Source organism: Kitasatospora sp. NPDC033851 (genome assembly GCF_055576085.1).
The window spans coordinates 1-113,268 of sequence record NZ_JBVIRL010000003.1; the positions used below are offsets into that span (position 1 = coordinate 1).

At 72.7% G+C, this 113,268-nt stretch carries 96 protein-coding genes, 6 tRNA genes, 1 other RNA gene, 4 pseudogenes and 1 riboswitch (1 of these 108 only partly in view); of the genes and pseudogenes, 49 read left to right on the forward strand and 58 right to left on the reverse strand.

The window, feature by feature from the left end; genetic code table 11:
• Nucleotides 1–87: 87 nt before the first annotated feature.
• From ACZ51D_RS06760 to ACZ51D_RS06780, 5 genes are all read right to left on the reverse strand, one after another.
• Entirely contained in the window at nucleotides 88–462 is a 375-nt protein-coding gene (locus ACZ51D_RS06760) for an RRQRL motif-containing zinc-binding protein (RefSeq protein ID WP_465661430.1), read from the reverse strand.
• Complete coding sequence (locus ACZ51D_RS06765) at nucleotides 459–806, reverse strand: hypothetical protein (protein ID WP_465661432.1); 348 nt, start codon at nucleotides 804–806, stop codon at nucleotides 459–461. Before ACZ51D_RS06765 ends, ACZ51D_RS06760 begins: the two co-directional genes overlap by 4 nt.
• A complete protein-coding gene (locus ACZ51D_RS06770; protein ID WP_465661434.1) occupies nucleotides 803–1,816 on the reverse strand; it encodes a DUF2637 domain-containing protein in 1,014 nt (337 codons plus the stop codon). The genes ACZ51D_RS06765 and ACZ51D_RS06770 overlap by 4 nt, the downstream gene beginning before the upstream one ends.
• Before the next feature lie 73 nt (nucleotides 1,817–1,889).
• Entirely contained in the window at nucleotides 1,890–2,270 is a 381-nt protein-coding gene (locus tag ACZ51D_RS06775; RefSeq protein ID WP_465661436.1) for a WhiB family transcriptional regulator, read from the reverse strand.
• Entirely contained in the window at nucleotides 2,270–2,536 is a 267-nt protein-coding gene (locus ACZ51D_RS06780) for a hypothetical protein (protein WP_465661437.1), read from the reverse strand. Before ACZ51D_RS06780 ends, ACZ51D_RS06775 begins: the two co-directional genes overlap by 1 nt.
• A 712-nt stretch (nucleotides 2,537–3,248) precedes the next feature.
• Between ACZ51D_RS06780 and ACZ51D_RS06785 the strand changes: the two genes are divergently transcribed.
• Nucleotides 3,249–3,671 carry a winged helix-turn-helix domain-containing protein gene (locus tag ACZ51D_RS06785; RefSeq protein ID WP_465661439.1) on the forward strand — a complete coding sequence of 141 codons (423 nt, stop codon included), beginning with the start codon at nucleotides 3,249–3,251 and terminating at the stop codon, nucleotides 3,669–3,671.
• A gap of 1 nt (nucleotide 3,672) precedes the next feature.
• Here the strand turns inward: ACZ51D_RS06785 and ACZ51D_RS06790 are convergent, their stop codons facing one another.
• Nucleotides 3,673–4,611, reverse strand: coding sequence for an NAD-dependent epimerase/dehydratase family protein (locus ACZ51D_RS06790; protein WP_465661440.1), 939 nt, complete (start codon nucleotides 4,609–4,611; stop codon nucleotides 3,673–3,675).
• Nucleotides 4,612–4,622: 11 nt separating this feature from the next.
• Nucleotides 4,623–6,224 (reverse strand): helix-turn-helix domain-containing protein, encoded by a 1,602-nt coding sequence (locus ACZ51D_RS06795; RefSeq protein ID WP_465661442.1) that lies wholly within the window; start codon nucleotides 6,222–6,224, stop codon nucleotides 4,623–4,625.
• 218 nt (nucleotides 6,225–6,442) lie between these two features.
• Between ACZ51D_RS06795 and ACZ51D_RS06800 the strand changes: the two genes are divergently transcribed.
• A complete protein-coding gene (locus ACZ51D_RS06800) occupies nucleotides 6,443–6,790 on the forward strand; it encodes a GntR family transcriptional regulator (RefSeq protein ID WP_465661444.1) in 348 nt (115 codons plus the stop codon).
• A 538-nt stretch (nucleotides 6,791–7,328) separates the two neighbouring features.
• Here the strand turns inward: ACZ51D_RS06800 and ACZ51D_RS06805 are convergent.
• Nucleotides 7,329–10,121, reverse strand: coding sequence for an ATP-binding protein (locus tag ACZ51D_RS06805; protein WP_465661446.1), 2,793 nt, complete (start codon nucleotides 10,119–10,121; stop codon nucleotides 7,329–7,331).
• 194 nt (nucleotides 10,122–10,315) lie between these two features.
• On the opposite strand from ACZ51D_RS06805, the gene ACZ51D_RS06810 reads away from it, so the two are divergent.
• From ACZ51D_RS06810 to ACZ51D_RS06825, 4 genes are all read left to right on the forward strand, one after another.
• On the forward strand, nucleotides 10,316–10,693 hold the full coding sequence (locus ACZ51D_RS06810; protein WP_465661448.1) for a nuclear transport factor 2 family protein: 378 nt from the start codon (nucleotides 10,316–10,318) through the stop codon (nucleotides 10,691–10,693).
• A 175-nt stretch (nucleotides 10,694–10,868) separates the two neighbouring features.
• On the forward strand, nucleotides 10,869–12,368 hold the full coding sequence (locus ACZ51D_RS06815) for an MFS transporter (RefSeq protein ID WP_465661450.1): 1,500 nt from the start codon (nucleotides 10,869–10,871) through the stop codon (nucleotides 12,366–12,368).
• Between the two features lie 217 nt (nucleotides 12,369–12,585).
• Nucleotides 12,586–14,466 carry a S9 family peptidase gene (locus tag ACZ51D_RS06820; protein WP_465661452.1) on the forward strand — a complete coding sequence of 627 codons (1,881 nt, stop codon included), beginning with the start codon at nucleotides 12,586–12,588 and terminating at the stop codon, nucleotides 14,464–14,466.
• Nucleotides 14,463–15,071, forward strand: coding sequence for a hypothetical protein (locus tag ACZ51D_RS06825; protein WP_465661454.1), 609 nt, complete (start codon nucleotides 14,463–14,465; stop codon nucleotides 15,069–15,071). The genes ACZ51D_RS06820 and ACZ51D_RS06825 overlap by 4 nt, the downstream gene beginning before the upstream one ends.
• Nucleotides 15,072–15,149: 78 nt before the next feature.
• Here the strand turns inward: ACZ51D_RS06825 and ACZ51D_RS06830 are convergent, their stop codons facing one another.
• From ACZ51D_RS06830 to ffs, 10 genes are all read right to left on the reverse strand, one after another.
• Nucleotides 15,150–15,947, reverse strand: coding sequence for an SURF1 family protein (locus ACZ51D_RS06830; RefSeq protein WP_465661456.1), 798 nt, complete (start codon nucleotides 15,945–15,947; stop codon nucleotides 15,150–15,152).
• Nucleotides 15,948–16,060: 113 nt separating this feature from the next.
• On the reverse strand, nucleotides 16,061–17,362 hold the full coding sequence (locus ACZ51D_RS06835) for a hypothetical protein (RefSeq protein ID WP_465661457.1): 1,302 nt from the start codon (nucleotides 17,360–17,362) through the stop codon (nucleotides 16,061–16,063).
• Complete coding sequence (locus ACZ51D_RS06840; protein WP_360496325.1) at nucleotides 17,355–17,900, reverse strand: SigE family RNA polymerase sigma factor; 546 nt, start codon at nucleotides 17,898–17,900, stop codon at nucleotides 17,355–17,357. Before ACZ51D_RS06840 ends, ACZ51D_RS06835 begins: the two co-directional genes overlap by 8 nt.
• Before the next feature lie 308 nt (nucleotides 17,901–18,208).
• Nucleotides 18,209–19,270 (reverse strand): aspartate-semialdehyde dehydrogenase, encoded by a 1,062-nt coding sequence (locus ACZ51D_RS06845; RefSeq protein WP_465622759.1) that lies wholly within the window; start codon nucleotides 19,268–19,270, stop codon nucleotides 18,209–18,211.
• Nucleotides 19,271–19,298: 28 nt separating this feature from the next.
• On the reverse strand, nucleotides 19,299–20,579 hold the full coding sequence (locus tag ACZ51D_RS06850; protein WP_360496331.1) for an aspartate kinase: 1,281 nt from the start codon (nucleotides 20,577–20,579) through the stop codon (nucleotides 19,299–19,301).
• 459 nt (nucleotides 20,580–21,038) lie between these two features.
• Complete coding sequence (locus ACZ51D_RS06855) at nucleotides 21,039–21,695, reverse strand: DUF5063 domain-containing protein (RefSeq protein ID WP_360496334.1); 657 nt, start codon at nucleotides 21,693–21,695, stop codon at nucleotides 21,039–21,041.
• Nucleotides 21,688–22,287 (reverse strand): recombination mediator RecR, encoded by a 600-nt coding sequence (gene recR / locus ACZ51D_RS06860; protein ID WP_360496337.1) that lies wholly within the window; start codon nucleotides 22,285–22,287, stop codon nucleotides 21,688–21,690. The genes ACZ51D_RS06855 and recR overlap by 8 nt, the downstream gene beginning before the upstream one ends.
• Before the next feature lie 187 nt (nucleotides 22,288–22,474).
• Nucleotides 22,475–22,813, reverse strand: a complete 339-nt coding sequence (locus tag ACZ51D_RS06865; RefSeq protein WP_465622762.1) for a YbaB/EbfC family nucleoid-associated protein — start codon at nucleotides 22,811–22,813, stop codon at nucleotides 22,475–22,477.
• A gap of 141 nt (nucleotides 22,814–22,954) precedes the next feature.
• Entirely contained in the window at nucleotides 22,955–25,150 is a 2,196-nt protein-coding gene (locus ACZ51D_RS06870) for a DNA polymerase III subunit gamma and tau (protein ID WP_465622764.1), read from the reverse strand.
• 79 nt (nucleotides 25,151–25,229) lie between these two features.
• An RNA gene (ffs, locus tag ACZ51D_RS06875) (signal recognition particle sRNA small type) lies at nucleotides 25,230–25,326 on the reverse strand.
• A 107-nt stretch (nucleotides 25,327–25,433) separates the two neighbouring features.
• Here ffs and ACZ51D_RS06880 point away from each other — a divergent pair.
• Nucleotides 25,434–25,518, forward strand: a tRNA-Ser gene (locus ACZ51D_RS06880).
• A gap of 319 nt (nucleotides 25,519–25,837) precedes the next feature.
• On the opposite strand, the gene ACZ51D_RS06885 is transcribed toward ACZ51D_RS06880, so the two are convergent.
• Nucleotides 25,838–26,290, reverse strand: a complete 453-nt coding sequence (locus tag ACZ51D_RS06885; RefSeq protein WP_465622766.1) for a nuclear transport factor 2 family protein — start codon at nucleotides 26,288–26,290, stop codon at nucleotides 25,838–25,840.
• A gap of 98 nt (nucleotides 26,291–26,388) precedes the next feature.
• A complete protein-coding gene (locus tag ACZ51D_RS06890; protein ID WP_465622768.1) occupies nucleotides 26,389–27,096 on the reverse strand; it encodes an SDR family NAD(P)-dependent oxidoreductase in 708 nt (235 codons plus the stop codon).
• A 103-nt stretch (nucleotides 27,097–27,199) separates the two neighbouring features.
• Between ACZ51D_RS06890 and ACZ51D_RS06895 the strand changes: the two genes are divergently transcribed.
• The 3 genes and pseudogenes from ACZ51D_RS06895 to ACZ51D_RS06905 all read left to right on the forward strand — a co-directional run bounded on the left by ACZ51D_RS06895 (nucleotide 27,200) and on the right by ACZ51D_RS06905 (nucleotide 29,294).
• Entirely contained in the window at nucleotides 27,200–28,069 is an 870-nt protein-coding gene (locus ACZ51D_RS06895; RefSeq protein WP_465622770.1) for a helix-turn-helix domain-containing protein, read from the forward strand.
• Nucleotides 28,070–28,402: 333 nt separating this feature from the next.
• Nucleotides 28,403–28,489, forward strand: a pseudogene (locus ACZ51D_RS06900) (transposase); the annotation flags it as partial.
• Between the two features lie 253 nt (nucleotides 28,490–28,742).
• Entirely contained in the window at nucleotides 28,743–29,294 is a 552-nt protein-coding gene (locus ACZ51D_RS06905; protein ID WP_465661459.1) for a DUF5994 family protein, read from the forward strand.
• Nucleotides 29,295–29,334: 40 nt separating this feature from the next.
• Here the strand turns inward: ACZ51D_RS06905 and ACZ51D_RS06910 are convergent, their stop codons facing one another.
• The gene (locus ACZ51D_RS06910; RefSeq protein ID WP_465622774.1) at nucleotides 29,335–29,586 is read right to left on the reverse strand and encodes a hypothetical protein; all 252 of its coding nucleotides are present in this window, start codon (nucleotides 29,584–29,586) and stop codon (nucleotides 29,335–29,337) included.
• A gap of 327 nt (nucleotides 29,587–29,913) precedes the next feature.
• On the opposite strand from ACZ51D_RS06910, the gene ACZ51D_RS06915 reads away from it, so the two are divergent.
• Nucleotides 29,914–30,081: a hypothetical protein gene (locus tag ACZ51D_RS06915; protein WP_465622776.1), complete on the forward strand. Its 168-nt coding sequence runs from the start codon at nucleotides 29,914–29,916 to the stop codon at nucleotides 30,079–30,081.
• Nucleotides 30,082–30,171: 90 nt separating this feature from the next.
• Here the strand turns inward: ACZ51D_RS06915 and ACZ51D_RS06920 are convergent, their stop codons facing one another.
• The 4 genes from ACZ51D_RS06920 to ACZ51D_RS06935 all read right to left on the reverse strand — a co-directional run bounded on the left by ACZ51D_RS06920 (nucleotide 30,172) and on the right by ACZ51D_RS06935 (nucleotide 34,295).
• Nucleotides 30,172–30,420, reverse strand: coding sequence for a hypothetical protein (locus ACZ51D_RS06920; protein WP_465622777.1), 249 nt, complete (start codon nucleotides 30,418–30,420; stop codon nucleotides 30,172–30,174).
• Nucleotides 30,421–30,475: 55 nt separating this feature from the next.
• Complete coding sequence (locus ACZ51D_RS06925) at nucleotides 30,476–30,967, reverse strand: DUF5994 family protein (protein ID WP_465622779.1); 492 nt, start codon at nucleotides 30,965–30,967, stop codon at nucleotides 30,476–30,478.
• A 155-nt stretch (nucleotides 30,968–31,122) separates the two neighbouring features.
• Nucleotides 31,123–32,328 (reverse strand): PP2C family protein-serine/threonine phosphatase, encoded by a 1,206-nt coding sequence (locus ACZ51D_RS06930; RefSeq protein WP_465661461.1) that lies wholly within the window; start codon nucleotides 32,326–32,328, stop codon nucleotides 31,123–31,125.
• 515 nt (nucleotides 32,329–32,843) lie between these two features.
• The gene (locus tag ACZ51D_RS06935) at nucleotides 32,844–34,295 is read right to left on the reverse strand and encodes a ricin-type beta-trefoil lectin domain protein (protein ID WP_465622389.1); all 1,452 of its coding nucleotides are present in this window, start codon (nucleotides 34,293–34,295) and stop codon (nucleotides 32,844–32,846) included.
• 1,041 nt (nucleotides 34,296–35,336) lie between these two features.
• Here ACZ51D_RS06935 and ACZ51D_RS06940 point away from each other — a divergent pair.
• Nucleotides 35,337–36,185 (forward strand): hypothetical protein, encoded by an 849-nt coding sequence (locus ACZ51D_RS06940; RefSeq protein ID WP_465622387.1) that lies wholly within the window; start codon nucleotides 35,337–35,339, stop codon nucleotides 36,183–36,185.
• 337 nt (nucleotides 36,186–36,522) lie between these two features.
• Here the strand turns inward: ACZ51D_RS06940 and ACZ51D_RS06945 are convergent, their stop codons facing one another.
• Nucleotides 36,523–37,191 (reverse strand): hypothetical protein, encoded by a 669-nt coding sequence (locus ACZ51D_RS06945; protein WP_465661462.1) that lies wholly within the window; start codon nucleotides 37,189–37,191, stop codon nucleotides 36,523–36,525.
• A 110-nt stretch (nucleotides 37,192–37,301) separates the two neighbouring features.
• Between ACZ51D_RS06945 and ACZ51D_RS06950 the strand changes: the two genes are divergently transcribed.
• From ACZ51D_RS06950 to ACZ51D_RS06965, 4 genes are all read left to right on the forward strand, one after another.
• Nucleotides 37,302–37,928, forward strand: a complete 627-nt coding sequence (locus ACZ51D_RS06950; protein WP_360496376.1) for a TetR/AcrR family transcriptional regulator — start codon at nucleotides 37,302–37,304, stop codon at nucleotides 37,926–37,928.
• Nucleotides 37,929–38,144: 216 nt separating this feature from the next.
• Nucleotides 38,145–39,674: a serine hydrolase domain-containing protein gene (locus ACZ51D_RS06955; protein WP_465622385.1), complete on the forward strand. Its 1,530-nt coding sequence runs from the start codon at nucleotides 38,145–38,147 to the stop codon at nucleotides 39,672–39,674.
• Nucleotides 39,675–40,053: 379 nt separating this feature from the next.
• Entirely contained in the window at nucleotides 40,054–42,372 is a 2,319-nt protein-coding gene (locus ACZ51D_RS06960; protein ID WP_465622383.1) for a helicase-associated domain-containing protein, read from the forward strand.
• Between the two features lie 120 nt (nucleotides 42,373–42,492).
• Complete coding sequence (locus ACZ51D_RS06965) at nucleotides 42,493–42,897, forward strand: VOC family protein (protein WP_465622382.1); 405 nt, start codon at nucleotides 42,493–42,495, stop codon at nucleotides 42,895–42,897.
• A gap of 78 nt (nucleotides 42,898–42,975) precedes the next feature.
• Here ACZ51D_RS06965 and ACZ51D_RS06970 read toward each other — a convergent pair whose 3' ends face one another.
• Together ACZ51D_RS06970 and ACZ51D_RS06975 are read right to left on the reverse strand one after the other, a co-directional pair.
• Nucleotides 42,976–43,698 (reverse strand): helix-turn-helix domain-containing protein, encoded by a 723-nt coding sequence (locus ACZ51D_RS06970; RefSeq protein ID WP_465622380.1) that lies wholly within the window; start codon nucleotides 43,696–43,698, stop codon nucleotides 42,976–42,978.
• A gap of 153 nt (nucleotides 43,699–43,851) precedes the next feature.
• Nucleotides 43,852–45,417 carry an MFS transporter gene (locus ACZ51D_RS06975; protein ID WP_465661464.1) on the reverse strand — a complete coding sequence of 522 codons (1,566 nt, stop codon included), beginning with the start codon at nucleotides 45,415–45,417 and terminating at the stop codon, nucleotides 43,852–43,854.
• A 275-nt stretch (nucleotides 45,418–45,692) separates the two neighbouring features.
• On the opposite strand from ACZ51D_RS06975, the gene ACZ51D_RS06980 reads away from it, so the two are divergent.
• On the forward strand, nucleotides 45,693–46,469 hold the full coding sequence (locus ACZ51D_RS06980) for a TetR/AcrR family transcriptional regulator (protein ID WP_465622378.1): 777 nt from the start codon (nucleotides 45,693–45,695) through the stop codon (nucleotides 46,467–46,469).
• A 12-nt stretch (nucleotides 46,470–46,481) separates the two neighbouring features.
• Here the strand turns inward: ACZ51D_RS06980 and ACZ51D_RS06985 are convergent.
• Nucleotides 46,482–47,351 (reverse strand): annotated as a pseudogene (locus tag ACZ51D_RS06985) (isocitrate lyase/PEP mutase family protein); the annotation flags it as partial.
• 128 nt (nucleotides 47,352–47,479) lie between these two features.
• A complete protein-coding gene (locus tag ACZ51D_RS06990; protein ID WP_465661466.1) occupies nucleotides 47,480–48,775 on the reverse strand; it encodes a cytochrome P450 family protein in 1,296 nt (431 codons plus the stop codon).
• 145 nt (nucleotides 48,776–48,920) lie between these two features.
• On the opposite strand from ACZ51D_RS06990, the gene ACZ51D_RS06995 reads away from it, so the two are divergent.
• Nucleotides 48,921–49,694, forward strand: coding sequence for an ArsR/SmtB family transcription factor (locus tag ACZ51D_RS06995; protein WP_465622375.1), 774 nt, complete (start codon nucleotides 48,921–48,923; stop codon nucleotides 49,692–49,694).
• 37 nt (nucleotides 49,695–49,731) lie between these two features.
• On the opposite strand, the gene ACZ51D_RS07000 is transcribed toward ACZ51D_RS06995, so the two are convergent.
• From ACZ51D_RS07000 to ACZ51D_RS07015, 4 genes are all read right to left on the reverse strand, one after another.
• Nucleotides 49,732–50,244, reverse strand: coding sequence for a DinB family protein (locus tag ACZ51D_RS07000; protein ID WP_360496406.1), 513 nt, complete (start codon nucleotides 50,242–50,244; stop codon nucleotides 49,732–49,734).
• An 88-nt stretch (nucleotides 50,245–50,332) separates the two neighbouring features.
• Nucleotides 50,333–51,130: a VOC family protein gene (locus ACZ51D_RS07005; protein ID WP_465622372.1), complete on the reverse strand. Its 798-nt coding sequence runs from the start codon at nucleotides 51,128–51,130 to the stop codon at nucleotides 50,333–50,335.
• A 142-nt stretch (nucleotides 51,131–51,272) separates the two neighbouring features.
• Nucleotides 51,273–53,756 (reverse strand): terpene synthase family protein, encoded by a 2,484-nt coding sequence (locus ACZ51D_RS07010; protein ID WP_465622371.1) that lies wholly within the window; start codon nucleotides 53,754–53,756, stop codon nucleotides 51,273–51,275.
• Nucleotides 53,757–54,120: 364 nt separating this feature from the next.
• Nucleotides 54,121–54,468: a DoxX family protein gene (locus ACZ51D_RS07015; RefSeq protein ID WP_465622370.1), complete on the reverse strand. Its 348-nt coding sequence runs from the start codon at nucleotides 54,466–54,468 to the stop codon at nucleotides 54,121–54,123.
• Nucleotides 54,469–54,729: 261 nt separating this feature from the next.
• Between ACZ51D_RS07015 and ACZ51D_RS07020 the strand changes: the two genes are divergently transcribed.
• Nucleotides 54,730–55,374 carry an HhH-GPD-type base excision DNA repair protein gene (locus tag ACZ51D_RS07020; RefSeq protein ID WP_465661468.1) on the forward strand — a complete coding sequence of 215 codons (645 nt, stop codon included), beginning with the start codon at nucleotides 54,730–54,732 and terminating at the stop codon, nucleotides 55,372–55,374.
• A 43-nt stretch (nucleotides 55,375–55,417) separates the two neighbouring features.
• Entirely contained in the window at nucleotides 55,418–55,702 is a 285-nt protein-coding gene (locus ACZ51D_RS07025) for a DUF2087 domain-containing protein (RefSeq protein WP_465622367.1), read from the forward strand.
• On the opposite strand, the gene ACZ51D_RS07030 is transcribed toward ACZ51D_RS07025, so the two are convergent.
• Nucleotides 55,675–55,896, reverse strand: a complete 222-nt coding sequence (locus ACZ51D_RS07030) for a KTSC domain-containing protein (protein ID WP_465622366.1) — start codon at nucleotides 55,894–55,896, stop codon at nucleotides 55,675–55,677. The genes ACZ51D_RS07025 and ACZ51D_RS07030 overlap by 28 nt on opposite strands.
• A gap of 71 nt (nucleotides 55,897–55,967) precedes the next feature.
• Entirely contained in the window at nucleotides 55,968–57,443 is a 1,476-nt protein-coding gene (locus ACZ51D_RS07035; RefSeq protein ID WP_465661470.1) for an MFS transporter, read from the reverse strand.
• A 150-nt stretch (nucleotides 57,444–57,593) separates the two neighbouring features.
• Here ACZ51D_RS07035 and ACZ51D_RS07040 point away from each other — a divergent pair, with 150 nt between their 5' ends.
• A complete protein-coding gene (locus ACZ51D_RS07040) occupies nucleotides 57,594–58,562 on the forward strand; it encodes a helix-turn-helix transcriptional regulator (protein WP_360496439.1) in 969 nt (322 codons plus the stop codon).
• A 163-nt stretch (nucleotides 58,563–58,725) separates the two neighbouring features.
• Here ACZ51D_RS07040 and ACZ51D_RS07045 read toward each other — a convergent pair whose 3' ends face one another.
• The gene (locus ACZ51D_RS07045) at nucleotides 58,726–59,244 is read right to left on the reverse strand and encodes a YbhB/YbcL family Raf kinase inhibitor-like protein (protein WP_465622363.1); all 519 of its coding nucleotides are present in this window, start codon (nucleotides 59,242–59,244) and stop codon (nucleotides 58,726–58,728) included.
• 84 nt (nucleotides 59,245–59,328) lie between these two features.
• Here ACZ51D_RS07045 and ACZ51D_RS07050 point away from each other — a divergent pair, with 84 nt between their 5' ends.
• Both ACZ51D_RS07050 and ACZ51D_RS07055 read left to right on the forward strand, forming a co-directional pair.
• Nucleotides 59,329–59,994 (forward strand): rhomboid family intramembrane serine protease, encoded by a 666-nt coding sequence (locus tag ACZ51D_RS07050; protein ID WP_465622361.1) that lies wholly within the window; start codon nucleotides 59,329–59,331, stop codon nucleotides 59,992–59,994.
• A gap of 107 nt (nucleotides 59,995–60,101) precedes the next feature.
• Nucleotides 60,102–61,268, forward strand: a complete 1,167-nt coding sequence (locus ACZ51D_RS07055; protein WP_465622359.1) for a hypothetical protein — start codon at nucleotides 60,102–60,104, stop codon at nucleotides 61,266–61,268.
• 74 nt (nucleotides 61,269–61,342) lie between these two features.
• Here the strand turns inward: ACZ51D_RS07055 and ACZ51D_RS07060 are convergent, their stop codons facing one another.
• On the reverse strand, nucleotides 61,343–62,941 hold the full coding sequence (locus tag ACZ51D_RS07060) for a helicase HerA-like domain-containing protein (protein WP_465622358.1): 1,599 nt from the start codon (nucleotides 62,939–62,941) through the stop codon (nucleotides 61,343–61,345).
• A 213-nt stretch (nucleotides 62,942–63,154) separates the two neighbouring features.
• On the opposite strand from ACZ51D_RS07060, the gene ACZ51D_RS07065 reads away from it, so the two are divergent.
• The gene (locus tag ACZ51D_RS07065; RefSeq protein WP_030061387.1) at nucleotides 63,155–63,451 is read left to right on the forward strand and encodes a type II toxin-antitoxin system VapB family antitoxin; all 297 of its coding nucleotides are present in this window, start codon (nucleotides 63,155–63,157) and stop codon (nucleotides 63,449–63,451) included.
• Between the two features lie 266 nt (nucleotides 63,452–63,717).
• Nucleotides 63,718–64,407: a LytR C-terminal domain-containing protein gene (locus tag ACZ51D_RS07070; protein ID WP_360496454.1), complete on the forward strand. Its 690-nt coding sequence runs from the start codon at nucleotides 63,718–63,720 to the stop codon at nucleotides 64,405–64,407.
• 88 nt (nucleotides 64,408–64,495) lie between these two features.
• On the opposite strand, the gene upp is transcribed toward ACZ51D_RS07070, so the two are convergent.
• Nucleotides 64,496–65,131: a uracil phosphoribosyltransferase gene (gene upp, locus ACZ51D_RS07075; RefSeq protein WP_360496457.1), complete on the reverse strand. Its 636-nt coding sequence runs from the start codon at nucleotides 65,129–65,131 to the stop codon at nucleotides 64,496–64,498.
• Between the two features lie 211 nt (nucleotides 65,132–65,342).
• Here upp and ACZ51D_RS07080 point away from each other — a divergent pair, with 211 nt between their 5' ends.
• From ACZ51D_RS07080 to ACZ51D_RS07095, 4 genes are all read left to right on the forward strand, one after another.
• Nucleotides 65,343–65,579 (forward strand): hypothetical protein, encoded by a 237-nt coding sequence (locus ACZ51D_RS07080; RefSeq protein ID WP_360496460.1) that lies wholly within the window; start codon nucleotides 65,343–65,345, stop codon nucleotides 65,577–65,579.
• Between the two features lie 319 nt (nucleotides 65,580–65,898).
• On the forward strand, nucleotides 65,899–66,456 hold the full coding sequence (locus ACZ51D_RS07085; protein ID WP_360496463.1) for a tRNA adenosine deaminase-associated protein: 558 nt from the start codon (nucleotides 65,899–65,901) through the stop codon (nucleotides 66,454–66,456).
• A 26-nt stretch (nucleotides 66,457–66,482) separates the two neighbouring features.
• Nucleotides 66,483–67,010 (forward strand): tRNA adenosine(34) deaminase TadA, encoded by a 528-nt coding sequence (gene tadA / locus ACZ51D_RS07090; RefSeq protein WP_396287917.1) that lies wholly within the window; start codon nucleotides 66,483–66,485, stop codon nucleotides 67,008–67,010.
• Between the two features lie 93 nt (nucleotides 67,011–67,103).
• A tRNA-Ser gene (locus tag ACZ51D_RS07095) sits at nucleotides 67,104–67,193 on the forward strand.
• Nucleotides 67,194–67,266: 73 nt separating this feature from the next.
• Here the strand turns inward: ACZ51D_RS07095 and ACZ51D_RS07100 are convergent.
• Nucleotides 67,267–67,485 (reverse strand): annotated as a pseudogene (locus ACZ51D_RS07100) (site-specific integrase); the annotation flags it as partial.
• A gap of 337 nt (nucleotides 67,486–67,822) precedes the next feature.
• Between ACZ51D_RS07100 and ACZ51D_RS07105 the strand changes: the two are divergent.
• The 5 genes from ACZ51D_RS07105 (at nucleotide 67,823) to ACZ51D_RS07125 (ending at nucleotide 72,128) form a co-directional block, all read left to right on the forward strand.
• On the forward strand, nucleotides 67,823–68,293 hold the full coding sequence (locus ACZ51D_RS07105) for a hypothetical protein (RefSeq protein ID WP_465661472.1): 471 nt from the start codon (nucleotides 67,823–67,825) through the stop codon (nucleotides 68,291–68,293).
• Between the two features lie 912 nt (nucleotides 68,294–69,205).
• Nucleotides 69,206–69,370, forward strand: coding sequence for a hypothetical protein (locus ACZ51D_RS07110; RefSeq protein ID WP_465622326.1), 165 nt, complete (start codon nucleotides 69,206–69,208; stop codon nucleotides 69,368–69,370).
• 188 nt (nucleotides 69,371–69,558) lie between these two features.
• On the forward strand, nucleotides 69,559–69,852 hold the full coding sequence (locus tag ACZ51D_RS07115) for a Dabb family protein (protein ID WP_360496466.1): 294 nt from the start codon (nucleotides 69,559–69,561) through the stop codon (nucleotides 69,850–69,852).
• Between the two features lie 395 nt (nucleotides 69,853–70,247).
• The gene (locus tag ACZ51D_RS07120; RefSeq protein WP_465622398.1) at nucleotides 70,248–71,048 is read left to right on the forward strand and encodes an RNA polymerase sigma factor SigF; all 801 of its coding nucleotides are present in this window, start codon (nucleotides 70,248–70,250) and stop codon (nucleotides 71,046–71,048) included.
• 144 nt (nucleotides 71,049–71,192) lie between these two features.
• The gene (locus tag ACZ51D_RS07125) at nucleotides 71,193–72,128 is read left to right on the forward strand and encodes an RNA polymerase sigma factor SigF (protein WP_360496469.1); all 936 of its coding nucleotides are present in this window, start codon (nucleotides 71,193–71,195) and stop codon (nucleotides 72,126–72,128) included.
• A 73-nt stretch (nucleotides 72,129–72,201) separates the two neighbouring features.
• On the opposite strand, the gene ACZ51D_RS07130 is transcribed toward ACZ51D_RS07125, so the two are convergent.
• A complete protein-coding gene (locus ACZ51D_RS07130) occupies nucleotides 72,202–73,083 on the reverse strand; it encodes a tyrosine-protein phosphatase (protein ID WP_360496472.1) in 882 nt (293 codons plus the stop codon).
• A 416-nt stretch (nucleotides 73,084–73,499) separates the two neighbouring features.
• Between ACZ51D_RS07130 and ACZ51D_RS07135 the strand changes: the two genes are divergently transcribed.
• The 8 genes and pseudogenes from ACZ51D_RS07135 (at nucleotide 73,500) to ACZ51D_RS07170 (ending at nucleotide 83,716) form a co-directional block, all read left to right on the forward strand.
• Nucleotides 73,500–75,872, forward strand: a complete 2,373-nt coding sequence (locus ACZ51D_RS07135; RefSeq protein ID WP_465622322.1) for a hypothetical protein — start codon at nucleotides 73,500–73,502, stop codon at nucleotides 75,870–75,872.
• Nucleotides 75,873–75,984: 112 nt separating this feature from the next.
• Complete coding sequence (pelF, locus tag ACZ51D_RS07140; protein WP_465661474.1) at nucleotides 75,985–77,499, forward strand: GT4 family glycosyltransferase PelF; 1,515 nt, start codon at nucleotides 75,985–75,987, stop codon at nucleotides 77,497–77,499.
• Entirely contained in the window at nucleotides 77,496–79,022 is a 1,527-nt protein-coding gene (locus tag ACZ51D_RS07145) for a hypothetical protein (RefSeq protein ID WP_360496481.1), read from the forward strand. The genes pelF and ACZ51D_RS07145 overlap by 4 nt, the downstream gene beginning before the upstream one ends.
• Nucleotides 79,023–79,198: 176 nt before the next feature.
• Nucleotides 79,199–80,191 carry an SDR family NAD(P)-dependent oxidoreductase gene (locus tag ACZ51D_RS07150; protein ID WP_465622319.1) on the forward strand — a complete coding sequence of 331 codons (993 nt, stop codon included), beginning with the start codon at nucleotides 79,199–79,201 and terminating at the stop codon, nucleotides 80,189–80,191.
• A gap of 73 nt (nucleotides 80,192–80,264) precedes the next feature.
• Nucleotides 80,265–80,966 (forward strand): annotated as a pseudogene (locus tag ACZ51D_RS07155) (nucleotidyltransferase family protein); the annotation flags it as partial.
• 125 nt (nucleotides 80,967–81,091) lie between these two features.
• The gene (locus ACZ51D_RS07160; RefSeq protein WP_465622317.1) at nucleotides 81,092–82,009 is read left to right on the forward strand and encodes an NAD-dependent epimerase/dehydratase family protein; all 918 of its coding nucleotides are present in this window, start codon (nucleotides 81,092–81,094) and stop codon (nucleotides 82,007–82,009) included.
• Entirely contained in the window at nucleotides 82,006–82,701 is a 696-nt protein-coding gene (locus ACZ51D_RS07165) for a spherulation-specific family 4 protein (protein ID WP_360496490.1), read from the forward strand. Before ACZ51D_RS07160 ends, ACZ51D_RS07165 begins: the two co-directional genes overlap by 4 nt.
• A gap of 22 nt (nucleotides 82,702–82,723) precedes the next feature.
• Entirely contained in the window at nucleotides 82,724–83,716 is a 993-nt protein-coding gene (locus ACZ51D_RS07170; RefSeq protein WP_465622316.1) for an endo alpha-1,4 polygalactosaminidase, read from the forward strand.
• 54 nt (nucleotides 83,717–83,770) lie between these two features.
• On the opposite strand, the gene ACZ51D_RS07175 is transcribed toward ACZ51D_RS07170, so the two are convergent.
• Complete coding sequence (locus ACZ51D_RS07175) at nucleotides 83,771–83,977, reverse strand: hypothetical protein (RefSeq protein WP_360496496.1); 207 nt, start codon at nucleotides 83,975–83,977, stop codon at nucleotides 83,771–83,773.
• 154 nt (nucleotides 83,978–84,131) lie between these two features.
• Between ACZ51D_RS07175 and ACZ51D_RS07180 the strand changes: the two genes are divergently transcribed.
• Entirely contained in the window at nucleotides 84,132–85,088 is a 957-nt protein-coding gene (locus ACZ51D_RS07180; RefSeq protein ID WP_465661476.1) for an aldo/keto reductase, read from the forward strand.
• Between the two features lie 72 nt (nucleotides 85,089–85,160).
• On the opposite strand, the gene ACZ51D_RS07185 is transcribed toward ACZ51D_RS07180, so the two are convergent.
• The 6 genes from ACZ51D_RS07185 to ACZ51D_RS07210 all read right to left on the reverse strand — a co-directional run bounded on the left by ACZ51D_RS07185 (nucleotide 85,161) and on the right by ACZ51D_RS07210 (nucleotide 91,452).
• On the reverse strand, nucleotides 85,161–86,192 hold the full coding sequence (locus tag ACZ51D_RS07185; RefSeq protein WP_360496502.1) for a C40 family peptidase: 1,032 nt from the start codon (nucleotides 86,190–86,192) through the stop codon (nucleotides 85,161–85,163).
• The gene (locus tag ACZ51D_RS07190; protein WP_465661478.1) at nucleotides 86,189–87,469 is read right to left on the reverse strand and encodes an SPFH domain-containing protein; all 1,281 of its coding nucleotides are present in this window, start codon (nucleotides 87,467–87,469) and stop codon (nucleotides 86,189–86,191) included. The genes ACZ51D_RS07185 and ACZ51D_RS07190 overlap by 4 nt, the downstream gene beginning before the upstream one ends.
• A 195-nt stretch (nucleotides 87,470–87,664) precedes the next feature.
• A complete protein-coding gene (locus tag ACZ51D_RS07195; RefSeq protein ID WP_465661480.1) occupies nucleotides 87,665–90,532 on the reverse strand; it encodes an Ig-like domain-containing protein in 2,868 nt (955 codons plus the stop codon).
• A 402-nt stretch (nucleotides 90,533–90,934) separates the two neighbouring features.
• Nucleotides 90,935–91,010 (reverse strand) — tRNA-Arg (locus ACZ51D_RS07200).
• Nucleotides 91,011–91,041: 31 nt separating this feature from the next.
• Nucleotides 91,042–91,117, reverse strand: a tRNA-Arg gene (locus tag ACZ51D_RS07205).
• Nucleotides 91,118–91,358: 241 nt separating this feature from the next.
• Nucleotides 91,359–91,452, reverse strand: a tRNA-Ser gene (locus tag ACZ51D_RS07210).
• A gap of 178 nt (nucleotides 91,453–91,630) precedes the next feature.
• Between ACZ51D_RS07210 and ACZ51D_RS07215 the strand changes: the two genes are divergently transcribed.
• Complete coding sequence (locus tag ACZ51D_RS07215) at nucleotides 91,631–95,179, forward strand: hybrid sensor histidine kinase/response regulator (protein ID WP_465661482.1); 3,549 nt, start codon at nucleotides 91,631–91,633, stop codon at nucleotides 95,177–95,179.
• Nucleotides 95,180–95,273: 94 nt separating this feature from the next.
• On the opposite strand, the gene ACZ51D_RS07220 is transcribed toward ACZ51D_RS07215, so the two are convergent.
• From ACZ51D_RS07220 to ACZ51D_RS07230, 3 genes are all read right to left on the reverse strand, one after another.
• Complete coding sequence (locus ACZ51D_RS07220; RefSeq protein WP_465661484.1) at nucleotides 95,274–96,935, reverse strand: long-chain fatty acid--CoA ligase; 1,662 nt, start codon at nucleotides 96,933–96,935, stop codon at nucleotides 95,274–95,276.
• A gap of 167 nt (nucleotides 96,936–97,102) precedes the next feature.
• Nucleotides 97,103–98,365, reverse strand: a complete 1,263-nt coding sequence (locus ACZ51D_RS07225; protein ID WP_465661486.1) for a hypothetical protein — start codon at nucleotides 98,363–98,365, stop codon at nucleotides 97,103–97,105.
• A gap of 46 nt (nucleotides 98,366–98,411) precedes the next feature.
• Entirely contained in the window at nucleotides 98,412–99,284 is an 873-nt protein-coding gene (locus ACZ51D_RS07230) for a DUF1906 domain-containing protein (protein WP_465661488.1), read from the reverse strand.
• 152 nt (nucleotides 99,285–99,436) lie between these two features.
• Between ACZ51D_RS07230 and ACZ51D_RS07235 the strand changes: the two genes are divergently transcribed.
• Entirely contained in the window at nucleotides 99,437–100,504 is a 1,068-nt protein-coding gene (locus ACZ51D_RS07235) for an EamA family transporter (protein WP_360496523.1), read from the forward strand.
• 60 nt (nucleotides 100,505–100,564) lie between these two features.
• Here ACZ51D_RS07235 and ACZ51D_RS07240 read toward each other — a convergent pair whose 3' ends face one another.
• From ACZ51D_RS07240 to ACZ51D_RS07270, 7 genes are all read right to left on the reverse strand, one after another.
• A complete protein-coding gene (locus ACZ51D_RS07240) occupies nucleotides 100,565–101,359 on the reverse strand; it encodes a pyridoxine/pyridoxamine 5'-phosphate oxidase (RefSeq protein ID WP_465661490.1) in 795 nt (264 codons plus the stop codon).
• A 470-nt stretch (nucleotides 101,360–101,829) separates the two neighbouring features.
• Complete coding sequence (locus ACZ51D_RS07245; protein ID WP_465661491.1) at nucleotides 101,830–102,159, reverse strand: hypothetical protein; 330 nt, start codon at nucleotides 102,157–102,159, stop codon at nucleotides 101,830–101,832.
• 484 nt (nucleotides 102,160–102,643) lie between these two features.
• Complete coding sequence (locus ACZ51D_RS07250) at nucleotides 102,644–104,008, reverse strand: FAD-binding oxidoreductase (RefSeq protein ID WP_465661493.1); 1,365 nt, start codon at nucleotides 104,006–104,008, stop codon at nucleotides 102,644–102,646.
• A gap of 256 nt (nucleotides 104,009–104,264) precedes the next feature.
• Nucleotides 104,265–105,509, reverse strand: coding sequence for an MFS transporter (locus ACZ51D_RS07255; RefSeq protein ID WP_465661495.1), 1,245 nt, complete (start codon nucleotides 105,507–105,509; stop codon nucleotides 104,265–104,267).
• A 46-nt stretch (nucleotides 105,510–105,555) separates the two neighbouring features.
• A complete protein-coding gene (locus ACZ51D_RS07260; RefSeq protein ID WP_465622295.1) occupies nucleotides 105,556–106,383 on the reverse strand; it encodes a MerR family transcriptional regulator in 828 nt (275 codons plus the stop codon).
• A gap of 131 nt (nucleotides 106,384–106,514) precedes the next feature.
• A tRNA-Ser gene (locus ACZ51D_RS07265) sits at nucleotides 106,515–106,602 on the reverse strand.
• Between the two features lie 77 nt (nucleotides 106,603–106,679).
• Complete coding sequence (locus tag ACZ51D_RS07270) at nucleotides 106,680–108,590, reverse strand: S1C family serine protease (protein WP_465661497.1); 1,911 nt, start codon at nucleotides 108,588–108,590, stop codon at nucleotides 106,680–106,682.
• Between the two features lie 210 nt (nucleotides 108,591–108,800).
• A riboswitch (TPP riboswitch) is annotated at nucleotides 108,801–108,947 on the forward strand.
• On the opposite strand from ACZ51D_RS07270, the gene ACZ51D_RS07275 reads away from it, so the two are divergent.
• The 4 genes from ACZ51D_RS07275 to ACZ51D_RS07290 form a co-directional block, all read left to right on the forward strand.
• Nucleotides 108,940–110,376, forward strand: coding sequence for a purine-cytosine permease family protein (locus ACZ51D_RS07275; RefSeq protein WP_465661499.1), 1,437 nt, complete (start codon nucleotides 108,940–108,942; stop codon nucleotides 110,374–110,376). Its footprint overlaps the riboswitch before it by 8 nt.
• A 120-nt stretch (nucleotides 110,377–110,496) precedes the next feature.
• A complete protein-coding gene (locus ACZ51D_RS07280; RefSeq protein ID WP_360496547.1) occupies nucleotides 110,497–111,321 on the forward strand; it encodes a glycerophosphodiester phosphodiesterase family protein in 825 nt (274 codons plus the stop codon).
• A gap of 430 nt (nucleotides 111,322–111,751) precedes the next feature.
• Nucleotides 111,752–112,171, forward strand: coding sequence for an ATP-binding protein (locus tag ACZ51D_RS07285; protein ID WP_465622291.1), 420 nt, complete (start codon nucleotides 111,752–111,754; stop codon nucleotides 112,169–112,171).
• A 130-nt stretch (nucleotides 112,172–112,301) separates the two neighbouring features.
• A protein-coding gene (locus ACZ51D_RS07290; protein ID WP_465661501.1) for a DUF5926 family protein crosses the window boundary here: on the forward strand, nucleotides 112,302–113,268 show its 5' portion. It continues 17 nt past the right edge of the window; 967 of the gene's 984 nt are visible here — the first part of the coding sequence; it begins with the start codon at nucleotides 112,302–112,304; its stop codon lies beyond the right edge, outside the window.

Genomic DNA, 113,268 nt, shown 5'->3' on the forward strand with positions numbered 1-113,268 from the left:
ACCTCAGAGCTCGAACGGCTCCGGCGGCGAGAGTGCTCACCTGCTGGCGGCTACGGCACCGAGTCTTCTACAACCCGGTAGCTCCCATTAGGCGGCGATCGAGTCGGGGGCGGCGCAGGTCAGGCAGGTGCCGAGGTGCGCGGGCAGGACGTAGCCGGCGTCCGTGTGGCAGAGCGGGCAGGTGCGGCGCGCGGCGTTGGCCTTGGCGAGGGCGGCGGCCTTCGCGGGGGTCATCGGCCGCACCGGCTTGGCCCGGTCGAGGCGGTAGAGGTAGGCGGGGCGGGTGCCGCCGTAGCGGGAGCGCCACATGATCTGTGCGGCGACGTCCTGCCCCCCGGGGCGCAGGCCCTTGGCGCGCAGTTGGCGGCGGGTGAAGTAGCCCGCCGGGGCCATGCGCCACGGGTAGGTGGGGGTGCCGCCGTGGCGGGTGCCGTCGGGGTCCCAGTAGCGGGGTCGGCTCACTGCTCGTCGTCCGCGGTGTGCTGGTAGAAGCCGGTCACCTCGACGGGGACGCCGTGGCTGATGCCGTAGGCGGTCAGCCATCGGCTGGTGCCGTACTCGCCGTTGTCGGTGGTGGCGGGGTCCAGGCCCAGGGCCTCGCGCCACTGCTCGAACGTGTCGAGGCCACGGTGCAGCGACAGCCTCACGCCCCACGCACCCCACGGGATGTCGGTGCCGGGCTCAAGAAACCGGTGCAGCGCCGGCGTGGGGGTGGGCAGGTCGGAGTGGGCGGCGAGGATGGCGAGCAGGGCGGCGGCGGCGTTGATCTGGTCGCCGTCGATGGCGGTGGTCTCGGTGGTGGTCACGATGCCTGCTCCTCGATGGGTCGGTTGGTGGGGGCCTCGCTGCCGGCGGGGACGGCGTGCAGAGCGGGGCGCTCGGTGGTGCGCAGTTCCTGGTAGCGGGCGGCGATCCAGCCGGCCGACCAGCCGGTCAGCTCGACCGTTCGGCGCTGCGGGACGCCGAGCCTCGCGGCGGTCGCGGCGATCATCCGGGCCTGCTCCTCGGGCAGGCGCTCGGTCACCGCGGGCGCGGACAGGAGTTCCTGCCGCAGCCGCTCGGCGCCGCTCTGCGCGTGCTGCTCACGCTCGCGCTCACGGCGCTCACGATCGCTCGCCTCACGCTCACGGCGCTCACGCTCACGCCGATCGGCGTCCTCCCGGAGCCGCTGTTCCTCACGGCGGGCGTCCTCGCGGCGGGCCCGCTCATCGCGTTCGTCCTGGGCCATGCGCTGCTCGTGCTCACGCTGCTCGCGGGTCATCCGCTCGTCGTGCTCACGGCGCTCACGCTCGGCCTTGTCGGCCCGGTCGTACTCGGCCATCCGGTCCTCGCGTTCCTGCCGGCGGCGTTCCTCGGCGCGGCGCTCGCGCTCGGCCCGCTCGTCGCGCTCACGCATCTCACGGGCGGCCAGCGCGGCGGCGATCGCCCGCCGGTAGGCGAGCGAGGTCTCCGCCGTGACGATCAGCAGCAGGGGTGCCACCGCGTGGACCGACACCCCGACCGCGTCGCGGTTCAGCGCGCTCAAACCGACGTTGAGCAGCACCGTCATCAGGCCGGTCATCCAGCGCAGCACGACCGGCCACCGGCCGCCGTCGCCACCGAGGCGGGCGAGTGTGCTGTCCATGCGGATCACGATCACGACCGCCGCGTCCACGACCAGCGGCAGGATCGGGGCCGTCCACTCCCAGCCCTTGGGGGTGTGTCCGGACATCAGCGGGGTCACCGTGAGCACGCTGTAGAGGACCGCGCCGAGCGTGATCGTCCACGTCCCCACGGTTAGGGCTCGCTCTGCCGAGCGGATCTGTTCCTGGCTCATCGGCGCATTCACCGCGACCACCTGCCGGTGCGCGGTGAGCGCGTCGTGAGCGCGGTGAGCGTCGGGGTGGTCATCAGTGAGCACCCCCGGCCGCGCGGCGCTCACGGGCGGCGGCCCGCTGTCGGCGCTGGCGGAGGTTGGCGCGCTCGTTGGCGGTCAGCCCGCCGAAGATCCCGTGGTTCTCGTGCCGCTCCATGGCCAGTTCCAGGCACATCGTGCGGACCGGGCATCCGGCGCAGACCATCTTGGCGCGGCGCTCGGCCCACTCGGCGGCCGCGGCCCCGATCTCCTCGGGGTCCGGGTAGAACAGCTCGGTGTCGACCCCGGCGCAGGCCGCGCCGCGCAGGTCGCTGTCGGGGTTCGGGCGGTACTCGGCGAGCACGGTGGCCGCCGGGCGGGCGGCCAGGTGCGGGGTGCGGGTCGCGCCGCTGATGAGCGAGTGCAGCTGTGCCATCACGCGGCCGCCTTCCAGGTCAGCACCCGGCGGCGCTCGGCCGTGTGCATCAGGGCGGACGCGAACCGGGCGGCCGGCGTGGGCAGGTCCCGCAGGACCGCGCGGGCGACGTCGAGCCGGATCAGCCGGTCCTCGTCGGAGCTGTCCGCGGTGCCGTCGAACAGCTCGGTGTCGACGCCGAAGCCGAAGTCGGCGCCGGTCCCGAAGGCCAGTTCCGCGAACTCCTCGGGGGTCGCGGCCTCCTGGCCTGCAACAATCAGTTTCATGGGTCGTGTTCCTTCACTCGGGCGGCCCTGAGCGGTCCCGGTGTGCCAGCACCGGGACCGCAGCCGTGTTGGGGGCCGGACGATCGACGAGCGTCCGCGCGGACCCGACGTACCTCCGCCAAGGCGGCGGGACGCCGGGAACCGTGATCGCTGGTCGACGCCTCACCGGCAGATGGCCCGGCGAGGCGACCTATGTCTCTTGCGGTCGATCGGGTTCATCGGGCACCTCCTTCGGTCGAGCGGGCAGGGAAACTCACTGCAAGGGGGCCACTTATGCCCCACTCTCCGGCCGTTGCTCGCGGTCGCCGGGCCACCTCGCCAGTCAGGGCCGGACCTTGCCGAACCCCTATCCCCTGGCCTTTGCGGAGATTGCAGCGTCCTCCGCCTCAGCTCACGAACGCCCCTTCGGAGAGGCAGCTACACCGCTCCGACAGGCGCGTTCGCGCAGCTCAGGGCAGCCCAAAGAAGGGCCCCGAGAGCTGATAGTGATTGCAGCGGGTCCCGCCTGATGCGGCCCCGTTCTGCTGCGACAAGCCTGCTCCGGCGCAGAGCACCAGACCAATGACGGCCTGTCATATGAGGTTCTCCGCCGAGGCGTTGCCCTCACGTTCAACATGGTGCACCTAGTGCGCCAAGTTGGCAAGCTCTTCGCTCCGGCAAGGCTGCGGCACACTGGTGCACTAAGTGCGATACGTCGAGTGGAGGATCACTGGTGACCGAGTTCCAAGGCGCGCCGGCCTATCTCCAGCTAGCCGATGACCTGCGGGAACAGATCCGCAGCGGCAAGCTGGCCGCAGGCACCGCACTGTCGTCAACGCAGAAGCTCATGGACAGCCACGGCGTATCGAGCACCGTGGTGAAGAATGCCGTATCCCTGCTTCGCACCGAGGGCTACGTGATCGGACATCAAGGCAAGGGCGTGTTCGTCCAGTTCCCGCCGCGGTTGGCCGGAGATTCCCGGGGGGCTGCTGACTGGGCCGTGCCGGTGCTCCGAGCAAGTCAGGCGATCGAACAGGCCCTCCGCGACATGACTCGCGGCGAAGGAGAGGGTGTGAATGCCGAAGCGGCTCTCCAGCGCTGGCGGGACGCGTTCGACGCGCTTCCCGACAGCGTGAAGAGCCGCCTGGCGGAGTAGGTCAGAGGTCGTCGCGGCTGGTTGCCGCCCACCCGTCTCGGATCAGGTCATGAAGGCCGGACCGCTCGGGCTTCCATCCGAGCTCGGCCGTGATCCGGGAGAGGTCGGCGACCAGCCGGGGCGGCTCCGGCTGCGGAGGGCGGTGAACCACCGGCACAGGCCGTCCAGTGACCTGCTCCACGGCATCGACAATCTCGCGCATACTCGCCGGAGTCGCGCCCACGTTGTAGGCCCGGTGCGCGAACTTCCCAGCATGCAGCGCCAAGACGTACGCACGGGCCAGATCGTCCACGTGGACGAAGTCCCGGACGGCGCTCCCGTCTCCGTTCATCTCCAAATGCGGGTAACGGCCGGCCGCAACGGCGAGCGCCTTGGGGATGATCCGGGACTCGTCAGCGTCCGCCACCCCGCCCACTGAGCCCGCGATGTTGAAGCACCGCAGGCTCACCGCCCGAACGGTGCCGCGCTCACCTTCGAGCTTCAACAACTCGTCCGCGGCGAGCTTCGAAACGCCGTACGGGTTGCTCGGAGCGGGCAGGACGTCCTCGCCGATGGGCTGCTGTTCAGGGGCCCCGTAGATTGCGGCCGTCGAACCGAGCACGACCACTGGACGATCCGTGGCAGCTCGACCGGGCAGCGCTGCCAGCAGGGCTGCGGTGCCGTTGACGTTTACGTCGTGGTACTCGTCGGGCTTCTCGAAGGACTCGCGCACCCGCGTGAGCGCGGCCAGGTGGCAGACCGCGTGCACGCCGCGCACGGCCGAAGCCACGGCCTGCTCGTCGCGGATGTCACCGTGGACCACATCGGCCACCGGCAGCTCGGGGAATGGGGTGCCCGGGGGCCGATGGGTCAGGGCAACCACCTCGTGGCCTGCCTCGGCAAGTCGCCGGACAACCGCGTTGCCGACGAAGCCGAAGGCACCCGTCACGAGTACGCGCACGGATTTCCTCCTCAGTTCAGGATCAGTCCGCGATGCTGCCACGCCAGGTCGAGGCACGCGGCGGCGGCAGACGCGAGCGGTTCATTCTCCAGCAGGTGGCGAATGTTGGCCTCGGTGAAGTCGATCCCCCCGGCGCTGCCCGTGCCGGCAATGACGCTGCCCTCGGTGTTGCGGGAGACCATGCCGGAGAACACCGAGTCGTACACGTCAGCATCGATGACCACGACGCTAAGGATCTCACCTGCCAGCGTGAGCGGGTCCAAGCCGATCCCGAAGCAGTACGGCCGGACCTTGCCCGCGCGCCGGGCCTCGTTGAGCGTGCGGAACGGCTCGACCCCGTCGTAGTCGATGGGCTCGCCGCTGCTGCCGTCGGCTTCCGGGTCTCCCAGGAACTCCTCCGCGTACTCGCGGAGGACGTTGCGCCAGAGATCGAAGTCGTTCGACTGGTCCCACGGCATCACCGAGGACGGCTGGAACACCCCGGCGGGCATGATGTGGTACGTCCCGCCGGCCAACGCCACGTTGCTCGCTGCTCGGTGGTGCAGCGGGAACGATGCCGTGCCGTCCGCGGCAAGCCGGATGGTCAGGGTATCGATGGACGGAAGCAGCGGACGACGACCAAGGTCGAACGGGTCACCAACCAGCGCGCGGAACGGGAGCGCGTCCCAGTTCGGCTCCCCGATCCATGCGGGGTCACTGCCGGTCGCCAGCCACGCGCCCGCCAATTCGTGAGCCACGCCCTCGCAGACGTCCGCCATGTCGAAGTACGTCGTGTAGCCGAACGACAGCTTGGGCTGGCCGTCGACCTGGGCGACGTCGAGCAGCCGGAAGCTCGGCCGGTTCACGAACAGCGACGGCCGGTCGACCATGCGGATGGCCTGCGAGTACCGCGCGAACCGCCCGCCGGTAGCGGCCAAGGGCCGGACACCCTCAGACTCGGGCTCGGCGCCCACGACCTCCGGCGGAGCCGTCTGCGGCAGCCACGTAAGGCTGATGTCGCCGAAGTCCAAGGGCTCCGGCCACATCCAACCGGCCGTCGTGAGCACCGGACTGTTCCCCGCACGGGCGGCGTCCGGGTACAGCCGGGACGCGGCGCCGGTGAGTTCGCTCCGGTGCCGGTTCAGGTCCCGGCGGATCATCCGCCAACGGCGCTGTTCCTCGGCGGCGTCCTGCGGACCGGTCTCACCGCTGGAGGCCGAGACGACGGTCGGCTCGACGGCCGGCAACAGGCCCAACTCGTCCTCAGGCAGCCCCAGCACCTCAGCCAGGCGCCGAAGCTCGTCCATGTCCTTGATCACCCGTTTCCCGCGCTCCAACAGCGAGACGTACGACTGGTCGTAGCCCAGCAGGTCGGCGAGGTCCTGTTGCTTCAGCTTGTGGAGCGCTCGGTAGGCCTTGAGGACGTCTCCGAGGTTGGACCCGTCCGGCGGCGCGGTGCGCTCGGCAGGGGCGGGGAGCCAGCTGACCGGCTTGGCCGCCGAGGCGGCTTGCGCGACTGCGGCGGTCGGCCCGATCGCACGGCGGCACGGGCTGCACACGGTGTCGGTGTTGGTGCGGCTCAGGCGGGCGCCGCACCGGCCGCAGGCGGCGGGGACTTTTGAGGTGATGGTCACGAGGCATCCGTCCTTCGAGGGATCAACTGATCATCTGGGAGGAACTGTCTGCTCAGCAGGCAAACGGAGTCCACGCCAGAAGCATTCAACTGCAGAAGTCACGCGCCGATGCGCGGTTTGCCGAGATGAGGACATGAGGTCTTGCCCTCCTGCCCGTGTGCCCCTTCCATGAGTAATCGGGTCAACCGGCCTAGTGCCGCAAGAACTTGGAGAGCAACATGCCGCTTCGCTACGAGGTCGTAGCCAGGGACCTGCGAGCAAAGATTCACGCGGGTCAGCTCGCCCGTGGGGTGCGACTGCCAGCGGAGACCGCCCTCGCCGCTGAGTACGCCGTCAGCGTCCCCACGATCCGCCAAGCAATGGGACTACTGGTCGACGAAGGCCTTGTGGAGAAGCAGCACGGTCGTGGGACGTTCGTCCAGAGCACGGTGCAGCTCTCGCCGACAACAATCCGCGCTGCCTTGGCCGTCGAGCAGCGGGAGCAATTCGACGCCGAATACACGGCATTCCTGCACGGGTGGTGGAGTCGTGCCCAGAGCGGCTCGGGGCAGCTGGACAGTGCCTAGCCAGGCTCCCCACGACACGATCCTCCCGCCGCACCAGCCCACCGCGAGATGCCGGGAAGCCATCGCGGACGCCGCGATCTGGCGTGGTCCCGCTCTGGAGAAATCCTGGAGAAGATCTTGAAACCCTGGCATCCGAGCACCGATGCAAACCAACGCAGACCAACGCTCTGACCTGCACCTTTGACTGTTCGCGCAGGTCGGCAATCTTCCAGGGCCTAATTCGGGACGAAGAGGCCGTGGGTTCAAATCCCGCCACCCCGACCCAGTGCAGAGGGCCCATCGGAGAAATCCGATGGGCCCTCTGACGTTGTGTACGCCGCCTTCCCGACGGGCGAGCCGTCAGGCCTCCAGGCCGGCGCCCGATGCCGCCTCCCGGATTCCGCGCCTGCTCCACCGCGCGGCGAGCGGCCACCCCGCATCACCCCGCCTTCCGTCCGGCGGTGCGCGCACCAGCCGGCACTGCAGGTCCCACCTCGTGACGGCCGTGAGACCGGGCCCACCATGCACGCCGAGCCCTCGGCCACGGCCGAGGCCGGCCTCAGAGGGCTGTGGGGAGTTCGGTGCGGGAGGTGATGTTGAGCTTCGGGTAGGCCTTGTAGAGGTGGTGGGCGACGGTGCGGGGGCTGAGGAAGAGCTGGGCGGCGATGTCGCGGTTGGTGAGGCCTTGGGCGGCGAGGCGGGCGATCTGGAGTTCCTGGGGGGTGAGGGGGGACTGCGGGGTGCCTGAGGGGGTGGGGGCGGGGGTGCCGGTGGCGGAGAGTTCGGTGCGGGCTCGGGCGGCCCAGGGGTGGGCGGCGAGGCGGTCGAAGGTTTCCAGGGCGGTGCGCAGGTGGGGGCGGGCGTCGGTGCGGCGGCGGGTGCGGCGCAGCCACTCGCCGTAGAGGAGGGCGGTGCGGGCCTGTTCGAACGGGCGGTGGCCGGGTTCGTGGAGGTCGAGGGCGGCGCGGTAGGCGGATTCGGCGAGTTCGTCGGGGCCGAGGAGGGCTTGGCAGCGTAGCCGCAGGGCGTGGGCCCACGGGCGGTCGGCGGTGGTGGCCCAGCGGGCGAAGCGCTCGTACGGTGCGGCGGCGCGTTCGGGGGTGCCGAGGCGGACGGCGGCTTCGACCAGGTCGGGGACGGCCCGGGTGGCGCTGACGTGGTGCCGGTGGGGGCCGGTGGTGAGGGTGTGCAGGCGGTCGGCGGCGTCGCCGGCGCGGCCTTGGCCGAGGTCGAGGAGGGCGAGCGCCCACTGGGCCCAGGGGAGGCCGGCCGCGGGGGCGGCGGTCTGCGGGCCGGTGGTGGCGAGGGCGGTGGCGGCGAGTTCGGTGCAGTGGTCGGTGCGGCCGTCGAGTGCGGCCAGGTAGGCGAGCAGCGCGGTGAGTTGGCTGACCCACTGGTGTTGGCCGGTGTCGCGGGCGAGGCCGAGGGCCTCGGTGGCGGTGAGTTCGGCGTCGCGGTGGCGGCCGTGGAAGAGTTCGGCTTCGGCGAGGAAGAACTGCAGGGTGGGCATCACGCCGATGGTGCCCTTGGCGCGGGCTTCGGCGATGAGTTCGCCGCCGAGTTCGGCGGTCTCCTCGTCGCGGCCGAGGATCAGGGTGGCGCCGCACAGCTGGACGAGGTCGACGGGGCTTTCGGCGCCGGCCCGGCGGGCGGCTTCGGCGGCTTCCCGGACGGGCGGCGGCGGTGTGGCGGGCCGGCCGAGGGCGGGGAGGACGGCGGCGGGCAGGTGGCGGGCGAGCGGGGCGAGGGGGTCGCCGTCGGCCAGGGGGAGGGCGGCGAGCCGGTCGAGGACGGCGATCACCGGTTCCTCGCCCGCGTACCAGGCGGTGTGGAAGGCCTGGAAGAGCATCCGGGCGGCGTACGACGGGTCGATGCGGGTGCCGGCGGCGTCGAGGAGCAGCCGGTAGGCGGTCGGGTACGAGCCGCGCCAGAAGTGCGCGGTGGCCCGGACCTGGTCGAGCAGGGCGTGCGCCAGGACGCTGTCGGTCCGGGCGGCGGCCTCGTCGGCGAGCGCCTCGGCCCGGACCAACTCGCCTTCTTCGGTGGCTGCTTCGGCGGCCAGGACGAGTCGGCGGGTGGCGGCGTCGCGGTCCGGGGTGAGCCGGGCGGCGCGCTCGTACGCGGCGGCTCCGCCGTGGGCGCCGCGGCGTTCGGCGCGGACGGCGGCGCGTTCCAGGGCGTCGGCGAGGTCGGCGTCGGGGGCGGTGGCGGCCAGGGCGAGGTGCCAGGTGCGGCGGTCGCCGTCCGGCAACACGTCAGCAATGGCCCGGTGGATCGTCAACTTCTGGTGGTGTGGCGCACGTTGGAGGATGGCTGAGCGCAGCAGCGGGTGCCGGAAGGCGATCCGGCGGTCGGCGGTGACCGTCACCAGGCCGGATTCCTCGGCGGGGGTGAGGTGTTCGGCGGTGACGCCGAGCGCGGCTGCGGCGGCCAGGACGACGTCGAGTTCGCCGCGTTCCTCGGTGGCGGCGGCCAGGAGCAGCGTCTGGGTGGCCGCGGGCAGGCCGGTGGCCTGGCCGTGGAAGGCGATCAGGAGCCTGCTGGTGAGCGGCAGACCACCCGGCGCGTGCGCCTGCGGCCCGGCGGCGACGGGGAGTTCGGTGAGGGCGAGCGGGTTGCCGGCGGCTTCGGCGAGCAGCCGGTCGCGGACGCCGGCGGGCAGGTCGGGGCCGGCCCGTCGGGTCAGTAGCCGGGTGGCGTCGGCCTCGGCCAGGGCGGTCACTTCCAGCTCGGGGAGGCCGAGTCGGTGTTCCGTTGAAACACCGCTGCCGGTGAGGCTGCCGGCGCCGGTGAGGCTGCCGGCGCCGGCGCCGGTTCCGGTGCCGCCGGCGGTGCGGGAGGCGAGCAGCAGGGCCACTCCCTCGGCCTGGAACCGCCGGGCGGCCAGCAGCAGCGCGTCCAGCGAGGCCCGGTCCAGCCACTGCGCGTCGTCCAGGACGCACAACAGCGGCTGTTCGGCGGCGAGTTCGGCGAGCAGAGCGAGCGTGGCGAGCCCGACCAGCAGCCGGTCGGTCGGCCTGTCAGACGACCGACCGGGGGAATCCCCGTCGTCGGCGAGCCCGAACGCCGCCTCCAGGGCCCGCCGCTGCGGCCCGGGCAGGGCGTCCAGCCGGTCGAGGCCGGGTGCGAGCAGCAGGCTCAGCCCGGCGTACGGCAGCTCGGCCTCGTACTCGACGCCCGCCGCCCGGATCACCCGGAACGACGCCCCCGCCCGCGCGACGGCGTCGTCCAGCAGTGCGGTCTTGCCGATGCCGGCCTCGCCGCGGAGCAGCAGGACGCCGCTGCGGCCGGCCCGTGCCGCGTCCAACAGTCCGTCCACGGCGGCCTGTTCGCTTTCCCTCCCGTACAACATGCCCCCGACCCTACCCATCCGGCCTGCGCCGCCCCAGCGCAGAAGCCCGACGGGCGGGGCCATCGGTACCCCCCGCACGAACCTACGTACCCCCCTACCTATACGTGACGGATTCGCCGTCGCCCGCCCGTCCCTACCTTTGTGAGCACCGGGAACGACCCGGCCAACCGCCCACCGGAACACGGGAGATGACGATGACCGAGATCACCACCGCCGCCCTCCAGCAGCTCGCCGAGCGCTACCTCGCGGTGTGGAACGAGACCGACCCGGCGGCCCGCCGCAAGCTGGTCGACGAGGTGTGGGCCGAGGACGGCCGCTACACCGACCCGCTGGCCGCGGTCGCCGGCCGGGACGCGATCGACGCGCTGATCGGCGCGGCCCAGGCCCAGTTCCCGGGGCTGGAGTTCACCCTCGGCCCGGTGGACGCGCACCACGACATCGCCCGCTTCATCTGGAACCTCGGCCCGGCCGGCGCGGAGCCGGTGGTGATCGGCTTCGACGTGCTGGCGGCCACCCCGGACGGCCGGATCGGCGCGGTGTACGGATTCCTCGACCGCGTGCCGGGCGCCTGAGGCCACCGGGCCGCAGCCGTCACCTTCCCGCAGGAGGGGCGGGCCGCTTCCCCTGGCCCGCCCCTTCCTTCGCCGCGCCGAACCGCCGAACCGCCGGATCCCTGGACCGCCGAACCGTCGGACCCCCGTACGGCCGACCCACCGAACCGCCAACCCCCCGTGAGGAGACCCCGAGATGAGCACCGCCCTGCACACCCGGCGGCCCGCCCCGGCGCCGCCTGCCACAACGATGGCGGCACCGGCCCCCAAGGGCCTGCTGCCGGTCGTCCTGACGGCCACCTTCATGACCGCCCTCGACATCTTCGTCGTCAACGTCGCCCTCCCCTCCCTCCAGGCCGACCTCGGCGCCGGCCCGGCCGCCGTCCAGTGGGTGATGGCGGGCTTCAGCCTGGCCCTCGCGGCCGGCCTGGTCACCGCCGGCCGTCTCGGCGACCGCTTCGGCCGCCGCCGGGTGTTCGGCCTCGGTCTGGCCCTGTTCGTCCTCGCCTCGGCAGGCTGCGGCCTCGCCCCCACGGCCGCCACACTGGTCGGCGCCCGGGTGGTGCAGGGCCTGGCGGCGGCACTGATGGGCCCGCAGGTGCTGGCGATCCTGCGGACCGCGTTCAGCGGCGCGGCGCAGGCTCGGGCCTTCGCCCGGTACGGGCTGACCATGGGTGTCGGCGCGGTGTTCGGCCAGCTGATCGGCGGATTGCTGATCCGGGCGGACCTCTTCGGTCTCGGCTGGCGCAGCTGCTTCCTGATCAACCTGCCGATCGGCCTGGTCGCCCTGGTGATGGTCCGGCGCTGCCTGCCGGAGTCCCGCGCCCCGCAGCGGCCCGGCCTGGACCCGGTCGGTGTGCTGCTGGTCACCACGGCGCTGACCGCCCTGGTGCTGCCGCTGATCCAGGGCCCCCAGCTGGGCTGGCCGCTGTGGACGGTGCTCTGCCTGGTCGCCTCGCTCGCCCTGCTCGCCGCCTTCGCCGTGCACCAGCACCGCACCACCCCGAGCGACACGACCTCGCGCGACACCGCCGCGACCGCCACTGCCACCGCCACCGCCACGGCGAGTGACACCACTGCCACCGCCACCCCGCTGGTCGACACCCGTCTCTTCCGCAGCCGCACCTTCAGCGCCGGTGTGCTCGCCCAACTCGCCTTCTGGCTCGGCCAGGGCTCCTTCTTCCTGGTGCTCGCCCTGCACCTGCAGTTCGGCCGCGGCCTGGACGCGCTCGGTGCCGGGCTGGTCTTCACCGCGATCGGCCTCGGCTACCTGATCACCTCCACGACCACCCACCGGTTCACCGCCCGTCTCGGCGGCCCCCGCACGATCTCCGTCGGCGGGCTGCTGATGGCCGCCGGGCTGGGCCTGCTCGCCCTCGCCGTGTACGACTCCGCGGACGGCAGCGTCTGGTGGCTGGCACCCGGCCTGTTCGTGGACGGGCTCGGCATGGGCCTGGTGATCGCCCCGGTCACCGCCGTCGTCCTGGAGGGCGTCGAGCCGCGGCTGGCCGGCTCCGCCGCCGGGGTGGTGGCCACCGTGCAGCAGGTCGGCGGGGCGGTCGGGATCGCGCTGATCGGCCTCGTCTACTACGGCGCCGGGGACGCGACCGCCGCCTTCGGCCACAGCGTCCTGGCGCTGGCGGTGCTGGAGCTGGTGCTCGTGGGCCTGGTCCGCCTGCTGCCGCGCGAGAGCTGACCGGCCCGCGCAAGGCCCGGCCCGCCGACGCAAAGGCCGCCCCGCCGCACCAGCGCCGAGCGGGCACCGCGGCCGGGCCGAGCGGGCGCCGCACCAGCGCCGAGCGGGCACGAACCGGCGCGACCCCCCTTCGTGAACACCCCCGAACCACCGGGCGGGTGGCCTCAGGCCCACCCGCCCGTTCCATTCCCTCCCCCCGATCGGGTTGGATGGTCGGATGAGCGAGGAGAAGAGCGCCGTACCGGCGTGGGAGCAGCGGTTCAGGGCGGCCCGGGTGTCGCTGCCCGACTGGGCCGAGGACGCCCCGGACCGGGCGCTGTACGTGTCCAATGCGACCGGCACCTACGAGGTCTACGCCTGGGACCGCGCCACCGGTGCCCACCGCCAGGTCACCGACCGCCCGAACGGCACCACCGACGCCGAGCTGTCCCCGGACGGCGCCTGGGTCTGGTGGTTCGACGACCAGGACGGCGACGAGTTCGGCGTCTGGCGCCGCCAGCCGTTCGCGGGCGGCCCGGACGAGGAGGCCGTACCCGGCCTCGCCCCCTCCTACTCGGCCGGCCTGGCCCTCGGCCGCGACGGCACCGTGGTCGTCGGCCGCTCCACCGACGAGGACGGCACCACCCTGCACCTGCGCCGCCCCGGCGACGCCGAGCCGGTCGAGATCTACCGGCACGCGGAGTACGGCGGCGTCGGCGACCTCAGCCACGACGGCACCCTGCTCGCCATCGACCACACCGAGCACGGCGACGCGATGCACTCCGCGATCCGGGTCGTCCGCCTCACCGGCACCGGCACCCCCGCCGTCGAGACCGCCATCGAGACCGTCGCCGAACTGGACGAGGTCACCGGCCGGGACGAGCCGCGCGGCGTCGCCTGCCTCGGCTTCGCCCCGGTCGGGGGCGACACCCGCCTGCTGGTCGCCCACCAGCGCACCGGCCGCTGGGAGCCGATGATCTGGGACGTCGCCACCGGCGCCGAGACCGCGCTGCCGCTGCGCGACGAGCAGGGCCGCGAACTGCCCGGCGACGTCTCCGCGCAGTGGCGCCCCGGCGCCGAGGAGCTGCTGGTGGAGCACGAGTACGAGGCGCGCAGCGAGCTGTTCTCGTACGCGCTCGCCGACGGCCGGCTCACCCGTCTCGACACCCCGCGCGGCACCGTCGGCGGTGCCACGGCCCGTCCGGACGGCACCGTCGAGTACCTGTGGTCCTCCGCCGCCGAGCCCTCCGCCGTCCGTTCCACCGCCGGGACGGTCGTGCTGCGGGCGCCCGGTACGGTGCCGCCTGGCTCGGTCCCGGTCGAGGACGTCTGGGTGGACGGGCCCGGCGGGCGGGTGCACGCCCTCGTGCAGCGGCCGGCCGGGACGACCCCCGAGGACGGCCCCCTGCCGACCGTGTTCGAGATCCACGGCGGCCCGACCCACCACGACAGCGACTCCTTCGCCGCCGGCCCGGCCGCCTGGCTGGACCACGGTTTCGCGGTGGTCCGGGTCAACTACCGCGGCTCGACCGGCTACGGCCAGGCCTGGACCGACGCCCTGCACGAGCGGGTCGGCCTGATCGAGCTGGAGGACATCGCGGCGGTCCGGGAGTGGGCGGTCGACAGCGGCCTCGCCGACCCGCGCAGGCTGGTGCTCACCGGCGGCAGCTGGGGCGGCTACCTGACCCTGCTCGGCCTCGGTGTCCAGCCCGACGCCTGGGCCCTCGGCGTCGCCGCCGTGCCGGTCGCGGACTACCACGCCGCGTACGCCGACGAGATGGAGGCGCTCAAGTCGCTGGACCGCACGCTCTTCGGCGGCACCCCGGAGGAGGTGCCGGACCGCTTCACCGCCTCCTCACCGCTGACCTACGTCGAACAGGTGCGGGTCCCGGTGTACATCAGCGCCGGGGTCAACGACCCGCGCTGCCCGATCCGGCAGATCGAGAACTACGTCGAGCGGCTGGAGCAGCTCGGCAGGACGCACGAGGTGTACCGGTACGACGCCGGGCACGGGTCGCTGGTCGTGGAGGAGCGGATCAAGCAGCTGCGGCTGGAGATCGACTTCGTCCGGCGGCACCTGGGCGCGGCCGAGCGCGACGGCGACGGGGAGTCGGTGTGAGACGGGCGCTGATACTCGCGGGGGCGGTGGCGGCCGGGGCCCTGGTGCTCACCGGCTGCTCCGGATCGCACAGCGACAACGCCTCCTGCCCGCCCCCGGCCGTGCCGGCCGTGCCCACCACCGCACCCGCCGCACCCGCTGTCCCGGCCGTCCCCGTCACGCCGCTCGCCACGGCGACCCGGGCGAGCGCGGTCGGGGCGGGGGCCCCGGTCGTGCCGGCGGCCTACGCCGCGTACGAGCCGGCCGACGGGGACGGCACGGTCCAGCTCGCCAAGGGCTCGAAGGGGTCGAGCGGCTCCAAGGGCTCGTCGGGCTCGTCGGGCTCGTCGGGCTCGTCGGGCTCGTCGGGCTCGTCGGGCTCGAAGGGGTCGAGCGGCTCCAAGGGCTCGAAGACCGGGCGCACCGTGCACCACCACATCGACCACTACGACTCGAACGACACCACCGGCAGCGTCCACAACCACTGCTTCGGCAACCCGACGCCGGTGCCCGTCGGCTCGACCACACCGGCCCAGCCGCTGATCCCGGCACCGACCCCGACGCTGGCCCCGACGCTGCCGCCGGTCAAGCCGCCGGCGGTACCGCCGGCACCGACCAAGCGCTGAGGCCGACCAAGCGCTGAGGCCAGCCAAGCGCCGACCAAGCGCTGAGGCCGAGGGCCGGCCAGGCGGTCGGTCCCTCGGTCAGTCCAGGACCGGGTCCAGTCCCAGGGCCCGGTCCTGCTCCGCCTCTGCCTCGCGGCGCACCAGGCGGAACCACATGAAGACGACGAAGCCCGCGAAGACGAACCACTCCAGCGTGTAGCCCAGGTTCTGGAACGCGCGCAGGGTGAGCCCGTCCCCGCCCTCCGGCTGCACGGTCGGCACGGAGGTCAGGCCGGTGGGCGCCTCGTCGGCGGCCACCCAGCCGTCGTACCAGCCGTCGTACTCGAGCACGTTCAGCAGCGCGGCCCGGTTGATCATGCCGAGCTGCCCGGCCGGCAGACCGCCGGCCACCGCACCGTTGCTGCCGACGGCCTCGTTGGCCTGCAGCCGCCCGGTCACCGTCACCGACCCGCCCGGCGGCAGCGCGGCGGCCGATCCCGCGGTCCCCGCGGCCGGCGCCCCGGGCGCCCACCCGCGCACCACGGCCACGGCGTGCCCGTCGGCGGTGCGCAGCGGGGTGAGTACGTAGTAGCCCTGTTTGCCGTCCACCACCCGGTTGGGGACGAGGAGCTGGTGCTCGGTGTCGTAGCTGCCGGTCACCGTGACGGGCTTGCCGACGGTCTCCGTGGTCACCTGCGGGGTCGCCTGGTTGAGCAGCGCGTCGATCGGCCTGGCGTCACTCGAAGCGGTGATCGCCTGCTTGGTCTCGTTGTGCGTGGACACCCGGTCCTCGAACCGGCCGAGCTGCCAGGAGCCCAGCCACACGCACACCGCCACGGCCGCCACGGCCAAAGCGGTGCCGCCCAGCCATCGCGGAGTCAGGAGGAACCGGTACACACCCCCCACGGTAACCACTCCTCACACCCACCCCGCCCCCAGGGCCCGGTCCTGGCCCTCCTCACCCCGCCGGTCTCATCACCCCGCCGACGGCCTCACCCTCATCGACGTCCTCACCCGACCGAGGGCGAACCCGTCGGCTGCGGCGCCGAACCGCCCACCGACTGCACTCCGCCCCGGTACAGCGTCCCGCTGCAGGCCAGGGGCAGGGTCGCGGTGGCGGCGGTGGGGCTGCCCGGGGCCGGGGTGTGGGCGATGGTGGCGGTGGGGGCCCGGGTGGTGGGGTCGGTGGTCGGGGTGGCGGTGGGGCTGGGGGCCGTGGTGGGGCCCGCCGAGGGGGAGGTGGTGGCCCGGGGGTTGGCGCTGGGGGCGCTGGTGGCGCCGACGGCCGGGACGCCCGAGGCTGCCGCAGGGGCCTGGGAGGTCAGGGATGCCTGGTTGGCGCCGGTCGGGGCGCTGGTGGCGACGCCGGGGCCGGTGGTGCAGGTCTGGTCGGGGATCCAGGCGAACGGCACCCGGTATCCGGTCTGCGGGGCGAGTACCGGCGGTTCCGTGTCCATGGCGGTCAGGCCGCCGGCCGGGTCGCCCGGGGAGTGGTCGGCGGTGCGGATGCGGTTGCGGTCGCCGCCGCTGACGCCGGTGACGGCGACCGCGCCGGGCCCGCCGAGGCGGCAGCTGTGCCCGGAGACGTTGTAGACGGTGAACGAGCCGTAGATCCGTCCCGTCGCGTCGGCCGAGCCGACCTGTGCGGCGCCGTCGCCGAGGTCGGTGCGGGTGCAGAGCGGGATGATGTCGCTGTCGCCGGTCCCGGCGGTTCCGGTGGGTGAGACGGTGCCGTCGATGTGCGTGGCCCCGGTGCCGGGGGTGTGGGAGGTGGCGGGCGTGCCGGCGGCCGGCGGGGTGGCTCCGGTGCCGCTCGGGCCTGGGGGCGGGGCGCCGCCGGTGCCGCTGGTGCCGATGGCGGTGCCGCTGGGGGCGGTGGCGGCGGGGCTGTTGGCGTCGGCATTGCCGGGGCCGCCGGAGAGCCCGAGGTGTTCTCCTTCGTGCAGGACCGGGAGGGCGATCGCGACGGCGAAGGCGAGGGCGGCGGCTCCGGTCCAGGCTCCGCGCCGGGCGGCTCGCCGGCGGGGTACGGCTCGCCGGATCCGGGGTAGTCCGCCGGCGGAGGGCTGGATCCCGGCGACGGCGTGGTGCAGGAGTTCCCGTACGGCTCGTTCGTCGGACGACAGCCCGGACACCCCGGAGAGCTCCGAAACACCCGCAACACCCGCAACACCCGAGACACCCGAGGACCCCGGGGGCACCGGCGACCCCGAGGGTTCGGCGGCCACCCCGTCCACCCCGTCGACGCCGTCCACCGCCCGCCGCCCGGTGCCGTCCGCCCCAGCCCCAGCCGCAGCCCCCGCCTCAGCCATGACCGGCCTCCATCTGCGTGCGCAGGGCGGCGATTCCGCGCGATCCGTAGGCCTTCACCGAGCCGAGCGAGATGCCCAGGGTGTCGGCGACCTGCGCCTCCGTCATGTCCACGAAGTAACGCAGCACCAGAACCTCCCGCTGACGGCGTTGCAGACCACGCAGCGCGGCCTTCAACTGGTCGCGCTCCAGGGCATCGTAGGCACCTTCTTCTGCACTGGCCATGTCAGGCATGGGCTTCTGCAGCAGTCTCAGGCCGAGGATCCGGCGCCGCAGCGTGGAGCGGGACAGGTTGACGACCGTCTGTCGCAGGTAGGCCAGGGTCTTCTCGGGCTCGCGGACCCGGCGCCGGGCGGCGTGCACCCGGATGAACGCCTCCTGGACGACGTCCTCGCAGGTCGAGAGGTCGTCGAGGAGCAGCGCGGCGAGCCGCAGCAGCGAGCGGTAGTGCGCCTGGTAGGTCTCGGTGAGCAGGTCCTCGCTGGTACCCGCGTCGGTACCGGCGCCGGAGTCCGCCGCACCCCGTGCGGCCGCCGTCATCAGGTCGTCTTCCGGCCTACTCGCAGGCCACGGGGCGCGCGAGGGGAACGACACCGCGGCTCTCGCCGGAATGCCCGCCCTTGCCCCCACCATCACGTTCGCCACGCCCGTTGGACACTCGATCCCCTGTCATGGTTGCCCAGCCGGGGGCCCATTCTTCCGCATGGGCGGAAGCGGCCTCCAGGGGATTCCCTCGGGATTCCGGACAGATTGTGTCGAGGAGCGGACACAGGTATGGACACAGGTGTGGACACAATCGGGCACATCGGAACGAATGTCAGGCCTCACGGACCCGGTCCACCGCGGACTCAGCCTTGGTCCACCGTCAGCTCGCCGGCCACCAGTTCGGCGATCTGGAGCAGGTTGAGCGCCGCCCCCTTGCGCAGGTTGTCCCCGCACAGGAACAGGTCCAGTGCCTCCGGCTCGTCCAGGGCCCGGCGTACTCGCCCGACCCAGACCGGGTCGGTTCCGACCACGTCGTTCGGCGTCGGGAACTCGCCGGCCGCCGGGTCGTCGTAGAGGACCACGCCGGGTGCGTCGCGCAGGATGTCCTGCGCGTGTTCCTGGGTGACTTCCCGTTCGAACCGGGCGTGTACGGCCAGCGCGTGGGTGCGGACGACCGGGATGTGGACGCAGGTCGCGGAGACCTTCAGGGCGGGCAGGCCGAGGATCTTGCGGGACTCGTCCCGGATGCCCAGCTCCTCGGCGGCCCAGCCGCCCTCGCGCAGTCCGCCCGTCCAGGGCACGGCGTTGTACGCGAGGGGGGCGGCGAACGGCCCGTGGTCGGCGATGACCGCGCGCAGGTCGCCGGTCTGCCGGCCGACCTCGGTGCCCGCCACGAGCGCGGTCTGCTCGCGCAGGGCCGCCTCGCCGTCGCGGCCCTCGCCGCCGGCGGCCTGGTAGGAGGCGACGACGAGTTGGGTCAGCCCGTATTCGGCGTGCAGCGCACCGACCGCCGCGATCATCGCGAGGGTGGTGCTGGCCGGGCTGGCGACGATGCCGCGCGGGCGGATCCGCAGCGCGGCCGCGTTGATCTCGGGGACGACCAGCGGCACGTCCCCGGTGGTGCGGAAGGCGGCGGAGTCGTCGACCACCACGACGCCCTTGGCGGCCGCGATCGGCGCCCACTGGGCGGAGACCTCGTCGGGGACGGCGAACACGGCGATGTCGATCCCGGCGAAGGCCTCCTCGGTCAGCGGGACGACTTCGACGGCCTCGCCGCGCACGACCGGCTTGCGGCCGGCCGAGCGCGGGGAGGCGACGAGTCGGACCTCGCCCCACACGTCCTGACGGAGTGAGAGCAGGCCGAGCAGCACCTCGCCGACCGCGCCGGTGGCGCCGACGACGGCGAGGTTCGGCCGCCGGGTCATCGCCCGGTGCCTCCGCTGCGCTCCCGGGTCATCGCCCGGTGCCTCCGTAGACGACGGCCTCGTCCGTCTCGCTGTCCAGGCCGAAGGCGCTGTGCACGGCGCGGACGGCCTCCGGCACGTCCTCGGCACGGGTGACGACCGAGATGCGGATCTCCGAGGTGGAGATCAGCTCGATGTTGACGCCCGCGGCGGACAGCGCCTCGAAGAAGGTCGCGGTGACGCCCGGGTTGGAGCGCATTCCTGCGCCGACGAGCGAGATCTTGCCGATCGCGTCGTCGTAGCGCAGCGACTCGTAGCCGATGCCTTCCTTGACCCGGCCGAGCGCGTCGATGGCCTTCTGGCCCTCGGTCTTGGGCAGGGTGAAGGAGATGTCGGTCAGGCCGGTCGACGCGGCGGAGACGTTCTGCACCACCATGTCGATGTTGACCTCGGCGTCGGCGATGGCACGGAAGATACGGGCCGCCTCGCCCGGCTTGTCGGGCACGCCGACGACCGTGACCTTGGCCTCGGAGGTGTCGTGGGCGACTCCGGAGATGATGGCCTGCTCCATCTCGCCCCCTTCGGGCTTGTTCGGGTTGTCGTTGCTGACGATCGTCCCGGGGAGACCCGAGAAGGACGAGCGTACGTGAATCGGGATGTTGTAGCGCCGGGCGTACTCCACACAGCGGTCGAGCAGCACCTTGGAGCCGGAGGACGCCAGCTCGAGCATGTCCTCGTAGGCGATCCAGTCGATCTTGCGGGCCTTCTTCACCACGCGCGGGTCCGCGGTGAACACGCCGTCCACGTCGGTGTAGATCTCGCAGACCTCGGCCTTGAGGGCGGCGGCGAGGGCGACGGCGGTGGTGTCCGAGCCGCCCCGGCCCAGCGTGGTGATGTCCTTGCCGGTCTGGGACACACCCTGGAAGCCGGCCACGATCGCGATGTTGCCCTCGTCCAGGGCGGTGCGGATGCGACCCGGCGTCACGTCGATGATGCGCGCCCGGTTGTGGACGGAGTCGGTGATGACACCGGCCTGGCTGCCCGTGAAGGACTGGGCCTCGTGACCCAGGGATTTGATCGCCATGGCCAGCAGCGCCATGGAGATGCGCTCTCCAGCGGTCAGCAGCATGTCGAACTCACGGCCGGCAGGCAGCGGTGACACCTGCTCGGCGAGTTCGATGAGCTCGTCCGTCGTGTCGCCCATCGCGGACACCACGACGACGACCTCATGGCCGGCCTTCTTGGCGTCAACGATTCGGCGGGCTACGCGCTTGATGCCCTCGGCATCCGCAACGGATGAGCCGCCGTACTTCTGCACGACAAGGCCCACGTGCGCTCCTCGACTTGTGTCGTTTTCCGGGGGCACCAGGCCCCCGTACCCCCCGGGGGGAGGGGGGTGTGCGGTCCGCGCCAGTCTACCGAGCAGGGGTGCCCCGACCGGCGCTTTCCATATGATGAGACGCCTGTTTCAGCAGGTGATCGGCGAAACGGGTGGCTCCACCGGCAGGTCTGCGGGCGATTCGGTACGACCCCGAAGAATCGGCGGGTCCACGGACGGCGACCCGGCCGGATTTCCTCTCCGGGCGGATCGCTGAGGCATCCGTCACAGTCGACATCCGTCACCCTCGGCGCCGCGACCGCGATCACCGCTTCACCGGTTACCGCTTCACCGGTTGCCGGTTGCCGGTTGCCGGTTGCCGGTTGCCGGTTGCCGGTTGCCGGTTGCCGGTTGCCGGTTGCCGTTGATGCTTGCCGCTCACCGCTCACCCCTGCGGCCCTGGCCCTACCGCTACATCCCCAGCTCGGCTGCCATCAGGTCGCCCGCCTGCTGCTCCAGCTGCTCGTCGGTGAGCCCGTCGTCGTCGGTGTCCGCCCCGTCCGGCGCCGCGCCGATCGGGCTGTCCAGCCGGACGTGCGCGATCAGCGACTGCAGGGCCCGCAGCACCGCGGTGCAGGTCGTACCCCAGTTGGAGAGGTAGGAGAACTGCCACCACCACAGCGCCTCGCTGACCCGGCCCTCGCGGTAGTGCGTCAGGCCGTGCTGGAGCTCGCTGACCACGCCGGCCAGGTCGTCCGAGATCCGGAAGGCGTTGGGCTTCTCCGCCGGGCCGTACGGGTCGAAGACCTCGTGGTAGACGTCGATCGGCGCGAGCAGCTCGGCCAGCCGCTCGCGCAGCTGCTCGCCGTCCGGCTCCGGACCGGTGTCGGGCTCGAAGCGGTCCTCCGGGACGACGTCCTCGATGGCACCCAGCCGGCCACCGGCCAGCAGCAGCTGCGAGACCTCCAGGAGCAGCAGGGACACCGCGCTGCCCGGCTCGTCGCCCTTGGCGACCTCGGTGACGGCGAGCACGAAGCTCTCCACCGAGTCGGCGATCTGCACGGCGAAGTCGTCCGGCTCCGAGCCGTGCGCGTGGGTGTGCTGCTGGTTGATCGTCCGGTCAGACATCGAGCAGTCGTCTCCCTTCGAAGGCGCGGCCGAGGGTGACCTCGTCCGCGTACTCCAGATCCCCGCCGACGGGCAGGCCGCTCGCCAGACGGGTCACCTTCAGGCCCATCGGCTTGCAGAGCCGGGCCAGGTAGGTGGCGGTCGCCTCCCCCTCCAGGTTGGGGTCGGTGGCCAGGATCAGCTCGGTGACCGTGCCGTCCGCGAGGCGCGACAGCAGCTCGCGGATGCGCAGGTCGTCCGGGCCGACGCCCTCGATGGGGCTGATCGCGCCGCCCAGCACGTGGTAGCGGCCGCGGAACTCACGGGTGCGCTCGATGGCGACGACGTCCTTGGACTCCTCGACCACGCAGATGACGGCGAGGTCGCGGCGGGGGTCCAGACAGACCCGGCACTGCTCGGCCTCCGCGACGTTGCCGCAGACCACGCAGAAGCGGACCTTGTCCTTGACCTCCAGCAGTGTGTGCGCGAGCCGACGCACGTCGATCGGGTCGGCTTGCAGCACGTGGAAGGCGATCCGCTGGGCGCTCTTGGGCCCGACGCCGGGCAGCCTGCCCAGTTCGTCGATCAGGTCCTGAACCACGCCCTCGTACAACGTCGCGCCTTCCTTCGGATGGTCGGTGGTGCTCCGGTGCCATCATCCAACGAATCGGGCGTCGGACACAGCGCCCGACGCCCGACTCCCACATAAATCACATAGGTCTGTCGTCTGAACTTCAGACCCGTTCGGCCTACTCGGCTCGGAACGGCGGGCTCAGGACGGCAGGCTCAGATCAGCCGGGTCAGAACGGCAGGCCGGGGATGCCGCCGCCCAGGCCCTGGGTCAGCGGGCCCATCCGCTCGGCCTGCATCTTCTGCGCGGTCTGGTTCGCGTCGCGGACCGCCGCCAGGATCAGGTCGCCCAGGGTCTCGGTGTCCTCCGGGTCGACCGCGGCCGGAGCGATGGTCAGCGCCACCAGCTCACCGGCGCCGGTCACCGTCGCCTCGACCAGGCCGCCGCCCGCCGTACCGGTCACCTTCGCCTCGGCCAGCTCCTGCTGGGCCTTCGCGAGATCCTGCTGCATCTTCTGCGCCTGCTTCATCAGCTGCTGCATGTTGGGCTGGCCACCACCGGGGAACACGGCTCTCTCCTTGCTGTCACGGCTGTCTGCGGTGAGTCGTTCGTCACCGCCGAGCCTACGTGCTGCGTCCTGCTCAGGGGCCCCGGTAACTCAGCTGCCCCGGCTGCCCGGGTGCCCGGGTGGCTCGGATGCCCAGGCGGCTCAGCTCCCCCGGTGGTGGATCTCCTCCAGCACCGTCGCACCCAGCTCGCGGATGATCAGCTCCTGACCGGAGAACGCGTCCTCCTTGAGGTCCGGGTCGTCCTCCTCCGGGATGTCGTCCTCCGGCGCCACCGACTGCACCGGACGGGCCTGCGGCGCCGGAGCGGGCGGCGGGGCCTGCACCGGCGCGGACTGCACGGGCGGGGCCTGCAGCGGCGGAGGTGCCACCACGGGCGCGGGCGCCGGAGCGGACGCGGGCGCCATGGCCGGCGGGGCGGCCGGACGGGCCGGGGCTCCCCAGCCCCCACCACCCTGGGCGCCACCGCCCTGAGCGCCACCGGGAGCACCGCTCGGGGCGGCGCCGACACCGCCGGACGGGTCGACGATGCACTCGATCCGCCAGTCCACGCCCAGCGCGTCGGTCAGCGCGGCACGCAGCACGTCGTCGCTGTTGCTGCCGACGAAGCTGTCCCGGGCGCCGGCATTGATGAACGACACCTGGAGCACACTGCCGTCGAACCCGGCCACCTGGCCGTTCTGGCTGAGCAGGATCCAGGTGAAGCGGCGGCGGTTCTTCACCGCCTCCAGGATCTGCGGCCACAGCTGCCGGACCTGCGCGGCACCCTGCTGCGCGGCCGCCGACGGCTGCCCGCCGGGAACGGCCGCCGCGGGGGCCGCGGCGGGAGCCGGAGCAGGCGCGGGCACCGGGGCGGCCGCGGGGGACGGAGCGGCCTGCGGCTGCGGCGCGGCAGGCGCCGCAGCGGCCGGGGCGGGGGCGCCGCCACCGGCGGGCGGGAAGCTGCGCGGGATCGGCCAGGCACCCGGCGCGGGCCCGGCGGGCGCGGCCGGAGGCGGCGGAGCCTGCACGGGCGCGGGCGGCGCCACGGGCGCGGCCGGCACCTCCATCGCGGGGACGGCAGCGGGCACGGCAGCGGGCTCGACAGCGGGCTCGGCCACCGGCGCAGCCGCCGGTACGCCCAGCGGAGCCGCTCCCGGCACCGCTCCCGGCACCGCCATCGGCGCGGCGAACCCACCCGCCGCCGCTCGCCGCTCCAGCTTGTCCAGCCGCGCCTGCAGCGACAGCTCGTCGCTGTACGCGCCGGGCAGCATCACCCGGGCGCAGATCAGCTCCAGCTGCAGCCGGGGCGCCGCGTTGCCGCGCATCTCGGTCAGTCCGGTGTTGACGATGTCCGCGGCCCGGCTCAGCTCGGCCGAGCCGAACGCGTCGGCCTGCGCCTGCATCACCGCGACCCGGTCCGCCGGGGCGTCGATCAGCCCCTTCTCCCCGGCGTCCGGCACCGTGGCCAGGATCACCAGGTCGCGCAGCCGCTCCAGCAGGTCGGTGACGAAGCGGCGCGGGTCGTGCCCGCCCTCGACCACCCGGTCGATCACCTGGAACACCGTCGCCCCGTCGTGCGCGGCGAAGGCGTCCACCACCTCGTCCAACAGCGCGGAGTCGGTGTACCCGAGCAGCGAGGTCGCCATCTGGTACGTGACGCCGCCCTCGGCGGCGCCGGCCAGCAGCTGGTCCATGACGGACATCGAGTCACGCACCGAGCCCGCCCCGGCCCGGACCACCAGCGGGAACACCGTGTCCTCGACCTGGATGCCCTCGCGGCCGCAGACGTCCGTCAGGTAGTCGCGCAGGGTGCCGGGCGGGACCAGCCGGAACGGGTAGTGGTGCGTCCGGGACCGGATCGTCCCGATCACCTTCTCCGGCTCGGTGGTCGCGAAGATGAACTTGAGGTGCTCCGGCGGCTCCTCGACCACCTTGAGCAGCGCGTTGAAGCCGGCCGAGGTCACCATGTGCGCCTCGTCGAGGATGAAGATCTTGTACCGGCTGTGCACCGGTGCGAAGAACGCCCGCTCGCGCAGCTCGCGCGCGTCGTCCACACCACCGTGCGAGGCGGCGTCGATCTCGATCACGTCGATCGAGCCGGGCCCGCCGGTCGCGAGGTCCCGGCAGGACTGGCACTCCCCGCAGGGCGTGGGCGTCGGCCCCTGCTCACAGTTCAGACAGCGGGCCAGGATGCGCGCACTCGTCGTCTTTCCACAGCCGCGCGGCCCGCTGAACAGGTACGCGTGATTGACCCGGTTGTTACGCAGGGCCTGCTGGAGCGGAGCGGTCACGTGCTCCTGCCCGATGACCTCCGCGAAGGTCTCGGGGCGGTAGCGGCGGTACAGGGCTAGGGACACACCCCCGACGATATCGGGACGGACCGACAAACGCGTCGCCCCTCACTGCCCGGCCCCCGCAACCCCGGCTCCCCGGGAACGCAAAGACCCCTCGTGCACCCGCCAGAGCCCTCCTACCCTTGCTGCCTTCCGGCCCTGGGGGGGTTCAGAGAGATAACGCCACACGAGGGGCTGACCCCCACACTACCGGATCCCGGCCCCGACGATCCACAGGCCACCCCCACCCCCGGCCTGCGGGATAGGTGGTCGCGACCACCCCGAAACATGTACTAAGCTCTCCCACGGAGGATTCGCCTAGAGGCCTAGGGCGCACGCTTGGAAAGCGTGTTGGGAGCAATCCCTCACGAGTTCGAATCTCGTATCCTCCGCCTCCGCCCGCCAGGGCAGACGAGGGCCCCGACCGCTCAGCGGTCGGGGCCCTCGTCGTTCCATGGTCCCGGTTGGACCTGCGGGGTCTCAACGGGGCCGGCGATGTCCGGCCCCCGACGTGGGAGCCGACTACGAGCCGCCCCCGGGCGGCTGTCAGGGGCATCCTGCGGCCACAACCAGCATGCTCGGGCGCTGTGCGTTCCAGCTTCCGGATCTCCCCGCTTGCTGGCGAGGAGATCGGAGACCCTGACACCGACGACCGCCGGCAAGCTGCGGTTGCTGTGCGCGGAGTTCCAGGCTCCGGGCACAGCACCGTCGTCAGCTCGCCTGGGCGGCTGCTTCGGCTTCCGAGTTCTGGATGCCGAGGTTGGCGTAGGCCACGGGGTTGGCGTACTCCCACACCTTGACGACCTTGGCGTCCTCGATCTCGACCCGGAAGATGTACACGTTGCGGTAGACCAGCTTCTCCGCAGTGGACAGGATGTCGCCGTTGGCCTGTAGGAAGACCGACTTGGCGTCCTCGCTCACCGTGTAGACCTTGTCGAGGAAGGCGATGTGGTCGAACTTGGCCGCGACGGATTCGATGTAGCCCATCACGTGCTCCCGACCGTCGAAGACGTACCAGGGGCCGGGCGTACCCTCGATCGACAGCGGGATGGTGATGTTGGCGTGGGGCGCGAGCAGGACTCGCACGCCCGCCGGGTCGCGGCCCTCGAAGGCGGCGAAGAAGCCCTTCGCGGTGTTCAGAGCGGTCTCGTGGTCAATCGTCATGATGTTCTCCGTGGGTTCGGCGGCCCGGTCGGCCGAACGTAGTTGGTAGTGAGTGGCCGGTTGGTCGAGGGTGCGGTGGTCGAGCGACGTGCGCGCTGTCACCAGGGGGTCGGGGCGTGGGCACCGAGGAAGGTGCCGGTGGGGCCGTGCGGGCCGGCGGTGGCCGTGGCGACGATCACCGCAGCTCCCTCTTCCACGCTCTGCGTGCCCTGGTGCCCGTTCAGGTCGGTCGCGGTGAATCCGGGATCGACGGCGTTGACCTGGATGCCTGGGTACTGCTGCGCATACAGGACGGTCAGCATGTTCAGGGCTGCTTTGGACGAGTTGTAGGCGAGGAGCGGGATCCACGCCGGCACGATGGACGCATGCGCGGCAGGATCAGCATTGACCGCGAGCGACCCCAGGCCGCTGCTGACGTTGACAATGGCCGGGCTGTTCGCGGCCTGGAGCAGGGGCAGAAAGGCGCGCACGGTGCGCACCGCTCCGAACACGTTGGTGTCATACACCTGCTGCAGGTCGGCGGCGGTCAGCTCCTCGGTCGGCAGGGCAGGACCGGCGATGCCAGCGTTGTTGACCAGCACATCGACGGCTCCGGCTTCCTTGCGCACCGCTTCCGCGGCTGCTGCGACGGACCGGTCGTCGGTGACGTCGATGAGCAGCGGGCGGGCGCCCAGCGCTCTTGCAGCCTCCTCACCTCGGCGGGCGTCGCGGGATCCCGCATAGACGGTGTGTCCCAGCTCGATGAGACGGCGGGCCGTCTCGAATCCGAGCCCCTTGTTCGCTCCGGTTATCACTGTGGTGGTCATGGACTCCACCCTCGATGACCAGCGCGGATCGAGGGAGAGCCCCGGGCAGCGGGGGGCCTGGCAGTACCAGGCTGGGGCAGCCGACGAAGCCGACAATGGGGATGTGGCTCACGACGACACAGCACTCGGCACAGCTCTGCGCCAATGGCGCGACCGGACCAGCCCCCAGGACGCGGGACTCCCGGCTGGTGGTGTCAGGCGGGCACCCGGACTACGCCGCGAGGAACTAGCCCTGCTCGCCGGACTCTCCGTCGACTACGTCGTCCGGCTGGAGCGAGGCCGCGCCAATTCACCCTCCCCCCAGGTCCTGTCCGCGCTTTCCCGCGCCCTGCGGCTGTCGGAGACCGAGCGGGATCACCTGTTCGTCCTCGGCGGACAGGCCCCGCCCAGCGCCGGACAGGTTTCCCAGCACGTGCCGCCGAGCGTCCAACGGCTGCTCGACCAACTGCAGGACACCCCGCTCAGCGTCCACGACGCGGCCTGGAACCTCATCTCCTGGAACCCCCTCTGGGCCGCTCTGGTCGGCGACCCGTCCTCCTGGCGCGGAAGAGAACGCAACATCGCGTGGAGGCACTTCACACACCTGGCCGGCCGCGTCACCCACACCCCCGAGCAGCAGGCCAGCTTCGAAACCGCGCTCGTCTCCGACCTACGCACCTCCACCGCCCGCTACCCACGGGACAGGCCACTGCGATCACTGATCGCCGACCTGCGGCGCGAGGACGCTCGCTTCGACGAACTCTGGCGCTCCCACACCGTGGGCTTCCACACAACCGACAGCAAGACCATCCACCACCCCGCCCTCGGGCCGGTCACCGTGGACTGCGACACCCTCACCATCCCTGGCAGCGACCTGCGCATCGCCGTCTGCTCCGCGCCGGGTACCGCAACCGCGGAGCAGTTCGCCCTCCTCAAGACCATCGGCATCCAGGCCATCTCAGCTGCTGCCATCGATCCCACCCACAGCTCGTAGCCAGGGGCCCGCCCCTCCGCCGACGAAACCCTGGTTGCAGTTCTGGTTGCATTCACCCCCGTCCAACGCCGTCCGAAGCTTGGCAAGCGAGCAGCTCCGCCGCAGGCCAGGACGCTCCCGACCACCCCCGGACGGCCGGGCGAACAGTTGGAAAGCGTGTTGGGAGCAATCCCTCACGAGTTCGAATCTCGTATCCTCCGCCTGCACGAAGGCCCCGACCGCTCAGCGGTCGGGCCTTCGTGCCGTGGTTGCGGTGGCGGCAGCCCACCGGGCCTGTGGAAGGTCGGCAGGAGAACGCGACAGTACCGGCCCGCACCGGACCGTCGCCAAGGCCAGAAGATCCGTGAGCGCGGCCGGGTCGTCAATGTCCACTGCCTCGTCGCCGTCGGCGTCAACACCGAGGGCCGACGCGAGGTCCTGGGCCACGGATGCGTCGGATCGACAGCCTCCCCGCTGCGGGGCGTCCGCCCGAAGGTGCCGGGCACCAGATCGACCACCGCGACCATGCCGGGCTCGGTCGAACAGGGAGTAGCCTGGAGATCACCGAAGGCACTTCGCATGCCGGTACCGGATATTGGCGTCGTCTGCGGCGAACGACAATGCCGGACCAGACCTCTCGGCCGGGCCCGGGGACAGGTCTTTGATCATGACCACGACCCTCGATCGTGCGACGATGCCCACCACCACGGATTCCACCGCACGGCTCTCCCTCACGCCCAGTGGCGTGCGGCGCGGCCGTCTGGACGGAGCCTGGTGGCCGCGCTCGCGCGATCTTCTTCTCGAACTCCCCGCCCTGGCCGCCGAGATCGACGAGCGGTGGGGCCGGATCACCCGGATCACCGTGAACCCCGCGCAGTGGCCCGTCATCCCCCGGCGGATACCGGTCGCGGGTCACACCGTCCACGCGGGCTGGTTCACCATCGAACAGGACCCGCACATGATCATGGTCTGTTCCTACGCCCCCCGCCGGCTGAACCTGCTGGTCGTCCCGCCCCGGACGGATGCCGTCGAGGCCGCCCGGCTGATGGCCGAGGCCGCCGATCCCGCGAACACCAGGACCGCGAGCGAGTTGCTCGCCGCGGAGCCGAGCGCCGGTGCGACCGCGCCGGACACCCGTTCCGACTTCCTGCCGTCGGCCGTCACACCCTTCACCGGGCTTGGCGAGGCCGAGCGGCGAGCCGGTCTCGCCCGAAGCCGGGCCGCCTCCTGGCCGACATCCGCGTAGGCGGCGGACGGGAGCCGCCCGGGCCGGGGCGGGGCCTGCGTCACTCGCGTGACCACTCGGTCTCGGCCTGGGGTTCGCCGACGGCATCGGCCCCTTCCCAGAGGCGGATCCTGACCGCGCGGGGGCCGGGAGAGGGCCGGGAGAGGGTGCGTACGAACACGTCACGCAGGTGGTTGGCCGCCCGCTGGGGCGGCCCGTCGTATTCCAGCGGATTCTGGATCGGAGTACCGCCCTGCCGGGACCAGTGGCCGTCGTCGGCCTGGGTCTCCAGAATCCATCGGTACTGCCGCATCCTGGCCTCCCGTGCCGACGATCCCGCCCCCACCACGGTATGGGCGGGGTGGATCACCCGCGACCGGTGGACTCCGCCCGCGCTGTGGCTCGGCCTGCCGGTCGCACCAGCAGTTCCGAGCAGGTCGTCTGTCGTTCGAGAGCCACTGGGCACCGGGCACCGGGCACCGAGGATGAAAGCGTTCCCGATCGCCAACTCGTCATCGAACACCCGCCGAGGAATCGGCCGTCAGGTTTGGCCACGACACGCTCGCCCATACGTGAGGTGCGGGCCCCCGCCCACCGTCGGCTCGCCGGTCACCCCGGACAGACCTTGAAGGAGGCCGAAGTGGCACTCGTGCTCTTCCTGATCATCGTGGCGATCGCGCTCGGGCTGGTCGGTGTCGTCGCCAAGGGCCTGCTCTACCTGCTGTTCATCGGTATCGCCGTACTGATCGTCGCGCTGGCCCTCTCCGCCGTCCGTATCCGGCGCGGAGGCCGGTCCGCGCCCCGCTGAGCAGCCACCGGTCCGCGCCCCGCGCTGAGCAACCAGGTGGCCGCCGCTGGCTGAGTAGCGTTCCCGCGGTTCGCACGGGGCGGATCGCCGTCAGTATTCGGAGCCACTTCGCCGGTAGGTGCCCGCGACCTGGAGCCACGCTCCGGGGGTGAAGCACGCCTCGATCCGGTGCGGGGTGTCCTCGAAGACCCGCAGAACACGCAGAGCACCGCTTGGATGCAGGTCGTACTCGAAGGTGACGCCGTCGTCCGAGCCGTCCTCGTACTGGAGGTCCAGCGGCCCCTGCGAGGGCTCCGCCGGCACCCGGGCGTCGGCCGAGAGTTTCACGTAGACGGACATCTCGCTGTCCCGCCCTTCCTGCCTGCCCGAGGAGTCCGGCCCATGCGGCCGTTCCTCAGGACGCTTCGCTCGGCGGTCCGGATCCGATGCCGGTGGCGATGAGGATCTGCCGCGCCGAGTCGGTGTCGTCGGCCTGAACGGCGCGTGCCATCGAGGCCAGGGCCGCTTCCAGGGCCGCCTGCGGGGGAACGACGAGCAGGCTGAAGTGGTCGCGGTCGCCCCGGGTGATGATCACCGTGTCGTCACCGACCGGGTACTGGTCGATGTGCACCGATCGGCCGTCGACGACCAGCCGGGCCGGCACGTCGTCCCAGGCATCCGCGTCCAGCCCGACGCTCACCACGGGGCCGAGGTGTTCGGTCAACGCTCTGACCAGGCCGGGCAGCTCGGCTCCGACGTTCCGCGAACGCGGCCACCAAGCGCCGTCGAGCGAGCCCGCGCGCGACTCTGTGGTCTCCAGGCGCAACAAGACGGTCCCCGGCTTCGCGGACTGCCGAAACCGGTCGGGAAGCAGCCCCGAAGGCGGAGCACCCGCTTCGTCCGACATGGCCTCGCCACCTATCTGCGGGCACAGGCCGGGCCCGCGGAGGGAGAGCCGGTCCTTTGGGAGCGGCGGCTCGGGCTGCCCCGGTACTCCCACGGTACTCTGCCCGCGCCGGGCAGATCCGGTCGGTCACGAGAGCCCTGACGGGGTGCCGGTTCTCAGCGCCACTCGATCAGGAACAGGGTGGCGTCGTCGCTCGTGCGCCCGCCCCGCTTCTCCTTCAGGACGTGGGAGAGCGCCCGCACCACGGCCCGCACCCCCTCCTGCGAACGCTCGACGAGGTTGACCCAGTCGATGAGCTGTTCCTCCCCGAACTGCTCCCCGCCGGCCTCGCGCTCCTCGACCAGGCCGTCGGTGAAGCACAGGACCCGGTCACCGTGCCGCAGTACCCGCTCGCTGATCACCGGCTCCTCGCCGCCGAACCCCACCGGCAGGGTGGTCGCGCTCTCCAACCGCTCGACCACCACGTGGTCGCGGATCAGCAGCGGCGCGGGATGCCCCGCGTTGACCCACTGCAGGTGACCGGTGGCGATGTTCAGCCGCATCATCTGTGCGGTGACGAAGTGGTCCGGCCCGAACTGCTCGGCGACAGCCCGGTCCATGAACGCGTAGATCTCGGCCAGCCCGATGTCGGCGCGCCGGGCATGCCGGTACGCGCCGATGGCGACGGTCGCCATGGTGGCGGCGTCCAGCCCGTGGCCCATGGCGTCGATCGTGGCCACGTGCAGGAGGTCGTCGTTGAGCGCGTAGTCGAAACTGTCACCGGCCACCTGGTAAGCGGGTTCGAGGATGCCCGCCACGGCTACCCGGGGGACAGTCATCGACAGCGGTGGCAGCAGAGACCACTGGATCTCCGCCGCCACGCTCATCGGTTCCAGGCGCCGGGCCTGGAAGATCCGGTCGGTGTAGCCGCTCTTGGTGACCAGCAGATCCGCGACCAGGCCGGCGAAGCGCCCCAGGAGCCGCCGATCGTCCCCGTCGACGGCGTCCAGCGTGAGGGCCAGCACCCCCACCTCGTCGCCACCGTCCAGCAACGGCAGGTACAACCGCGTCCCGTCAGCCTGCGACACCTCGACGGGAACACCGCGCAGAAAGGCCGCACCCGCGGGGGAGCCATCGATCGGCACCGGTTCTCCCGTGGCCAGCCCCCTCCCCGACAGCGGCACCAGCACGAGCTGGCCGTAGTCCTGCAGCAAGAGCGCCGGATCACGGCCGCCGAACCCGCGTACCGCGTCGGCGACCAACGGAACGATCAACTGGGGCGGCAGCTCGTGTGCCTGATCGAGCAACGCCCCCAGCAGCCGTTCGCCATACCCCTCGGACCGGTCCGGTCCCGCTGCGCCGGACGGCCGCTCACCGCTCATCCTTTGCTCACCGCCGTCTGACTCCCGTCCTGGGCACTCGGCACCGCCTTGATCAACCCTGGCACCACGGTGCAGTTCGCCGGGGCAGGTCCTTCCATTACGCCCGACAGCAGTGCATCGCGCCCCCGGTCACGTCTCCCCTCACGAGTCGCCCGCCGGAACGGTCCCCGAGCCAGACGGAGCACAGCCCCGCCCTGGTTGCAGTTTCGGTTGCAGTCACCCCCGTCCAGCACCGTTCAGAGCCCAACCGACGGGACGCCCCGCCCCTGGTCAGGACGCCTACGGCCATCCCCGGACGGCCGGACGAACATTTGGAAAGCGCATTGGGAGCAATCCCTCACGAGTTCGAATCTCGTATCCTCCGCCTTCGCCCGCCAGGGCAGACGAGGGCCCCGACCGCTCAGCGGTCGGGGCCCTCGGCGTTCACAGTCTCATCCGCCTTTCCAGGGGCTCCGGCCGTGCACTGCGCCCGCCCTGACAATGGCCCCGTGCGGACGCACGGGGCCATTACTCGGTCAGGCCGGCAGGTACCACGTCTGGCTGGGGCTGGTGGTGCAGCCCGCGAGTCGGAGTTGTACGCCTTCGGCTATGGAGCTCTGGGGGTCGTCCAGGCAGAGGCCGTCGGACGGGTGGCTCAGGTAGCCGCTCGGGTGGACGACCCAGTGCTGGCCTGCGCTGCCGTCGCAGGTCGCCAGGGTGGCTGCTGTGCCGGTGGCCGGCTGCAGGCAGAGGCCGAGGGCACGGAGGCTGCCGTCGTTGCCGAGTGTCCAGATCTGCGAGCCGCTGTAGGTGCAGGACGAGAGCACCGCAGGCGCACCGGCCGAACCGTCGGTGAGGCACTTCTGGGCGGCCGCGTTGGTGAGTCCACCGGAGATCTGCACGCCGTTGTAGGGTAGCCGCCACTGCTGGGCGGGGGTGCCGTTGCAGGTGTAGAGCTGCAGCTGCACTCCCCAGGTGGTGGAGGCGCCGGGGTCGTCCAGGCAGAGACCGGTTCCGATGTTCACCAGCGAGTGCGAGGCCCCGGGGCGCCACTTCGCGGCGGCCTCGGCACAGGAGCCGAGCACGATCAGGCTCCCGGACGTTGTACCGGTCGGCTCCAGGCACTTGCCCAGCACCTGCAGGGTCCCGTCGTTGGCGAAGGTCCAGGTCTGCGCATTGGTGCCGTTGCAGCCCCAAAGAACGACCGGGTTGCCGTCGGTCGTCGCAGCGCGGAAGTCGTCCAGGCAGCGGCCCGGGATGCCCGAGGAGACCGTACCGGTGGGCAGGCCGGCCACGGGCTCGAAGGAGAAGGACTTGGTGGCGAGGCCGGTGCCGTTCTCCCAGATTTCGAAGCCGGCGGAGACTCCGCACAGGTACTTCGCCTGGGGCAGGTAGCCCCGGCTGATCGCGTCGATGGCGAACAGCCGGAGGTCGAGGTGGTCGACTGCGCTCGTCGCGGTCGGCAGCTGATAGTTGATCAGGTGATGGGTCGGCGAGATGGTCGCCGCGTTCACCTGGTAGCCCGTACCGCCGATGTCGACCGTGCCGACGGTGGTCGGCCCGTAGGGCTTGGCCTGCGGCCCCTGGCCGTTGAGCCAGATCATCAGCTCGTCGCTGGTGGTCGGGTCACAGCTGGTCGCGTTACTGCTGAACCAGAGGTCGTACGCGGCATCGTAGGTACCCGCGGCGCCCTGGGTCGTGTGCCAGGTGCTCGTCGCGTCACCGAGCGAGGCGACCGGGATCGGCAGGCCCTGGGTGGGCTTGATGTACGCGTAGGCCCCCGGCCCCTGGTTGGGGTTGGTGATGCTGCCGGCCGTCAACTGGCTGGTGGAGAGCGTGAAATCCGCGCCGCCGTCGGTGGTGACGCACTGGCTCACCGTCGTCGGGTCGGCGTTCCACTCGCCGGGGCCGAGCTCGTAACTACCTGACACGGTGAGCGTGTTCTGCCCGCACACCGTGCCGGCCGCCGCGACCGCCTCCCCGCTCAACGGGCCGAATCCGCTGGCCGCACACAGAAGTGCGGCGCCCGACAGTGCCACTCGGCGTCGCGCCGAGTCGAAGCCTCGCATGAGGACCCCCCTAGTCATCGTGTCGATGATCTTAGAGTCGCCCGCGCCGACAACCGCGCTGCCCCAACCGGCGAGGACGCAGTCGATTCGATGCCAGCGAGAAAGGAAGTTCGGAGCCCACCTCGCTACCTGCGCGCCGCCGCCTGCGCCCCCTCCTGGTCTCAGTTCTGGTCTCGTTCACCCCCGTCCGGCCGGGTTCAGCCGCTGTCCGGTCAGACACTCCGGCGCAGGCCAGAACACATGTGAACCCCGGCGGACGGGGTTCGGGAGAATTGGAAAGCGTATTGGGAGCAATCCCTCACGAGTTCGAATCTCGTATCCTCCGCCTCTGCCCATCAGGGCAAACGAGGGCCCCGACCGCTCAGCGGTCCGGGGACCCGAGGCGCCAGAAGAGGGGGGGCAGGTCCACCTCCAGGTCTGGCCCACTCCCCACAGCTCTCCGGTCGTGATCAAGCGATGGACGCCTGCCGGCTGACCCGCTGGAGGGTTGCAGTTCTGGTTGCATTCAGTCCCGTTCACGGTCATCCAAAGGCTCCGGTACTGGCGCCGCGCCCGAGCTCCCCGTCGGCCGGCGGCATTACGGCGGCTCCGTCTACGACTCGAATGCGACCTACATATTCCAGATCGGTGTCGTTGCTGCGGGGCCGACCATTCTGATGTCCCATCAGCTCGCGGCTGCTCAGGACGCCGAGGGGGGGTTAGGAGTCCGTGGCGCAGAGAGCATCTTCAACTCGGCCTGCTCAGCCTGCCGTCCGGCCCGACGCGGTGAAGCGCGCGGCACCGCCGGATCGGCCGGCCTGGCTGGCGCCGCCCACGACCGGCACCGGCGTCCCCAGCCAGGCCGAACGGCGGGCAGCCTGCGATCCCGGGCGCCGCCCGTCGGCCTTTCCGCTCCCGCGTCAGCCGAATGGCGCTCCGTTTCTCTCCGACAACGTGCGACCCGATCGTTACGCTCGGCTCGTGCGAAGGGCTGAGCAGCACGTGGAAGGCGCCGGACCGTTCGTTACCCGGCGCACCTGGGGTCTCCCTGAGGGGGGCACGACGGTGTGGGAGTCCAGGTTGGCACGCAGATGCGGTGTGATCACCGTACGTGCCGCGCAAGGGCCGGCAAGCACGACGACGAGCGCCGGCGTCGATGCTGCCGGCCTCGGCCGGTTGCGCAGAGTCAACATCATCGCCTCGGTCGCCTTCATCATCGGTGGCGCCCTGTTCGCTGCCGGGGCGGCTGTCGCCCAGTTCGGATCCGGAGATCCGATGGTGAGCGCCTGTATCTACTTCGCGGGGGGCCTCTTCTTCAACACGGGCGGCTACGCCGCGTTGCTGCAGGTCGTCAACGCCCCCCGCCGCTCAGGGCCAACAGATCCAGTGAGCACACCCCGCTGGAGATGGTGGAGTTACGAGCCGATGGACGTCGGCTGGCTCAGTACAGCGGTGCTCTTCGCAGGAACGCTGGTGTTCGCGGTCAATCTGCTGGACTCATTCCTTCAAGGGCTCACCGTTCAGCAGGTCAACCGGCTGATCTGGGCGCCCGATGTCGTCGGCTGCATGCTGTTCCTGGTGTCCGGGCATCTCGCCTTCGTCGAGATCTGTCATCGCTCGCGGCCCTGCGTCCGATCACGGAGCCTCGGCTGGTGGATCGTCGCGGTGAACCAGCTCGGTTCCGTACTCTTCATGGTCTCGGCACTGGCCGCCTTCACCCGCCCGAGCACCGGAAGCCTGATCAACGCCACGATCGCCAACTGGGGAACCCTCACCGGCGCGCTGTGCTTCTCCGTCGGCGGAGCGCTTCAGGTCTTTGAACGCCCCTGAGGAGGGTGATCCACCACGGTTGCCGACGGGAGCCTCTGCGGGCGGCCGAGGCGGAGACAGTCCATTGCTCAGGCATGACCCGGCATGGTTGCAGTTCTGGTTGCCTTCACCCCCGTCCAGCACCGTTCGAAGCCCAGCAGGCGAGCCGGTCCGCCGCAGGTCAGGACGCCTGCGATCGCCGCCGAACGGCCGGACGAACAGTTGGAAAGCGCATTGGGAGCAATCCCTCACGAGTTCGAATCTCGTATCCTCCGCCTCTGCCGGCCATGGCAGCACGAAGGCCCGGACCGCGTGGTGCGGTCCGGGCCTGGAGGCCGTGGGTGAGGCCGTCGGGCTGTCAGGCCGTCTGGCTGGATGCCGGGCGGACCAGTCGGCTGCGGACCGCCCACACGGCCGCCGCGAGGATGAACCCGTAGACGGACACCAGTCCGTGGCCGTTGTCCTGGGCGAACCACATCGCGAGGCCGAGGACCGGAACGCCGGCGGCCAGGGCGATCTCTTTGGGGAGGCGGGTGCGGGTGAGGAAGGCGAGGGCGAGGGTGGCGCCGAGGAAGTAGGTGGCGCCGGAGCTGCCGGCGAAGTTGCGGGGGTCGGTGCTGGGTCCGTCGCCGAAGCCGAGCAGGCTGTCGATGCGGCCGGGCAGCACGATGCCGGCGAAGAAGAAGACGAGGGTGAGCGTGCCGCCCCAGTACCACTGGGCGAGGGCGGCGACGGCGGCGAGGGTGACGAGGTTCCACAGGCCGCCGAAGAGGCCGCCGTTCTGCATGAACACCGAGGTGAACTCGCGCCACCAGCCGGACTTCGACGGGTCTCCGTCGAGCGCGTCCATGGCGCCGGACCAGGCCAGCTGGAGCAGGACACCGCCGACGGCGAGCACGGTCAGGGCGATCGCCGCCCAGGGGAGCGGCCGTCCGCGCAGGGTGTCGCGACCGACCACGCCGAGCCCGCTGTTGACCATCATGACCATCAGTGCGGCCGTGGTCACGTTGAAGACGATCGCCTCCATTGCCTGCCCCTCCCCCGGTTTCGGCGCTTCCCAACGCCGTTCGAAAACCTGATGGCGCAAAGCTAGCACAGTTTTCGAACAGTGTTGGAAAACGTTGTACGGTGGGATGCATGAAGCTCACCAAGGAGCGCATCGTCAACGCGGGCATGGCCGTCTTCGCCGAGGTCGGCTACCAGAACCTGTCCATGCGCCAGGTCGCCGACCGTCTGGACGCCCACGCCGGCAGTCTGTACTACCACGTGCGCGGCAAGGACGAGTTGCTCGCCCTCATGGCCGACCGGGTCTGCCGCCAGGCGTACGACGCCGGCACCGCAACCCTGGCCGCCCTCCCACCCGCCGCCACCTGGCAGGACCGCATCGAGGCCCAGGCCACCACCCTGCGTCTGAGCATCAAACAGCACCCCGGCGGCGCCCAACTCCTCGCCGAGAGCCCCGGCATCCTGAGCCCGGGCTCCCTCTCCCTGATGGAACGTCTGCTGCGCACCCTCCTCGACGCCGGCCTGCCCGCCGACCACTGCGGCATCGCCGCCGACACCCTGCTCAGCCACGTCACCGGATTCGTCCTCCAGGAGCAGAACCAGCCGACGACGGCACCGGCCGTCACCGGCGAGCGCTACGCCGAACTGTGCGAGCAGTTCCCCCTGCTCATGGGGCCGCTGATCCCACGCCTGAGCCAGGACGAGAAGTTCACGCGGAGCATCCGCCTGCTCTGTGCGGGCTTCGCGGCGCTCTCCTGACCACCGACAGCCGCCGACAACCACCGACAGTCGCCGACAACCGCGGCAGTGACCGGCGGTCGCCGGCAGCCACCGCCGCCTCGCCGACCGGTGTCCGCTTCGGAACGCGCTTGACTCCTCGAACACTCGGAACCAGGATCGCATCGAGATCGTTTCAAACGATGTTCGAAAGAGGTGGAGCGCCCTCGCGCCACCTGTCACCAGGGGAGGGAAACCGTGTCGAAGGACATGTACAAGGAGTTCTCGGACAACGTCGACCGCGAGGTCGCCAAGCTCGTGGACCGTTCCAACCGGGAGGCCGCCCAGGCCGTCGACCGGGCACTGGGCCGGGCGGGCACCGCAGGGGCGTTCGACACCGCCCACTGGCAGCGCCGGCTCGACGAACTGCTCACCGCCCACCACATCCCCGGCGCCGTACTGGCCGTCCTCGCCGACGGGGAGATCCACGAACTGGCGAGCGGCATCCTGCACACCGGCACCGGTGTCGAGACCACCACCGACTCGGTGTTCCAGATCGGCTCGGTCAGCAAGGGCTACACCGCCGCCCTCGTGCTGAGCCTCGCCGACGCCGGCAAGCTCGACCTGGACCAGCCGGTCGTGACGATTCTGCCGGACTTCGCCCTCGCCGACGCCGAGGCCGCCCGCACCATCACGCCGCGTCAACTCCTCAACCACACCAGTGGGATCGAGGGCGACTACGTGAACGACACGGGCCGCGGCGACGACTGCCTGGCCCGCTACATCGACGGCACCCGCACCGTCGGCCTCACCAACCCGCCCGGCGCCACCATGTCCTACTCCAGCACCGCCTACAACGTCCTCGGCCGGATCGTCGAGGTGGTCACCGGCCTGACCTGGGACGAGGCGCTCAAGGAACTGATCTGCGACCCGCTCGGACTCGAGCACACCATGACGCTGCCCGAGGAGGTCCTGCGCTTCCGCGCCGCCATGGGACACATGGGCGAGCCCGGCGAGGACCCGACGCCCACCCCGCTGTGGAACATGCTGCCCCGCTCCGCCGGCCCGTACGGCGGCATCAGCGCCACCGCGGCCGACGTGGTCCGCTTCGCCCGCCTGTTCATCGACGGCGGCACCGCGCCCGACGGCACCCGGGTGCTCTCCGCCGCCGCCGTGGAGGCGATGCTCACCCGCGAGGTCGAGATGCCCGACCAGTGGTTCCTCGGCGCCCACTGGGGCCTCGGCTGGGGCCTGTTCGAATGGGACGGCGCTCGCGGCTTCGGCCACGACGGCAGCACTTTCGGCCAACTCGCCTACCTGCGGGCCATTCCGGAGAAGGGGCTCGCCATCGCCCTGCTCACCAACGGCGGCGGCGCCGCGCCGAAGGTCCACGAGGCCCTCTGCCGCGAACTGAGCGCCGAACTCGCCGGAGTCACCATGCCCACGTTCGGGCCCGCCGAGAACCCCCCGGCCGTCGACACGGCACCCTTCACCGGCAGTTACAAGCGCGAGGGCTTCCTCATGACCATCACCGCCCGCACCGAGGGCGACGGCGCGGTCACGGGCGAGGGCGTGCTGGACCTGCGCTACGAGGGCGTCGAAGGCCTCGCCGGCACCTTCGACCCGCTCGTCTGGCACCTCACCCCGATCTCCGACACCCCCACCAAGACCGTCTTCGCCGGCCGCCGCAACGACAAGGACGCCTGGATCCCCGTCGTCTTCTACGCCCTCCCCGACGGCACCCGCTACGTCCACTTCGGCGTCCGCGCCACCGCCAAGTCCGCCTGACCCCGCCCGCCGAGACCGCCTGACCCCGGGCCCGCCCGGCGCCGCCGAGCCCGCCCGGCGCCGCCGGGCCCGCCCGACTCGCCAAGTCGGCCTGGCCCCGCCCCGCTTGCCGCCGCCCACCCCACCGGCGGCGGCAAGCCGGCCCGGCGGCCCCGTGAGCACGTTGGCGCGGCGCGCACCCTTCCGCCGTGTGACGGGCGCACCACTGCCCCGGTACGCCATTCTTGAACCTCCGGCCGTTCGGCCCGGGACGCAGTCCGTTCTCTGTGGTGAGGTGTTTCCCATCGGTAAGGCGAGTGGATCGGCTCTGGCCGCGTGGCTGCGCGGTGTCGACGGGCCGCGGTTGGTACGAGTCCTGACAGCACGGCCGGACGCCGCGGTGGCTCCGGAGCCGCAGTCGGTCGGCGAACTGGCGGACCGGCTTCAACGCCCGGCGTCGGTGGCGCTGGCCCTGCCCCGGCTCACGTTGCCCGAGCTTCAGGTGGCGGAGGCCGTCGCCGCACTGTCACCCGCCGCCCCGGACGTCCTGGCGGACGTCCTGGACGCGACGGACGGGGACCGCGCCCGCCGGTTGGACGCGGTGCTGGAGGCGCTGGCCGATCGCGCCCTGGTGTGGCCGGGGGACGACGGGCGGCTGCACACGGCGGCGCCGCTGCGGCGGGCGTGGGACTCGCCCCTGGGGCTGGACGCGCGACTGGCACAGCTGCTCGCGGACACGACCTCCGACGATCTGGGCCGCATGCTGACGGCCCTGCGCATCAGGCCGACGGGACGGAAACAGCAGCGGCTGGCGGCACTGATCGACCACCACAGCGATCCGGAGCGGGTCACCGCACTGGTGGCCAAGGCCCCCGCCGACACCCGGAAACTCCTTGAGCAGCGGGCGAGTCGGGCCCCGGAGCGCCCGGCCTTCATCGTGTTCGGGGCCCCGTCCGACTCCGCGCCGGGCGAGCGGTGGGCGCTGGAGCGCGGACTGCTGATCCGGGACCGACACCGGTACGGGCCCGCCCGCATTCCCGCCGAGGTGGCGCTCGCCCTGCGCGGCACCGGCTGGCACGCTCCGTTCACCCCCGCCCCGCCCGTCGTGCGGTCGGCGCCCGTCACCGGGTCGGAGATCGACCGGGAAGCCGCGGCCGCCGCCATGGCGTTCGCCGCCCACGCCTCCTCCGTCCTCACGGCGTGCGCCGCCGCTCCACCGGCCCGGCTCAAAGCCGGCGGGATCGGCGCCCGTGAGCTGTCCCGACTCGGCAAGGCCGCCCACTGCGAGGAGATCGTGGTGCGCGTCGTGCTGGAGGCGGCCGACGCGGCAGGACTGCTGGCCCGGGACGGGGACCGGGTCGCGGCGACCGAGGCCTACGACAGCTGGGCGGAGGAGGAACCGGCCCACCGGCTCGCCGTACTCCTCCGGGCCTGGTGGACACTGCCGCGAACCCCCGGCGGGAGCCGGGACGAGGACGGGAAGTCTCTGCCCGCCCTCGCCGGAACACCGCCCTGCGAAGGCTGTGTGCAGGGCCGGCACGGGCTGCTCGCGGCCGCGGCGAAGCTCCCGGCGGGCGAGGGCGCGACGGACCCGGCAGACCTGGGGGCGCTGATCGTGTGGCAGCGTCCACTCGTCGACGAACTCGCTCAGGACGCCACCCCGTTCGCCACCCTGATCCGCGAATCGGAGCTGCTCGGAGTGCTCGCCCTCGGGGCCCTGTCCCCGATCGGGGCGGCCCTGCTCGCCGATGACGCCGACGCGGTGGCCGCCGCCTGTCGGCAGCTGCTGCCCGCGTCCACGGGCACCGCCCGCTTCGGCAGCGATCTCACCGCCGTCGTCGCCGGCACGCCCTCGGCATCCCTCGTCATGCTGCTGGACTCCGTCGCCGACCGGGAGACCTCCGGTGCGGCGTCCGTGTGGCGGTTCAGCCCCGGAAGCGTCCGCCGCGCACTCGACGCGGGCCGTACCCCCGACGCGCTGACGGCCGACCTGGCCGCCGTCGCCGTCGCGCCGCTCCCCCAGCCGCTCTCGTACCTGATCCAGGACACCGCGCGCGGCCACGGCCGGGTGCGCGTCCTCTCCGCGGCCTGCGTGATCCACGGCGCGGAGCCCGCGCTACTCGCCGAGTTGGCCGCCCACCGCAAGCTCGCCCCGCTCGGCCTGCGGCTCCTGGCACCGACGGTGCTGGTGAGCCGGACACCGGCGGACAAGACGCTCGCGGCACTGCGGTCGGCGGGCTACGCCCCCGTCGCCGAGAAATCCGACGGGTCCGTCCGCATCGAGCGGGCCAAGCAGCACCGAGCGGCGGGCCCGGTCCCTGCCCCGCGCAGGGCCGGCAAGGAACAGCCCACGTTCGCCCGCGTCTCGAGCGCTCGGCCGGCCGCCGACCTGAGGGCCCTCGCCACCCGGCTGCAGGCGACCCCGCAGGAAGTCCCGGAGCCCGACCCCTGGGACGGGCGCCCCTACAACAGCGACACCGAGGAGATCATCGCGGGGACCGCACGCAACCTGTCCTTCACCGACGTCCGTCAGCTGGCCCACGCCGTCAACGAGGGGCAGACGATCACGATCGAGTACATCTCCGCATCGGGCAGTGCGACCGTCCGCACCCTCAGCCGCCTCGAACTGGATGAGCCCTACCTCCACGCCTGGTGCCACCTGCGCGACGACGAGCGGATGTTCACCCTCTCCCGCATCCACGGGGTGATGCCCGCGTAGCCGGGAACGCCGCAAGGAGGAGACGCGGCACGGAGCCGGGGGCCCGCACCCCAGCTGTCCGCGGGGTGGGTGTCCGATTCGTTCAAGACCCGGCGGCCGGGAGCTGCCTAGCGTGGCGGCATGACCAGCACACCCGCACCGCAGTTCGTCTTCATCGGGCTCGCCGTATCCGACATGGGCGCCTCGGTCGCCTTCTACCGGCGGCTCGGCATCGAGTTCCCCGAGGGCGTCGAGCAGGCGCCGCACGTCGAGGCCGAGTTGCCCGGCGGGCTGCTCCTGGTGCTCGACGCCGAGTCCACCATCCGCTCGTTCCACCCGGCCTGGCAACCGCCGGCCGGCGGTGGGCGCACCTCGCTGGCGTTCCGCTGCCAGGGCCCCGCGCACGTGGACGCGTTGTACGAGGAACTGACCGGCGCCGGGTACCACGGGGAGTTGAAGCCGTGGGACGCCTTCTGGGGCCAGCGGTACGCCGTGGTGCACGACCCGGACGGCAACGGGGTGGACCTGCTCGCGCCGCTGCCCTGACCGCCCGCTGACCGGCCGCCGAGCGAGCGGCGAACGACCGCTGGACGATCGTCGAGCCATCGCTGAGCGAGCGCCGAGCTATCGCTGGGAGGACAGCAGGGCGGTCACCGTCATGCCCGCCAACTCGCGTACGTCGCGCGCCAGATGAGCCTGGTCCGCGTAGCCCGTCCGAGCCGCCGTCTCGGCGAGCGGGACGCCGGAGCGGGCCAGCGCGAGGGCGCGCTGCATGCGCAGGATCCGGGCGAGCGTCTTGGGACCGTAGCCGAAGGCGGCGAGCGAGCGGCGGTGCAGCCGACGCGCGCCGAGGCCGACCGCCTCGGCCGTCGCCGCGACGGACCGGCCGGCCGCGAGCGCGGCGACCACCGCCCGGACCTGCGGGTCCTCGGGCTGCGCCGCGGCCGCCAGACGCAGGGCCAGGGCCTCCAACTCGGCGGCCGGGTCGGGTGCCGCGTCGATCCGTTCGGTGAGGCGCCGCACCTCGGCACCGGACCGCAGGTCGGCCAGGTCGACCCGGCGGTCCCGCAGCTCGTGCGCGGGGACACCGAGCAGCCCGGGGGCGGTGCCGGGACGGAAGCGCACGCCCACCCACGGGCCCGACAGCCCTGGTCCGGGACGGAAGGCCCGGGTGTCCGGGCCGGCGACGAGCAGCCGCCCCTCCGTCCACAGCAGGTCCATGCAGCCGTCGGGCAGCACGGGCAGCTCAGTCCCGGCCCCACCGCCGCCCGTACGCCCGACGGCCCGCTTCGTCCACACGACCGCACCGGGCAGCCGGGACGCGCGCTCCACGTACTCGGAGGACATGGGGCGAAGGCTACGCGCCCGCGCCGGAGAGTGCCCCGGATGGCCGAGGCCGAACGCTGACGGCCCCCCGCCCCGGCCGCACGAGGCAGCCGGGGCCGGGGGCCGTCGGGCAGGGCCGTCAGAGCCATCGGGGCCGTCGGGCAGAGCAGCGGTTCAGCGGACCGTCTCGGCCGCCGGTGCCGACGCTTCCGCCGTCTCGGCCGGTGCCGACGCTTCCGCCGGTTCCGCCGTCTCGGCCGGCAACTCGTTGTCGACGGCCTTCGCGTCGCCCCCGCGCATCAGCACCAGGGTGAGCGCCGCGGCCGCCACGACCGCGATGCCGCCCACCGTGAAGGTGGTGGAGGTGGCGGTGTTGAACGCCTCGCGGGCGGCCGCGACCAGCCCGCCGTCCCCGGTGGGGCCCGCGACGGCGAGCGCCCCGGTGATGTCGTGGCGCGCGGCGGCGGGGGCGCTGTCGGGCATCGCGCCGGTGTAGGTGCTGGAGAGCACGGTGCCGAGGATGGCCACGCCTAGCGCGGCGCCCGACTGCTGGATGGTGTCGTTGAGCGCGGAGCCGACGCCCGCGTGCTCGCCGGGGATCGCGCCCATCAGGGCGTTGGCGGCGGCCGGCATGCCGAGGCCGGAGCCGACGCCCAGCACCAGCATGGCCAGGGCGACCTTGGTGAAGCCGTCGCCGACCGAGAGGGTGGCCAGCAGGCCGAAGCCGCCCGCGATGACCAGCATGCCGACGGCGGTCAGCACCCGCGCCGGGACCTTCTTGCCGAGCGCGGCGCCCACCCCGTTGAACACCAGCGAGGCGACGGCGAGCGGAATGAAGGCCAGGCCAGTGTCGGTGGGCGAGAACTCCAGGACGAACTGCAGGTACTGGGTGAGCACGAGCATCAGTCCGCCGGTGGCGAAGGTCAGCAGGACGAGCGAGAAGCTGGCGCCGGTGAACACCCGGTTGCGGAACAGCGCGAGCGGGACCATCGGCGAGTCGGTGCGGACCTGCCGGACGGCGAACCCGGTCAGCGCGGCCACGGCGACGGCGAGCGCACCGAGCGTTCCCGCGCTGGTGAAGCCGTCGCGGGGCAGCACGATGATCGACCAGACCAGCGCCGTCATGCCGACCATCGACAGCACCATGCCCGGCAGGTCGGGCCGACGCCACGGCCCCTTGGACTCCGGCATCAGCAGCACCGCCGCGAGGATCGCGACGGCCGCGATCGGCACGTTGAGCAGGAAGACCGCGCCCCACCAGAAGTACGCGATCAGCGCGCCGCCGAGCACGGGCCCGCCGACCAGGCCGACCATGGCCACCGCGGTCCAGGCGGCGATCGCCTTCGGCCGCTCGTCGTCGTCGAAGACGGTGATCAGGATGGAGAGCGTGCTCGGCATGACCAGCGCGCCGCCGACGCCCATCAGGACGCGTCCGGCGATCAGCTGGCCGGGGCTGTCGGCGACGGCCGCGACCAGTGAGGCGGCGCCGAACAACGCCAGTCCGACGATCATCACCTTCCGGCGCCCGAAGCGGTCGGAGAGGCTGCCCGAGGTGAGCAGCAGGCCGGCGAAGACCAGGATGTACGAGTCGATGATCCACTGGATGTCCTGCGCCCCGGCCTTGAGGTCCTCCGCGATCGGCGGGATGGACACCGTGAGCACCATGTTGTCGATCACCAGCACCAGGCTGCTGAGGCACAGCACGACCAGGATGAGCCAGCGTCGCGGATTCCGTTCCATCGCGTTCCCCCTTCGAACTTCTCGAACTTCTCGGGCCGCTCGGGCCGCACGGCCCGCACGGCCGCTCTGGCCGCTGTGGCTTCTCGAAACCCGAGATCGGTAGTTGGCGCGGGCACACCGTCCGCCGTCCCCACGGATACGGTGTGCGCCGCTCCGAACACTGTACGGACGCCGCACACTGTTCGCAACGACGTACACCGTTCGGAGCGGCTTATGCTGAACCCGACCGAGCCCGACGGGCGGCGGCGGTGATCACGAGTGACGAGGAGGGCCGGATGGCGGCCAAGCCGGAGGACGGTACATCGGGCATCCCGACGCTGTGGACCCGACCGCAGCGACCCCGCCGGGAGCAACCGGCCCTCAGCCGCGAGCAGATCGTGACCGAGGCCGTCGCCCTCCTGGACAGCGACGGCATCGAGGCGCTGAGCATGCGCAAGCTCGGCGCCCGCCTCAACGCCGGCGCCACCTCGCTGTACACCCACGTCACCAACAAGGACGAGCTGGTCGCACTCGCCGTCGACCACGTCTTCGCCGAACTCCCGCTGCCGGAGACGACCGGCCCCGAGGGCGGCGCGAGGGTCTGGCGCGCGGCCATCGAGGAGTGCGCCGAGGGCGTACGCGCGGTCATCCTGCGCCACCCCTGGATGGTCTCGGTGCTCGGCGACGTCGGGATGGTCTACTTCGGTCCCAGCTGGATGCGGCTCTCCGAGGCCTTCCTGACACTGCTGGAGACGTCCGGGCTCGAACTCGTCGACGCCAACGAGGCGATGGGCGTCGTCATCGGCTACACCATCGGGTCCGCCACCGTGGAGGCCGCCTGGCTGAGCGCGCTGGCCAAGCGCGGCCGGAAGGAGCAGGAGTGGATGGACCAGCTCCTGCCCGCCGTCATCGAGGCCACCAAGGACCACCCCCGGCTGAACCGGCTGTACACCACGCACGCGTACGAGGAGGTCGAGGGCGGCCGGGACTCCGCCTTCCTCAGCGGCGTCCGGCTGATCCTGGACGGGATCGAGGCCTCGTGGGCGGCCCGGTCCACCGACCGTCAGGGCTGAACACGCCTCCTTCTAGAGCTCGTTGAGAGCCTGCACCTCCGCGTACCCCGGCACCGGCCCCACCGGCTCGCCCGCGCGCACGGCGGCCGCCGTGGCCACCGCCGCCGCCAGCGCGGAGCGGTACAGCAGCGAGCCGAGGCTGACCCGGGCCACCCCGAGCGCGGCCAGCTCGGCGAGGCCCGGGCCGGTCGGCGTCCACAGGATGTTCAGCGGGACGGCGAGGGCGCCGACCACCCGGGCGATCGCCGCCGGTTCGGCCAGCCCGGGGACGAACACGCCGTCCGCGCCCGCCCGCTGGTAGGCCTCCAGCCGCCGGAGGGTCTCCGGCTCGGGGTCATCCTGCGCGGGGGCGGCCTGGGCGGGATCGGCCGGCGCGGGATCGTCCTGCACGGGGGCGTCCAGTGCGGGGGTGTCCTGCACGGGGGCAGACGGCGCGCACCAGTAGGTGTCGGTGCGGGCGTTCACGAACAGCTCCGGCACGGCCGCCTTCACCGCCGCGACCTTCGCCGCGTGGACGTCGACCGGCGCCAGCGTGCCGTCCGCCCGACCGTCCTCCAGGTTGATGCCGACCGCCCCCGCCTTCGCCAACTCGACGGCCAGATCGGCGGCTTCGTCCGGGTCGTCGCTGAAGCCGGACTCCGCATCGACACTGAGCAGGAAGCCGCCGCGCCCCAGCCGCCGCGCCAGCCGTACGGTCTCCGCGCGGGTCGCGGCCGCGCCGTCGGGCAGCCCGGCGGCGGCCGCCACGCCCAGGCTGGTGGTGCCGATCGCGGGGTGGCCGGCGGCGGCGAGGGCGACTGCCGAGGCGTGGTCCCAGGCATTGGGGAGCAGCAGCGGGCGGCCGGGGCGGTGGTGCAGGGCGGCGAACGGGGTCATGGCGCGGTCTCCGTGGTCCATGGGCTTTCCAGCGTTCTTCTGCTTCAACTGCCCGTACGGGCTTGGGTGTTCTGCCGGGCTTGGATGTTCTGCCGGGCTTGGATGTTCTGCCGGGCTTGGATGTTCTGCCGGGCTCATGCGTCCTCCCGTGCCGCCGCCACCGCTTCCGGCCGCCGGAGGTCGCCCACCGAGTCCGCGTAGTACCCGGACCCCGCGACGTGGCGAACGATCCGCCGGAAGCTCCAGCCGGTACCCGGCGAGTCGTCCAGGGACGCGTCCGGCAGCGCGGCCACCCGGCGGGCCCAGATCCCGGCCAGCCGGGTGAGGCGGCTGCGAGCCTCGTCCAGGTCGGCGGCGGTGAACGGGGCGAGGTCGGCCGGGGTGGTGACGTTGGAGGCGTGCCAGTGGTCGGGCTCGGTCGGCTCGTCGGCCAGCCGGGCCTCCAACTCGGCGAGGTGGTCGAGGAGATGGTCGGTGACGCGGCGAACCGCCTTGTGTGGCGTATAGGTTCGGCCGTCGGCGTTGACGATCGGACGTCCGTCCCAGGCCGTCCAGGTGGCGGCCAGGGCGAGCACGTGGTCGACCATCTCCGGTACCAGTCCGGCAAGTTCGGCCTTGCCGACGCCACTCCGAGCCGCCGTTTCGGAGTCCACCGACGCCAGGTCGGCAGGATCGGAGGCCCCGGACAGGATGCCCGCCGCGATGACCAGCGCGTGCGAGCGCCCCGGGCAGATCCGGGGCAGCGCGCCGAAGGTGAGTGCCACGCCGTCCGGCGCCTCCGGCTGCGCGGCCGCGATGTCCAGCACCACATGCGTCCCGGCCGGTACGGCGTGCCCGCCGACCTCGGTCGCCCGGGCGGCGAGGCGGCGCATCACCCGCACCGGCGGGTCCTCGCGCAGCGCGCCGGCCAGTCCGTCCGCATGCCGGCGGGCGCGCTCGACCAGCTCGGCGGTGGCGTCGCAGGCCTGGACGAGCAGGCCGATCCGGTTCGCGGCCGTCTCCTCGTCCGGGTCGCCCATCGCGGGCAGCAGCCGGGCCACCGCCGCGTCCGCCGCCGGGTCGTCCGGCGTGTCCGCGAAGTACGACCGGGCGACCGTCGCGATGTCCCGCGCCACGGCCTCCGGGTCGGCCAGGCCGAGCGCCGCCGCCAGTACCCGGACCACCCGCAGCCGCACGTCGGGTTCGAAGCCGCCCGCGGCGGCCACCCGCAGCGCGACCGGGTCCAGCCGCTCCAGGTCGGCCAGCACCAGCGCCCGGCGCCGGGCATGCGGTTCGCCCGAGCTGAACCGGGCGACGGCGGCCCGCAGCCGGGCCACCCCGGCGGGCCCGCCCGGGGCTACGGGCGCAGCGGGCAGCGGGACCAGCGCCGGGTCGGCCTGGGCCGCCGTGACGTCGTGGTACCGGGAGAAGGTCATGGTTGCGGATGCCATGGTTGCGGATGCCATGGTTGCGGATGCCATGGTTGCGGATGCCATGGTTGCGGAGCCGGAGATCACCGTCGGTTCGCTCATGCCGCCATCGTGGCCCCGGGTCGTTTCGGCCCCGGCCGAACTGTGCCGGAGCGACCATGGAGGCATGCCCCCGACTCCGTCGACCCACCCGACGCGCCCGACTCTCCAGCCCCGGCCGCCCCGGCATTCCGACCACGGCGGCACGGCGCTCGCCGCCCTCGCCGCCCTGCTCGCCGACCCCACCCGCGCGGCCTTCTGCTCCGCCCTGCTCGACGGCCGCGCCTGGACGGCCGGCGAGCTGGCCCGGCACGCGCGCGTCGCACCGTCCACGGCCAGCGAGCACCTGTCACGGCTGATCGCGGGCGGGCTGCTGGCCGAGGAACGCCAGGGCCGACACCGCTACGTCCGGCTGGCCTCGCCCGCCGTCGCCACGCTGCTCGAGGACCTCACGTCCTTCGCCGAGTCCGGCGGCAGCGGCACGTCCGCACCCCGCAGCCTGGGCGAGGCCACCCGGCTGAGCGCCGAGGCCCGCGCCCGCACCTGCTACGACCACCTGGCCGGCCGCCTCGGCGTGGCCGTCGCCGACGCGCTGCTCGCCCGCGGCCTGGTCGCCGACGAGGCCGGGCTCGCCGTCACCGAACACGGCCGGGACTGGCTGGCCGCACAGGCGATCGAGCTGCCGCCGTGCTCGGGCCGGCGCGGCGCTCGCCCGGTGGTGCGCAGTTGCCTGGACTGGACGGAGCGCCGCAGCCACCTCGGCGGGGCGCTGGGCGCGGCGCTCTTCCGGACCGCCCTGGACCGCGCCTGGGTGGAGCGGATCGGCTCGGGCCGGGCCCTGCGGGTCACCCCGGACGGCGGCCGGGCGCTGCGCGAACTCCTCGGCGTGGAAGCGCCCTGACGACGCCCGTTCCGCCCTCACGCGTGCCGTTCCGCCCTCAGCCCATCGACTTCGCCCCGTCCAGCGACTCCCGGATGATGTCCGCGTGCCCGGCGTGCTGCGAGGTTTCGGCGATCAGGTGCAGCAGCACCCGCCGGGCCGACCAGGTCGCGCCCGGTTCGAACCACGGCGCCGGCGGCAGCGGGTGGGCGAGGTCGAGGTCGGGCAGGGTCCGGACCAGCTCGTCCGTCGCGCGCGCCACCCGCTCGTACGCGTCGAGCAGCCCGGCCAGCGTCTCGCCGTCCGCCATCCGGAACTGGGCGGCCCACGCCCCGGCGCCGCCGTCCCCGCCCGGGTTCGCGTCCCCGCTCCGCATCGCCTCCGCGCCGCCGGTGATGAACCGCCCCCAGCGGGCCTCGACCGCCGCGACGTGCTTGATCAGGCCGCCGAGGCAGAGTTCGCTGACCGTGGTCCGCTCGGCCGCCTGCGCGTCGGTGAGGTCGCGGACAGTGCGCAGCAGCAGGCCGCGGTGCTTGTCGAGTGTCTCGACGAGTTCCTCGCGCTCGCTCATCGGACGCGCCCCGGCAGGCACGCGCCCGACCACCGCTCGCCCGACCACCGCTCGCCCGAGAACCCCTCCCCCGACAGCCACGCCCCCATCAGACGTCCACCGTGTTCGGCTGCTCGCCGACCGTCCGTCCGAGGTCGATGATCCCGAAGGCCGCGCCCTGCGGGTCGCCGACCGCCGCGAACCGCCCGAACGGGGTGTCCATCGGCCCGAAGTGCACCTTGCCGCCGCGCGCCGTCAGCCGTTCGATCGCGGCGTCGGTGTCGTCCACGGCGAAGTAGACGCTGATGTACGAGGGTGCCTCGGGCGGCAGGAAGTCGCCCTCCGCCCCCATCCGGCCCAGCACCGGCCGGTCGCCGATCCGGAACATCCGGTAGTCGAACTCCTCGGAGTCCATCTTCTTCACGTCGTACGGGAAGACCGCCGGGAAGAAGGCGTCCGCCTTCGCCGGCTCGCGGGTCACCAGTTCGGCCCAGCTGTACGCACCGGGCTCGCCCTGCTTCTCGAAGCCCTCGTGGCGCCCGGCCTGCCAGACGCCGAACACGACGCCGCCCGGGTCCTTGGCGACCACCATCGTGCCGAAGTCGCCGACCTGCATCGGCCCCATGACCACCTCGCCGCCGTTGGCGCGGATCCGCGCGGCGGTGGCGCCGGCGTCCGGCGAGGCGAGGTACAGGCACCAGGCGGACTGCGCCTGCTGGCCGGGCATCGGTGGGACGACGGCGGCGACCGCCTTGCCGTCCGAGTACGCCTGCGTGTAGTTGCCGAACTCCGACGAACTCTCGCCGAAGGTCCAGCCCAGTACGTCCCCGTAGAAGTCCTTCGCGGCCTCCACGTCGGTGAACATCGCGTCGGCCCAACAGGGTGTGCCCTCAGGTAGCGCAGCCATCTCTCTGCCCTCGTGTGCGGCGAAGTGCGCACGCCGGAAGGCGCACGCCGGCCCCCGACTCGCCAGCCTAGCCACGACGCGGCGCACCCGCTCGGGATGGCCCGCACGGGTGCGCCGGGTGGTCACCTGTCGCGACGACCGCTCAGCCCTTCGACGCCGCCCAGCTCAGCGGCACCACCCCGCTCGGCACCGCCCCGCTCAGCGGCGGCCGCAGCGAGGTCGTGCCCAGTCCGGTCGGACCGAGCGGCACCACGCCGGTCACCCGAGAAAGATCCACGGCGGCCGAGCGCTCGGGGGCGTGCTCGGCCCCCGCCGAAGCGGCCCGGCGGGCGTCCGCCGCCATCGCCAGGTCCCGCTCGGCCCCGAAGTGCCGCTGCAGGTCCGCTTCGCGGTACCGGCGGCAGTCCTCGTGCCAGCGCAGGATGCCGGCGAGCCAGTTCTCCAGCTCCTTCACGTACCCGTCGAGGATCTCCCGCGCCGCCGGCTCCAGCCCGAAGTCCTCGTACATGACCGGGAGTTCCTTCTGCGCCACATGCTGGAACTGGCTCAGCCGGGAGTGCATCAGGTCGTCGACGATCCGGACCGCCGACGGGTAGTCGCAGTTGAAGAAGTTCTGCACCACCAGGACGACGTTGTGCAGCTCGCCCTCGTACTCGACCTCCTTCTGGTACGAGAAGAGGTCGTTCATCATGGCCGCGTAGTCCATGGCGGAGTACTCCAGCGCACGCATCGAACCGTGCCGGTAGACCTCCGGCGGCACCGTCTGCCCGTGGCCGAGGCGGCAGAGGCTCGCGGTGAGGTCGGAGCCGAAGGTGGCGCGGCGCATCTCCAGGTAGTCGACCGGGTCCGGGATCCGGTGCTGGATCTGGTTGCCGAGCTCCCAGACCCAGCTCGCCGTCATGTCCTCGACGGTCTTGCGGAACCGCCCCCTGGCCTCGACGGTCATCGGACCGGCGGTGCGCTCCCAGATGTCGGCGAGGCCGCGCTCCAGCGCGTTGGCCGGCTCGGGTGCGGGGCTGCCGTCCACCGGCATGAACAGCGTCAGCCGCTCGTTGGCGCGCTTGGCGCCGGCGAGGTCACGGGTGCGGCCGAAGACCACCGGGTAGTAGTCGTCCGCCCAGGTGCCCCAGGCCAACCAGGCCGAGTCGATGTCGAGTTGCTCGGCGGTGGCGTCCGGGTGGATGCCGGCCGCGCAGAGCGGGAGGTCGTAGTCGCGCATCGACTCGGCGTCCCAGATGCCGGATCCGGGGACGGCCGGGTCGGCTTCCAGGAGTCCCATCCGCTCGGCCCACTCGAGGACCCGCTCCCGGGCGCCGTCCAGGTGCGGGCTCAGCGACAGCGCGAACGGCAGCCTGAACTCCGGCAGCCGGGACGGACCGACGGCCTGGAACGGCACGTGCCCGTGTGAACGCGCCCGCCGCTCGGCCGGACCGGCCCCGCCCGTGACCGCGGCCTTCACCGCCTGCTGGGCCTCGCCTGCGGTCGCCCGCGCGGCGCCGCTGCGCAGGATGTCCAGCGCCGAGGTGCCGATGCCGCCGATCGCGTACTGGTCCCACCAGCTACCGGTGCCCGGCAGCCCCGGCAGCGCGCCGCCCGCCCCGGGCGCCACCTCGCCGCCCGAATCCGCCGACTCCCCAGCGCCGTTCATGTACCGACTGGAACGCATGTGCCACTCGTGCCCGCCGGACTGCCAGTCCTGCAGGCCCTTGACGTACGCCATGACCTTCGCTCGGCCCTCCGGGCCGATCCCGGTCTCCGCGAACAGCACCGGCAGTTCGGTGAACACGGTGTTCTCGAACTGCTGGAGCCGCGAGGTGAGCAGGTCGTTGACCGCCTCGGCGGCCTCCTGGGTGGTGCATTCCAGGAAGCGTTCCAGCACCAGGATGCCGTTGCTCAGTTCGCCCTCGTCCTCCACCTCCCGCTGGTACGAGAAGATGTCGTTGCGCAGGTGCACGCCGTCGGAGAAGGCGTCCATCAGCACCCGCAGCGCGCGTGAGCCCGACACCTCTTCCGGTACCTCGGCGGCAGCGGCGTACTCGACCAGCTGGGCGGACCACGGCGCACCGCCGACCTTGCGGCGCATCTCGATGTACTCGACCGGGTTGGCCACCCGGCCCGCGTTGATGTTGGCGAGCTCCCAGAGCGACTCGTTCAGCAGGTTGCGGGTGCTCTCGGCGAACCGGATCCGCCAGTCCTCGCCCATCACCGGAACGGTGCGCCGCCAGAGGTCGGCCAGACCCGCCTCGACCGGGTTCTCCGGCTCGGGTGTGGGGGTGGCCGGGTCGGCCGGCATGAACAGCGGCAGCCGGTCCAGGTGCGCCTTGCCCGCCTCCCGGTCGTTGGTGCGCTTGAACATGTCGAGGAAGTGGTCGTCGAAGAAGAAGACCCAGACGTACCAGTCGGTGACCAGCGACAGCGCCTCGGCGGAGGCGTCGGGGTGGGTGTAGGCGCAGAGCAGGCCGTAGTCGTGGGCCTCCAGGTCGGCCTGTTCCCAGACGCCGGAACCCTCCAACATGCCCATCTCCCGGGCCCAGTCGGTGGAATGGGCCCGCGCGTCGTCCAGGTGGGGATTGAGGCGTGCCGGGTGCGGCACGTAGAAGGACGGCAGTTCGAACGGCTGGGTCACGGCGGGCGAGCCTTTCTGGACGCGTCGATTGGACCAAGAATGACCCGCGACCCGGACTCCACACCGGCACAACAGGAACAGTCATATGAGATGACCAAACTGCTCGAACTCCCGCTCGGACGACCGCCCGAGCAAGCGACCAGCCCTGCATCGTACGTACGGCCCCGCCCCACCACCCCTCCCACCCCCACCAGAACCACCCATCCGGCCGAGCGCACCCCCACCCCCACGCGCACCCCAGCCCCCGCGCACCACCCGCACAACACCCGTTTCCGCCGCGAAGGCCCAACTCCACGGGGGCGGACCGCGATCGGTCCGCCCCCGTCGGATGGCCCTCGGACCAGTCCCCTCGGGCCGGTCCCCCTCAGGCCGCCAGCCGCAGGACCAGCGCCGCCACGACCGGGGCGACGTAGAGCAGGGGGGCGGGGAGGTGGGTGTAGGCCCGGGCGCGGACGACGGTGACGACGGCGCCGAGGAAGTAGAGGATCACGCCGACCGCGGCCGCGTAGCCGATGGCCGGGACGGCGAGGCCGACCAGGAGGCCGAGGGCGCCGGCCGCCTTGGCGACGCCGAGCCAGGTCCACCAGGCGCGCGGGACGCCGTAGTCGGCGAGGGGCTTGACGACGTACTCGGAGCCGACGAAGACCGAGTAGGCCGAGAAGCCGACCATGAGGGCGCCGAGGACGGTGACGATGGTGTAGGCGACGGACATTGAAGTGCTCCCCACTCGGTGGCGATTCGGTTCGACACCCCTCTGACCCGGCGCCCCCGGCGGATGTGACAGGCGCGGGCAAAAAATATTCCGCGCCCCCTCCGGCGACCCCAACAACCGCTCCGCCAACGAACAATGCAGGCATGGCAAGGCTTGGAACACCAAGACTTCCCCTGGTACGGGCGTGTTGACCGCCTCGGTCAACCCCGCGTCCACCAGACTGGGCGCCGACCCGACGTCAACTCCGAGGAGGGCAAGCCCATGAACGCCACCGTTCGGCTCGCACAGCAGCCCGAGGCCGACGAACTGCTCGGGCGGAGTGCGCTCGCCGCGCTCGTCGGCATGCTGCTCGACCAACAGGTGCCGATGGAGTGGGCGTTCACCGGCCCGCTGACCATCGCCCAGCGCCTCGGCCGGGACGACCTGGACGCCCACGAGATCGCCACCTACAACCCGGAGGAGTTCGTCGCGCTCCTCTCCGCGAAACCCGCCGTCCACCGCTACCCCGCCGCGATGGCCAAACGGGTGCAGCAGCTCTGCCAGTTCCTCGTCGCGCAGTACGACGGCGACGCCGCCGCGCTGTGGAAGAACGTCCGCACCGGCAAGGAGCTGCTGAGCCGCCTCAACGCCCTGCCCGGCTTCGGCAAGCAGAAGTCGCAGATCTTCCTCGCCCTGCTCGGCAAGCAGTACGGCGTACGGCCCGAGGGCTGGCGCGACGCGGCCGGCGCGTACGGCGAGGAGGGTGCGCACCGCTCGGTCGCCGACATCACCGGCCCCGAATCTCTCACCCTGGTACGGGAGTTCAAGCAGGAGGTGAAGCGAGCCGCGAAGGAGGCCAAGGCCGCCGCCAAACCGCGCACCACCACCCGGACGACGGCCGCGCCGACTCCGACCGGCGCGCACTGAAAACCGGTTGCCCCGCCCCGCCCCAGCGGGCGACGCTCCCGGCATGACCGCAACCGCCCCGACGCCGCCGAGTGTGTCCGCCCTGTTCGCCCCCGACGGGCGCCTGATCACCGTCCCCCGCAAGGCAGCCCGCCGGGAGCAGCTCCTGGCCCACCTCGCCGACACCCTGCTCGAAGCCGGCCGGGGCTACACCGAGGCCGAGGTCAACGCCGTGCTGCACACCGTGCACGACGACGCCCCCGCCCTGCGCCGCGCCCTGGTCGAGGCCGGCCACCTCGCCCGCCCCCGGGACGGCAGCAGCTACCGGCTGGTTTCGGAGCGCCGGTAGGCGTACCGCCCCCGGATCCGCCGGACGAAGTACCGCCCGTGGCTGTCGGCGGCCAGCAGCTCGCGGTGCACCCGGGCCGGTACGCCCGCGTACACGTACACCCGCCCGCCGGTGAACTCGAGCTCCAGCAGCCGCGCGGCCGGGTCGTACCCGACCGAGCGCAGCACCGAGGAGTCCACCGCCGTACGGTCCATCGCCCTCCCAGTGTGCGACGAGGGCCCCGGTCGCGCGGCGCGACCGGGGCCCTCACAACGGGTGCGTCCCGTCAGACCAGAGCGGCCTCCCGCTCCACCACGTCCTCGGCGGCCGCACCGACGGCCTTGCGCCGCCGCGGCAGCGCGAACATCAGCAGGAACACCACCAGCAGCACCCCCGCGACCCACCACAGCGCGTGCACGAAGGCCCCGCCGAACGCCGTCCCGACCGCCTCCGGCGCGACCACGTCGTCCATCGCCCCGAAGAAGGCCACCGAGATCAGGCCGAGCCCGAGCGCGTTCCCCACCTGCTGCACGGTGTTGATCAGTCCGGAGGCCGAACCGGCGTGCTCGCGCGGCACCTCCGCCAGCACCGCGTCCGTGATCGGCGCGACGATCAGCCCCATGCCCAGGCCCATCACCACCAGTGGCAGCGCCATCTGCCAGGGCGAGATCGCCGTCCCGTACCGGTCGGCCTCCCAGATGTACGTGAGCACACCCGCCGCCATCACCAGCGCGCCCGCCTGCAGCACCTTCCGTCCGAACCGCGGCACCAGCTTCTGCACCGACAGCCCGGCCGCCGTGGAGACCGCGATCGAGAACGGGATGCCGGTCGCACCGGCCTTGAGCGGGCTCCAGCCCAGGCCGATCTGCATGTAGAGCGTCCAGACCAGGAAGAAGATGCCCAGTGCCACACCGAAGGCCAGCTGCACGCAGATCCCGGCCGCGAAGGACTTCACCCGGAACAGCGTGAGCTCCACCAGCGGCGAGCCGTCCCGCCGCGTCTTGACCTTCTCGTACGCCACGAACAGCGCGAACACCGGCAGGCTCCCGGCCATCGACAGGTATCCCCAGAGCGGCCAGCCGGCCTCCCGCCCGTGGGTCAGCGGGTAGATCAGCATCAGCAGGCCCAGGCTGGCCAGCACCACGCCCACCAGGTCGAGCTTCAGGGCCTGGTCGGCCTTCGACTCGTCGATGAAGCGGCGGCCGAGCAGCAGTCCGGCGATGCCGACCGGCAGGTTGATCAGGAAGATCGGCCGCCAGGCCAGGCCGAACAGGTCCCCCTCCGTCAGCAGCGCACCGATCATCGGACCGGAGACGGCGCCCAGTCCGACCACCGCGCCGAACATGCCGAACACCTTGCCGCGCTCCTCCGCCGGGAACGTCGCGTGGATGATCGACAGCACCTGCGGCACCATCAGGGCCGCCGTCCCGCCCTGCAGCAGCCGGGTCGCGATCAGCATCTCCGGCCCGGCGGCCAGCCCGCAGAGCGCGGACGCCAGGGTGAAGCCGCCGATCCCGATCAGGAACACCCGCTTGCGGCCGTGGATGTCACCCAGCCGCCCGCCGGTGATCAGCCCGATCGCGAAGGCCAGCGCGTACCCGCCGGTGACCCACTGCACGGCGCTGAAGGAGGCGCCGGTGTCCGCCTGGATGCTGGGGATGGCGATGTTGACGATGGTGACGTCCACCAGGTCCATGAAGGAGGCCACCATCACGATCGCCAGCGCGATCCACCTCCGCCGGTCGGCTCCCGCCACGCTCATTCCGTACTCCTCGACTTCTCGCACGTCCCCTATGCCCCGCACTTCTCGCACGTCCCGTACGTCCCGTACTTCTCGCTCATCTCGACCTCCACGACAGTACGGGCCATGTAGGTCAGATCCTGTCCCAGTTCATCCGGCATGCTGGAGGGCATGAGCGACACCCCGGCCCGGCTGCTGAACCTGCTGTCCCTGCTCCAGACCCCGCGCGAGTGGCCCGGCAGCGAGCTCGCCGAGCGGCTCGACGTCAGCCCCCGGACGATCCGGCGCGACATCGACCGGCTGCGCGACCTCGGCTACCCGGTGCAGGCCACCATGGGCGCGGTCGGCGGCTACCGGCTGGTCGCGGGCACGGCGATGCCGCCGCTGCTACTCGACGACGAGGAGGCGGTGGCCATCGCGGTCGGGCTGCGGGCGGCCGCCGGGCACGCGGTCGTCGGCATCGAGGAGGCCTCGGTCCGGGCGCTCGGCAAACTGCTCCAGGTGCTGCCGAGCCGGCTGCGGCACCGGGTCGGCACGCTCAACACCGCGACCGTGCCGCTGCTCACTGGGGACGGCCCGACGGTCGACCCGGAGGACCTCACCGTGCTCGCCGGCGCCGTCACCAACCACGAACGCCTGCGCTTCGCCTACCGTGCCCGCGACGGCGCCGAGACCCGCCGGCACGTCGAGCCCGAGCGCCTGGTCTCCACCGGGCGCCGCTGGTACCTGGTCGGCTTCGACCTGGACCGCGACGACTGGCGGCTGTTCCGCGTCGACCGGCTGAGCGGCCCCCTCGCCACCGGCGCCCGCTTCACCCCGCGCCCGTTGCCCGCCGAGAACGCCGCGGTGTTCGTGGCGAGCAAGCTGCGCCGCCGGACGCACGCCCACACCATGGTCGCCACCGTGCACCGCCCCGCCGCCGAGGTCGACAACTGGATGCCCTGGACCGGCGACTACGAGGTCGAGCCGATCGACGACCACAGCTGCCGCCTGACCTCCCGCGCGGAGTCCCTCAAGTGGCTGGCAAGCGGACTGCTGCTGCTCGACTGCGACTTCGAGGTGCACGAGCCCCCGGAGCTGCGCGACCACCTGCGCACGGTCGCCACCCGCGCCGGCCGGGCCGCGGGAGGGGCGGGCTAGGCCGGGGCCGGACCGTTGCGCGCCCATCCGTCCGTCAGCTCCTCGGCTCGACGGCCGGCTCCCCGTCCGGGTCGACCGGGCAGGTCAGGGCCCGGCGGCCGGCCCGCCACTCGTCCTCGGGCAGCCGCCGGACCTCGACCGGACGATCGGCCGGCGGCCATGCTCAGACCCCGTACTCACCGGTCAGCAGCGCCCGGCCGAGGGTGTGGAAGGTGATGTGGAAGCCGACCTGCGCCGGCGGGGTGTCGGCGGCGACGTCCAGCTTCTCCACGTCCAGGGCGTGCACGGCGAAGACGTAGCGGTGCGGGGCGCCGGGCGGCGGGGCGGCACCGTCGTACTTGTTGCCCGGGAAGTCGTTGCGGCCGTGGAAGGAGGCCGCGCCGGGCAGGCTGCCGTCCGAGGCGCCGGCGCCGCGCGGCAGTTCGGCGGTGTCGGCGGGCAGGTTGAGGGCGAGCCAGTGCCACCAGCCGGAGCCGGTGGGCGCGTCGGGGTCGTAGCAGGTGACGGCGATGCTCCGGGTGCCCGCCGGCAGGCCCGACCAGGCCAGCTGCGGCGAGAGGTTGCCGCCGGCGTGGATGAACTCCCGGGCCAGCGTGCCGCCTTCGGTGAAGTCCTGACTGCTCAGTTCGAAGGACGGTACCTGCGGCAGGAACTCGTACGGCAGCGGCGGGCGCTTGCTCATGGGGTGGTCACCTCTCACGATCGGAATGACACGAGTCACTGTAATGGGGTGCACGTCCGATCCGGCCGCCCCTAGAGTCGACGTATGGCCGCCAAAATCGCCCAGTTGTTCTCGGACTCTCGCCGCGCGCTGTTCACGATGCTCGGACTCCAGGTCGTCATCTGGTCGGTACAGGTGGTGAACTGGCTGGACGACTACGGGCTGTCGAGGGACTACGGCCTGCGCACCGGGCAGTTGGGCGATCTGCCCGAGATGTTCACCATGCCGTTCCTGCACGGCAGCTGGGATCACATCGAGGCCAACTCCTGGCCGCTGTTCGTGCTCGGCTTCCTGGCCGCCTACCGCGGCCTGCGGACGTTCCTGTTGGCCAGCCTCGTGATCACGGTGTCCGGCGGGCTGACGATCTGGCTGCTGGAGCGCCCGAACACCGTGACGGTCGGCGCGAGCGGCATGGTCTACGGCTACCTCGGCTACGTGGTGCTGCGCGGGGTCCTCGACCGCAAGGTGCTGGACGCGGTGGTCGGCATCGTGGTCGCCGTCCTCTATTCGAGCCTGCTGCTCGGCGTGCTGCCGCTCGACGAGCACATCAGCTGGCTGGGCCACCTGGGCGGGCTGATCGGCGGACTGGCCGCCGCCGTCCTGCTCCGCAACCGGGCGGCGCAGCCGAAGCCCGCGCCCGCCGCGAAGCCCGGCGCCCCGGCCGACTCCAGGTCCGCCCTGCTCAAGGAGCTGGACGACCTCGGCCTCTGAGGCCCCCTCCACGACTCCCCCGGTCAGGTCTAGACCAACCCCACCCCTGCGGCTAGCGTGAACAGCGGCGTGAACAGCGCACCTGCCCCCAGCCCCGGAGCCGCACCGTGGAGTCGTCCGTCCTCGCCTTCGCCACCGACCTGCTCGACGAGGGCGCCGACGCCTTCTTCGGCAACCTCACCGACCGCGCCGGGGTCGGCGGCGTCACCCTCGCCTCGGTCTACCACGGGGCCCGCGACGTCTTCCCGCACAACCCCCACCGGGTGGTCCGCTACCTGGAGCCGGGCGCGGCGTACTTCCGTCCCGACCCGGCCGCCTGGCGGGGCCGCCGCCTGGCGCCCACGCCCTCCACCGCCATCGGCGGGCGCGACCCCTTCGCCGAGGCCGCCGACGAGGCCCGCCGCCGGGGGCTGAAGCTGCACGCCTGGACGGTGTTCTGCCACAACGACCGGCTCGGCTTCGCCCACCCCGACTGCGCCCCGGCCAACGCCTTCGGCGACCGCCACCTCACCGAGCTCTGCCCGGCCCACCCGGAGGTCCGCGCGTACGCGCTGACCCTGGTCGCCGAGCTGGCCCGGTACGGCGTGGACGCGATCCGCGCCGAGTCGCTGCACTTCCACGGGCTGCGCCACGGCTACCACCACGAGCGCTACTTCGAGGAGCTGGGCCCGACCGCCGAGGCCCTGCTCGGGGTCTGCTTCTGCCCGCACTGCCGCGCCGCCGCCACCGCCGCCGGCGTCCCGGCCGAGGAGGCGGCCGGGGCCGTCCGCGCCGAAGTGCGTCGCCGGCTGGCCGACGAGTCCGCCGCCGCCGAGCCCGCCGACCTGAGCGCCCTCGCCGACGGCGCCTTCGCCGCGTACGTGGACGCCTCCGCCGCCACCGTCACCTCGCTGGCCGCCGACCTGTCCGAGCAGGCCCGGCGCCACGGCATGCGGCTGAGCTTCATGGACGGCGGCGGCCCCGGAAAGGGCTGGCTCTCCGGGATCGACCTGCCCGCCCTCGCCAGGGCCGCCGACCAGATCGAGACGCTCGGCTACGCCAGGACGCCGGAGGCCGTCCGGGAGAAGATCGCCGCCTTCGCTCTGCACGGTGTCCGCCCACGGGACATGGCGGTGATCCTGCGCCCGATGTCCTCCGACTGCGACGGCCCGGAGAACCTCGCCGCCAAGATCGCCACCCTGCGCGAACTCGGCGTCCCCGAGGTCGAGTTCCACCACTACGGCCTGATGCGCCTGTCCTCCCTGGACCGGATCGGCGCCGCGCTCTCCGGCTGAACCACCGCCACCACCGTCGCCGCCACCGCCGTCACCGCCGTCCCCACCGCCATCCGTCCACTCCGGCCGGGGCGTCACCGCCGCCGCTTGGACGTCCCGAACAGGCTGCGCGAGATCTCCTGCCCGAGCTGCCGTCCGGCCGAGCGCGCGAAGGACTTCACCGTCGGATTGCTCAGCAGCGACCCGAGCAGCCCACCCACACCTTCCTTCTGCGCCTCCCGGGACTCCCGCCGCTCCGAAGCCGGCTCCGAAGCCGGCTCCGAAGTCGGCTCCGGGGCCCCCTCCGTCGGCACCGGAGTCGGCGCCGCCTCCGGCCGGGGTGCCCGCGCCGCGAGCTTCTCGTACGCCGACTCCCGGTCGATCGCGTCCCGGTAGCGCGCCGTCAGCGGCGAGGCGTCCACGGCCGTCCGCAGCGCCTCCGCCTCGATCGGCCCCATCAGCGACTGCGGCGCCCGCAGCCTGGTCGCCGCGACGGGTGTCGGCGCGCCCTTCTCGGACAGGACGGTCACCACCGCCTCGCCGGTGCCGAGCGAGGTCAGGACCTCGCCGAGGTCGTACGAGGAGTGCGGGAAGGTCGAGACGGTGGCCTTGAGCGCCTTGGCGTCGTCCGGGGTGAAGGCGCGCAGCGCGTGCTGCACCCGGTTGCCCAACTGCGCCAGCACGTCGGACGGGACGTCCCGTGGCGTCTGGGTCACGAAGAAGATGCCGATGCCCTTGGACCTGATCAGCCGCACGGTCTGGGTGATCGCCTCCAGGAAGGCCTTGGAGGCGCCCTTGAACAGCAGGTGCGCCTCGTCGAAGAAGAACACCAGTTCGGGCTTGTCGAGGTCGCCGACCTCGGGAAGCTCCTGGTAGAGGTCGGCGAGCATCCACATCAGGAAGGTGGAGAACAGCCGCGGCCGGTCCTGCACGGCGGGCAGTTCCAGCACCGAGACCACGCCCCGGCCGTCCGACGCGGTCCGCAGCAGTTCGGCGGTGTCGAACTCGGGCTCGCCGAAGAACGCCCCGGCGCCCTCGTTCTCCAGCACGGTGAGCGCGCGCAGGATCACCCCGGCGGTGGCCGCCGAGAGGCCGCCGATGGTCTTCAGCTCCTCCTTGCCCTCGGGCGAGGCGAGGAAGGCGATCACCGCGGTCAGGTCCTTGAGGTCGTAGAGTTCCAGACCCTTGCTGTCGGCGTAGTGGAACACCAGGCTGAGCGAGGACTCCTGGGTCTCGTTCAGGTCGAGCACCTTGGACAGCAGCAGCGGTCCGAAGCTGGTGACGGTGGCCCGGATCGGGATGCCCGCGCCCTGCCCGCCGAGCGAGTAGAACTCGGCCGGGCAGCCCTGCGCGGCCCACTGCTGGCCGACCTCGGCGGCCCGGGCGCTGGTGCGCTCGCTCGGCGTGCCGGGCGCGGCGACGCCGGAGACGTCCCCCTTGATGTCGGCCAGGAACACCGGCACGCCCTGTCCGGAGAGTTGCTCGGCGATCAGCTGCAGGGTCTTGGTCTTGCCGGTGCCGGTGGCCCCGGCGACCAGTCCGTGCCGGTTGAGCACGCCCAGCGGGATGCGCACCTGGGCGTCCGCGTAGACGGTGCCGTCCAGCAGCACCGCACCGAGGTCGAGGGCGGGCCCGGTGAAGGCGTACCCGTCGGCGATCTCCCGGACGGCCTGGGGGGTGGGGGCGGAGGACATCGGTGCACACTCCCGGGCGGATCGGAACGCGTCGGAACGCATCAAAACGCGTCGGAACGCTTCGGCGCCGGAACCGGACCCGATCGGTACCGGGCCGATGTTCGCGACATTTCCCATCAAACAGCCGCATTCATCCACCCGCAGTTCACACCGGCGCGCGTGGCACCGTCGCGGCTGCTGCGCCATTCGCCGCCCAAACGGTAGGCTTTCCGTGTGATCTTCAAGCGCATCGGCAATGGGCGGCCGTACCCGGATCACGGCCGGACGAGCACCCGACAGTGGGCTGACGTCGCCCCGCGTCCGGTGCGGCTCGACCAGCTGGTGACCACCAAGGGCCAACTCGACCTCGAAACCCTGCTGGCCGAGGACTCGACCTTCTACGGGGACCTCTTCGCCCACGTGGTGAAGTGGCACGGCGACCTCTACCTGGAGGACGGGCTGCACCGGGCCGTACGGGCCGCGCTGCAGCAGCGCCAGGTGCTGCACGCCCGCGTCCTCGAAATGGAGTGACGGGCCGCCGGCACCGGGCTCGTCCCATCCACCGCAGGCTTCCCGACCGCCCCCTCGCCACCCCGGCGGAGGGCGGTCCACGTGTGCCCGGTACCCCCTTTCGGGTACCGGGGTACTCCAGATGATGATCGTTTAGTACCTTCGCAGCTGTACGGCACTACGCTGCTGACTACGGCCGCGACCAGGGAATCCGCCCGCACCGGGAGATGCCCCTACCCGGCCGACCGTCATCCCGACCCCGCCCCGGTACAAGGGGGAGACAAACCATGAGCATGTTGACTCCCCAAGGCCTCAAGGGGAAGCAGTACCGCATCACCGGCAACTCCTACCCGCGGCTTGGCCGGCCCCCGAAGAAGAGCCGCAAGGTGATCGCCGCACTCGCCGGTCTGCTCGCCCTGGCCCTGATCGCCCTCGGCGGCCTGCAGCTGTACGACATCTTCACGGGCAGGAACAAGAACTCCTCCGCCCAGGCCTGCGCGACCGCGTCCGGCAAGCCGCTGGCCGCCCCCACGCCGGGCGCCACCCCGGGCGCCCCCGCCGCCTCCGGCGCGCCCGCCGCCGCCCAGGGCGACCCGCACGCCGTCCCGCAGCCCGCCACGGTCACCGTGAACATCTACAACGCCACCACCAAGGCCGGTCTGGCCGGGCGGACCGCCGAGGAGTTCAAGAAGCGCGGCTTCACCATCGGCAAGGTCGGCAACGCCCCGGCCGAGCTGGACAAGAAGGTGCCCGGCACCGCCCAGGTGATCGCCGGCCCGACCGGCGCCGGAGCCGGCACCCTGGTCGGCTCGCAGATCGCCGGAGCCACCGTCACCGCCGACGCCCGCACCGACACCAGCGTGGACTTCGTGATCGGCGACAGCTACAACGCCCTGCTGGACGAGACCCAGGCGGCCGCCGCCCTCGCCCTGGCCACCAAGCCCTCCCCCACCCCGACCGCGAACGGCAGTTGCTGACACCCGGTACGAACGGCACGAACGGAAGGGCCCTCCGGCAGCACGCCGGAGGGCCCTCGTCGTTCTGTTCCTGCTGTTCCTGAGGGGCTCAGCCCGCGGTGCCGTACAGCCGGTCGCCCGCGTCGCCGAGGCCGGGGACGATGTAGCCGTTCTCGTTGAGCCGCTCGTCCAGTGCGGCGGTGACCACGGTGACCGGCAGGTCCGCCAGCTCCCGCTGCATCAGCTCGACGCCCTCGGGGGCGGCCAGCAGCACCACGGCGGTGACGTCGGTGGCGCCGCGCTCGATCAGCATCTTGATCGCGGCGACCAGGGTGCCGCCGGTGGCCAGCATCGGGTCGAGCACGTAGACCTGGCGGCCGGAGAGGTCGTCCGGCATCCGGGTGGCGTAGGTGGAGGCCTCCAGGGTCTCCTCGTTACGCACCATGCCGAGGAAGCCCACCTCGGCGGTCGGCAGCAGGCGGGTCATCCCGTCCAGCATGCCCAGACCGGCCCGCAGGATCGGCACCACCAGCGGGCGCGGGTAGCTGAGCCGGGTGCCGTGGGTGACCGCCACGGGCGTGGTGATCTCCACCTCGTCGGTGCGGACGTCCCGGGTGGCCTCGTAGGCGAGGAGGGTCACCAGCTCGTCGGTCAGGCGACGGAAGGTCGGCGAGTCGGTGCGCTCGTCGCGCAGGGTGGAGAGCTTGTGGGCGACCAGGGGGTGGTCGACGACGTGGAGACGCATGTACCGAGGTTAGCCCGGGTCTGGACGCCTGTACGACACGCCGTGCCCGGCCGGGGCATCGGACCTGGTGACGGGCCGGGTGACGAGCCGGCTGACGGACCGGGCGACGGGCCGGGTCACCCCGCCGTGACACGCCGTGACGCAGGGCGAATGTCCGGACGGATGCGTCTGCTGTGGTATCAACCGGGCCGTTCTGGGAATGTCACGTCTTATGACGAGCAACCCGAAGGCCGGGGACGGCTCGGCGGGCGAGCCCGTCGGCGGGGCGGGTCCGAGCCCGGGCCCGCCGCACGACCCTCCGGAGACCGAGGCGGAGCGCCGCAAGCGGCGGGCCGTCTTCCTGCGCGAGCTCACCGAGGCGCGCGAACTGCGGGAGCGGGTCCAGCCCCGGCGGACCAAGGAACGGCGGATGCGCGAGGCCATGCGGATGCGAACTTTCCGGATCTGACGGGCCTCCGGGCGGGGTCCGCGGCGAGGTCCACGGCGCGCTCCACGGCTGGCCCCACGGCTGGCCCCACGGCAGGCCGCGATCGGCCCCGGCGGGCGTTCGGAGCAAATTTCGACCGGCTTCGGACCGCCCCGGCGCGACTCCGCCCTCCGCGGCCCGGCCCTTCCGACACGACCTGCAAAGACGCGCTGCCGAACACCCCCCGCAAGGGCGGGCTTTCTGTCACGATTCCGAGGGGACGGTCCGAACAAGCGGGCCGCCTCTGGCGCGGGGGCGGCCAGTTTTCCGCGTTGCCCGAGCGCGCCGACAGCCGAGACCGATGATCTTGGGAGTGTCCCTGGTGGCGTACTTCGCTGCAGTGCTTGCTCGCTCCGAGGACGGGTGGGATGTGAGCGAGACCGAGCTCGACACCGTCGAATCCCTGGCCGATCTGGCCGACCTGGCCCGCGACTCCACGCAGGACGACGACAGCGTCCTGATCTTCATCGAACAGGAGGACTCCTGGTTCGCCATCGTCCGCGTGGACGGTGAGGACGACCCGCGGATCTTCGTGTCGGACGGCGCCGCCGCCGCCCGCAGCTCCTACGGCTCCGTCCTCACCGACGAACTGGTCGACCAGGCCGGCGAGAGCGAGTTCGGCGACCTGGACCACCTGCTGGACGAGGACGAGGAGACCCAGGACCTGGACGACGAGGACGCCGAGCCGCACGGCGGCGTCCCGGTCGGCCCGCTGGGCGACGCCCACCTGCTCACCGAGTTCGGCCTGGCCTCCGACGAGCTGCTCTCCCTCAGCGGCGAGGGCGCGGTGCCGGGCGACGCACTGGAGCAGATCGCCGAGGCCCTGGGCTGCGGTGAGGTCCTGGAGGCCGTCCGGTAGCGGCCGGATACCCGACACTGGATGCCATGCAGCCCGCATCCACCGCGCAGCCCGTCCCGTACGTCCCCCCGTTGCCCGCCCCCGTCCGCCCCGACCCGGTCCGCGACCGCTGGTCGGCGCCGATGCGCCTCGCCATGGCCGAGGCCGCCCTGGCGCCGGCCACCGGGGACGTCCCGGTCGGGGCGCTCGTCCTGGGCCCGGACGGCGAGGTGATCGGACGCGGCCACAACGAGCGCGAGGCGGTCGGCGACCCGACGGCGCACGCCGAGGTGGTCGCGATCCGGCAGGCAGCCGCCAAGATCGGAGAATGGCGGCTCTCCGGCTGCACCCTGGTCGTCACCCTGGAGCCGTGCACGATGTGCGCCGGCGCCATCGTGCTCTCGCGGATCGACCGGGTGGTCTACGGCGCCCTCGACGAGAAGGCCGGCGCGGCCGGCTCGCTCTTCGACGTGATGCGCGACCGCCGGCTCAACCACCGCCCCGAGGTGATCTGGGGCGTCCTCGCCGAGGAGTGCGGCGAGCAGCTGCGGGCGTTCTTCGACACCCACCGCTGAACCCCCTCCCGGCCGAACACCCTCCCGGCGCCCGCCGACAGCCCTCCGAGAAGGATTTCGTCCCTGAGCCACCCGTCCGGTAGAGTTCCCCTCGGTAGCGTGTCCGAGCGGCCAAAGGAGCACGCCTCGAAAGCGTGTGTGGGGGCAACTCCACCGTGGGTTCGAATCCCACCGCTACCGCCACTGAGCAGTAAAAACGAAAGCCCCGCCCGGGATCCGGACGGGGCTTCGTTCGTTCGTCGTCTCAGTTTCCGTCTCACTTGCCCATTTCGGGGCCCTGCTCGGAGGCGTCCGGCTCAGCCTCGGCGCGGGCCTCCGCCGACTGCCAGAGCAGCCCGCCGACCCGCTTGGCGATGTCCCGGCGGATCGGATCCACCATGTGCTGGTACCTCGCGGCCATGGCGGTGGACGACCAGCCCATGGTGGCCATCACCGCGCGCTCGCTCACGCCGAGCAGCAGGAGGACCGTCGCGGCTACGCAGACGTACCTTGAGCACCTGAACGCGCTCAGCAGGGGGAACCCGTAGGCGCATGGCGCATTCTTCTCGGGCCGCAAGTGGGAGGCCAGACAGCGACGCCGTAGGCCAGCGCGCCACCGAGACCGGACGTCGCAGCCATGGCCGCCCGTGCTGGATCTCCCGGTCCGCGCTGTGGCCAAGAGCGACCAGGGGCAGCGCGAAGATCTCAGATCTTCCGCCGTCTGCTGCCCGCCGTTGTCGAAGGCGGCGACGACCTGGCCGCGTCCCGGCCCCCGCCCGAGATTGCCCGAACCCCGTACCGTGTTCACGCCATCGATGTCATAGTCGGACGTTGTGTGGACAACGCTTGCGCCGCTCATCGGCGTCCTGCTCGGCGGGCTCATGTCGATGCTGGCCCAGCGCTCGGCAGGACGCGCCTTGGAACGCGGCGAGGCGCGCCGCAGTGCTCGTGAACGTGCCGAGGCGCGCCGCAACGAGCGGCTTACTCACCTCATCGAATTTCTGTCTGCGGTGCAGGAAGCTGAACGAGTCGCGGTGGATCGGTATCACCACAACCTGGCTGACGAGCAGTGGCAGGCCCGGGCACGGCAGGTCCTTGACAGGGTGTGGGTGATGCAGAAGACGATCCATGTACTGTGCGCATCCGAGGTCGGCGAAGCGGCACGCAGCCTCGCGTGGGCAGTGCAGGAGGTGATCAGGAAGGGTCCCGAAGATCCGGAAGATCCGCAGGACGAGAAGGTCTGGGCGCACATCCGTCCGAGCCGACAGGCATTCCTTGATCTCGTGCGCGACCAGCTGAGTTGAACCCCGGAGCGATTCGGCAGCTGTCGTAAGCGACCCGGGACACGCAGCACCAGCTCCGGCCTCCATTGCGCGGCGAGCGTCATCTACTTCGCCGGCTTCTCAGGGGATGCGAAGCCCGCCTTGGCGCGGGAGGCCTGCATGTCCACTGATCAGCAGCACACCCCCGAATGGCCCCTTGCCCATCGACAAGCTGATCACGATCACTTCGGAATGACTCGTAGCGGGGGCGCTGGTCGGGCCACGATTCTCGTCTCAGTTCTCGTCTCGTTCATCCCCGGTCGCCAGAGTTCGCCACAGTTCAGGAAACCGGCGGGAACGAGGTGGGACGGCCTTCACCACGGCGGCGACCAAGGCCCTTGATCGCCACCTCAGAACTCGAAAGCGTGTGTGGGGGCAACTCCACCGTGGGTTCGAATCCCACCGCTACCGCCAGAAAGCCCGAGGGCCCGTCCGATCCGGACGGGCCCTCGGCGTTTCCGCGCGCCCTCGGACGGACGCACCCTCGGACGTGTCCGCCCTCTGACATGGAAATGGCTCCGCACACCGGGCCGACGACCACCGACACCCGGCTCGTACGGAGCCTGGAGGGGGAGCGGCTCGGGGGGACTGACCGCTCCCCCGACGGAGTCCCACAACCGGCACCGCGTCGGGGGGAAGCCGCGGCGGCCGGTCCCACAGCGGGGAGCTCCGGATCCACGTACCGGGGATTCCTGCCAGATCCTCGGTACGTCATCCATCCTGCCGCCCGGGTCGCGGCCGGGCACCCGGAGAAAGGCCCCACTCGCGGGGACCTTCGTCCCGCCGGCCGAACGCGTCACACACTTGATAGCCCGTCCGGGTGGATAAGCTGCCCCCTGCAGGCCGCTCGGGGACCGAACGACGGCGGCCCACAGCTGGGAGGAAGGTCACCCGATGGCGCAGGCGAAGAAGATCGGCATGGTCCTCCTGCTCGTCTTCGTGCTCTACTCGATCATCACGTCGCCGGCCCGGTCCGCCGAACTCGTCCAGCTGGGGTTCGAGGGCATCTCGAACGCGGCCAAGGCGGTCGGCACCTTCATGACCGGGCTGATCAGGTAGACCGGGTGACCGGGTGACCGGGTGACCAGGCTGACCAGGTAGATCGGGCCGACCGAGCGGACCGCCGCTCGAGTGGACCGGCCCGGGCAGGTGGCCCGCGCCCGGGTGGCGGACGGCCGTCCACCGACCTCGGCACACCGGCTACGGTGGGCGGGACCCTCACCCCCCGTCCGCGAGGAGCGGCAATCGTGATCCGGCACCTGGTTCTGTTCAAGCTCAACGAAGGCGTCAGCAAGGACGACGAGCGCGCGCTCGCCGGCGCCAAGGCGTTCTCCGAACTCGGCGCGGTCATCCCCGAGCTGCGCGAGTGGGATTGCGGCTGGAACACCACCGAGCGGGACATCGCGTACGACTATGCGATCAACAGCCTGGTCGAGGACCGCACCGCCCTGCAGGCCTACCTGACCCACCCGGCCCACCAGGCCGCGGCGGGCCAGTGGCGCGAGTTCGCGACCTGGGTGATCGCCGACATCGAGGTCTGAGCCCCCGTCCGACCCGATCCCGGCCCGGTCCCGGCCCGATCGCGAACCGATCCCGGTCCGCTCCCGCCCGGAGTCCGTCCCCGTCCTTCCCTCGGACGGCCCGCAGCGCCCCGTCCGACCTCCGGACGGGGCGCCGTGCTCTGTCCCGGAACGACCCTTGCGGCGCTTCACCGCTGGACCCGGTAAAGGTTGAACACCCGACCAACACACCTCCACCGGGTGCTTGCCCGACCTGTGCCCACCTTGTGATGCTATGACCGGTTTTGCCGGACATGGCGAGGTGGTGAACCAGCCGCGACACCCGATCCGCAGGGCCCGCCGCCGTTGTCGACTATGGGAGGGGTGACGTGTCCGTGGACGAGGTTCTGGCTGCGATCATCAGCCCGGCCGGCGAGCTGCGCCCGGACGGCCTGCGCGGCGGCCCCGGCGGCCGGCCCGCCGTGGACGTCCGGACGCTGACCCGGGTGCTGTTCGAGCGGCTCACCGAGCTGCCCCCGGACGCCCCCGAGCGGGAGCGGGTCCGGGCCGCGCTGATCGAGGTGAACATCCCGCTGGTGCGCTACGCGGCCACCCGCTTCCGCAGCCGCAGCGAGCCGATGGAGGACGTCGTCCAGGTCGGCACCATCGGCCTGATCAACGCGATCGACCGCTTCGACCCCGAGCGCGGCGTCCAGTTCCCCACCTACGCGCTGCCCACCATCCTGGGCGAGATCAAGCGCTACTTCCGGGACAACGTCCGCACCATGCACGTCCCGCGCCGGCTCCAGGAGCTGTGGGTCCAGGTCAGCGGCGCGATGGAGGAACTGACGGTGCTGCACGGGCGGGCGCCCAAGGTGCCGGAGATCGCCGCCAGCCTGCGGATCCCCGAGGAGGACGTCCGGGCCTGCCTGGACGCCGGGCGGGCCTACAACGCGGCTTCCCTCGAGGCCGCCCAGGAGCACGAGGGCGGGCTCGCCCTGCTCGACCGGCTCGGCTACGAGGACTCCGCGCTGGCCGAGGTCGAGCACCGCGACATGGTCCGCCACCTGCTGGTCCAACTCCCCGAGCGGGAGCGCCGGATCGTGATGCTGCGGTTCTTCGCCAACCTCACCCAGTCCCAGATCAGCACCGAGCTGGGGATGTCCCAGATGCACGTCTCGCGGCTGCTCTCGCGGATCCTCACCCGGCTTCGGACCGGCAACTCCTGGGAAGAATGAGATTGCAGCGCGTTACCCCCGTGTGACATCTTGCGACGTTCGGGTTTGCCGTGCACCGTGTTCCGGTATGGAGGGGGGAGGGCCCCGCCGGGAACCTCCGCGCGAGGGCCCCCGTTCAAGTGACAGTCACGAGGGGGTGGGTGCATGTCCGGAGAGCTGGGCACTGCGGAGATCCACGCTGGTCAGGCCAACGGCACTGCCGTCGCCGAGGCCCTGGTCCCGCGGCAGCGGGTCGAGTCCGTCGAGCCGCCCGGCCCCGACGCCGCACCAAAGACGCCGCTCGGCGCCGACCCGGCACCCGAGGCACCGCCCGGCGCAGGGCTGGACACCCGGACGCTCTCCCGCTCGCTGTTCCTGCGGCTGGCCGCACTGGAGCCCGGCAGCGAGGAGCACACCTACGTCCGCGACACCCTGATCGAGCTCAACCTGCCGCTGGTCCGGTACGCCTCCGCGCGTTTCCGCAGCCGCAACGAGCCGATGGAGGACATCGTCCAGGTCGGCACCATCGGCCTGATCAAGGCGATCGACCGCTTCGACCCGGAGCGCGGGGTGGAGTTCCCCACCTTCGCGATGCCCACCGTGGTCGGCGAGATCAAGCGCTTCTTCCGGGACACCAGCTGGTCGGTCCGGGTGCCGCGGCGGCTCCAGGAGCTGCGGCTGGCGCTCACCAAGGCCGGCGACGAGCTGTCCCAGCGACTGGACCGCTCCCCCACCGTCGCCGAGCTGGCCGTCTGCCTGGGCGTCAGCGAGGAGGACGTGGTCGAGGGCCTCGCGGTCGGCAACGCGTACACCGCCAGCTCGCTCGACTCCGGCTCCGGCGAGGACGACGGCGACGGGCCGCTGGCCGACCGGCTGGGCTACGAGGACCTCGCGCTGGAGGGCGTGGAGTACCGGGAGTCGCTGAAGCCGCTGCTGGCCAAGCTGCCGCCGCGCGAGCGGCGGATCATCATGCTGCGGTTCTTCGGCAACCTCACCCAGTCGCAGATCGGCGAGGAGATCGGCATCTCGCAGATGCACGTCTCCCGGCTGCTCACCCGGACGCTCACCCAGCTCCGCGAGGGTCTGATCAGCGAGGGCTGATCAGCGGGAGCTGAGCCCGTCCCCCGACTTCGAGCGAGGGCCGAGCCGCGCCCTCGACTTCAGCTGCTCGACTTCAGCTGCCGTCCAGCAGGTTGACGCGCAGTCCGGCCAGCACGTCGTCGTCCAGCCCGAGCCCCTCCCGCCAGAACGGGTCGAAGCCGCCCCAGCCGGCCTCGACCTCCGCGAAGGCCGCGTCCAGGTAGGCGCGGTCGGCCCGGAAGACCGGCAGGAGGAGTTCGGGTTCGCGCATCAGGCCGCGGGCGGCGAAGTCGTCCAGCACCCGGTCGACGACCGCGGCGGAGCGCTCGTTGGTGAGCAGGTAGTCGGCGACGACGGTCTCGCGGTCCACCCCGAGGGCGGTCAGCAGGAGCGCTGCCGCCCATCCCGTACGGTCCTTGCCGGCCGAGCAGTGGAACAGCAGCGGCGGCCCGTCCGGGGCGGCCAGGAGGCGCAGCAGGGCGGCGAAGCGCTCGCGTGCCACCGGGTTCGTGACGAACCAGCGGTAGAGGCCGGCCATCGTCGCGCTCGCCCGGCCCTCGCCGAGCAGCGCGCGCTGCCGCTGCGGGCTGGGGTCGGCCAGGGCTCCCCTGATCATCAGATAGATGTCGAAGTCCTTTGCCAGCAACGGCAGTTGATGCAACATGACGCCGCCGGGGAGGCGATCCTGGCCGGCGTCGCGGATCTCGTCCATGCTGCGCAGGTCCACCACCCGGCGCAGGCCCAACGCGCCGAGCGGGCCCAGGTCTTCGGCGGTGACGTGGTTCAGGCCATCGCTGCGCAGGGCCACCCCGCACCGCAGCGTCCGCCCGTCGGCGGTCCGGTACCCGCCCAGATCACGCGCGTTGACCGCGCCGCGCAGCCCGAGACTGCGGCCGACCAGCTCGGTTCCGGCCGGTTCCGACGCCGATATCCGTGCGCCCCCGATTCTCCCGGACTCGGTCTGCTGATCGGCCATACGGGCGCCCCCATTGCATATTCGGACTGTCACATGGCACAGCGGTGCCCGATATTGCATGAACCTGCCCATTGGATCGGCAAGATGTGCAAGAGTGTCATGCGCAACGACGACAGTGTAGGTGTCGCGCCCGCACCGACGAGCCGCACCGTCGGTAACCACGTGTAGCGCTCAGCTTCCGGTTTTTCATTTTCAATTCATTATTTGCGCCACCGGTACAGTTCCGGTCACAATCAGCGCCTTCATGGCATCGCCATGAACGTTGGTAACAGGTTCGCTGCACTCTCGCCCTTTTGGTCCCTCGCACGGCCGACCCTCGACCAGGATGGGCCCCGGGCAGCCTGCTGCCCGCGAACAGCTACACGGGCAGGCGAGCGCCGAGCAGCGCGACGCCTGGCCCAAGGGGAGGATCAACCATGGGTCGAGCGACCCGAAGAGTCGCCGCGTGCGCGGCGGCAGTTCTGCTGGCCAGCGGCCTGCAGACCACCCTGGCCTTTGGCGACACCACGCCGCCCAGGATCGACCTCACCATCCTGGTCGTCGACGACGGCGGCCCCTCGGTCGCGGCCATCACCGCAGAGCTGAAGAGCCAGGGCACGCCGTACAAGGTCATCAGCCTCAATGACCCCAACCGTCCCGTCATCAACTCCGCTTTCCTGAGTGACACGGTGAACGGTCAGCCCCGGGGGAAGTTCCAGGGCATCGTGCTGCCCAACGAAAACCCCTTCCCCAACAGTGCCGCCGAGATGACGGCCATCGCGAGCTACGAAGCCGCTTTCAACATCCGCCAGATCGACGCGTACACGTGGGCCAGTCCGGCGGTGGGGCTGAACTACGCTCAGAATCCCGGTTTCGTCGGTACTCTCGACGGATTCCAGGGCGCCACCACCTCGGCCGGAACTTCGGGACCGTTCGGGTACCTCAAGGGCAGTGTCCCGTTCGAGGACAACGACCCGAGCGTCAGTGAGAGCTACGGCTACCTGGCGGCCCCGCTCGCCAACCTCCCGGCCGGTGCCTCCTTCGTCCCGCTGGTCGACGCCCCGATCCCCAGCACCACCTCGCGCGGGTCCCTGGTCGGCGAGTACACCCACGACGGCCGCAAGGAGCTGGTCGTCACCTTCGTCTACAACCAGTACCAGCAGCAGTACCGCCTGCTGGCCCGCGGCATGGTCGACTGGATCACCCAGGGCGTCCACCTCGGCTACGACCGCAACTACTTCGCGGCCCACGTGGACGACGTCTTCCTGGCCGACGACCGCTGGGACACCGTGCTGAAGTGCACCCCCGGCGACGTCACCTGCCCGCCCGGCACCCCGGACACCGCCAACCCGATCCGGATGACCCAGGCCGACGCGCAGTACCTCAAGCAGTGGCAGACCGCCAACAACTTCACCCTCGACATGGTGTTCAACGGTGGCGGCAGCGAGGACTGGAAGGCCGACCACGCGACCACCGTGGACCCGACGGCGAACCAGATGATCGCCGACCAGAACAGCTACCGCTGGGTCAACCACACGTACACCCACCCGTACCTGGGCTGCGTCCAGGACGTCTCGGTGGTGCCGTGGGTCTGCACCAAGAACGCCTCGGGCGGCACGGTCTGGGTCGACCAGAACACCATCTCCACCCAGATCAAGAACAACTTCGACTGGGCCACGGCGAACGGTCTGAAGCCCGACCCGCAGGCCTTGGTCACCGGCGAGCACTCCGGCCTGCTGACCGCCCCGCAGGAGACCAGCGACAACCCGTACCTGGCTCCGGCGCTGGCCGCGAACGGCATCAAGTTCACCGGCAGCGACGCCTCGCGCGAGCCCGCCCAGCGGGCCGTCGGCTCCTCCACGCTGACCGTGCCGCGGTACCCGATGAACGTCTTCTACAACGCCGGCACGGCGAAGGAGGAGGCCGACGAGTACAACTGGATCTACACCAGCAAGGCCAACGGCGGCAGCGGCGTCTGCGAGAACAACGCCAACTCGACCTGCCTGTCGGCGCCGCTGGACGTCAACACCGGCTACCAGTCGTACATCGTGCCGCTGGAGGCCCGGATCGACCTCGGCCACGTGCTGAACAACGACCCGCGGCCGCATTTCATCCACCAGTCGAACCTGTCCGAGGACAAGATCCTCTACCCGGTGCTGGAGAAGATCCTCGGGACCTACCGGTCGCTGTACGCCGCCAACACCCCGATCGTGAACCTCGGCGAGCGCGAGATCGGCCAGGAGTTCCAGAAGCGCGCGGCCTGGAACACGGCCCTCGCCGCCGGCCAGATCACCGCCTACCGGGTCGGCAACACCGTCACGGTCAACGCGCCGGCCGGCGTTCAGGTCCAGGCCACCATGCCGACCGGAACCGCTCAGAAGCTGGCCATCGGATCGACCGCCTTCGGTTCGTCCTATGCCGGTACGCTCTCCGGCTGGGTGTCCCCGGGCGCCCTGCAGAGCAACATCACCCTGCAGCTGCCGTCCGCCCCGGCCGCCCCGGCGCCCGTCGCGCCGAGCGTCGCCGCCAAGTCCGTCCCGGCCCCGGCGCCGGCGGACAAGACGGTCGTCCCGCAGGGCGTCGCCACCCCGGTCCCGGTGGGCCCGAGCGACACCACCCGCAAGCCGGCCCCGTCCCTGGTGCCGGGCAGCGGGGCCCCGGTGCCCGGCAAGGGCGTGACCGCTGATAACAACGGTCACGGCGACAAGGGCCAGAACGGCCGCGGCGACAAGACCGCGGCGAAGAACGGCAAGGCCTCTGGGGGGACGGCCACGCCGATCAGCACCACCGGACGCTCCGGCAACCGGTAACCCGTACCAGCCGCTGACGGGGTCGGACCGGACAACCGGCCCGACCCCGCCACGGCGCCCGTTCCGGCCACCCAGGCCGGAACCGACGCAAGAACAGGAGGGGGGACAGGAGATGCGCGTCACCCTGCTCACCGAGGGGACGTATCCGCACCAGCACGGCGGCGTGAGTGTCTGGTGCGACCAGCTCGTTCAGGGCATGCCGGACGTCGACTTCGACGTCATCGCCGTCACCGGGACCGGCCACGAAGCACTGGCCTGGGAATTGCCCGCCAACGTCAAGTCGGTCACGACCGCTCCACTGTGGGGCCCGGCCTCCGAGGCCAGGCCGCCCCGCGGCAAGGAGATGCGGCGCTTCCTCAACGCGTACGAGCGCTTCCTGCACTCCATCCTCGATCCGGTCTACACCACGCACTTCGGCACCGAGCTGTACGGCTTCGCCGACCTCGCCCGGCGCGGGCTGCTCAGCCCGGCGCTGCGCAGCGAGCGTGCGCTCCGTACCCTCCAGCACGTGTGGACCCGGGACTACCTGCCCACCGCCGTCTCCCGGCCCACCCTGCACGACGCCCTGAACGCGACCGACCTGCTGGAGCACGCCCTGCGGCCGCTCTCGGTCGAGCCGCCGAAGGACGGCGTCGCGCACGCGGCCAGCGGCGGCCTCGCCACCCTGCCCGGGCTGATCGCCGCCCAGCAGTACGGCGTACCGTTTCTGCTCACCGAGCACGGCATCTACCTGCGCGAGCGCTACCTCGGCTACCGCACCGGCCCGTACCGCTGGCCGGTCAAGGCGCTGCTGCTCGGCTTCTACCGGATGCTCGCCGAGGAGAGCTACCGGGTGGCCGCGCTGGTCACCCCCGGCAACCGGTACAACCGGCGCTGGGAGGAGCGCGGCGGCACGCCGTCCGCGCACATCCGCACCGTCTACAACGGGGTGGACCCGGCGGCCTTCCCGCCCGCCGGCCCCGAACCCGAGACCCCGACCCTCAGCTGGGCCGGCCGGGTCGACCCGATCAAGGACCTGGAGACGCTGATCCGGGCCTTCGCCATCGTCCACCGCGAGATCCCCGAGGCGCGGCTGCGGCTCTTCGGGGGCACGCCCAAGGGCGGCGAGGCCTACCGGGACGGCTGCATAACCCTGGCCGCCGAACTCGGCATAGCCGACTCGGTGGCCTTCGAAGGCCGCGTCGCCGACATCACCGACGCCTACGCGGCGGGCAACGTGGTCATGCTCTCCAGCATCAGCGAGGGCTTCCCGTTCACCCTGATCGAAGCGATGTCCTGCGGCCGCGCGACCGTCTCCACCGACGTCGGCGGCGTCCGCGAGGCCGTCGGCGACACCGGCCTGGTCGTCCCGCCGCGCGAGCCCGAGCCGATGGCGGCCGCCGCGATCGAGCTGCTGCGCGACGCCGAACGGCGCGCCCGGCTCGGCGAAGGAGCCCGACTGCGGGTGATCGAACAGTTCACGCTGCGCCAGAACATCGACGGCTTCCGCGGCATCTACACCGAGCTCCTGGGCACCGCCCGCTGGATGCCCGGCGGCATGGTGGCCGTCACCGACCAGGCCCCCAGCCCCGACTGGGACGAGCAGCTGGCCACCGCCCGGCCCGAGCCGAGCGAGGTGGGCGCATGAGCGGTCCTTTGCGTCTTGTTCCGGACGAGGGCGGTTCCGAGCGGACGATGCAGCTGCGCACGCTGCCGCTCAAGCTCCGCCGTCCCGCCCCGACCGAGCCCGAGCCCGGGCCCGAGGAGCAGCTCGGCCTCTCCGCGGACCCGCTGGACGAACTCGCCGAGCGTCTGCGGGACATCTGCGCCGACGCCGTCCACCCGTACGAGATCGCGGCCATCCTGGAGTCCGACGGCCTCTCGGACGAGCAGGCGGCCCTGCTGTACGGCCGCCCCGACGCGTTCACCGTCGCCGAGGAGCTGTTCGAGAAGGTCCCGCGCCGCTACCCCGGCCAGAGCTCCGAGTTCGCCAATCCCTGGCGGGCCGACCCCTGGCGCTGCGTCGTGCGCGGCCTGGTGTTCGCCCTGCCCGGCCTCGGCTACCTGCTCGGCGCCAACCTGTTCGCGACCGCCCGGATGCGTTTCGGCCTGCCCTCGGGCATGCTCGCGCTGTCGATCGCCACGCTGGTCAGCTGGGGCTTCAACCAGGCCCTGGCGCACCGCGCGTACCGCTGGCTGGGCCGGCTGCGCCGTCGGGAGGCCGCGGTCTGCCTGACCGTCGGCGCACCGCTCGGCGCGCTGATCGCGGCCGCCGCCGCGTACGTGGTGGGCGGGCCGCTCGGGGCGCTGTGCTTCGCCGCCGGGCAGTCCTGCTACCTGGGCGCGGCCACCGTGCTGCTGGTGCTCGGCCGGGAGAAGTTCCTGCTGCTGGCGCTGGCGCCGGCTTCGGTCGGCGCGGGCGTGGTGCTGGCGGCGGACGTCCCGCAGGTGGTCCGTACGGTCGTGCTGCTCGCCTCGGTGGTGCTGGCCACCGGGCTGGCCGTCCGGGAGCTGCTGGTCTGTGTCCGCGGCGGTGAACGCGAGTCCGTGTCGCTGAAGCTGCCGCTCCGCCAGGAGGTCCCGCACCTGCTGTTCGGCCTGGCCTGCGGCGCGCTCACGTTGATCGCCGGCCTGGGCACGACCATCCACCAGGCCGTGCAGACCGGCGGCCACGCCACGCAGGCGACGTCGACCACCCCGACCGGCCCGGCCATGATCGCGCTGACGCTCAGTCTCGGTCTCGCCGAGTGGCTGCTCTTCCGCTACCGGGCGATGGCGGTGGCCGCGTTGCGCATCAGCCACACGAGCGGCCAGTTCACCCGCCGCACCGGCGGGATCCTGCTCGGCTGCCTGTTCATCTACCTCACCACCGTGGCCGCGCTGGACGCCGCCGCGACCGTGCTGTGGCCCGGCGCTCCCGCGCTCGGCGTGCCGCAGCTCGGCGCGATGCTGCTCCTCGGCGGCTCGCTCTGGCTGGCGCTGCTGCTGAACGCCTTCGGGTTCAGCTGGAGCACCGCCCTCATCTGTCTGGCCGCCGCGGGTGCCGAGAGCGCCGGGTTGCTGACCGGTGTGGATCCGATCGTCCTGCAGCTGACCGGCTGCGGGGCGGCCGCCGTCCTCCTCACCGCCATCGCCGGGCCCGCGCTCGGCCGCACCACCCAGCACCGCTGATCCACCCGCACCACCCGCACCACATCCGAACCAGTTCTGATCCACATCGAATATCCCGCACGCCTCCTTCGCGTGCACCGCTGTACCCGCTTCACCTGAGACACCCACCGGGCCACCGGCGGCCGACCACCACAGAGCGTCCGGCCGCCCCGGCAGATCGAGAAAGCGAACCCCGCATGAGCAGCGTCGCGGTTACCGGAGCCGAGGGCTTCATCGGCTCCCACCTCGTCGAGACCCTGGTCGCCGACGGGCACCACGTCCGCGCGATGGTCCAGTACAACTCCTTCTCCTCCTTCGGGTGGCTGGAGACCCTGTCCGAGGAGGTGCTGGACTCGGTCGAGATCATCCTCGGCGACGTCCGGGACCCGGGCTCGGTCAACGGCCTGGTCAAGGGCACCGAGGCGGTCTACCACCTGGCCGCCCTGATCGCGATCCCGTACTCCTACCGCGCTCCCCACTCGTACGTGGACACCAACGTCACCGGCACCCTGAACGTGCTGGAGGCGGTGCGCCACCTGGAGATCCCGCGCCTGGTGCACACCTCCACGAGCGAGACCTACGGCACCGCGCAGACCGTGCCGATCACCGAGGACCACCCGATCAACACCCAGTCCCCGTACGCCGCCTCCAAGGCCGGCGGGGACCGGCTGGCGGACAGCTACCACGCCAGCTTCGAGACCCCGGTCGTCACCCTGCGCCCGTTCAACACCTTCGGCCCGCGCCAGTCGATGCGCGCCGTCATCCCGACCGTGATCGCGCAGGTCGCGGCCGGCCAGACCGAGATCACCCTGGGCGACCTGCGCCCGACCCGCGACTTCACGTTCGTCAAGGACACCGCCAACGCCTTCCGCACGGTGGGCACCGCGCCCGCCGAGACGGTGGTCGGCCGCACCTTCAACGCCGGCACCGGCGGCGAGATCTCGGTCGGCGACCTGGTCACCCTGGTCGGCAAGCTGATGGGCGTCGACCTGGTGGTGAAGGAGGACGAGCAGCGCATCCGTCCGACCAACTCCGAGGTCATGCGCCTGGTCGCGGACGCGACCCGGCTGCGCAAGGCCACTGGCTGGGCCCCGCAGTTCAGCCTGGAGCAGGGCCTGGAGCAGACCATCGAGTTCTTCCGCGACCCGGCCAACCTGGCTCGCTACAAGACCGACATCTACAACGTCTGACCGCCTTCACGATCATGTTCGTCCTGGTAACCAAGGTTCGTGGCCTGCACATCCTTTCCGTGGGGGAAAAACCATGCACGCAGTGATCCTGGCCGGCGGCAAGGGCGTCCGCCTCCGCCCGTACACCACCGCGCTTCCCAAGCCGCTCGTTCCGATCGGCGACCAGCACGCGATCCTGGAGATCGTGATGCGCCAGCTCGCCGCCGCGGGCTTCAAGACCGTCACCCTGGCCATCGGCCACCTCGGCCACATCATCCGCGCCTACGTCGGCAACGGCTCCCAGTGGGGCCTGCGGGTCGGCTACGCCGTCGAGGACAGCCCGCTCGGCACCATGGGCCCGCTGCTCACCATGCAGGACCGCCTGCCCGAGCACTTCCTGGTGATGAACGGCGACATCCTCACCGACCTGGACTTCGCCGGGGTGCTCAAGCACCACGAGACGTCCGGTGCCCCGCTGACCATCGCCACCTACGCCCGCCAGGTCAAGATCGACTTCGGCGTGCTGACCACCGACTCCGGCACCATCACCGGCTTCCAGGAGAAGCCCAGCATCGACTACCGCGTCTCGATGGGCGTGTACGGCGTCTCGCGCTCGGCGCTCGCCAAGTACACCCCCGGCCTGCCGCTGGGCTTCGACGAGCTGGTGCTGGACCTGCTGGCCGCCAAGACCCCGCCGGCCGCGTACGACTTCGGCGGCTACTGGCTCGACATCGGCCGCCCGGACGACTACGACCGGGCCAACGCCGAGTTCTCGACCATCCGCCCGGTCCTGATGCCCTTCGAGTCGGTCGGCGTCGTGCCGGGCGTGGCGGAGCTGCCGCTCCCGGCCGCCCGCACCGCCCCGGACGACACGTCCGACGAGCCCGCCGCCGCGGGCGCCGAGAGCGACGGACGGGCCGCGTGAGAATCCTGCTCCTCGGCGGCGACGGCTTCCTGGGCCGTCACGCCACCACCGTCCTGCGGTCGCTGCCCGGTGCCACCGTGCTGACCGCGGGCCGGCGGTCCACTCACGACCTTCGGCTGGACCTGGCCACCGCCCAGGCCGGCCCGCTCGGCGAGGAACTGGCCGCGCTGGCCCCCGACGCGGTGGTCAACTTCGCCGGCGCGGTGGCCGGCAGCGCGGTCAAGCTCGCCGAGGTGAACGCCCGCGGCCCGGCGGTGCTCTGCGAGGCGCTGCAGCTCGGCGTCCCGAAGGCCCGCCTGGTGCACATCGGTTCGGCCGGCGAGTACGGCGTCTGCGCACAGGGCAGCTCGCTGCCCGAGGACGCCGACGCCCGCCCGGTCGGCGTGTACGGCGCGACCAAGCTGGCCGGCTCCCTCGCGGTGGCCGGCTCGCCGCTGGACGCCGTCGTGCTGCGGGTGTTCAACCCGGTCGGCCCCGGCGCACCGGCGGGCTCGCTGCCCGGCCGGCTGGCCGCCGAGCTGCGCCGGGTGGCGCCCGAGGGCACCGACGGCGTGGTCACGGTCGGCGACCTCTCCGCCTACCGCGACTTCGTCGACGCCCGGGACGTCGCCGAGGCGGTCGGCCTGGCGGTCGCGGCCGACCGTCCGCTCCCCCGGGTGCTCAACCTCGCCTCCGGGCAGGCCAAGCAGGTCCGGGCGATCGCCGACGGCCTGGTCGCCGCGGCCGGTTTCACCGGCCGGATCGACGAGAGCGGGGCCGGCTCCGAGCGTTCGGCCGCGGTCTCCTGGCAGCAGGCCGACGTCTCGGCCGCCGCCCGGGAGCTCGGCTGGCACCCGGAGACGGACCTCGCCGACACCCTGCGCGACCTGTGGCTCAGCACCGCCGAGCCCACGCCGACCCCGGTGGTCGCATGACCACCGGGCACCACCCCGACGGCCGCCTGCTGGTGCCGCTGTACGTCCACCCCGCGGTGGACCCGGCGGCCTGGCAGGCGGTCGCCGCCGCCGACCCCGACCGGATCGCCGCCGTCGTGCTCAACCTCGCCGACGGCCCGGGCGAGGTCCCGGACAACGTCTTCGCCGAGGCTGCCGAAGAACTCCGCGCGGCGGGACTGCCGTTGGTCGGGTACACCGACACCGACTACGGCCACAGGTCCCACGCGGCCGTGGTCGCGGACATCCTGACGTACCGCCAGCGACATGGCATCACCGGCGTCTACCTCGACCAGGTGACCACCCACCCGGGCGCGTTGGCGCACTACCGGCGGCTGGCCACGGCGGCCCGCGCGGCCGGCTGCGGCACCGTGATCTTCGGCCACGGCGAGCACCCCGACCCGGGCTACGCCGAGGTCGGCCTGGCCGACCTGCTGGTCACCTTCGAGGGGGACTGGGACACCTACCGCGCGATGACGCAACCGCTGTGGACCGGCCGGCACGCGGCCTCCCGCTTCTGCCACCTGGTCTACGACGTCCCGTCCGAGCACGCCCAGGACGCCACCGCCCTGATCGCCGCCCGTCGGGCCGGTGTCGGCTGCGCCGTCCCCGGCGCCGGGGAGAACCCCTGGCGCACTCTGCCGTACGGTCTGACCGCTGCTGAACTGACCTGACCCGATCCGGAGTTCGACTACCGTGAACCGCCGCACCCGGCTCCTGCCGGCCGCCCTGGCCCTCGCCACCGCCACCGCCCTGCTGGCCACCTCGTGCAGCAGCTCCGGCTCGGAGGACGACGGCGACTCGGCCGACGGCTCCCCGAGCACCCCGCCCGCGGCCACCGCCCCGGGCACCCCCGGCACCACCGACCCGGGCACCCCCGACGGCACGCCCAGCGACCCCGCCACGAGCGCGACCCCGGGCACGCCGAGCGGCAGCACTCCCCCGGGCACCACCCCGCCCGGCACCACCGCCCCGCCGCCGACCGGCGCCCGCTGGCAGCCCACCCCGGGCCTGGCCTGGCAGTGGCAGCTCGGCGGCGGCACCGTGGACCAGTCGGTGGACGTCCCGGTCTACGACATCGACGGCTTCGAGAACGACGCCTCGGTGGTGGCCGCGCTGCACGCCAAGGGCCGCAAGGTGATCTGCTACCTCAACGCCGGCTCCTGGGAGAACTTCCGCCCGGACGCCACCGCCTTCGCCAAGGCCCTCCAGGGCTCGGACACCGGCTGGAAGGGCGAGAAGTGGTTCGACATCCGCAAGCTCGACCAGCTGAAGCCGCTGATGGCCGCCCGCTTCGACATGTGCAAGAGCAAGGGCTTCGACGCCATCGAGCCGGACACCATCGAGGCCTACAACCAGAACAGCGGCTTCCCGCTGACGCCCGACGACCAGCTCAAGTACAACCGGATGCTGGCCCGGCTCGCGCACGAACGCGGCCTGGCCATCGGCCTGAAGAACGACCTGGACCAGATCCCCGCGCTGCTGCCGGACTTCGACTTCGCGGTCAACGAGGAGTGCTCGCAGTTCGACGAGTGCGACCGCGTCGCACCCTTCGTCAAGGCGGGCAAGGCGGTCTTCCATGTCGAGTACAAGCTCGACACGGACCAGTTCTGCGCCAAGGCCAAGTCGCTGGGCTTCAGTTCGATGCAGAAGAAGCTCGAGCTGAACGCCTGGCGCAAGCCCTGCTGAGGTGTTCCACTCCCGTCGCGCGGGTGACCCGGACGAGGGTCACCCGCGCGAGGGTCACTTGACCGCCAGCCAGATGACGGTGCCCAGCACGGCCAGCACGACGACGGCGACCAGCGCGATCACGCCGGTACGGTTGCCGCCGCCGCTGGTGCTGCGGCCGTAGGTGGAAACGTTGCCCGGCTCCTGGCGTGCCGGGGTCTCGTCGACGAACGCCCGGAACATCTGGGTGCTGCCGGCGGGGTCGTAGTCGTTGTCAGCCATGGCAGGGACTCTAACGAATCGGCCCACCTCAGGCACAGCCCGGACCCCCTTCCCGGCCGGCGCACCACCCCGGCGTGCGACGGTGGTACGACAGGCTCGTGAACACCACCCGGCGCACGGAATGCCCCACTGCGGAATCGGGTTGACTGCGATCATGACCGGAAACCACAGCCGGGTGAGCCTCGGCACCTCCGACCTGTCCGTCTTCCCGCTCTCCCTCGGCGGGAACGTCTTCGGCTGGACGGCCGACGAGCAGCAGTCCTTCGCGGTCCTGGACGCCTACGCGGCCGCCGGCGGCAACTTCGTCGACACCGCCGACGTCTACTCGGCCTGGGCCCCGGGCAACACCGGCGGCGAGTCCGAGACCGTCCTCGGCAACTGGCTGCGCAGCCGCGGCAACCGCGACGGCGTGGTGATCGCCACCAAGGTCGGCATGCACCCCGACGCGCGCGGCCTCGGCGCCGCCAACATCAAGGCCTCGGCCGAGGCGTCGCTGCGCCGCCTGGGCGTCGAGCGGATCGACCTGTACTACACCCACCGGGACGACGACACCCCGGTCGAGGAGTTCGTCACCGCCCTGGACGAGCTGGTCCGCGAGGGCAAGGTCCGCGCGGTCGCCGCCTCCAACATCGGCGCCGAGCGGCTGTCCGAGGCGCTGGCCTTCGCCGAGCGCGAGGGACTGGCGAAGTACGTCGCCGTCCAGCCGCACTACAACCTGGTCTCGCGCGACACCTTCGAGGGCCCGCTGGCCGACGTGGTCGCCGAGCACGGTCTGGCCACCGTCCCGTACTACGCGCTCGCCTCCGGCTTCCTGACCGGCAAGTACCGCCCGGGCGGCGCGGGCGTGGACAGCGCCCGCGCCGAGGGCGCCGCCCGCTACCTCGACGAGCCGCGCGGGCCCAAGGTGTTGGAGGCGCTGGACACCGTCGCCGCCGAGCACGAGGTCGAGCTCGCCACCGTCGCCCTGGCCTGGCTCACCGCCCGTCCGACGGTCGCCGCCCCGATCGCCAGCGCCCGCACCGTCGAGCAGCTCCCGCCGCTGCTGGCCGGCGCCACGCTGAAGCTCACCCCGGAGCAGACCGCCCTGCTGGACGCCGCCTCCCTCGCCTGAGCACCGACCCGCGCACGCCACCGGGCCCCCGACAGCGCGATGCTGTCGGGGGCCCGGTGGCGTCTCCCGGCGCTACGGCCGCCCGAAGTGGGTCGGGTAGTAGCCCGAGTTGAGGGTCGAGACCCGGACGGTCCTGCCCGGCCGGGGCGCCTCGACGAACGTGCCGCCGCCCAGGTATATCCCCACGTGGTGGATCCCCGAGGCGCGGCCGCTGTCCGACCAGAACACCAGGTCGCCGCGGCGCAGCTGCCCCGCGCTGATCGGCGTGGTCGCCGCGTACTGGTCGTCGGCCACCCGCGGCAGGCTTATCCCCGCCCGCCGGTAGGCCTGCTGCACCAGTCCCGAGCAGTCGTAGCCGGACGGGCCGTTGCCGCCCCAGACGTACGGCTTGCCCAGCTGGGCGAGCGCGTAGTCGACGGCGGTCTCCTCGCTCTCGGAGGCCGGCGCGGTGTCCGCGGACGGACGGCTCACGGGCGGGGCGGGCGCCGGGGCCGAACCGCCGCCGGACTGACCGGTGCGGTTCAGGTAGACGTCGTAGTGGCTGGTCCAGCGCCACTCGCCGCTGCCGTTCTTGAACCAGTACTTCGACCCGTCCCAGCCCTGGCGCAGGCCGTAGGAGGAGGCCGAACCGTTGGAGACGGCCTTGGCGCCCGAGGCGGTGGACCCGCCGGACCCACCGGACCCACCGGAGCCGCTCGAGCCGGTGGACCGGCCGGTGCGGCTCGCGTAGACGTCGTAGTGTCCGGTCCAGCGCCACTCGCCCGCACTGTTCTTGAACCAGTACTTCGACCCGTCCCAGCCCTGCTTCCCGGCCGCGGCGTGCGCGGACCCGGCACCGGCCGTCAGGCCGACCACGCCGGCGCCCGCCAGCACGGTGGTGGCCAGACAGGTGCTCCGCACGGCGCGGTGTATCCGGCTGCCGCCGGCCGCCGCGGCGCCGTGGGCGGTGCGCGGCCGGGGGGCGCAGTTCGGGCAGCCGCAGCCGGCGATCGCGGGGATGCTGCCGAGACGCTCCTCGAAGCCGATCAGGCCGGGATCCTCGTCGAGGCCGACCGAGCCGACCGTGACGGCGGGTTCGGCGTACGCGCCGGTGGCTATCCTCATGCGGGTCGTCCTTCCTTCCGCCCGGCACGGGCGGCCGGGGACGGTACCGAGGCGGCCACTCCGGCCGGGGCGACGAAGGCGACCAGCAGCTGTTCCATCAGCGCGCTGCGGGCGGCCTCGTCCAGTTCGTGCGCGGTGACGCGCTCCAGGCGTCGGACGGCGAGCGCCGCCGCCTCCACCGCGTCGTCCACCAGCACCGTCCGCAGGCCCGCGTCCAGGTCGGCCAGCCGGCGGCGGCGCATCGACTCGGCGACCTCCGGCGCGTAGTCCAGCGCCAGCGGCTGCACCGAGTACACCTCCAGGCCCGCGGGGGCGGCCTCGGCGGCCAGCGACCTGGTCAGCTCGTCGGCGAACCACTGCCCGTCGCGCAGCGCGGGCCCGGGCGCCGCGTTGCTGTCACAGGGCAGCATGGACGCGGTACGGGTGAGCACCGCCTGGATCTGCTCGCGCAGGTAGTCCTCGTGGTCCTCGATCGCCAGCAGCGCCCGCGCGGTGTCCTTGACCCGCCAGACGATCAGCAGCCGGACCACGATCGGCGTGCCGGTCCGGTCGACCGCCTTCACCGGCTCACTGCGCCAGTGCCGCAGCCGCACGTCCATCCGACGGCGGCGCAGCAGCGGGTTGACCCACACCAGACCGGTCCGGCGGACGGTGCCCCGGTAGCGGCCCCAGCGGGTCAGCACCCGGGTCTCGCCGCCCGCGTTGGCCAGCAGCCCGGCGAGCGCGACCACCACCAGCAGGCCGACCGCGCTGACCTCGGCGATCGACGTGGCATCCACGTCCGCCCGCCCGCTCGCCCGCGCGGCGGCGCCGCGCAGGTCGGGCAGCACGTCCCAGTGCGGGACGACGCCGGTGCGCAGCAGGAGGAACAGCATTCCGGCCAGCCCGAGCAGCACCACCAGCAGGGCGATCCAGCCGGGCAGCGTGGTGGCGCCGTGCTCGCGCACTGCCTGGTCGGCGCGCGGCGGGCGCCGGGAGGCGGTGGCGGCGCCGACCGCGGTGGCGTCCGGCAGCTCGACGGTCTCCGGGGTGGCCGCCGTCTCCAGCGGATCCCGCAGGTCCGCCGGGTCGGCGGACGACGGCGCGGGGACGACGGCCATCGGGGTGGTCGCCGGGCCGCCGTCGGCCGGGCCGACCGGTTTGGCGACCTTGGCCATCGTGACCGCCGTGACTCTGGCCAGCGGACTGGCACCGGAGGCGGAACGTTCCGGCAGCGCCGGCGGGAGCTTTTGGGGCAGGTTGTCGGGTCGCTGCGAAGAATCGCGGGTGACGTCCATGCACGGGTCCTCTGGGGTCGGTGTGTCGCGCAACGGGCGGCCCGGATCTGACGGGCAGTGCCAGGGTCAGGCTAAGTTCATACGTCATCAAATGCGACATTTGAGCCGAGGTGTGTCGACATTTACTGACGAATCGTCCAAAGCCGACCTGACGCGCAGGCACATGAACGGATGGTCGGGACAGTTCGGCGCAGGTCAGCGCCGTCGAGCACCAGGACCGTGGACGAACACCCGACGGGTGATCAGCCCGATCCCGGTGAGCACCAGCAGGATCCCGGCGAGCCCACCGCGCCAGCCGGAATCCCCGGACCGGCCCACCACGCTCTGCGGACCCTCCGGCAGAGGCAGCGGCCGGACCGCGGCCTCGGCGGAGTCCGCGGTTTCAGCGGCGGCTCCGGCGGCGGCTCCGGCCGGTCCGGTCGGCGACGGCCGGCTCATCACGGCGACGACGGCCGCCCGGGACGAACCGAGGGCAGAGGTCGGGCTCGGGGTCGGAGAGGCAGTCGCGGCGCTCGCAGCGGTCGGGACGGGGGACACCGACGGAACCACCGGCGCAACGGGTGCCCCCGGCGCAACGGACGGGCTCGGAGCCGGAGCCGGCCTCGGCGAAGACACCGTCGAACCCACCGCACTCGGACTCGGCTTCGCGGTGCCCGACGAAACCGCCGACGGGCCGGACACCACCGGGCTCGCCGCAGCCGACGGGGCGACCGGCGGCGGCACGGGGATCGGCAGCACCCCCGGCGGGACCGGCACCGGCACCTCGGGCGCCACCGCAACGGATGGGCTCGGACTCGCCGCGGCCGAAACCGCAGCCGAAGCCGAAGCCGAAGCCACGGTCGTGCTCGACGCGACCGGCGCCGACGCCGTCGGGCCGGGGGTCGTCGGACCCGGCACCGACGGGCTGAGCGAGCCCGACACCGCCGCAGTCGGCGCCACCGCCGCAGCGGTGACCCGCACGCGCACCGGGTCCGCCGAGGTCCCGTTCCCCGCCAGGTCCGTGGCCGTGACGGTCAGCCACTGCTCGCCGTCCGTCAGGTCCCGGTTGGCGGTGCAGGTCCAGCTGCCGTCGATGGCCGCCGTCGCCCCGCAGAGCACGGTCCTCTGGTCCGAGCTCGTGCTCGACCCGGCCGTGACCAGCACGTTCGAGCCCGGTTCGGCCCGTCCGGCGAGCGTGGGGCGGCTGACCCGCAGGGTCGCTCCCGGGGCCGGCGCGTTGAGCACCGGCCGGTCCGGCGGAACGGTGTCGACCACCAGCGTGGCCGGCTGCCCGGCCGTCCGGTTCCCCGCCGCGTCGACCGCGACCGGGGTGAGCTGGTGCTTTCCCTCCGTCAGGTCCTCGACCGGCAGGCAGGACCACTGGCCGTCCCTCCGCACCGCCGTGCTGCACAGCTCGCCACCCGTAGGGCGGTCGGTCACCGAGACGGTGCTGCCCGCGTCGCCGGTGCCGGTGACCGGCAGCCCGGGGTCATTGGTGTAGGCCGGGAGGGTGAGTGCGGGGGCGGTCGGCGGCGCGGTCTTCACGGTGACCTTGACCGGCTCGCCGCGCAGCACCACGCCGCCGCTGGTGGTCTCGACCGGTGTGAGGCTGTGCGGGCCGGCGGGCAGCGCCGCGGCGGGGCGACAGGACCAGTCGCCGCCACGCCCGACCTTGGCCTTGCAGAGCGCGGCGTCGCCCTCCCGGATCTCGACCGTGGCGCCGGCCACCGCGCCCTCGCCGCTGACCTCCGGGCGGGCGTCGGCGAGGACGGTGCCGTCGACGGGTTCGGCGATCTCCGGCCGGGCGGCTCCGACGGTCAGCTTGATCCGCTGGTCGGAGACCTGTCCGGAGTCGGCGAACCCGCCGGAGGGGACGAGTTGGCTGGTGTCGCGGCCGATCCGCAGCCGGGCCCAGGTCTCGCCGGAGGCGGCGCCGGGTGGGACGGTCCATTCCAGGGTCGCGGTGTCGGCGCCGGGCAGGACCTCGGTCTGCACCCGCCCGGCGGGCTCGAACCGTCCGGTGTGCCCGAAATCGATCCAGCCGGCCAGGGTGGCGGGCTGGTCGCCGACCGCGACCGGGACGGTCAGCCGGTAGTAGCGGCCGATCGCGGCCTCGGCGGGGAAGCTGATCGACGGGTCGGCGCCCCGGTACTCGCCGCGGCCGGGCTGGAGCTTGGGCGGCGGCGGGCCGGCGAAGGGGCTGCGCAGGGAGGCGCCGTGGTCGAGCCGGACCAACGGCTCGTCGTCCGCGGCCTCGGCGGAGCGGTTCCGGGCGCGCCGCGACGGGTTGGCGGCGTCGGCGCCGAGGAAGAGGTCGGAGACCACGTGCGAGGCGTTGCCGTAAGCCTGCGGCGCGGTGCCGAGGTCCTCGTCGACGGTGACGGTGTAGGCCTGGCGCAGGACGGGTGGGGCGGTGGCGCTGCCGGCCCGGGCGGTGGAGCGCTGCTCGATCCGGAACAGTGCGGTGCGGAAGGTCCCGGCGAGCTCCAGCGAGCCCTCGGCGGCGGAGCCGGGCGCGCCGTCGGAGGCGCCGTCGCGGCCCGCGGGGGCGAGGGTGGTGCCGTCGACCGTCCAGCCGGGCCAGTCGGTGCGGCTGACCAGGGTGGGGGCGGTGGGCGAGCCGCCGGTGAGGGTCAGCCGGGTCGCGGTGCCGGTGGTGCCGGATTTCCCGGTGGCGACGGCGGCGAGCCCGCTGAGGTGCAGCCGGGGATTGCGGACGGGCCGGGAGAAAGTCAGCCGGAGCGTCCCCGCCGTGCTCCAGGAACCGTCCGTCTGCGGACCGCTGGGGGTGAGCTCGAAGGTCTGCGCGGGGCTTCCGGGGTGCATTCCGTCCGAATAGCGGGCGGCGGAATGACCCCCGGCGGATCGGTCCGCCAATTCTCCCGATCCGGCGGTGACCGCCACCCCAGGAGAGGCATCGAAATCGATCCGGACGGAAAGTCCGGAGGGCAGCACCGCCCGGTGGTCCCCCGACCAGGAGTCAGGGGACTGCTGGGCCACCGAGAGCGGAGCGTTCCAGCCGGTCAGCAGTCCGGCCGTGAGGACGGCCAGGGCGGCAGCGGTGCGGGGGAACTGTCGGCTCATCCGGCTCTCCTTCGCGGTCGGCTGCCGAGGACGGGCAGTCTGGGCACAAGATCCGACAAAAAGGAATCACGGATCCCGGACCGGTCATCCTGCGACACCTGCGCTTTCGACCGTGTCCCACCCGTTTGGCGGCCGTCCGGGCGGCCGGACGGGACCTGCCCGAAACCGCCGCATTCCATCCGGTAGGCGGTAATCGGCACACCCGGACGGACGTAGGAACGGGAAATCCCGGCTAATTCAGCGGACCCCAGCGGCCGGGACCTGACCATTCATCGGAGAAATCTGTCCGACCGGCCCGCCCGCCGGGCGGAGTCTGGCCGGGCACGCCCCCGTCGGCGCGGCGAGCGGGCCGAGGGCCGGGAAACGAGAGAAGCCCCCGGCCGGTGGCCGGGGGCTTCTCGCTGGTGCGCTCAGCAGGATTCGAACCTGCAACCTCTTGATCCGTAGTCAAGTGCTCTATCCGTTGAGCTATGAGCGCAAGGAACGGGCGAACCCGATCTTGCGGAGTTTGGTGCGCTCAGCAGGATTCGAACCTGCAACCTCTTGATCCGTAGTCAAGTGCTCTATCCGTTGAGCTATGAGCGCTCGCCCTGGTGAACGTTGCCTCCGGGGCGTTGCGGGGACAACATTACATGACCTGCGACGTGGGGCGAAATCGATTGGCCCGGGGCCCGCTCCGGGCCTGCTCCCGGCCTGCTCCCGGCCTGCTCCGGGCCTGGTCCCGGCCCGCACCGGGGAGGGCTGGGGACCGGCACGGACCCGGCCCGCCCTGCCCCGGGAACGCGAAGAGCCCCCGCCGACGAGATCGTCGACGGGGGCTCCCGACTGGCGGAGGCTGAGGGATTTGAACCCTCGATCAGGAATAACCCCGAAACCGCATTAGCAGTGCGGCGCCATAGACCGGACTAGGCGAAGCCTCCCCACATGGAGCACACCCGCGCGAAGCGGACCCGTTCCGTGTGTCGATGATGATGCCACAACCCTGGGGTTCGGCACCAACCACCGCCAACGTTACTAGGCGGGTCGTCCCCGCCGCAAAGAAGAATGAGATACTGCCGTATCCGGAGGAGCTGCCCCGAGCCGAGGAGACCTGTCGACGTGAGCAGCAGGCCGATCCGAGGCGCTGCTCGCCTCGCCGCCATACTCGACGCCCTGCCCGACGCGTTGCTGCTGGTGAACAGCAACGGCACCGTCGTGGACGCCAACAACGCGGCGGTCCATGCCTTGCAGGCGCCGGGCACCTCCCTGGTCGGCATGGGCGTGCTGGGCCTGCTCCCCGAGTTCGACCCCAGCCGGATCCCCGGCTCGATGCGCCCGGCCACCCGCGACGGCGACGCCCTCGAGCGCCCGGTCCGGATGACCGCGCACCGCACCGACGGCACCACCTTCCCGGTCGAGGTCTCCGGCAACGACTTCGCCGACGACAACGACACCAGCCGCGGCTACGCGCTCTCCCCGCTCGTCCCCTACGACCCGTACCGCGAGGGCTCCCGCTCGCCGTCCTCCTCCGACCTGCTCCTGCTGCTGGTCCGCGACCTCTCCGGCCGGCTCGGCGTCGAGGCGGAGCTGCGCCGCCAGCACAAGCAGACCGAGATGATCCTGCGCGCCGCCGCCGAGGGCGTGCTCGGGGTGGACCTCGAAGGCCGCTGCGTGCTGGTCAACCCGGCCGCCGCGCACATCCTGGAGTACCGGGCGAGCGAGCTGGGCGGGCGCGAGCTGCACCCGCTGATCCAGCACTCCCGGGCCGACGGCAGCCCGCTGGCGCTGGAGGAGTCCGCGCTGCTGGACACCCTGACCTCCGGGCGCAAGCACCGGGTGCGCGGCACCGTGCTGTGGCGCAAGGACGGCCGTCCGGTCACCGTCGACCTCACCACCGCCCCGGTCCGGGACGGCGACCAGCTCGTCGGCGCGGTGATGACCTTCACCGACCGCAGCCGCGAACTCGCCCTGATCGCCCGCAACGAGCACCTCACCGCCGTCCTGGAGAACGAACTGGGCGGCGCGCTGAACGCGCTGAACCAGCGGCTGGACGCACTCGCCGCCGACCCGGCCGGGCAGCTCTGGCCGGAGGCCAACTGGACGCTGCGCCGGCTCGCCGACGAGTGCCGCCGCTTCGGGAAGCTGATCGACGGGGTCCTCGACCACCAGCGCAGCGAGGCCGGCGAGAGCGGCACGGCGGAGGCCCAGGACACCAAGGACGGCGGGGACGGCCGGGACGCCAAGGACGGCAAGGGCCGGCGGAAGGCCGCCGCACGGGTGCCGGTCGCCCTGGACACGGTGGTCCGCCGGGCCGTCGAGGAGGCCGGCGAGCTGGTCGGCCCGGGCCGGGTGCGGTTCTCGGTGCACGCCGCCGCGGTCGAGGTGATCGCCGACGAACGGCGGCTCGCCCAGGCGCTGGCCCACCTGGTCGCCGACGTCAGCGGCGTCCGCCTCGCGCTGGACGCCCCCACCACCCCCTCCCCCGGGCTGGCCGTGCCCGGTCTGGTCGGCGGCGCGGCGCCCGCGCTGCCACCCGCCCCCGAGCCGCCGACCGTCGTCCTGGCCGCCGCCCAGCGCGGCGAGGTCGCCCGGGTCGAGATCCGCGGCCCCGGCGTCGGCGGCAGCCCCGTCCACCTGCCGATAGCCCGCGCGGTGGTCGAGCGGCACGGCGGCGTGCTCCAGCCACACGAGCTGCCCGGCAAGGCCGGCACCACGTACGTCGTCGAACTGCCGCTGGACCCGGTCGCCGCGAAGGCCGCCGCCGAACGCGCCGCCGCCGAGGGCCGCTCCGACCGGCCCAAGGAGAGCGACAGCGCCGTCCTGCCCGAGCTGCCGGGCATCCCGCAGCTGCCCAGCAGCAGCGCGGCCGCCGAGCCCGCCGTGGCCGCCGAGCAGCCGGGCCGCACGGCCCCGGAGGCCGAGCAGGCACCCGCCGAGGAGCCCCCGGCCACCGAACGGCGCGGCCGGCGCGGCCGACCGGCCGCCGAGACCCCGGCGCACCCCACGAACCTCGCGCCCGACGCCGCCGCCGACCAGTGGCCGAACGCCCCCGCCCGGGTCGAGCGGGCCGTCCCCGAGCAGTGGAACGGCACCGGCAACGACCCGGCGTACGGCCGTCAGGGCCTGGCCGGCCCCGACGGCGTGCAGAGCGACCCGTGGGGCAAGGACGACGGCCGCTCCGGCCCCGCCTACGCCGTGCCCGTCGAGGGCGAGCGGGCGCCGCAGAACCGGTCCGGCGGGCGCGAGCCGCTCGCGCTCGGCCCGGCCCCCGCCGACACCCCGGCCGCCGACGGCACCCCGCCGGGCGGCACCCCGACCGACGGGGCCACCCCGGAGGAGACCGCGGGCGGGCCCAAGCCCCGCCGGCGCCGCGCCCTGCCCTCCGCCGACGACTCCTCCGGCGGCTTCGCACTGCCCGGGGCGACCGACACTCCGGTGTACCCCGGCCTGGAGCACGCCCTGCCGGCCGGCCCCGCGCCCGTGCCCGCGCCGCCCGAGCCGGCCTCCGCGCCGACCGGCCGCCGCCGTCGGCTGGCCGTCCCGCCGGGGCCCGGCCCGGACGCGCCGGTGGGCGCCCCCGGTTCGGCCGTGTCCCCCGTGCCTTCCGATCCGTCCGGTCTGCCCGCTCCGACGGGTCCGTCCGGTCCGTCCGGCCAGGACGCGGGTGCCCCCGGCACCGCGCTGGAGCCCGCCCGGCCCGCGCTGCCCGCCGCCGAGGACCCGTCGGGCCCGCGCCCGGTCGGCACCGGCCTGGGCGAGCTCGCCCCGCCGCGGCCGCTCGGCAACGCGCCGATGCCCGCCGTCCCGCAGCCGTCCGTCCCGCACCAGTCCGTCCCGGCCGAGGCCCGGACCGCCCCGCGCCCGATGGCCCAGCTCCCGGCCGGCGACGCCCGGCCCGCCGACGAGCAGCCGCCGGCCGCCGGTGGCGAACTGGCCAACACCCGTCGGCTGCTGGTCTGGCCGGAGCCGGACCCGGCGACCAAGCAGGCCCTCCAGGCGCGCGGCTACCTCCCGGTGATCGTCAGCTCCCGCGAGGAGGTCGACGCCCAGGTCTCCGGCTTCCCCGCCGCCCTCTTCGTCGACCCGCTGACCGGCCCGATCACCCGCACCGCACTGCAGTCGCTGCGCACCGCGGCGCTCAACCGCCGCGTCCCGGTGCTGGTCACCGCCGGTCTCGGCCAGGCCACCCGGGACGCCGCGTACGGCGCCGACCCGGCCGTACTGCTGCGCGCCCTCGCGCCGCGCGACGGCGAGCACCACGCCCCGCGGGTGCTGCTGGTCGAGGGCGACCCGGACATCGCCGCCGCCATGATCAGCAGCCTGGAGCGGCGCGGCATGCACGTCGAGCACGCGGTGGACGAGAACGACGCCGTGGCCCGGGCCAGCAGCGTGCAGCCCAACCTGGTGGTGATGGACCTGCTGCAGATCCGCCGCCGCCGGGTCGGCCTGCTGGACTGGCTGCGCGCCAACGACCGGCTGCACCGCACCCCGCTGGTGGTCTACACCTCGATGGGCCTCGACCCGCGCGAACTGCCCCGGCTGCGCACCGGCGAGACGGTGCTGTTCCTCGCCGAGCGCTCGACCAGCGAGGACGTCCAGGGCCGGATCGTGGACCTGCTCGGCCGGATCGGCGCGATGGGCGAGGCGGGCGTCGCCGCCGCGGGCTGAGGAACGCCGAGACACCGGGACACGCCCCGAACGCGTGGAAGGGCCGGCCGCCCCCGTTCCGTACGGGGGCGGCCGGCCTCTTCCGTCCCGGCGGCTACTCCTTGCCGAGCACCGTGACGTCCAGCTCCTCCGCCGCGTAGGCGGCCCGGATCACCTTCTTGTCGAACTTGCCGACCGAGGTCTTCGGCACCGACTCCACGATCGACCAGCGCTCCGGCAGCTGCCAGGAGGCGATCCGCTCGGCCAGGAAGGCCCGCAGCTCCCTCAGCCCGACGGTCGCGCCCGGGCGCAGCACCACGGTGGCCAGCGGGCGCTCGCCCCACTTCTCGTCCGGGACGGCGACCACGGCGGCCTCGGCCACCTCGGGGTGCGCCATCAGCTGGTTCTCCAGGTCGACCGAGGAGATCCACTCGCCGCCGGACTTGATGACGTCCTTGGCCCGGTCGGTGAGGGTCAGGTAGCCGTCGGCGGTGATGGTGCCGATGTCGCCGGTGCGCAGCCAGCCGTCCTCGGAGAACTTGTCGTCCGGGCGGACCGGGTCCTGCCCGGCGCCGCCGTAGTACGCCCCGGCGATCCACGGGCCGCGCACCTCCAGCTCGCCCGCCGAGACGCCGTCGTGCGGCATCCGCTCGCCGCCCGGGCCGATCAGCCGGGCCTCGACGGAGGCCGGGAAGATGCCCTGGGTGATCCGGTACGGCCACTCCTCCTCGGGGGTGAGGCCGCCCGGCGGCTGGGCGAAGGATCCGAGCGGGGAGGTCTCGGTCATGCCCCAGGCGTGGATGACGGGGATGCCGTGGCGCTCCTGGAAGCCCTGCATCAGCGACGGCGGGCAGGCGCTGCCGCCGATGACCACCATGCGCAGGCTGGAGGTGTCGTAGTCGCCCGCGTCGAGCTCGTCCAGCAGGCCGCTCCAGATGGTGGGGACGGCGGCGCTGACGGTGGGGCGGATGGCGGCGATCATCTCGGCCATCGGCTTGGGCTGGAGGAAACGATCCGGCATCAGCAGATTGGCGCCGGACATGAAGGCGGCGTGCGGGATGCCCCAGGCGTTCACGTGGAACATCGGGACCACCGGCAGCGCGGTGTCGCGCGGGGTGAAGGCGAAGTTGTCGCCGGTGTTGACCTGCAGGCAGTGCAGGTAGACCGAGCGGTGGCTGTAGAGCACGCCCTTCGGGTCGCCGGTGGTGCCGGAGGTGTAGCAGAGCACCGCGGCCTGCCGCTCGTCGATGTCGCTCCGCCACGGGAACGCGGTGGGGCGGCCGGCGATCAGCTCCTCGTACTCGTGCACGCCGCCCGCGAAGCCGGCCAGCAGCGAACGGTCACCGGGACCGCTCACCACGATGTGCCTGAGCGTGGGCGCGAGGTCCGGCAGGACGGCGGCGAGCAGCGGGAGGACCGTGCCGTTGACGATGATCACGCGGTCGGCGGCGTGGTTGATGATGAACGACAACTGCTGGGCGGGCAGCCGCAGGTTGAGCGTGTGCAGCACGGAACCCATCGCGGGGACGGCCAGGTACGCCTCCAGGTGGTCGGCGTTGTTCCACATCAGCGTGGCTACGCGGTCGTCCCCGGCCACCCCGAGCTCGTCGCGCAGCGCGCACGCGAGCTGCGCGGCACGGGCGCCCACCTCGGCGTACGTGCGGACGACCGGTCCGGAGCCGTCCCAGGTGGTGACGGTCGAGCGGCCGTGGATCGTGGACCCGTGCTCCAGGATTCGGGCGACGGTGAGCGGTACGTCCTGCATCGTGCTGAACACGGGTCCTCCTTGACCTGGCGGCACTGACGGCAGCGCCTGCGGCACCTACCGGGCGGTAATGCGCGCGGACATGCCCGATTTTGCCGCCCGCAGCACCCGATGTCAGCATTCCGGCCCCGTTGCGAGGGTCACGAAGTCGCGGCCACCCACCCCCGTCGGACGGAGGGTCAGTGCTGTTCGCGGCGGCAGAGGCGCAGGGAGTTCGCGGGGTCGGGGGTGTAGGCGGGATCCAGGGTCCAGCCGTCCTCGGCGGCGATGCGCAGGGCCTGGTGGGCGCCGGCCCCGCGGTAGGTGGCGCGGTGGAGCTGGACGCGGCGGAGGAAGGTGCCGTCGGGGGCGGTGACCCGGCGGTAGCTGTCGGCGGTGCGGCCGAGTTCCCGCTTGGTGTCGCGTTCGAGGATGCGGCGGATGTGGCGGTCCCAGGCGGCGGGGCTGTCGGTGAACTCGGCCCGGAAGGCGCGCGGGCCGACCGTCCAGCGGGCGCCCCAGCGCTCCCAGTAGTCGGGCTCGGGGCGGTTCATCCAGAAGGTGGCCAGGCCGTACACCGGGACGTAGACGATCTGGAACAGGAAGACGAACGGCAGCAGCAGCGCGGAGCGGGTCGGCTGCGGGCCCCACGGGGTGCCGGGGGCGGCGGGCGGGTCCTGCGGGGACGGGGCGTTCAGGCCGGTCGGGGCGGGGAAGCCGCGGACCAGCCGGACCTGCTCGACGTCGGTACCGGACGGCACCCCGCGCCAGCCGTACCGCTCGGCCAGCCGGACCACGCCGTCCGCGCCGAGGCCCCGGTAGAGGCGCACGGCCAGCCGGACCGACACCTCCCGGCCGAGGTCGGCCTGCACCTCGCCGCCGCCGGCCGCGTGGTTGGCCTCGGCGGCGGCGATCCGGCGCGCCAGGAGCGGGGTGACGTAGCGCTCCCAGTGCTCCGGACGGCCGGTGAGCTCGGCCCGCACGCGACGCGGCGGGAGGAAGCTGCGATTGACCCTCAGCCAGCCGTCGGAGCTGGGGCCGCCCCCGTTGTAGTCCGCGAGGATCAGGACGGCGAAGAGCAGCACCAGACCGACGATCCAGAGCGGGGCGTAGATCCACTGCAGCACGAACTGGATCAGCACGCCGAGACGGTTGCGGCGCGGCACCGGGCCGGGGAAGCCGCCGGGCTGCGGGGCGGCGTCGAACTGTGGCGCCGATCCGAACTGTGGCGCGGGGTAAGGCGGTTGGGCAACAGCCGGTGGCTGCGGGGCGTACGGCTGAGGCGGGTACGACTGAGGCGGGTACGACTGCGGCGGGACGGGCTGGGCGTACGGGTTCTGTCCGTACGGCGCCGGCTGCCCGTACGGGTTCTGCGGCGGCACCGCGCCGTAGCCGCCGGCGGTGCCGTGACCCGCCGCGCCGTCGCGCCGGTTCGCGCCGCCGTGTCCGTGGTCGTTCGCCATTGCGCCCCCCTGTGCCGGATCGGGGGCCACCCTACCGGCGGGGGTCTCAGCCGGCGGTCGGACCGTCCACCTCGTTGCGGTCGATGGTGAGGGTGACGCCGCCGTAGGTCTCGGCGACGTTGCCGCGGTACTGGTGAACGCGCTGGTGGAGGCTCCACAGCCCGGGGTCGACGGCGCCGGAGCCTGCCGTGTCGGCGTGGTCGTCCCAGCGGGCGTACCAGAGGGCGTCGGGCAGCGGGGAGCTGCCGGCCCGGGCGGCGGCGACCAGGTCGGCGACCCCGGAGTCGAGGCTGGAGTAGAAGCCGGAGCGGTAGCCGGCGGAGTGCAGGGCCTGGGTCCAGCCGAGGGTGAAGTCGACCACGGCCTGTCCGCAGGCCGGGTCGCGCATCGGGTAGGCCTCGATGTCCAGGTAGACCGGGCTGCCCGCGCCGAACCCCAGCGAGCGCAGCGCGCGGACGGCCTCGCCCGCCTCGTCCTGGCCCTGCTGCGTGGCCTTCGCCGGGTCGATCCGCTTGGGCTTGCGACTCGGGTCGGCGCACGGCGCCTGCAGCCCGACGTGCACCGGCAGGAAGCGCCAGCCCATCGCGCGCACCTGGCGCACCCAATCGGCGGTGAGCCGGGGCTGGCCGCAGCCGCGCTGGGAGCCGCTGCTGTAGATGCCGACCACCCCGTACGGGGAGGCGGTGCGCCAGGTCCGCAGGGTGTCGACCGGGGGTGCGGTGCAGACGTCGAAGGCGGGGCCGCTCCAGCTCTCGCGGAACCGTGGCGGGACGCCCTTGTCGGGGAGGGTCGCGGCCCGGATGCGGGGGACGGCGACGGCGGCCGGGGCGACGGCTTCGGCACTCACGCCCGTCCCGTCGGTGGCCAGCAGGAGCACGAGGGAGGCGGCGAGGAGGGCCGCGGGCCGGAGATAGCGCACCCTGCCTTGGTACTGACGGACCATCGGATGAATGCGGCAGCCACGCCGCCACCCGCTCGCGGGTCCACCCTTTCGGGCGCACCCATCCGCATCCGTCCCGATTTTTGTAACGAGCTTGCCCGTTCATCACTCCTTACGGCAAACTCGCCGATATGCCCACCTCCCATACCAGCGAAACCCCCACCGCCTCGACGTCGGCCGTCGCCGTCGCCGAGGCCCTTGCCATGCCGCCCGCCCCCAAGGGCGAGCCTGCCGGCGAGCGGGGCAGCTGGCGACGAGGTGGGGCGTCCGGCTCCGCGGCGCCACCCGAGGTCCACCCCGGCCGATCCAGTGGCCGGTTCGGCAAGGTCCTGCGGCGCCCGGAGCGGATCCCGGCGCCGCTTCTCTGTCTGACCGCGATGTTCCTGGTGCAGACCGGCATCGCGCTGTCCAAGCCGCTCTTCGGCCCGCTCGGGGTCAGCGGCACGACCTTCCTGCGGCTCGGCTTCGCCGCCGTCATCCTGCTCGCCGTCACCCGCCCGAAGCTGCGCGACAAGCGCCCGCGCGACCTCGGCGCGGCCGCCCTGCTCGGCATGGCCTCGGCCGGGATGACCTGCCTGTTCGCCGGGGCGATCGACCGGCTGCCGATGGGCACCGCCGCGACCATCGAGTTCCTCGGCCCGCTCGCGGTCGCCCTGGTCTTCGCCCGGCGCGCCAGCCACCTGCTCTGGGCCCTGCTCGCGGCCGCCGGCGTGGTGCTGCTGACCCTGCTCGGCGAGGGCGACGGCGGCGGCTCGCTCGACCCGGTCGGCCTGCTGTACGCCTTCGGGGCAGCCGCCTGCTACGCCGCGTACATCCTGTTCACCGACAAGGTCGGCGCGGCCTTCCAGGGGTTCCAGGGGCTGGCGGTGTCGATGACGGTCGGCGCGCTGACGCTGGCGCCGCTCGGGCTCGGCGAGGCCTGGCACGGGCTGACCGCACCCGGCGCCTCGCCGCTGCTGCTGCTCGCCTCGGTGGCCGGGGTATCGCTGCTGCTGCCGGTGATCCCGTACGCGCTGGAGATGACCGCGCTGCGCCGGATGCCGCAGCGGGTGTTCAGCGTGCTGGTCAGCCTCGAGCCGGCGGTCAGCGCGCTGGTCGGCCTGGTGGTGCTGGGCCAACTGCTGGGCGCGCCGCAGCTGGCCGGAATCGGCTGCGTGGTGGCGGCCAGCGTGGGCGCCACGCTGACCGGCCGTCGCTGACCCGGCCCTCGCCGACCCGGGCGTTCGGGCGCCCGGCGGCCGGAGCGGGGTCCGAACGTCCTACGGCCAGAGCAGGGTGCGCGACCAGTCCGGGGAGCTGACCGGGCCGGTGCGGGTGTAGCGCAGCCGGACGTGCCGGCGCTGGGAGTCGCCCTGCCAGAACTCCACCTCGTGCGCCCACAGGGTGTAGACGGCGTGCCCGGGCGGAACGACGTCCGGGTGCGCCTCCAGCCGGCGCCGGGCGACGCCCACCGCCTCGTCGTACTCGACCAGCGAAGCCAGCGGCTCGCTCTGCCGACCGACCAGCGAGGAGGCCCGGGCGGCGGGCGAGCGGGTCGCGAACTCGGCGGCGGCGACCAGGTCGGCGGCCCGCTCGACGGTGCCGCGCACCCGCACCTGGCGGCCCAGCTGCGGCCAGTAGACGGTCAGCGCGGCGGCCGGGTGGTCGGCGAGCTGACGGCCCTTGGGGCTGTCGGCGGCGGCGGAGAAGTTCCAGCCGGTGCCGGCCGCGTCGACGTCGCGCAGCACCAGCACCCGGGCGTCCGGCATGCCGTCCGCGTCGACGGTGGAGAGGGTGAACGCCTGCGGGTCCAGCACCCCGGCGTCCAGGGCGGTGGCGAGCCATTCCACGAACAGCGGGCCGGGCGCGGCGGAGGCGGCCTCGTGGTCGAAGGACGGCAGCGGGCGGGCCATCGGCGGGCGACCGAGCAGCAACTCGGGGACGGACCTGGGCTCGGGCCGGCGCGCGCAGGCCGACTCGGCGGACGGCTCCGGGCGTGCCCCCGCCCCCGGCTCCGGCTCCGATGCGTGCCTCGCCTCGTCCGGGCCGCTCAGGCCCTCCTCCTCCGCCGCCATCGCGAGCCCTTCCTTCCGATTGCCGCGGTCGCCACCCCGGCCCGGGCCGTCCCTTTCAAGCCCTGGCGCGCGGTGTGCTGTCGGAGCGCAACCGTACCGCCGTGGGCCGACGGACCCGGGCGCGGGCCCTCGGTGGAGGGATCGCGGCCGGTCGGCGGGGACGGCGGTGGCAGCAGGGGCAGCGGGGCAGCGGGGAACGGCGCCGGACGCACTCGTGGGCGGTGCCGATGGCGGCACCGCCCACGAAGCCGGTTTCGCGGTGACCCTTTCCGCTGGCCGGTCATGCGCTGTTCCCTTGGTGATGCGCGGTTTCCTCTGTTTGCTTGTTCCGGTGGTTCCGGTGTTCCGTTCCGCTTTCCCGAACCGGTCCGGTCCGAGCCCGTCCGCGAGCGATCAGCTCACCCGCGGCCACCCACCTCCGGCGCCCCCGCCCTCGGTGGTACTCGATGGGACTCGGTGCGGCCGTACGGTCAGGGGACGATCGGGGCGAAGATGACGTTGACGTTCTTGTTGCCCTGTCCGGCCAGGATGGCGCCCGCGTTGTCCTTCGCCGCGAGGGTGTTGTTCTGGTTCGAGGCGCCGGAGCCGGTGGCCGTCTGCTGCGTGGAGACGTAGTTGCCGTCGACCCCGCCGAACACGTTGCCGGTGCCGACGTTGGACACCACTCCGGCGTTGGAGCCGGCCGCGGCGCCCGCGCCGTTGTCGGCGGCGGCAACACCGGCACCCGCCAGCAGCAGACCGGCCGCGAGCGGACCGGCGAGCAGGAGTCCGGCCCCCCGTCGGGTGTGCATGCGAGCCATGTAAGCCTCCAGAAATCTGTTCAGAGTGCAATGTCGAGCATGGTGTGCGGGGTTCGCCGGCCAGACGAACACCTGCGGGCTGCGACGCCGGAAGACAGACTTCCGCAACAAATCGACAAAGCACTAGCTCGACGGGAGGATTTCGCCCGTTCGCGTGATATCCATCCAGGCCGCGCATAACGACCTGAGAACCGGACGGCGCGCCGACACACCGCCAATGAGCTGGCCCTTCGCCCGGACGGCCGCTGGTTCGAGAGCGATCTGGAGCGGCGCTTCGACGCCCTGCGAACCACCGAGCGCACCACCCCGGCGCAGACGGGTCGCGAACGCGCCCCCGAAAAAGTTCGATCACCCTTCCATGTCGACTTTTCAGCCATTCGCAGACCATCGGAAAGTCACACTGAAACGGCGTAGGGACCGGCGCCGTCGCGGGCGCGGGCGCCGTCGCGGGCGCGGGAAAGCTGCCGACGGGCGCCGTCGAAAATCAGACCATCTTGCCCGGGTTCAGGATTCCCAGCGGGTCGAAGACCGCCTTCAGCTGCCGGTGCAGGTCCAGCGCCACCGGGCCCAGCTCGCGGGCCAGCCAGTCCCGCTTGAGCAGCCCCACCCCGTGCTCCCCGGTGATCGTGCCACCCAGCTCCAGCCCGAGCGCCATGATCTCGTCGAAGGAACGCTGGGCCCGTGCGGCCTGCCCCTCGTCCGCGGCGTCGAAGATCACGATCGGGTGGGTGTTGCCGTCCCCGGCATGACTGACCACCCCGATGGTCAGCCCGTGCCGCTCGGCGATCGCCGCGACCCCGTTCAGCATCTCGGCCAGCCGGGAACGCGGCACCGCCACATCGTCGATCATCGTCGTGCCCAAGCGGTCCATCGCGGGCAGCGCCAGCCGCCGGGCCGCCAGCAACAGATCGGACTCCGCCTCGTCCTCGGCCGGCACCACCTCGGTCGCCCCGGCCTCCCGGCACAACCGCGCGACCCGTGCCAGCTCGCCCACCCGGTCCGGTCCGTCGAACGCCACCAGCAGCAGCGCCTGGGTCGACTCGGGCAGCCCCATCCGCCCCAACTCGTTCACGGCCCGCACGGAGACCGCGTCCATCAGCTCCATCAGCGACGGAGTCAGGCCCCGCGCCATCACCTCGCAGACCGCCGCACCGGCCGCGTCCGCGCTCGGGAACTCCGCCGCCAGCGCCAGCTGTGGGGCCGGCGCGGGCCGCAGCGCCAGTACGGCCCGGACCACCACGCCGAGCGTCCCCTCCGAACCGACGAACAGCCGGGTCAGGTCGTACCCGGCCACGCCCTTGGCCGTCCGGCGACCGGTGGACAACAGCCGCCCGTCCGCCAGCACCACGTCCAGGCCGAGCACGTACTCACTGGTGACGCCGTACTTCACGCAGCAGAGACCGCCCGCACCGGTCCCGATGTTGCCGCCGATCGTGCAGGACTCCCAGCTGGACGGGTCCGGCGGGTACGACAGACCCAACTCCTCTGCGGCCCGCGAGAGTTCGGCGTTCACCACGCCGGGCTCGACCACCGCGATCCGGTTCACCGGGTCGATCTCCAGGATCCGGTTCAGCTTCACCAGCGACAGCACGACACAGCCATCCACCGCGTTCGCCGCACCCGACAGCCCGGTCCGGGCGCCCTGCGGCACCACGGGCACCCGCAACTCGGTCGCGGTGCGCATCACGTGCCGCACCTGCTCGACCGTCTCCGGGAACACCACCACGGCAGGGACGCCGGCCGCACAGAACCCCGCCATGTCGCGGCTGTACGCGGCGGTCACATCGGGGTCCACCACCACGGCCCCGGCCGGGAGGCCCTGCGCCAGTCGGCCCGTCAGATCACCCATCGCCGCCGCCTCCGCTCGCCGCCCGACCAGCCTCCACCTCCGCACTCTGCCCGCGTGCCGGTGGCGGGGCAAGTGGGCCCCGGGACGGGCGGGGAGGCCGCCCGGCGGCGGCGAGCGGAAGGGGCGGAGTTCAGGGGCCGTGTGGGGCGAGTGGGCCCCGGACAGGGTGCGGAGGGCGCCCGACGGGGGCGAGGAATCGGCGAGGGCCCGGGCGTGTGGGCGTCGCGGGGCGGGTGGGCAGGGCTCCCGCTGCGGGTCAGGCCCGGCGGAGGGTGGGGGTGGCCAGGGCGGTGAGGCCGGCGGTGGCGGTGGCGAGGGCGCAGAGGAGGGTGGGCAGAGCGGCGCCCGCCGCATCCGCGAGCAGGCCCAGCAGGGCGTTCGACAGCACCAGGGACACGCTCTGCACGAGCGTCAACAGGGCCTGTACACGGGAGAGATGGGAGGGCGGTGCGCCGGTCAGCACCAGCGGTCCGAGATGGCAGGCGAAGAGCCCCGAGCCGACGCCCGCCACCGCGCTGCCCGCCAACGCCGCCACCGGCCCCGCGGCGAGCGCCAGCAGCGCGATCCCCGCCGACGCCGTGCAGAGCCCGGCCGCCGCCCCGACACCCGCCCGGGCGAGCGCGCCCCGCCAGGCGACCAGGCCGGCCACGGTGAGCACCCCGGCCGCCTGTCCGCCGGTCACCAGGCCAGCCGTTCCCGCCGTCCAGCCGTGCGCCCTGGCGAGCAGCGGGCCGAGGAGCGACACCACCGGCAGCAGTGCCCCGGCGGCCGCGCCGGTGAGCAGCAGCGCGGCCCGCAGCAGCGGGTCGCGCAGGGCGAGCCGGACGCCGGACGCCGCCTCGCGCAGCAGGCCGGCCGGCGCGGCGGCCGGCGTCTCCTCCCGGGGCCGGACCCACAGCAGGACCAGCAGGACGACCCCGAAGCTCACCGCGTCCGCCACCGCCGCACCGGGCAACCCGCCGACAGCGACCAGCAGGCCGCCCAGCGGCGCCCCGAGCAGGACGGCGCTCTGCCCACCGGCCTGGCGCAGCGCGAGTGCCCGGGGCAGCCGCTCGTCCGGCACCAGCCGGCCGGGCATCGACCCGCTCGCCGGGAGGTAGAAGGCGTCGACGGTTCCGATCACGGCCGCCCCCGCGACCAGCAGCCACAGCGGCGTGCCCCGGCTGCCCGCGACGAGCGCGATGGCGGCGGTCGCGACCAGCATCACCGTGTCCCCGGCGAGCATCACGCGGCGGGCGCCGAACCGGTCCGCGACCGCACCGCCCAGCAGGACCAGTGCCGTCCGCGGCACGGTGATCGCGGTCAGGACGAGGCCGGCCGCCCCGCCGCCGTGCGCGGTGGCGGCCCAGCCGAGGGCGAAGTAGAGCGCGGCGTCGCCCAGCCGTCCGGCCTGGGTCCCGGCCAGCCAGAGCAGGTACGGCACGGGCAGCGGCGCCCGCGCGGCAGTGGCGGTGGCGGTGGCAGCGGCGGTACCGGCAGCGGGGGCGGTGGCGGTGGTCATGCCGGGCGACGCTAGGACCCTCGACCCGGTCGAGGGCAAGCGCGGTCTACCGGCGGACCACCGGCTCCTGGAGCTCGGTGACCCACCCGGCCTGGTCGTCCGGGCACTCCAGGTACAGCTCCCGGGCGTACCCGGCCGAGCGGTAGCCGTTCTCCTCGATGAAGCGGGCCAGTTCCTGGACGGTGCCGAGCACTGCGTCCATCGAGCCGCGGTGCACGATGGTCGCCGCCTCCCCGATCGGCGGCAGGTCGAGCACCTCGAAGTCGTGCGCGCCCGGCCGCACCGACGGCCCGACCGGGACGGCGACCAGGATCAGCACCGAGCCGTCACCCTCCGGCGCGTCCTCGTACCGGGCGACGGACGGGCCGGTCGCCTCGATCCCGGCCGCGGCCAGCCGTCGGCACAGCTCGTCGAACAGCGGGCCGATCACCGGCGTGATGTCCTCGGGCTCGTAACTCGCGGCCACACCGGCCAGTTGGGCCACCCGGACGGACGGCACCGGCTTCACCACGACATCGTGCGTGGACATGGTCCCCTCACTCTCGATCGTCCGGAGCCTCGCCTCCACCCGGGCCAGCCGCAGCTCGTCCGCCGCGATCGCCTCGGCGAGTTGGGCCCGCCGCAGCCGCAGCATCCCGCGCAGTTCGGCGGCGTCCACCTCGTCGTCCAGGACGGCCCGCACCTGCTGCAGCGTGAAGCCGAGCTCCTTGAGCGCGATCACCCGGTTGAGCCGGGCGAGTTGGGCCGCCTCGTACGAGCGGTAGCCGCTGACCGGGTCCACCCGGGCGGGCCGCAGCAGGCCGATCGCGTCGTAGTGGCGCAGCATCCGCACCGACACCCGGCCGTGGCTGGCGAAGTCTCCGATGTTCAACATGATGCGTCCACCCCATCGCCTCCCACGGTGTCAGGGTCAACCCCGACCGCCGGACCGCTCCCCGGAAACACCGAGAGCGGGTGCCGACTTGATGTCGGCACCCGCCCTGAGCAGGTGGTTCTCCTAACCAGCGGAGAGCGTGGGATTCGAACCCACGGTGACGGGTCACGCCACGACAGTTTTCAAGACTGTTCCCTTAGGCCGCTCGGGCAGCTCTCCAGGCGGAGGTCAGCCTAACGGGTCCCGCGGGGTTCGGCGCACACGGTTTCGCGGCGTCGCGGGTCAGCGGGCGGCGGTCACTGGTCGCCGTCGCGCTGGCCGAGGGTGACCTTGGTGGTGAGGGTCTGGCCGTTGCGGGTGTACTCGACGTCGACGGTCTCGCCGGGCTTGTGCGTCCAGATCCGGCTGACCAGGGCGGGGCCGTTCTCGATCGGCACGCCGCCGAGCTTGGTGATGACGTCGCCCGGCTTGAGGCCGGCCTTGTCGGCGGCGCCGCCGGGGGTGACGGCGGGCTGGCCCTGGATGTCCTTGGTCTGGATCTGCGCGCCGTCGCCCTTGTAGTCGTCGTTGCGCAGCACGTCGAGCTTGGCGTAGACCGGCTTGCCGGTCTTGATCAGGGTGTCCGCGACCCACTTGGCCTGGTTGATCGGGATGGCGAAGCCCAGGCCGATGCTGCCGGCCCGGCCGTTGGCGGAGGCGTTGGACTGGATCGCCGAGTTGATGCCGACCACGGCGCCGCCGGAGTCGAGCAGCGGGCCGCCGGAGTTGCCGGGGTTGATCGAGGCGTCGGTCTGCAGGGCGTTCATGTACGAGGCCTGCGAGCCGGTGTCGTCGCCGGAGGCGACCGGGCGGTCCTTGGCGCTGATGATGCCGCTGGTGACGGTGGACTCCAGGCCGTACGGCGCGCCGATCGCGACGGTGGCGTCGCCGACGTTGACCTTGTCGGAGTCGGCCAGCGGCAGCGGGGCCAGCTTGCTCTTCGGCGGGTTGTCGATCTTGACCACGGCGACGTCGTAGCCCTCGGCGTGGCCCAGCACCGAGGCGTTGTACGAGGTGCCGTCGGCGAACTTGACGGTCAGCTTGCCGCCGTTGAGGGTCGGCGCGACCACGTGGTTGTTGGTGAGGATGTGGCCCTCGGTGTCGAAGACGAAGCCGGTGCCGGTGCCGGACTCGCCGTTGCCCTGCGCCTTGATGGTGACGACGCTGGGCAGCGCCTTCTGCGCGATGGCGGCGATGGAGCCGGGGGAGGGCTCGTTCTTCTGGGTGTCGCTGGCCTGGACGGTGGTGCTGCGGTGGTCGTCCGCGGAGCTGCTGCTGTCGTTGCGGTCGGCCACGGTCACGCCGAGCGCGCCGCCGGCCACACCGGCGACCAGTGCGACGGCAGCGATCAGGGCGACCAGTGCGCCGCGCTTCTTGCGCGGGCCGCCGCCGTCCGGGCCGCCGGGGTAGTCGGCCGGGTAGCCGAGCGGGCCCGCCGGGCCGCCGGGGTAGCCCGCGCCGCCGGAGGTGGCGTCGTGGGTCGGGCCCCAGCCGCCGAGCGGCTGGCCCGCACCGAACGGGTGGTGGCCGTGCGCGGCGGGCGTGCCGTGGGCGGCCGGGGTACCGGGGGCGGCTGCGGCGGCGCCGTACGCGTCGTGCGCACCGGCGGCGGGGACGCCGTGGGTCGGGGTGGCGTACGGGTTGGCGGCCGGCGGCAGCGCCGGGGCCACGGGCGCTGCCGCCGGGGCCACGGGCGCGGCGGGCGGCAGGACCGGCGGCGGCGCGTCGATGTACCCGGTGGCCGGGTCGACGGCGTGCTCCTCGGCGACCGGCGCGGCGGGCGCCACCGGCGGGGCGGCTGCCTCGGGCGCGGCCGCCGGTGCCTCCGGCGCGGGGACCTTGGTGAAGGCGACGGTGGGCTTGTGCCCGCCCTCGGCCGGGACGGTCTCGGCCGTGCCGGCCTCGCCGGTGGCCGCCTCGGGTTCGGGCACCCGACGGAACGCCATGGTCGGCTTGTGCCCGCCGTCCGCCGGCGCCGCGTCCGCCGGGGCGGCCTCGGCGGGGACGGCCTCGCCGGTGGCCGCCTCCGGCTCGGGGACCCGGCGGAAGGCCATGGTCGACTGGTGCCCGCCCTGAGCGGGGCCTTCGGAAGCGGACTCAGCCGCCCCCTGGCCGGCGGGCTGCTCCCCCTGCGGCCCGGTGGGCCCAACCTCGCGCTCGGTGCTCACGGACGACCTCCATAGCTGGCAGAACCAAGGACCATAGTTTTTCGCACTGTCGATTCGATTGCCGTAAGGACCCCTCTGAAGAACTCATAAGAATCCTTAGCCGGTGCCGACGGCCGAGGGCTCCCCCCTCCCCGCCGGGCGTCCCGCGATGCGGACCGCGCACGCCCTGGCCTTGGGTGTTCACCCCTGTGCCGGTTAGCCTGTCGCTCCAAACTGACACGCGGGAGCTTGGACCGACCAGGCTGAGAGTGCGCATGTCGACCGTACGCCACGCGAGCGAGGCGGACGGTCGAGGGGGCGCTGACCGCCGGAACCTGTCCGGGTAATGCCGGCGTAGGGAGTATCGGCCATGCCGTCTGCTTCGTCATCCTCTTCTTCGGACGCTGCCGCGTCCAAGGATTTCCCCGAGTCCACCGCTGCGGCGACCACCGCTGCGGCCACCACGGCGACCGCCGTGCGGGACCGTTCCGAGCGCGTCGAGGCGCCGCTGGTCCTGGACACCGAGCCGCCGCGCACGCTGCGCTTCCGGGACCACTTCGCGCTCTGGATGAACCTGGGCGTCAGCCTGATCGGCTTCTCGACCGCCGCCACCGTGCTCGGCGCCCCCGGCAGCGAGCTGTCGCTGGCCGCCGCGGTGACCGCGATCGTGGTCGGTACGGCGGTCGGCACCGCGATGCTCGGCGTGGCCGCGCTGATCGGCGCCCGGACCGGCGCCCCCGCGATGGCGAACCTGCGCGGGCTGTTCGGCACCCGGCTGTCGTACCTGCCGACGGTGCTGAACATCGTGCAGTGCGTCGGCTGGGGCGTGTTCGAGCTGCTGACGATCTCGGCGGGCGCCCAGACCGTCGCCCACACCACCGGCTACCGCTGGCTGTTCGTGCTGCTCGCGGGCGCCCTGACGACCGCGCTGACCATCTGGCCGCTGGGCTCGATCGCGGTGCTGCGCCGCTTCGTGGCCGGGGCGGTCGCCGTCGCGATGGTGTACTTCACGGTCCAGCTGGGCCGCCAGGGCGTGCCGGACCCGGGCGCCGGCAACTGGCACGGCTTCCTGGGCGCGACCGACGCGATGATCGCGGTGTCGATCTCCTTCGTCCCGCTGGCCGCCGACTACACCCGGCACTCGCGCACCCCGCGCTCGGCGTTCTGGGGCAGCTTCTCCGGCTACACGATCGCCCAGGTCTGGTGCTACGTGCTCGGCCTGATGGCGCTGCTGCAGTCCGGTGGCGACCCGAACAAGCTCTTCGACTCCTTCCTCGGCGTCTGGGCCGGCTGGCTGTTCCTGCTGGTGCTGGTGCTGCGCGAGACGGACCAGTCGTTCGCCAACGTGTACTCGACCGCGATGTCGGTGCAGAACCTGCTGCCGCGGGTGGACCGCCGGGTGCTGAGCGGCGTGATCGGCGTGCTGACCACCGTGCTGGCGCTGCAGATCGACCAGTTCACCGACACCTACTACAGCTTCCTCGGCCTGATCGGCTCGGTGTTCGTGCCGCTGCTGGCGGTGCTGGCGGTGGACTTCTTCCTCGGCGCCGGGCGCCGCGGCTGGAACCTCTCCGAGGACGCGCCCGCCCGCTGGACGATGCTGCTGCCGTGGGTGCTGGGCTTCGCCGTCTACCAGTTCATCGCGCCGACCAAGGTCGCCGACTGGTGGACGAACTTCTGGACCGCCGCCCAGGAGGCCCTGCACTTCACCCCGCAGGAGTGGACGTCGGCCTCGCTGTTCGCCTTCCTGGTGCCGGCCCTGGCCACCTGGGCGCTCACCCCGCTCTCCCGCCGCGCCGCGCGCTGACGCCGGGCGCCGGGCGCCGGGTACCCGAACCCAGCACCCGGCACCCGGCACCCGGAGACGGCCCCACAGGTTGGGGCCGTCTTCGCCTCCGCGTTACCTCCGCCGCCTATCGTTGGCCCTGTGACCAGCCCAGACCTGTCCTCGCCGGAGGCGCGCACCGCGCCGTCCGTCCAGGTGATCGCCCACCGCGGTTCCTCCCACGCCCTGCCCGAACACACCCTCGCGGCCTACCGGCGCGCGCTCGACGAGGGCGCGGACGCGGTGGAGTGCGACGTCCGGGTGACGGCCGACGGCCACCTGGTCTGCGTGCACGACCGGCGGATCGGCCGGGTGTCCAACGGCCGCGGCACCGTCTCGGCGATGACGCTCGCCGAGCTGCAGTCGTACGACTTCGGGGCCTGGAAGACCGGCCGCCCCAGCACCGACCCGGAGCTGCGCGGCGTGCTGCCGCTGGAGCGTCTGCTGGAGCTGGTAGTGGACTGCGGCCGCCCGGTGGACCTGGCGATCGAGACCAAGCACCCGGTGCGCTTCCGCGGCCTGGTGGAGGCCGAGCTGCTGCGGATGCTGGAGCGGTTCAAGATCGGCGCGGCCCGGGAGGGCGACCGCCCGTCCGCCCGGATCATGAGCTTCTCGTCGATCGCGCTGAACCGGGTGGCCGCCGCCGCGCCGGAGTACCGGCGGGTGTTCCTGTTCGAGCGGACGCTGCCGCTGCTCGGCAAGCTGCGCGAGGGTGCGCCGCTGCCGGGCGGGGCGCGGATCGCCGGGCCGGGCATCGAGCTGGTGCGGGCCCGTCCGCAGCTGGTGACCCGGCTGCGGGAGCTGGGGCACGAGGTGCACGTGTGGACGGTGGACGAACCGGCCGACGTCGAACTCTGCCTGGAACTCGGCGTTTCCGCGATCATCACCAACCGGCCCGCCGAGGTGCTGGCGCAGCTCGGCCGGTGACCGGACGGTGATCCGCCGACGTACCGACGGCCGCACCGACGGCCGTACCGGTGCGCACTGATCACTCTGGTCGGCAGTCAAACCTTCCTCGCACGATATTGCCGGAAATTCTTGCCCTCGGACGACAGAGGGTGAGCATGGAATGACCTCATGTCGACCCTCGGTCGCCACGCTCGAAATGGGCTCGCGGGATCGCCTGGTGCTCGTTTCCGACGCATTACCAAGGGGCATCTCTCCCTCGGCATACGCTGAAGGAGGTCCGGGGGTGGCGTTGATGGTGGCGCGTGAAGTGCCGACTTCATCGACCATGGCAGTGCCGCACGGCCCAGCGAGTGTCGGGGTCGCACGGCGCCGACTGCGTCGAGATCTGGGTGACCGGAAGATACCGGAACCGGTCATCGATGATGCTGTTCTGATCCTTTCCGAACTGTTGAGCAATGCGTGCCGGTACGCCCGTCCGCTCGGCCCGCTGCCGGCGCTCGGTCGCGGCGCGCGAGCCGAGGTGCTCGGGCAGGTGCTGGTCGGCGTCCCGTCCGGGACGCATCCCGCGCCCGGCGGCCCGGAGCACCGCGAAGGCACGGACGAGCCGGACGGCGGTGTGCTGGTCCGCTGGCAGCTGCACGCGGACGGCATGCTGACGCTGGAGGTCACCGACGGCGGCGCGGCCACCCGGCCGCTGCCCGCCCGTCCCTCGCTGACCTCGCGCGGTGGCCGCGGCCTGAGCATCGTCGACCAGCTGGCCGGCGACTGGGGCGTGCGCGACGCGCCCGGCGAGGTGACGGTCTGGGCGGCGCTGCCCGCCCGCGCCCGGCACGCCCGGCGCACCGGAGGCGACGCCCGTAGCGCGTAGAGCCCCGTACGCCCGCCCCGTCTGCCCGCCCCGCCCCGGCGCGTTCGCGCGCCGGGGGAAGCGCGGGTGCCGCAGGAACGTCAGTAGGCTTCCCGGGACACAGGACCACCGTTCCCGGGAGAGCCGCACCATGGGCAAGAAGGCCGCCAAGAAGGCGCCGCAGCGCCAGTCCACCACCGCCGTCACGGGCGAGATCCCCGTGGTCGGGGCCCGCGAGGACTGCCCCTGCGGCTCGGGCCGCCGCTACAAGGCCTGCCACGGCCGGGAGGCCTCGCACGCGGTGCAGGAGCTGGTGCACCGCCCGTTCGAGGGCCTGTCGGGCGAGGCCGACTGGGTGGCGCTGCGCGAGCTGGTGCCCGCCGCCACGGTGCCGCTGACGCTGGCCCCCGGCGTGGCCGACGGCGCCGAGGGCGACGTCCCGTCGGTGACCCTGGCCACCGTGCTGCCGCTGGCCTGGCCGGCCCTGCGCCGCCAGGACGGCTCGATCTTGCTCGGCCTGCAGACCCAGTCCGCCTCCGGCGACCTCAGCCGCGACCTCGCGGACGCCCTGGAGCTGGCCCTGGCCACCGAGCCGGGCACCCCGGTGCCGGCCCGCCGGACCGTCCCGGGCGGGCGCCGCCTGCAGGACCTGCTGGACACCACCGCCGCGTTCGCGCCCGTCGTGCACACCGGCTTCGAGTTCTGGCTGGAGGACGCCGAGACCGCCACCGGAGAGGTCGCCGCCTCCCTGGAGCGCGCCAACGCCTCGGCCATCCCGACCGAGAAGCTGGGCAGCGTCGACGCCGCCTACTGGTGCGGCACCCCGGACAAGAACCACCTGCGCTGGGTGATGACCGTGCCCGAGGAGCAGCTGCTGGACGCGCTGGCCCGGCTGAACGCCGCCGGTGAGGCCTCGCTCGGCCCGGACACCCGCCTGGTCGGCTCGTTCCGCGCGCACGGCCTGACCGTCCCGGTGTGGGACCTGCCGCTCGCGATGACGGCCGCCGACTGCGAGAAGCCGGCCGCCGAGTTCGGCGAGCGGCTCGCCGCCGTTCTCGCCGACGGAACCCCGCTGACCGCCGAGGAGCGGCGCGCCCGCGCGAACCTGGTGAACCGTC

Excerpts from the sequence above, each read along its gene's own strand:
- ACZ51D_RS06965 (WP_465622382.1), top strand. The coding sequence starts at position 42,493 with ATGACCAGCACACCCGCACCGCAGTTCGTCTTCATCGGGCTCGCCGTA.
- ACZ51D_RS07180 (WP_465661476.1), top strand. The coding sequence starts at position 84,132 with ATGACCGGAAACCACAGCCGGGTGAGCCTCGGCACCTCCGACCTGTCC.
- ACZ51D_RS07045 (WP_465622363.1), bottom strand. The coding sequence starts at position 59,244 with ATGAGCAAGCGCCCGCCGCTGCCGTACGAGTTCCTGCCGCAGGTACCG.
- ACZ51D_RS07085 (WP_360496463.1), top strand. The coding sequence starts at position 65,899 with ATGATCTTGGGAGTGTCCCTGGTGGCGTACTTCGCTGCAGTGCTTGCT.
- ACZ51D_RS06815 (WP_465661450.1), top strand. The coding sequence starts at position 10,869 with ATGAGCACCGCCCTGCACACCCGGCGGCCCGCCCCGGCGCCGCCTGCC.
- ACZ51D_RS07150 (WP_465622319.1), top strand. The coding sequence starts at position 79,199 with ATGAGCAGCGTCGCGGTTACCGGAGCCGAGGGCTTCATCGGCTCCCAC.
- ACZ51D_RS06990 (WP_465661466.1), bottom strand. The coding sequence starts at position 48,775 with ATGGCATCCGCAACCATGACCTTCTCCCGGTACCACGACGTCACGGCG.
- ACZ51D_RS07080 (WP_360496460.1), top strand. The coding sequence starts at position 65,343 with ATGACGAGCAACCCGAAGGCCGGGGACGGCTCGGCGGGCGAGCCCGTC.
- ACZ51D_RS06905 (WP_465661459.1), top strand. The coding sequence starts at position 28,743 with ATGCCCACCACCACGGATTCCACCGCACGGCTCTCCCTCACGCCCAGT.
- ACZ51D_RS07145 (WP_360496481.1), top strand. The coding sequence starts at position 77,496 with ATGAGCGGTCCTTTGCGTCTTGTTCCGGACGAGGGCGGTTCCGAGCGG.
- ACZ51D_RS07195 (WP_465661480.1), bottom strand. The coding sequence starts at position 90,532 with ATGAGCCGACAGTTCCCCCGCACCGCTGCCGCCCTGGCCGTCCTCACG.
- ACZ51D_RS07225 (WP_465661486.1), bottom strand. The coding sequence starts at position 98,365 with ATGGCGAACGACCACGGACACGGCGGCGCGAACCGGCGCGACGGCGCG.
- ACZ51D_RS06920 (WP_465622777.1), bottom strand. The coding sequence starts at position 30,420 with ATGTCCGTCTACGTGAAACTCTCGGCCGACGCCCGGGTGCCGGCGGAG.
- ACZ51D_RS06805 (WP_465661446.1), bottom strand. The coding sequence starts at position 10,121 with ATGTTGTACGGGAGGGAAAGCGAACAGGCCGCCGTGGACGGACTGTTG.
- ACZ51D_RS07135 (WP_465622322.1), top strand. The coding sequence starts at position 73,500 with ATGGGTCGAGCGACCCGAAGAGTCGCCGCGTGCGCGGCGGCAGTTCTG.
- upp (WP_360496457.1), bottom strand. The coding sequence starts at position 65,131 with ATGCGTCTCCACGTCGTCGACCACCCCCTGGTCGCCCACAAGCTCTCC.
- ACZ51D_RS07060 (WP_465622358.1), bottom strand. The coding sequence starts at position 62,941 with ATGTCCTCCGCCCCCACCCCCCAGGCCGTCCGGGAGATCGCCGACGGG.
- ACZ51D_RS07190 (WP_465661478.1), bottom strand. The coding sequence starts at position 87,469 with ATGGACGTCACCCGCGATTCTTCGCAGCGACCCGACAACCTGCCCCAA.
- ACZ51D_RS06820 (WP_465661452.1), top strand. The coding sequence starts at position 12,586 with ATGAGCGAGGAGAAGAGCGCCGTACCGGCGTGGGAGCAGCGGTTCAGG.
- ACZ51D_RS06910 (WP_465622774.1), bottom strand. The coding sequence starts at position 29,586 with ATGCGGCAGTACCGATGGATTCTGGAGACCCAGGCCGACGACGGCCAC.
- ACZ51D_RS06930 (WP_465661461.1), bottom strand. The coding sequence starts at position 32,328 with ATGAGCGGTGAGCGGCCGTCCGGCGCAGCGGGACCGGACCGGTCCGAG.
- ACZ51D_RS06800 (WP_465661444.1), top strand. The coding sequence starts at position 6,443 with ATGCCGCTTCGCTACGAGGTCGTAGCCAGGGACCTGCGAGCAAAGATT.
- ACZ51D_RS07020 (WP_465661468.1), top strand. The coding sequence starts at position 54,730 with ATGAACGCCACCGTTCGGCTCGCACAGCAGCCCGAGGCCGACGAACTG.
- ACZ51D_RS07130 (WP_360496472.1), bottom strand. The coding sequence starts at position 73,083 with ATGGCCGATCAGCAGACCGAGTCCGGGAGAATCGGGGGCGCACGGATA.
- ACZ51D_RS07000 (WP_360496406.1), bottom strand. The coding sequence starts at position 50,244 with ATGAGCGAGCGCGAGGAACTCGTCGAGACACTCGACAAGCACCGCGGC.
- ACZ51D_RS06945 (WP_465661462.1), bottom strand. The coding sequence starts at position 37,191 with ATGGAGGCGATCGTCTTCAACGTGACCACGGCCGCACTGATGGTCATG.
- ACZ51D_RS07175 (WP_360496496.1), bottom strand. The coding sequence starts at position 83,977 with ATGGCTGACAACGACTACGACCCCGCCGGCAGCACCCAGATGTTCCGG.
- ACZ51D_RS07025 (WP_465622367.1), top strand. The coding sequence starts at position 55,418 with ATGACCGCAACCGCCCCGACGCCGCCGAGTGTGTCCGCCCTGTTCGCC.
- tadA (WP_396287917.1), top strand. The coding sequence starts at position 66,483 with ATGCAGCCCGCATCCACCGCGCAGCCCGTCCCGTACGTCCCCCCGTTG.
- ACZ51D_RS07255 (WP_465661495.1), bottom strand. The coding sequence starts at position 105,509 with ATGACCACCGCCACCGCCCCCGCTGCCGGTACCGCCGCTGCCACCGCC.
- ACZ51D_RS06780 (WP_465661437.1), bottom strand. The coding sequence starts at position 2,536 with ATGAAACTGATTGTTGCAGGCCAGGAGGCCGCGACCCCCGAGGAGTTC.
- ACZ51D_RS07050 (WP_465622361.1), top strand. The coding sequence starts at position 59,329 with ATGGCCGCCAAAATCGCCCAGTTGTTCTCGGACTCTCGCCGCGCGCTG.
- ACZ51D_RS07165 (WP_360496490.1), top strand. The coding sequence starts at position 82,006 with ATGACCACCGGGCACCACCCCGACGGCCGCCTGCTGGTGCCGCTGTAC.
- ACZ51D_RS06925 (WP_465622779.1), bottom strand. The coding sequence starts at position 30,967 with ATGTCGGACGAAGCGGGTGCTCCGCCTTCGGGGCTGCTTCCCGACCGG.
- ACZ51D_RS06995 (WP_465622375.1), top strand. The coding sequence starts at position 48,921 with ATGCCCCCGACTCCGTCGACCCACCCGACGCGCCCGACTCTCCAGCCC.
- ACZ51D_RS06855 (WP_360496334.1), bottom strand. The coding sequence starts at position 21,695 with ATGTCTGACCGGACGATCAACCAGCAGCACACCCACGCGCACGGCTCG.
- ACZ51D_RS06890 (WP_465622768.1), bottom strand. The coding sequence starts at position 27,096 with ATGACCACCACAGTGATAACCGGAGCGAACAAGGGGCTCGGATTCGAG.
- ACZ51D_RS06845 (WP_465622759.1), bottom strand. The coding sequence starts at position 19,270 with ATGACCCGGCGGCCGAACCTCGCCGTCGTCGGCGCCACCGGCGCGGTC.
- ACZ51D_RS07245 (WP_465661491.1), bottom strand. The coding sequence starts at position 102,159 with ATGGCTCGCATGCACACCCGACGGGGGGCCGGACTCCTGCTCGCCGGT.
- ACZ51D_RS07015 (WP_465622370.1), bottom strand. The coding sequence starts at position 54,468 with ATGTCCGTCGCCTACACCATCGTCACCGTCCTCGGCGCCCTCATGGTC.
- ACZ51D_RS06770 (WP_465661434.1), bottom strand. The coding sequence starts at position 1,816 with ATGAGCCAGGAACAGATCCGCTCGGCAGAGCGAGCCCTAACCGTGGGG.
- ACZ51D_RS07005 (WP_465622372.1), bottom strand. The coding sequence starts at position 51,130 with ATGGCTGCGCTACCTGAGGGCACACCCTGTTGGGCCGACGCGATGTTC.
- ACZ51D_RS07040 (WP_360496439.1), top strand. The coding sequence starts at position 57,594 with ATGAGCGACACCCCGGCCCGGCTGCTGAACCTGCTGTCCCTGCTCCAG.
- ACZ51D_RS07235 (WP_360496523.1), top strand. The coding sequence starts at position 99,437 with ATGCCCACCTCCCATACCAGCGAAACCCCCACCGCCTCGACGTCGGCC.
- ACZ51D_RS06980 (WP_465622378.1), top strand. The coding sequence starts at position 45,693 with ATGGCGGCCAAGCCGGAGGACGGTACATCGGGCATCCCGACGCTGTGG.
- ACZ51D_RS06975 (WP_465661464.1), bottom strand. The coding sequence starts at position 45,417 with ATGGAACGGAATCCGCGACGCTGGCTCATCCTGGTCGTGCTGTGCCTC.
- ACZ51D_RS06970 (WP_465622380.1), bottom strand. The coding sequence starts at position 43,698 with ATGTCCTCCGAGTACGTGGAGCGCGCGTCCCGGCTGCCCGGTGCGGTC.
- ACZ51D_RS06810 (WP_465661448.1), top strand. The coding sequence starts at position 10,316 with ATGACCGAGATCACCACCGCCGCCCTCCAGCAGCTCGCCGAGCGCTAC.
- ACZ51D_RS06950 (WP_360496376.1), top strand. The coding sequence starts at position 37,302 with ATGAAGCTCACCAAGGAGCGCATCGTCAACGCGGGCATGGCCGTCTTC.
- ACZ51D_RS07250 (WP_465661493.1), bottom strand. The coding sequence starts at position 104,008 with ATGGGTGATCTGACGGGCCGACTGGCGCAGGGCCTCCCGGCCGGGGCC.
- ACZ51D_RS07185 (WP_360496502.1), bottom strand. The coding sequence starts at position 86,192 with ATGAGGATAGCCACCGGCGCGTACGCCGAACCCGCCGTCACGGTCGGC.
- pelF (WP_465661474.1), top strand. The coding sequence starts at position 75,985 with ATGCGCGTCACCCTGCTCACCGAGGGGACGTATCCGCACCAGCACGGC.
- ACZ51D_RS07070 (WP_360496454.1), top strand. The coding sequence starts at position 63,718 with ATGAGCATGTTGACTCCCCAAGGCCTCAAGGGGAAGCAGTACCGCATC.
- ACZ51D_RS06775 (WP_465661436.1), bottom strand. The coding sequence starts at position 2,270 with ATGGCACAGCTGCACTCGCTCATCAGCGGCGCGACCCGCACCCCGCAC.
- ACZ51D_RS07240 (WP_465661490.1), bottom strand. The coding sequence starts at position 101,359 with ATGGCGGCGGAGGAGGAGGGCCTGAGCGGCCCGGACGAGGCGAGGCAC.
- ACZ51D_RS06885 (WP_465622766.1), bottom strand. The coding sequence starts at position 26,290 with ATGACGATTGACCACGAGACCGCTCTGAACACCGCGAAGGGCTTCTTC.
- ACZ51D_RS07110 (WP_465622326.1), top strand. The coding sequence starts at position 69,206 with ATGGCGCAGGCGAAGAAGATCGGCATGGTCCTCCTGCTCGTCTTCGTG.
- ACZ51D_RS06835 (WP_465661457.1), bottom strand. The coding sequence starts at position 17,362 with ATGGCTGAGGCGGGGGCTGCGGCTGGGGCTGGGGCGGACGGCACCGGG.
- ACZ51D_RS07260 (WP_465622295.1), bottom strand. The coding sequence starts at position 106,383 with ATGTTGAACATCGGAGACTTCGCCAGCCACGGCCGGGTGTCGGTGCGG.
- ACZ51D_RS06840 (WP_360496325.1), bottom strand. The coding sequence starts at position 17,900 with ATGACGGCGGCCGCACGGGGTGCGGCGGACTCCGGCGCCGGTACCGAC.
- ACZ51D_RS07125 (WP_360496469.1), top strand. The coding sequence starts at position 71,193 with ATGTCCGGAGAGCTGGGCACTGCGGAGATCCACGCTGGTCAGGCCAAC.
- ACZ51D_RS07030 (WP_465622366.1), bottom strand. The coding sequence starts at position 55,896 with ATGGACCGTACGGCGGTGGACTCCTCGGTGCTGCGCTCGGTCGGGTAC.
- ACZ51D_RS07275 (WP_465661499.1), top strand. The coding sequence starts at position 108,940 with ATGCCGTCTGCTTCGTCATCCTCTTCTTCGGACGCTGCCGCGTCCAAG.
- ACZ51D_RS07035 (WP_465661470.1), bottom strand. The coding sequence starts at position 57,443 with ATGAGCGTGGCGGGAGCCGACCGGCGGAGGTGGATCGCGCTGGCGATC.